This is a genomic window from Bacillus salipaludis (assembly GCF_004358205.1).
Window position 1 is genome coordinate 56,641 of record NZ_SMYO01000006.1, and the last position, 115,343, is coordinate 171,983.

The 115,343-nt window shown below is 38.7% G+C and carries 122 protein-coding genes, 1 pseudogene and 1 riboswitch (2 of these 124 only partly in view); of the genes and pseudogenes, 99 read left to right on the forward strand and 24 right to left on the reverse strand.

Annotated elements, in window-relative coordinates:
- On the reverse strand, window positions 1-178 hold the beginning of the coding sequence (locus E2K98_RS13385) for a hypothetical protein (RefSeq protein WP_133334844.1). It extends 614 nt beyond the left edge of the window; only the first 178 of its 792 coding nucleotides appear in the window; the start codon lies at window positions 176-178; the stop codon falls past the left edge of the window.
- A 175-nt stretch (window positions 179-353) separates the two neighbouring features.
- Between E2K98_RS13385 and E2K98_RS13390 the strand changes: the two genes are divergently transcribed.
- Window positions 354-905, forward strand: a complete 552-nt coding sequence (locus E2K98_RS13390; protein WP_133334846.1) for a DJ-1/PfpI family protein — start codon at window positions 354-356, stop codon at window positions 903-905.
- A gap of 135 nt (window positions 906-1,040) precedes the next feature.
- On the opposite strand, the gene pdxR is transcribed toward E2K98_RS13390, so the two are convergent.
- Window positions 1,041-2,450, reverse strand: a complete 1,410-nt coding sequence (pdxR, locus tag E2K98_RS13395; protein WP_208025368.1) for a MocR-like pyridoxine biosynthesis transcription factor PdxR — start codon at window positions 2,448-2,450, stop codon at window positions 1,041-1,043.
- 105 nt (window positions 2,451-2,555) lie between these two features.
- Between pdxR and pdxS the strand changes: the two genes are divergently transcribed.
- From pdxS to E2K98_RS13420, 5 genes are all read left to right on the forward strand, one after another.
- A complete protein-coding gene (gene pdxS / locus E2K98_RS13400) occupies window positions 2,556-3,440 on the forward strand; it encodes a pyridoxal 5'-phosphate synthase lyase subunit PdxS (RefSeq protein ID WP_026576133.1) in 885 nt (294 codons plus the stop codon).
- A 1-nt stretch (window position 3,441) separates the two neighbouring features.
- Window positions 3,442-4,032 carry a pyridoxal 5'-phosphate synthase glutaminase subunit PdxT gene (pdxT, locus tag E2K98_RS13405; RefSeq protein WP_133334848.1) on the forward strand — a complete coding sequence of 197 codons (591 nt, stop codon included), beginning with the start codon at window positions 3,442-3,444 and terminating at the stop codon, window positions 4,030-4,032.
- Between the two features lie 574 nt (window positions 4,033-4,606).
- Entirely contained in the window at window positions 4,607-6,163 is a 1,557-nt protein-coding gene (locus E2K98_RS13410) for a spore germination protein (protein ID WP_133334850.1), read from the forward strand.
- 25 nt (window positions 6,164-6,188) lie between these two features.
- Complete coding sequence (locus E2K98_RS13415; protein WP_133334852.1) at window positions 6,189-7,280, forward strand: spore germination protein; 1,092 nt, start codon at window positions 6,189-6,191, stop codon at window positions 7,278-7,280.
- The gene (locus tag E2K98_RS13420; RefSeq protein WP_133334854.1) at window positions 7,277-8,488 is read left to right on the forward strand and encodes a Ger(x)C family spore germination protein; all 1,212 of its coding nucleotides are present in this window, start codon (window positions 7,277-7,279) and stop codon (window positions 8,486-8,488) included. Before E2K98_RS13415 ends, E2K98_RS13420 begins: the two co-directional genes overlap by 4 nt.
- A gap of 78 nt (window positions 8,489-8,566) precedes the next feature.
- On the opposite strand, the gene E2K98_RS13425 is transcribed toward E2K98_RS13420, so the two are convergent.
- Window positions 8,567-9,496, reverse strand: coding sequence for a response regulator (locus E2K98_RS13425; RefSeq protein ID WP_133334856.1), 930 nt, complete (start codon window positions 9,494-9,496; stop codon window positions 8,567-8,569).
- Window positions 9,497-9,500: 4 nt separating this feature from the next.
- The gene (locus E2K98_RS13430) at window positions 9,501-10,820 is read right to left on the reverse strand and encodes an ATP-binding protein (protein WP_133334858.1); all 1,320 of its coding nucleotides are present in this window, start codon (window positions 10,818-10,820) and stop codon (window positions 9,501-9,503) included.
- Window positions 10,821-11,067: 247 nt separating this feature from the next.
- On the opposite strand from E2K98_RS13430, the gene E2K98_RS13435 reads away from it, so the two are divergent.
- Genes E2K98_RS13435 through E2K98_RS30935 form a run of 3 tightly spaced genes read left to right on the forward strand, consistent with a single transcriptional unit; the run spans window position 11,068 to window position 13,922 of the window.
- Entirely contained in the window at window positions 11,068-12,048 is a 981-nt protein-coding gene (locus E2K98_RS13435) for a glutaminase (protein WP_133334860.1), read from the forward strand.
- A 30-nt stretch (window positions 12,049-12,078) separates the two neighbouring features.
- Complete coding sequence (locus tag E2K98_RS13440; protein ID WP_133334862.1) at window positions 12,079-13,716, forward strand: APC family permease; 1,638 nt, start codon at window positions 12,079-12,081, stop codon at window positions 13,714-13,716.
- A gap of 56 nt (window positions 13,717-13,772) precedes the next feature.
- A complete protein-coding gene (locus E2K98_RS30935) occupies window positions 13,773-13,922 on the forward strand; it encodes a hypothetical protein (RefSeq protein ID WP_165976266.1) in 150 nt (49 codons plus the stop codon).
- Window positions 13,923-13,983: 61 nt separating this feature from the next.
- Here the strand turns inward: E2K98_RS30935 and E2K98_RS13445 are convergent, their stop codons facing one another.
- Entirely contained in the window at window positions 13,984-14,607 is a 624-nt protein-coding gene (locus E2K98_RS13445; protein ID WP_308913722.1) for a TetR/AcrR family transcriptional regulator, read from the reverse strand.
- A gap of 209 nt (window positions 14,608-14,816) precedes the next feature.
- On the opposite strand from E2K98_RS13445, the gene E2K98_RS13450 reads away from it, so the two are divergent.
- The 4 genes from E2K98_RS13450 to E2K98_RS13465 all read left to right on the forward strand — a co-directional run bounded on the left by E2K98_RS13450 (window position 14,817) and on the right by E2K98_RS13465 (window position 18,374).
- Complete coding sequence (locus tag E2K98_RS13450) at window positions 14,817-15,257, forward strand: MarR family winged helix-turn-helix transcriptional regulator (RefSeq protein WP_133334866.1); 441 nt, start codon at window positions 14,817-14,819, stop codon at window positions 15,255-15,257.
- A gap of 5 nt (window positions 15,258-15,262) precedes the next feature.
- The gene (locus E2K98_RS13455; protein WP_133334868.1) at window positions 15,263-15,916 is read left to right on the forward strand and encodes an HlyD family secretion protein; all 654 of its coding nucleotides are present in this window, start codon (window positions 15,263-15,265) and stop codon (window positions 15,914-15,916) included.
- A gap of 8 nt (window positions 15,917-15,924) precedes the next feature.
- Window positions 15,925-17,787 (forward strand): DHA2 family efflux MFS transporter permease subunit, encoded by a 1,863-nt coding sequence (locus E2K98_RS13460; RefSeq protein ID WP_133334870.1) that lies wholly within the window; start codon window positions 15,925-15,927, stop codon window positions 17,785-17,787.
- A 188-nt stretch (window positions 17,788-17,975) separates the two neighbouring features.
- Window positions 17,976-18,374 (forward strand): DoxX family protein, encoded by a 399-nt coding sequence (locus tag E2K98_RS13465; RefSeq protein ID WP_133334872.1) that lies wholly within the window; start codon window positions 17,976-17,978, stop codon window positions 18,372-18,374.
- Window positions 18,375-18,771: 397 nt separating this feature from the next.
- Here E2K98_RS13465 and E2K98_RS13470 read toward each other — a convergent pair whose 3' ends face one another.
- Window positions 18,772-19,470, reverse strand: coding sequence for a hypothetical protein (locus E2K98_RS13470; protein WP_133334874.1), 699 nt, complete (start codon window positions 19,468-19,470; stop codon window positions 18,772-18,774).
- Between the two features lie 352 nt (window positions 19,471-19,822).
- Between E2K98_RS13470 and E2K98_RS13475 the strand changes: the two genes are divergently transcribed.
- The 3 genes from E2K98_RS13475 to E2K98_RS13485 all read left to right on the forward strand — a co-directional run bounded on the left by E2K98_RS13475 (window position 19,823) and on the right by E2K98_RS13485 (window position 24,452).
- Entirely contained in the window at window positions 19,823-20,995 is a 1,173-nt protein-coding gene (locus tag E2K98_RS13475; RefSeq protein WP_133334876.1) for a sulfite reductase subunit alpha, read from the forward strand.
- 1,778 nt (window positions 20,996-22,773) lie between these two features.
- Window positions 22,774-23,613, forward strand: coding sequence for a GNAT family N-acetyltransferase (locus E2K98_RS13480; protein WP_133334878.1), 840 nt, complete (start codon window positions 22,774-22,776; stop codon window positions 23,611-23,613).
- 263 nt (window positions 23,614-23,876) lie between these two features.
- Window positions 23,877-24,452 (forward strand): hypothetical protein, encoded by a 576-nt coding sequence (locus E2K98_RS13485; protein WP_133334880.1) that lies wholly within the window; start codon window positions 23,877-23,879, stop codon window positions 24,450-24,452.
- 45 nt (window positions 24,453-24,497) lie between these two features.
- On the opposite strand, the gene E2K98_RS13490 is transcribed toward E2K98_RS13485, so the two are convergent.
- Window positions 24,498-24,677, reverse strand: coding sequence for a DUF3896 family protein (locus tag E2K98_RS13490; protein ID WP_133334882.1), 180 nt, complete (start codon window positions 24,675-24,677; stop codon window positions 24,498-24,500).
- A 326-nt stretch (window positions 24,678-25,003) separates the two neighbouring features.
- Here E2K98_RS13490 and E2K98_RS13495 point away from each other — a divergent pair, with 326 nt between their 5' ends.
- The 29 genes from E2K98_RS13495 (at window position 25,004) to E2K98_RS13630 (ending at window position 47,771) form a co-directional block, all read left to right on the forward strand.
- The gene (locus E2K98_RS13495) at window positions 25,004-25,543 is read left to right on the forward strand and encodes a hypothetical protein (protein WP_133334884.1); all 540 of its coding nucleotides are present in this window, start codon (window positions 25,004-25,006) and stop codon (window positions 25,541-25,543) included.
- A 20-nt stretch (window positions 25,544-25,563) separates the two neighbouring features.
- Window positions 25,564-26,043, forward strand: a complete 480-nt coding sequence (locus tag E2K98_RS13500) for a hypothetical protein (RefSeq protein WP_133334886.1) — start codon at window positions 25,564-25,566, stop codon at window positions 26,041-26,043.
- Window positions 26,044-26,075: 32 nt separating this feature from the next.
- Window positions 26,076-26,168 carry a helix-turn-helix domain-containing protein gene (locus tag E2K98_RS32325; RefSeq protein ID WP_407921213.1) on the forward strand — a complete coding sequence of 31 codons (93 nt, stop codon included), beginning with the start codon at window positions 26,076-26,078 and terminating at the stop codon, window positions 26,166-26,168.
- Between the two features lie 87 nt (window positions 26,169-26,255).
- Window positions 26,256-26,483, forward strand: a complete 228-nt coding sequence (locus tag E2K98_RS31670) for a hypothetical protein (protein WP_235824828.1) — start codon at window positions 26,256-26,258, stop codon at window positions 26,481-26,483.
- The gene (locus E2K98_RS31675) at window positions 26,453-26,602 is read left to right on the forward strand and encodes a LuxR C-terminal-related transcriptional regulator (RefSeq protein WP_235824807.1); all 150 of its coding nucleotides are present in this window, start codon (window positions 26,453-26,455) and stop codon (window positions 26,600-26,602) included. Before E2K98_RS31670 ends, E2K98_RS31675 begins: the two co-directional genes overlap by 31 nt.
- 163 nt (window positions 26,603-26,765) lie before the next feature.
- A complete protein-coding gene (locus tag E2K98_RS13515) occupies window positions 26,766-27,257 on the forward strand; it encodes a CarD family transcriptional regulator (RefSeq protein WP_133334888.1) in 492 nt (163 codons plus the stop codon).
- Between the two features lie 408 nt (window positions 27,258-27,665).
- Entirely contained in the window at window positions 27,666-27,866 is a 201-nt protein-coding gene (locus E2K98_RS13520) for a cold-shock protein (RefSeq protein WP_026576199.1), read from the forward strand.
- Window positions 27,867-28,446: 580 nt separating this feature from the next.
- On the forward strand, window positions 28,447-29,892 hold the full coding sequence (locus E2K98_RS13525; protein WP_133334890.1) for a L,D-transpeptidase family protein: 1,446 nt from the start codon (window positions 28,447-28,449) through the stop codon (window positions 29,890-29,892).
- Between the two features lie 320 nt (window positions 29,893-30,212).
- On the forward strand, window positions 30,213-30,629 hold the full coding sequence (locus tag E2K98_RS13530) for a DUF1641 domain-containing protein (protein ID WP_133334892.1): 417 nt from the start codon (window positions 30,213-30,215) through the stop codon (window positions 30,627-30,629).
- A 31-nt stretch (window positions 30,630-30,660) separates the two neighbouring features.
- Window positions 30,661-31,839 carry an NAD(P)/FAD-dependent oxidoreductase gene (locus E2K98_RS13535; RefSeq protein ID WP_133334894.1) on the forward strand — a complete coding sequence of 393 codons (1,179 nt, stop codon included), beginning with the start codon at window positions 30,661-30,663 and terminating at the stop codon, window positions 31,837-31,839.
- Window positions 31,840-32,230: 391 nt separating this feature from the next.
- Window positions 32,231-32,911: a hypothetical protein gene (locus E2K98_RS13540; RefSeq protein WP_133334896.1), complete on the forward strand. Its 681-nt coding sequence runs from the start codon at window positions 32,231-32,233 to the stop codon at window positions 32,909-32,911.
- 172 nt (window positions 32,912-33,083) lie between these two features.
- Window positions 33,084-34,001: a DUF1835 domain-containing protein gene (locus E2K98_RS13545; RefSeq protein ID WP_133334898.1), complete on the forward strand. Its 918-nt coding sequence runs from the start codon at window positions 33,084-33,086 to the stop codon at window positions 33,999-34,001.
- Between the two features lie 152 nt (window positions 34,002-34,153).
- Window positions 34,154-34,996, forward strand: coding sequence for an aldo/keto reductase (locus tag E2K98_RS13550; protein WP_133334900.1), 843 nt, complete (start codon window positions 34,154-34,156; stop codon window positions 34,994-34,996).
- A 233-nt stretch (window positions 34,997-35,229) separates the two neighbouring features.
- Window positions 35,230-36,129 (forward strand): LysR family transcriptional regulator, encoded by a 900-nt coding sequence (locus E2K98_RS13555; protein WP_133334903.1) that lies wholly within the window; start codon window positions 35,230-35,232, stop codon window positions 36,127-36,129.
- A gap of 176 nt (window positions 36,130-36,305) precedes the next feature.
- On the forward strand, window positions 36,306-36,641 hold the full coding sequence (locus E2K98_RS13560; protein ID WP_133334905.1) for a hypothetical protein: 336 nt from the start codon (window positions 36,306-36,308) through the stop codon (window positions 36,639-36,641).
- 178 nt (window positions 36,642-36,819) lie between these two features.
- A complete protein-coding gene (locus tag E2K98_RS13565; protein WP_133334907.1) occupies window positions 36,820-37,836 on the forward strand; it encodes an LLM class flavin-dependent oxidoreductase in 1,017 nt (338 codons plus the stop codon).
- 98 nt (window positions 37,837-37,934) lie between these two features.
- On the forward strand, window positions 37,935-39,272 hold the full coding sequence (locus E2K98_RS13570) for an LLM class flavin-dependent oxidoreductase (protein WP_133334909.1): 1,338 nt from the start codon (window positions 37,935-37,937) through the stop codon (window positions 39,270-39,272).
- Window positions 39,273-39,391: 119 nt separating this feature from the next.
- Complete coding sequence (locus tag E2K98_RS13575) at window positions 39,392-40,150, forward strand: alpha/beta hydrolase (protein WP_133334911.1); 759 nt, start codon at window positions 39,392-39,394, stop codon at window positions 40,148-40,150.
- 310 nt (window positions 40,151-40,460) lie between these two features.
- Window positions 40,461-40,739 carry a glutaredoxin family protein gene (locus E2K98_RS13580; RefSeq protein WP_133334913.1) on the forward strand — a complete coding sequence of 93 codons (279 nt, stop codon included), beginning with the start codon at window positions 40,461-40,463 and terminating at the stop codon, window positions 40,737-40,739.
- 110 nt (window positions 40,740-40,849) lie between these two features.
- Entirely contained in the window at window positions 40,850-41,665 is an 816-nt protein-coding gene (locus E2K98_RS13585; RefSeq protein WP_133334915.1) for a transporter substrate-binding domain-containing protein, read from the forward strand.
- A 35-nt stretch (window positions 41,666-41,700) separates the two neighbouring features.
- Window positions 41,701-42,408, forward strand: coding sequence for an amino acid ABC transporter permease (locus E2K98_RS13590; RefSeq protein WP_133334917.1), 708 nt, complete (start codon window positions 41,701-41,703; stop codon window positions 42,406-42,408).
- A 16-nt stretch (window positions 42,409-42,424) separates the two neighbouring features.
- The gene (locus tag E2K98_RS13595) at window positions 42,425-43,135 is read left to right on the forward strand and encodes an amino acid ABC transporter permease (protein ID WP_133334919.1); all 711 of its coding nucleotides are present in this window, start codon (window positions 42,425-42,427) and stop codon (window positions 43,133-43,135) included.
- Window positions 43,132-43,902, forward strand: coding sequence for an amino acid ABC transporter ATP-binding protein (locus E2K98_RS13600; protein WP_133334921.1), 771 nt, complete (start codon window positions 43,132-43,134; stop codon window positions 43,900-43,902). The genes E2K98_RS13595 and E2K98_RS13600 overlap by 4 nt, the downstream gene beginning before the upstream one ends.
- Before the next feature lie 29 nt (window positions 43,903-43,931).
- Window positions 43,932-44,441 carry a GNAT family N-acetyltransferase gene (locus tag E2K98_RS13605; protein WP_133334923.1) on the forward strand — a complete coding sequence of 170 codons (510 nt, stop codon included), beginning with the start codon at window positions 43,932-43,934 and terminating at the stop codon, window positions 44,439-44,441.
- 19 nt (window positions 44,442-44,460) lie between these two features.
- Window positions 44,461-45,606 (forward strand): amidohydrolase, encoded by a 1,146-nt coding sequence (locus E2K98_RS13610; RefSeq protein WP_133334925.1) that lies wholly within the window; start codon window positions 44,461-44,463, stop codon window positions 45,604-45,606.
- A gap of 74 nt (window positions 45,607-45,680) precedes the next feature.
- A complete protein-coding gene (locus E2K98_RS13615; RefSeq protein ID WP_133334927.1) occupies window positions 45,681-45,887 on the forward strand; it encodes a Fur-regulated basic protein FbpA in 207 nt (68 codons plus the stop codon).
- A gap of 38 nt (window positions 45,888-45,925) precedes the next feature.
- Entirely contained in the window at window positions 45,926-46,486 is a 561-nt protein-coding gene (gene ssuE, locus E2K98_RS13620; RefSeq protein ID WP_133334929.1) for an NADPH-dependent FMN reductase, read from the forward strand.
- A gap of 233 nt (window positions 46,487-46,719) precedes the next feature.
- Complete coding sequence (locus E2K98_RS13625) at window positions 46,720-47,346, forward strand: hypothetical protein (RefSeq protein WP_133334931.1); 627 nt, start codon at window positions 46,720-46,722, stop codon at window positions 47,344-47,346.
- A gap of 38 nt (window positions 47,347-47,384) precedes the next feature.
- Window positions 47,385-47,771: a VOC family protein gene (locus tag E2K98_RS13630; protein WP_133334933.1), complete on the forward strand. Its 387-nt coding sequence runs from the start codon at window positions 47,385-47,387 to the stop codon at window positions 47,769-47,771.
- A 383-nt stretch (window positions 47,772-48,154) separates the two neighbouring features.
- Here the strand turns inward: E2K98_RS13630 and E2K98_RS13640 are convergent, their stop codons facing one another.
- Window positions 48,155-48,718: a hypothetical protein gene (locus tag E2K98_RS13640; RefSeq protein WP_133334935.1), complete on the reverse strand. Its 564-nt coding sequence runs from the start codon at window positions 48,716-48,718 to the stop codon at window positions 48,155-48,157.
- 303 nt (window positions 48,719-49,021) lie between these two features.
- Here E2K98_RS13640 and E2K98_RS13645 point away from each other — a divergent pair, with 303 nt between their 5' ends.
- The 28 genes from E2K98_RS13645 (at window position 49,022) to E2K98_RS13780 (ending at window position 77,541) form a co-directional block, all read left to right on the forward strand.
- Complete coding sequence (locus tag E2K98_RS13645; protein ID WP_133334937.1) at window positions 49,022-50,011, forward strand: LacI family DNA-binding transcriptional regulator; 990 nt, start codon at window positions 49,022-49,024, stop codon at window positions 50,009-50,011.
- The gene (gene rbsK / locus E2K98_RS13650) at window positions 50,004-50,882 is read left to right on the forward strand and encodes a ribokinase (protein WP_133334939.1); all 879 of its coding nucleotides are present in this window, start codon (window positions 50,004-50,006) and stop codon (window positions 50,880-50,882) included. The genes E2K98_RS13645 and rbsK overlap by 8 nt, the downstream gene beginning before the upstream one ends.
- A gap of 1 nt (window position 50,883) precedes the next feature.
- Window positions 50,884-51,279 (forward strand): D-ribose pyranase, encoded by a 396-nt coding sequence (gene rbsD / locus E2K98_RS13655; protein ID WP_133334941.1) that lies wholly within the window; start codon window positions 50,884-50,886, stop codon window positions 51,277-51,279.
- A gap of 71 nt (window positions 51,280-51,350) precedes the next feature.
- Window positions 51,351-52,832, forward strand: a complete 1,482-nt coding sequence (locus tag E2K98_RS13660) for a sugar ABC transporter ATP-binding protein (RefSeq protein WP_133334943.1) — start codon at window positions 51,351-51,353, stop codon at window positions 52,830-52,832.
- 46 nt (window positions 52,833-52,878) lie between these two features.
- Window positions 52,879-53,805: a ribose ABC transporter permease RbsC gene (gene rbsC, locus E2K98_RS13665; protein ID WP_133335566.1), complete on the forward strand. Its 927-nt coding sequence runs from the start codon at window positions 52,879-52,881 to the stop codon at window positions 53,803-53,805.
- Window positions 53,806-53,819: 14 nt separating this feature from the next.
- The gene (gene rbsB, locus E2K98_RS13670) at window positions 53,820-54,737 is read left to right on the forward strand and encodes a ribose ABC transporter substrate-binding protein RbsB (protein WP_133334945.1); all 918 of its coding nucleotides are present in this window, start codon (window positions 53,820-53,822) and stop codon (window positions 54,735-54,737) included.
- Window positions 54,738-54,927: 190 nt separating this feature from the next.
- The gene (locus tag E2K98_RS13675; protein ID WP_133334947.1) at window positions 54,928-57,282 is read left to right on the forward strand and encodes a polyprenyl synthetase family protein; all 2,355 of its coding nucleotides are present in this window, start codon (window positions 54,928-54,930) and stop codon (window positions 57,280-57,282) included.
- Window positions 57,283-57,375: 93 nt separating this feature from the next.
- Window positions 57,376-57,630 carry an autorepressor SdpR family transcription factor gene (locus E2K98_RS13680; RefSeq protein ID WP_133334949.1) on the forward strand — a complete coding sequence of 85 codons (255 nt, stop codon included), beginning with the start codon at window positions 57,376-57,378 and terminating at the stop codon, window positions 57,628-57,630.
- A 13-nt stretch (window positions 57,631-57,643) separates the two neighbouring features.
- The gene (locus E2K98_RS13685) at window positions 57,644-58,279 is read left to right on the forward strand and encodes an SdpI family protein (RefSeq protein ID WP_133334951.1); all 636 of its coding nucleotides are present in this window, start codon (window positions 57,644-57,646) and stop codon (window positions 58,277-58,279) included.
- 210 nt (window positions 58,280-58,489) lie between these two features.
- Window positions 58,490-59,956: a protein adenylyltransferase SelO gene (locus E2K98_RS13690; protein ID WP_133334953.1), complete on the forward strand. Its 1,467-nt coding sequence runs from the start codon at window positions 58,490-58,492 to the stop codon at window positions 59,954-59,956.
- A gap of 738 nt (window positions 59,957-60,694) precedes the next feature.
- A complete protein-coding gene (locus E2K98_RS13695; RefSeq protein WP_165976267.1) occupies window positions 60,695-61,288 on the forward strand; it encodes a class I SAM-dependent methyltransferase in 594 nt (197 codons plus the stop codon).
- 68 nt (window positions 61,289-61,356) lie between these two features.
- Entirely contained in the window at window positions 61,357-62,100 is a 744-nt protein-coding gene (locus E2K98_RS13700) for a hypothetical protein (protein ID WP_133334957.1), read from the forward strand.
- Between the two features lie 261 nt (window positions 62,101-62,361).
- Window positions 62,362-62,543, forward strand: a riboswitch (cobalamin riboswitch).
- A 130-nt stretch (window positions 62,544-62,673) separates the two neighbouring features.
- Window positions 62,674-63,060, forward strand: a complete 387-nt coding sequence (locus E2K98_RS13705; protein ID WP_133334960.1) for a (2Fe-2S) ferredoxin domain-containing protein — start codon at window positions 62,674-62,676, stop codon at window positions 63,058-63,060.
- A 52-nt stretch (window positions 63,061-63,112) separates the two neighbouring features.
- Window positions 63,113-64,729, forward strand: coding sequence for a precorrin-3B C(17)-methyltransferase (cobJ, locus tag E2K98_RS13710; RefSeq protein ID WP_133334962.1), 1,617 nt, complete (start codon window positions 63,113-63,115; stop codon window positions 64,727-64,729).
- Between the two features lie 48 nt (window positions 64,730-64,777).
- Window positions 64,778-65,683, forward strand: a complete 906-nt coding sequence (locus E2K98_RS13715; RefSeq protein ID WP_133334964.1) for a sirohydrochlorin chelatase — start codon at window positions 64,778-64,780, stop codon at window positions 65,681-65,683.
- Window positions 65,680-66,459, forward strand: coding sequence for a precorrin-6A reductase (cobK, locus tag E2K98_RS13720; RefSeq protein ID WP_133334966.1), 780 nt, complete (start codon window positions 65,680-65,682; stop codon window positions 66,457-66,459). Before E2K98_RS13715 ends, cobK begins: the two co-directional genes overlap by 4 nt.
- 26 nt (window positions 66,460-66,485) lie before the next feature.
- Window positions 66,486-67,133 (forward strand): precorrin-8X methylmutase, encoded by a 648-nt coding sequence (locus E2K98_RS13725; RefSeq protein WP_133334968.1) that lies wholly within the window; start codon window positions 66,486-66,488, stop codon window positions 67,131-67,133.
- Between the two features lie 3 nt (window positions 67,134-67,136).
- The gene (locus E2K98_RS13730) at window positions 67,137-68,240 is read left to right on the forward strand and encodes a cobalt-precorrin-5B (C(1))-methyltransferase (protein ID WP_133334970.1); all 1,104 of its coding nucleotides are present in this window, start codon (window positions 67,137-67,139) and stop codon (window positions 68,238-68,240) included.
- Entirely contained in the window at window positions 68,227-69,432 is a 1,206-nt protein-coding gene (gene cbiE / locus E2K98_RS13735; RefSeq protein ID WP_133334972.1) for a precorrin-6y C5,15-methyltransferase (decarboxylating) subunit CbiE, read from the forward strand. The genes E2K98_RS13730 and cbiE overlap by 14 nt, the downstream gene beginning before the upstream one ends.
- A 2-nt stretch (window positions 69,433-69,434) precedes the next feature.
- The gene (gene cobI / locus E2K98_RS13740) at window positions 69,435-70,136 is read left to right on the forward strand and encodes a precorrin-2 C(20)-methyltransferase (RefSeq protein WP_133334974.1); all 702 of its coding nucleotides are present in this window, start codon (window positions 69,435-69,437) and stop codon (window positions 70,134-70,136) included.
- Window positions 70,133-70,912: a precorrin-4 C(11)-methyltransferase gene (gene cobM / locus E2K98_RS13745; RefSeq protein WP_133334976.1), complete on the forward strand. Its 780-nt coding sequence runs from the start codon at window positions 70,133-70,135 to the stop codon at window positions 70,910-70,912. The genes cobI and cobM overlap by 4 nt, the downstream gene beginning before the upstream one ends.
- Entirely contained in the window at window positions 70,905-72,026 is a 1,122-nt protein-coding gene (locus tag E2K98_RS13750; protein ID WP_133334978.1) for a cobalt-precorrin 5A hydrolase, read from the forward strand. Before cobM ends, E2K98_RS13750 begins: the two co-directional genes overlap by 8 nt.
- Before the next feature lie 17 nt (window positions 72,027-72,043).
- On the forward strand, window positions 72,044-73,423 hold the full coding sequence (locus E2K98_RS13755; protein ID WP_133334980.1) for a cobyrinate a,c-diamide synthase: 1,380 nt from the start codon (window positions 72,044-72,046) through the stop codon (window positions 73,421-73,423).
- Window positions 73,420-74,460, forward strand: a complete 1,041-nt coding sequence (gene cobT, locus E2K98_RS13760) for a nicotinate-nucleotide--dimethylbenzimidazole phosphoribosyltransferase (RefSeq protein WP_133334982.1) — start codon at window positions 73,420-73,422, stop codon at window positions 74,458-74,460. Before E2K98_RS13755 ends, cobT begins: the two co-directional genes overlap by 4 nt.
- A 14-nt stretch (window positions 74,461-74,474) precedes the next feature.
- Complete coding sequence (cobA, locus tag E2K98_RS13765) at window positions 74,475-75,260, forward strand: uroporphyrinogen-III C-methyltransferase (RefSeq protein ID WP_133334984.1); 786 nt, start codon at window positions 74,475-74,477, stop codon at window positions 75,258-75,260.
- 1 nt (window position 75,261) lies between these two features.
- On the forward strand, window positions 75,262-75,831 hold the full coding sequence (locus tag E2K98_RS13770; RefSeq protein WP_133334986.1) for a nitroreductase family protein: 570 nt from the start codon (window positions 75,262-75,264) through the stop codon (window positions 75,829-75,831).
- Between the two features lie 40 nt (window positions 75,832-75,871).
- The gene (locus E2K98_RS13775) at window positions 75,872-76,717 is read left to right on the forward strand and encodes a GHMP family kinase ATP-binding protein (RefSeq protein WP_133334988.1); all 846 of its coding nucleotides are present in this window, start codon (window positions 75,872-75,874) and stop codon (window positions 76,715-76,717) included.
- Between the two features lie 23 nt (window positions 76,718-76,740).
- Window positions 76,741-77,541 carry a HoxN/HupN/NixA family nickel/cobalt transporter gene (locus E2K98_RS13780; RefSeq protein WP_133334990.1) on the forward strand — a complete coding sequence of 267 codons (801 nt, stop codon included), beginning with the start codon at window positions 76,741-76,743 and terminating at the stop codon, window positions 77,539-77,541.
- 87 nt (window positions 77,542-77,628) lie between these two features.
- Here E2K98_RS13780 and E2K98_RS13785 read toward each other — a convergent pair whose 3' ends face one another.
- Entirely contained in the window at window positions 77,629-78,111 is a 483-nt protein-coding gene (locus E2K98_RS13785; RefSeq protein WP_133334992.1) for a DUF1641 domain-containing protein, read from the reverse strand.
- A gap of 18 nt (window positions 78,112-78,129) precedes the next feature.
- Window positions 78,130-81,066 (reverse strand): formate dehydrogenase subunit alpha, encoded by a 2,937-nt coding sequence (gene fdhF, locus E2K98_RS13790; protein WP_133334994.1) that lies wholly within the window; start codon window positions 81,064-81,066, stop codon window positions 78,130-78,132.
- Window positions 81,067-81,378: 312 nt separating this feature from the next.
- Here fdhF and E2K98_RS13795 point away from each other — a divergent pair, with 312 nt between their 5' ends.
- Both E2K98_RS13795 and fdhD read left to right on the forward strand, forming a co-directional pair.
- Window positions 81,379-81,726, forward strand: a complete 348-nt coding sequence (locus tag E2K98_RS13795) for a DUF2294 domain-containing protein (RefSeq protein WP_026576231.1) — start codon at window positions 81,379-81,381, stop codon at window positions 81,724-81,726.
- 12 nt (window positions 81,727-81,738) lie between these two features.
- Window positions 81,739-82,539: a formate dehydrogenase accessory sulfurtransferase FdhD gene (gene fdhD, locus E2K98_RS13800; protein WP_133334996.1), complete on the forward strand. Its 801-nt coding sequence runs from the start codon at window positions 81,739-81,741 to the stop codon at window positions 82,537-82,539.
- Window positions 82,540-82,627: 88 nt separating this feature from the next.
- Here fdhD and E2K98_RS13805 read toward each other — a convergent pair whose 3' ends face one another.
- Entirely contained in the window at window positions 82,628-83,464 is an 837-nt protein-coding gene (locus tag E2K98_RS13805) for an SDR family oxidoreductase (protein ID WP_133334998.1), read from the reverse strand.
- A 134-nt stretch (window positions 83,465-83,598) separates the two neighbouring features.
- Here E2K98_RS13805 and E2K98_RS13810 point away from each other — a divergent pair, with 134 nt between their 5' ends.
- Together E2K98_RS13810 and E2K98_RS13815 are read left to right on the forward strand one after the other, a co-directional pair.
- Window positions 83,599-84,843 (forward strand): aminopeptidase P family protein, encoded by a 1,245-nt coding sequence (locus tag E2K98_RS13810; protein WP_133335000.1) that lies wholly within the window; start codon window positions 83,599-83,601, stop codon window positions 84,841-84,843.
- Between the two features lie 71 nt (window positions 84,844-84,914).
- A complete protein-coding gene (locus E2K98_RS13815; protein WP_133335002.1) occupies window positions 84,915-85,391 on the forward strand; it encodes a hypothetical protein in 477 nt (158 codons plus the stop codon).
- Window positions 85,392-85,629: 238 nt separating this feature from the next.
- Here the strand turns inward: E2K98_RS13815 and E2K98_RS13820 are convergent, their stop codons facing one another.
- Both E2K98_RS13820 and E2K98_RS13825 read right to left on the reverse strand, forming a co-directional pair.
- Entirely contained in the window at window positions 85,630-85,944 is a 315-nt protein-coding gene (locus tag E2K98_RS13820; protein WP_133335004.1) for a DMT family transporter, read from the reverse strand.
- 2 nt (window positions 85,945-85,946) lie between these two features.
- Window positions 85,947-86,303 carry a DMT family transporter gene (locus E2K98_RS13825; protein ID WP_133335006.1) on the reverse strand — a complete coding sequence of 119 codons (357 nt, stop codon included), beginning with the start codon at window positions 86,301-86,303 and terminating at the stop codon, window positions 85,947-85,949.
- A 191-nt stretch (window positions 86,304-86,494) separates the two neighbouring features.
- On the opposite strand from E2K98_RS13825, the gene E2K98_RS13830 reads away from it, so the two are divergent.
- Window positions 86,495-87,088 (forward strand): class I SAM-dependent methyltransferase, encoded by a 594-nt coding sequence (locus tag E2K98_RS13830; protein WP_133335008.1) that lies wholly within the window; start codon window positions 86,495-86,497, stop codon window positions 87,086-87,088.
- A gap of 78 nt (window positions 87,089-87,166) precedes the next feature.
- Here the strand turns inward: E2K98_RS13830 and E2K98_RS13835 are convergent, their stop codons facing one another.
- Window positions 87,167-87,364, reverse strand: coding sequence for a cysteine-rich CWC family protein (locus E2K98_RS13835; RefSeq protein WP_133335010.1), 198 nt, complete (start codon window positions 87,362-87,364; stop codon window positions 87,167-87,169).
- A gap of 154 nt (window positions 87,365-87,518) precedes the next feature.
- Entirely contained in the window at window positions 87,519-88,964 is a 1,446-nt protein-coding gene (locus E2K98_RS13840) for a DEAD/DEAH box helicase (protein WP_133335012.1), read from the reverse strand.
- Window positions 88,965-89,399: 435 nt separating this feature from the next.
- On the opposite strand from E2K98_RS13840, the gene E2K98_RS13845 reads away from it, so the two are divergent.
- The 7 genes from E2K98_RS13845 (at window position 89,400) to E2K98_RS13875 (ending at window position 97,206) form a co-directional block, all read left to right on the forward strand.
- Entirely contained in the window at window positions 89,400-90,431 is a 1,032-nt protein-coding gene (locus tag E2K98_RS13845; protein WP_133335014.1) for a fatty acid desaturase, read from the forward strand.
- Between the two features lie 70 nt (window positions 90,432-90,501).
- Window positions 90,502-91,014, forward strand: a complete 513-nt coding sequence (locus tag E2K98_RS13850) for a response regulator (protein WP_133335016.1) — start codon at window positions 90,502-90,504, stop codon at window positions 91,012-91,014.
- 150 nt (window positions 91,015-91,164) lie between these two features.
- Window positions 91,165-92,496, forward strand: a complete 1,332-nt coding sequence (locus E2K98_RS13855) for a hypothetical protein (RefSeq protein WP_133335018.1) — start codon at window positions 91,165-91,167, stop codon at window positions 92,494-92,496.
- A gap of 97 nt (window positions 92,497-92,593) precedes the next feature.
- Window positions 92,594-93,709 (forward strand): mandelate racemase/muconate lactonizing enzyme family protein, encoded by a 1,116-nt coding sequence (locus tag E2K98_RS13860; protein WP_133335020.1) that lies wholly within the window; start codon window positions 92,594-92,596, stop codon window positions 93,707-93,709.
- A 13-nt stretch (window positions 93,710-93,722) separates the two neighbouring features.
- Complete coding sequence (locus E2K98_RS13865) at window positions 93,723-94,847, forward strand: M20 peptidase aminoacylase family protein (protein ID WP_133335022.1); 1,125 nt, start codon at window positions 93,723-93,725, stop codon at window positions 94,845-94,847.
- Window positions 94,848-94,880: 33 nt separating this feature from the next.
- Window positions 94,881-96,359, forward strand: coding sequence for an amino acid permease (locus E2K98_RS13870; RefSeq protein ID WP_133335024.1), 1,479 nt, complete (start codon window positions 94,881-94,883; stop codon window positions 96,357-96,359).
- A 37-nt stretch (window positions 96,360-96,396) separates the two neighbouring features.
- Window positions 96,397-97,206, forward strand: coding sequence for a GNAT family N-acetyltransferase (locus E2K98_RS13875; protein WP_133335026.1), 810 nt, complete (start codon window positions 96,397-96,399; stop codon window positions 97,204-97,206).
- 51 nt (window positions 97,207-97,257) lie between these two features.
- On the opposite strand, the gene E2K98_RS13880 is transcribed toward E2K98_RS13875, so the two are convergent.
- Window positions 97,258-97,452, reverse strand: coding sequence for an alpha/beta-type small acid-soluble spore protein (locus E2K98_RS13880; protein ID WP_026576247.1), 195 nt, complete (start codon window positions 97,450-97,452; stop codon window positions 97,258-97,260).
- Window positions 97,453-97,592: 140 nt separating this feature from the next.
- Between E2K98_RS13880 and E2K98_RS13885 the strand changes: the two genes are divergently transcribed.
- From E2K98_RS13885 to E2K98_RS13905, 5 genes are all read left to right on the forward strand, one after another.
- Window positions 97,593-98,708, forward strand: a complete 1,116-nt coding sequence (locus tag E2K98_RS13885) for an NAD(P)/FAD-dependent oxidoreductase (RefSeq protein WP_133335568.1) — start codon at window positions 97,593-97,595, stop codon at window positions 98,706-98,708.
- A 134-nt stretch (window positions 98,709-98,842) separates the two neighbouring features.
- Complete coding sequence (locus E2K98_RS13890; protein WP_133335028.1) at window positions 98,843-99,097, forward strand: FeoA family protein; 255 nt, start codon at window positions 98,843-98,845, stop codon at window positions 99,095-99,097.
- A complete protein-coding gene (locus E2K98_RS13895) occupies window positions 99,087-99,806 on the forward strand; it encodes a FeoB small GTPase domain-containing protein (protein ID WP_133335030.1) in 720 nt (239 codons plus the stop codon). Before E2K98_RS13890 ends, E2K98_RS13895 begins: the two co-directional genes overlap by 11 nt.
- On the forward strand, window positions 99,781-101,157 hold the full coding sequence (locus tag E2K98_RS13900) for a nucleoside recognition domain-containing protein (RefSeq protein WP_133335032.1): 1,377 nt from the start codon (window positions 99,781-99,783) through the stop codon (window positions 101,155-101,157). Before E2K98_RS13895 ends, E2K98_RS13900 begins: the two co-directional genes overlap by 26 nt.
- A gap of 161 nt (window positions 101,158-101,318) precedes the next feature.
- Window positions 101,319-102,509: a MalY/PatB family protein gene (locus E2K98_RS13905; protein WP_133335034.1), complete on the forward strand. Its 1,191-nt coding sequence runs from the start codon at window positions 101,319-101,321 to the stop codon at window positions 102,507-102,509.
- A 109-nt stretch (window positions 102,510-102,618) separates the two neighbouring features.
- Here the strand turns inward: E2K98_RS13905 and E2K98_RS31680 are convergent.
- The 3 genes and pseudogenes from E2K98_RS31680 to E2K98_RS13915 form a co-directional block, all read right to left on the reverse strand.
- Window positions 102,619-102,750, reverse strand: a pseudogene (locus tag E2K98_RS31680) (YdeI/OmpD-associated family protein); the annotation flags it as partial.
- 12 nt (window positions 102,751-102,762) lie between these two features.
- Window positions 102,763-103,290, reverse strand: a complete 528-nt coding sequence (locus E2K98_RS13910; protein WP_235824808.1) for a hypothetical protein — start codon at window positions 103,288-103,290, stop codon at window positions 102,763-102,765.
- Window positions 103,291-103,476: 186 nt separating this feature from the next.
- Window positions 103,477-104,619: an SLC13 family permease gene (locus E2K98_RS13915; protein WP_133335036.1), complete on the reverse strand. Its 1,143-nt coding sequence runs from the start codon at window positions 104,617-104,619 to the stop codon at window positions 103,477-103,479.
- A gap of 307 nt (window positions 104,620-104,926) precedes the next feature.
- Between E2K98_RS13915 and E2K98_RS13920 the strand changes: the two genes are divergently transcribed.
- Window positions 104,927-105,091 (forward strand): aspartyl-phosphate phosphatase Spo0E family protein, encoded by a 165-nt coding sequence (locus E2K98_RS13920; RefSeq protein WP_133335038.1) that lies wholly within the window; start codon window positions 104,927-104,929, stop codon window positions 105,089-105,091.
- A gap of 78 nt (window positions 105,092-105,169) precedes the next feature.
- Here E2K98_RS13920 and E2K98_RS13925 read toward each other — a convergent pair whose 3' ends face one another.
- Both E2K98_RS13925 and E2K98_RS30940 read right to left on the reverse strand, forming a co-directional pair.
- Complete coding sequence (locus E2K98_RS13925) at window positions 105,170-105,580, reverse strand: hypothetical protein (RefSeq protein ID WP_133335040.1); 411 nt, start codon at window positions 105,578-105,580, stop codon at window positions 105,170-105,172.
- 264 nt (window positions 105,581-105,844) lie between these two features.
- Window positions 105,845-105,985: a hypothetical protein gene (locus E2K98_RS30940; RefSeq protein ID WP_165976268.1), complete on the reverse strand. Its 141-nt coding sequence runs from the start codon at window positions 105,983-105,985 to the stop codon at window positions 105,845-105,847.
- A 175-nt stretch (window positions 105,986-106,160) separates the two neighbouring features.
- Here E2K98_RS30940 and E2K98_RS13930 point away from each other — a divergent pair, with 175 nt between their 5' ends.
- The 3 genes from E2K98_RS13930 to E2K98_RS13940 all read left to right on the forward strand — a co-directional run bounded on the left by E2K98_RS13930 (window position 106,161) and on the right by E2K98_RS13940 (window position 108,308).
- Window positions 106,161-106,664 carry a DinB family protein gene (locus E2K98_RS13930; protein WP_133335042.1) on the forward strand — a complete coding sequence of 168 codons (504 nt, stop codon included), beginning with the start codon at window positions 106,161-106,163 and terminating at the stop codon, window positions 106,662-106,664.
- Between the two features lie 122 nt (window positions 106,665-106,786).
- Window positions 106,787-107,560: an NAD-dependent protein deacylase gene (locus E2K98_RS13935; protein ID WP_165976269.1), complete on the forward strand. Its 774-nt coding sequence runs from the start codon at window positions 106,787-106,789 to the stop codon at window positions 107,558-107,560.
- A 13-nt stretch (window positions 107,561-107,573) separates the two neighbouring features.
- Entirely contained in the window at window positions 107,574-108,308 is a 735-nt protein-coding gene (locus tag E2K98_RS13940) for an SIS domain-containing protein (RefSeq protein WP_133335046.1), read from the forward strand.
- A 252-nt stretch (window positions 108,309-108,560) separates the two neighbouring features.
- Here the strand turns inward: E2K98_RS13940 and E2K98_RS13945 are convergent, their stop codons facing one another.
- The 3 genes from E2K98_RS13945 to E2K98_RS13955 form a co-directional block, all read right to left on the reverse strand.
- Window positions 108,561-109,340 (reverse strand): cytochrome c oxidase assembly protein, encoded by a 780-nt coding sequence (locus E2K98_RS13945; protein WP_133335048.1) that lies wholly within the window; start codon window positions 109,338-109,340, stop codon window positions 108,561-108,563.
- Window positions 109,327-109,821 carry a DUF2243 domain-containing protein gene (locus E2K98_RS13950; RefSeq protein ID WP_133335050.1) on the reverse strand — a complete coding sequence of 165 codons (495 nt, stop codon included), beginning with the start codon at window positions 109,819-109,821 and terminating at the stop codon, window positions 109,327-109,329. The genes E2K98_RS13945 and E2K98_RS13950 overlap by 14 nt, the downstream gene beginning before the upstream one ends.
- A 121-nt stretch (window positions 109,822-109,942) precedes the next feature.
- Window positions 109,943-110,842 carry a DMT family transporter gene (locus tag E2K98_RS13955; protein ID WP_165976270.1) on the reverse strand — a complete coding sequence of 300 codons (900 nt, stop codon included), beginning with the start codon at window positions 110,840-110,842 and terminating at the stop codon, window positions 109,943-109,945.
- A 296-nt stretch (window positions 110,843-111,138) separates the two neighbouring features.
- Here E2K98_RS13955 and E2K98_RS13960 point away from each other — a divergent pair, with 296 nt between their 5' ends.
- From E2K98_RS13960 to E2K98_RS13980, 5 genes are all read left to right on the forward strand, one after another.
- The gene (locus E2K98_RS13960; protein WP_133335054.1) at window positions 111,139-111,810 is read left to right on the forward strand and encodes a hypothetical protein; all 672 of its coding nucleotides are present in this window, start codon (window positions 111,139-111,141) and stop codon (window positions 111,808-111,810) included.
- Window positions 111,811-111,992: 182 nt separating this feature from the next.
- Window positions 111,993-113,216, forward strand: coding sequence for a cell division protein FtsZ (ftsZ, locus tag E2K98_RS13965; protein WP_133335056.1), 1,224 nt, complete (start codon window positions 111,993-111,995; stop codon window positions 113,214-113,216).
- Between the two features lie 177 nt (window positions 113,217-113,393).
- On the forward strand, window positions 113,394-114,644 hold the full coding sequence (locus E2K98_RS13970; RefSeq protein ID WP_133335058.1) for a flavin-dependent oxidoreductase: 1,251 nt from the start codon (window positions 113,394-113,396) through the stop codon (window positions 114,642-114,644).
- Between the two features lie 11 nt (window positions 114,645-114,655).
- A complete protein-coding gene (locus E2K98_RS13975; RefSeq protein WP_133335060.1) occupies window positions 114,656-114,949 on the forward strand; it encodes a Dabb family protein in 294 nt (97 codons plus the stop codon).
- Between the two features lie 111 nt (window positions 114,950-115,060).
- A protein-coding gene (locus E2K98_RS13980; RefSeq protein WP_133335062.1) for a hypothetical protein crosses the window boundary here: on the forward strand, window positions 115,061-115,343 show its 5' portion. Its footprint extends 224 nt past the window's final position; 283 of the gene's 507 nt are visible here — the first part of the coding sequence; its start codon is at window positions 115,061-115,063; the stop codon falls past the right edge of the window.

A 115,343-nucleotide genomic window follows, 5' to 3' on the forward strand; every position in this document is an offset into this window, starting at 1 on the left:
AAACTCCTGGGATTTTTGCCGAAAAACGAACCAGCCGTTTTAGTCCAATTAATTCACCTTTCGAAAAATCCTTCTTATGTATAGCCAGCCACATCTCTAGATGGGTATTAAATTCCTTAAGTGAAGAGAATTGAGAATATTGTTCGAAGCCTTCAATTTTACCTGATTTTATTTGCATATAATTGCACCACCCTTTCACCGCCTATATAAAGAAAAACGGGTGAAAAGGACATGGTGGGAGAGGGGAAGTTGTGACAGATTTATGAAAACAATATAAGGTAAAAAAGTAATAATAGAAAGAGTTTCGAATATAAATAATGTTGGCTTGGTTTATAGTGTATGGAGGGATGAGTATGTCAAAAAAAGTACTAATTTTAGCAGGGGATGCCGTTGAATCTTTAGAGGTTTATTATCCATATTTTCGCTGCCTAGAAGAAGGATATGATGTTAAAATTGCTGCACCATCCGAGAAGAAACTGCAAACAGTCGTACATGATTTCATCGGTTGGGATACCTATACGGAAAGCAAGGGATATCTGATTGAGTCTAACCTTGCATTTGAAGATGTCAATCCTGAAGAATATGACGGGTTAATTATTCCTGGAGGAAGGGCACCTGAATACATTCGGTTAAATAAAAATGTTCCAAGAATTGTTGCTCACTTTTTTGAAGCGAATAAACCAGTAGCAGCCATATGCCATGCCAGTCTAATTTTAACAACAGTCCGCCAATACTTGGAGGGCCGTGAATTGACTGCATATATTGCCTGTAAACCAGATGTGGAAGCAGCAGGGGCAAAATATATTGACAAACATCTCCATGTTGAAGGAAATCTAGTATCAGGACATGCATGGCCTGACCTGCCAGGGTTCATGAAAGAATTCATCAAACATTTAAACCAATAATCTTTACTTGAAAAATCTTAAAAAGGAACCTGACTCTACAGTCTGGTTCCTTTTATTATTAAAATATTGGAAAAATAATGTAATATTAGTTTTTAGATGAAATTTAATTACAAAAATCCAAGTTGACTGATCGCTCTATCGCTTTTTTGATTTTGAAATTCCCCAGCATTGCATTAATTGGTGAATGCCTTTTTCAATTTGATCGATTGGAATACTGCCAAAGCCAAATAGAAAGGTTGGATATTGATATTCAATTGGCTTTAATAAATAATCGCTTACTGGATAGATGGCAATATTGTCTTTTGCTGCTATCCGTTGCAACTGATCTTCACTTTTTGACAGGGGGACAGAAATTAAAACGTGCATTCCGGCTTGGTCTCCAGTGATTTTAACATCAGGATAATAGGTTTCAAATATTTGGGTTAATTTTTCATGTTTTTTACGATAAATTTTTCGCATCCGGTTTAAGTGTTTTGAAAAATATCCATCTCTCATAAAATTAGCTAAAATATGCTGATCAAATCTCGGTACGGTTGCCGAGTAAAAACTAAATGCCTCTTTGTATTTTTGCAGCAAGGTTGTAGGTAATACAATATAAGCAACACGTAAGGAAGGCATTAATGATTTGGAAAAAGTGCTCATATAAATGACTTTATTGTTTTGGTCTAAGCCTTGTAATGCAGGAATGGGTTTTCCGATATAACGAAACTCACTATCGTAATCATCTTCAATGATGTAATGATTTTCATCTTTTGCAGCCCAGTTTAACAGGTGTGTTCTTCTTGTTGCTGATAGTACCGCACCCGTTGGGAATTGGTGTGAAGGTGTAATGTAAACAACGTTGGCATTTGTTTTTTCAAGTTCATCCACCATTAAACCTTCTTCATCTACCGGAATCGGGATGGCTCTATTTTCTAATTGTATTTTGGGGATAGCAGAATAGCCAGGGTTCTCAAGAGCAAATTTTGAATCATTTTCAAGTAATCTTAGAATCATTGGAAGTAGATGTTCCGTTCCCGAACCAATGACAATCTGATCTGGTTTACATACAATCCCCCTTGATTGATAAAGATATTTTGAAATTTCAGCTCTTAATGCCAATTCTCCTTGAGGGTCTCCAATTTGTAAAAACTCTTTTGAGCTACTATCATATAAATTTTTTGCATATTTTCGCCAAAGTGAAAATGGGAATGAGTCGGTATCAATTTTTCCCGGATGGAAGTCAAATTGATAGATTTTCTTCTCGACCTTCTCTATAGGCATGTTTAAATGCTCTTTTTCAATATAGGGTAATTCATCGATCTCTTCTACAAAGAAACCAATCCGAGGTTTAGATACCACATAGCCTTCTGCCATGAGTTGAAAATAGGCAATTTCAATCGTTGTTTGACTGATATTTAAAAATTCAGCTAATTTTTTTTTGGATGGTAATTTGGTTCCAACTTCAATTTGTTTATGGATAATGGCATCCTTGATACCGATATAAAGCTGTTCATATAAAGGTTTTGCTGTACTTTTATCCAATTTAAACATAAGCATATCCATCTGCAATTCCCCCAACTGACCATATTGATTTTTTGAAAATTGAACCTTTTCTTAAAGTCAATTTCTATTATACTAGGAATCATCAAGTCATTGGAGGTTATTTTTATGAAACAAGTTGGAACTGAAAGAGTAAAACGTGGAATGGCAGAAATGCAAAAAGGCGGCGTTATTATGGACGTCATTAATGCCGAGCAAGCAAAAATTGCAGAGGCTGCAGGTGCAGTTGCTGTTATGGCTTTAGAACGGGTACCATCTGATATTAGAAAAGCTGGGGGCGTAGCCCGTATGGCGGATCCTCGTATTGTAGAGGAAGTATTGAACGCTGTAACCATTCCAGTAATGGCAAAAGCACGTATTGGTCATATTGTAGAAGCACGTGTATTAGAATCAATGGGTGTTGATTACATCGATGAAAGTGAAGTATTGACTCCTGCTGATGAAGAATACCATTTATTAAAAAGCGACTATACCGTACCTTTTGTATGTGGGTGTCGCGATTTAGGGGAAGCTGCACGTCGGATTGGAGAAGGAGCTTCCATGTTACGTACGAAAGGTGAACCGGGAACAGGTAATATTGTAGAAGCTGTTCGTCATATTCGAAAAGTGAATGCGCAAGTAAGACGCGTTGTGGGTATGAGTACAGATGAATTAATGACTGAAGCAAAAAATTTAGGAGCACCATTTGAATTATTACTTGAAATCAAAAAATTAGGGCGCTTACCAGTTGTAAATTTTGCTGCTGGTGGGGTAGCGACACCTGCCGATGCAGCTTTAATGATGGAACTTGGAGCAGATGGTGTATTTGTAGGATCAGGTATTTTTAAATCGGATAACCCAGAAAAATTCGCACGTGCCATTGTAGAAGCAACTACACATTATCAAGACTATAAACTGATTGCAGAAATTTCAAAAGAGTTAGGGACACCGATGAAAGGTATTGATATTTCAACGCTAGCTGCAAGCGAACGAATGCAGGAACGTGGTTGGTAACATGCTGAAAATTGGGATACTTGCATTACAGGGTGCAGTCAGAGAGCATATTAGACAAATAGAAGAGCTTGGTTGTGAAGCCATTTCTGTTAAATCTGTTGAGGATCTAAAAGATATAAATGGTCTGGTATTGCCTGGCGGAGAAAGTACGACAATGCGTAAGCTGCTGGACCGTTACGGTTTACTAGAACCCATTCGTGCTTTAGCTGACAAAGGAATTCCGATGTTTGGAACATGTGCGGGTCTGATTTTATTAGCAAAAGAAATCGTCGGATATGATACGCCTCATCTTGGGTTAATGGAAGTAGTGGTTGAACGGAATTCATTCGGACGCCAAGTAGATAGTTTTGAAGTAGAGCTATCCATTCATGGAATAGGGGAAGATATTCCTGCTGTTTTTATCCGGGCACCACATATCGTAGATGCCGGTGAAAATGTTGAAATTCTAGCAAAACATGAAGAGCGCATTGTGTTAGCTCGAGAAGGTCAATTTTTAGGTTGTTCCTTTCATCCAGAGTTAACAGAAGATAGTAGAATTATGAAGTATTTTATTCAAATGGTACGAGAGAACACAACTGTTTTATCTCATTAGGAATGTCTTCAAATTGTATAAAAGTGTTTCCATATATATGTAACAAGAGATTTAAAAAGCTAACATAGTGAACCAAAATATAAAACGGTAAAACACTCACAAATTTATTTATAAATTTTTGTGGGTGTTTTTTTATAGAAATCCCACTGCTTCGAAGAGCACCACAGAAAACCACCGTAATAAATAAAACAAGTAAAGGAGAAACTAGAGTAATTACTCTTCTGAAAAATGTTTCAAAAGCAGTTTTTGCATGGAATCGGCCATTACTTTTGTGCACTCACCCCATGATATCCTTTTCATTCCTTTGAGTTTTCTTCTGCTTAGTAATTTTGAATCTTCCGTTCCGATTTTTTTCCAAGTTTTCGCCGATCTGACGGCCATAGGGGGTCAAGGATGTAAGTAACTGTTGGCTGATGGTTGCATCTTTTACAAATTCATTTGTGCAAATATATCCAATTGCAACTGAACCAAAATGGTTTAAATTCCTATATAAAAGACAAAAATGATGGTACATACACAGTCCAAAATGATCTATTCTTGGTTCGCAGATTAACAACTAGTGAGTGATTAATCAATGAGAAAACTAAAAATAAACAGACTTGCAGACAAAAAGGCTTATGGACGAGATACTGTTTCTCAAGAATCTGCTACAAGTTTTACCGACGACTTACCAATAAATTTAGAATTAGTAAAACAAGAAATCGGTCAAAACTGGGATGTCCATTATCGGGAGTTTAACATGGGGCGTACTGGGATAGGGGCATGCCTCATTTTTGTCATTGGATTATCTGACATAGAACTCATAAATAAACAAATTATTTCATCCTTAATGGTTGAATTTTCTTCAGAATTAAAACATGAATTATCCGCAGTAAAAGGAAATCAATTAAATGAATTTTTAAAAAACCAAGTGATCCCGATTAGTGAAATTGAAGAGATAGGTTCGATAAAAGTGGCAGCTGCTAAAATCCTAACAGGCTCTGCAGCACTTTTAATCGATGGGTCTTCAGAGGTGCTCGTCTTAGGTACCACAAAATTAAAAACAAGAGCGATAGAAGAACCTGTATCTGAGTCTTTAGTCCGAGGGCCTCGCGTTGGATTTACGGAGTCTTTGAGGGATAATACCTCAATTTTGCGAGGAAACGGTGAAATTGAAAATCTAACCTTTGTAAATTTTCGAGTTGGTAGGACTTTAAAAAAAGATTTGGTGGTTGCTTACATTAAAGGAATTGTCGACCCGGATTTAGTTCAAGAGGTAGAAACGCGCATAAAGAAAATTGATCTTGATCATATCCCGGAATCCGGTTATGTCGAGCAGTTGATTGAAGATAATTACCGAAGCCCCTTTCCACAGGTGCAGAGTACAGAGCGTCCTGATCGAGTAATGGCTGCTTTAATGGAAGGCCGGGTATCCATTTTACTGGATGGAACGCCTTTTGCATTAATTGTTCCGGTTACCTTTAGCATGATGTTACAATCACCGGAAGACTATTATGAAAGATGGATTCCCGGTACACTGCTCCGATTACTTCGGTATCTGGCATCGATTCTGGCTCTTTTCACACCAGCGCTGTATATTGCTTTTATCTCGTTTCACCCAGGGATGATTCCGACTAAGTTAGCGATTTCCATTATAGGTTCGAGGACAGGGGTTCCATTCCCGGCATTGATTGAAGCCTTATTCATGGAAATTTCCATAGAAATTTTGAGGGAAGCCGGGCTCCGTCTGCCAAAACCTATTGGTCCGGCAATGGGCATTGTCGGTGGATTAATTATTGGTGAAGCCGCTGTACAGGCAGGGATTGTGAGCAATATTTTAGTCATTATCGTATCTTTAACGGCTATTTCATCGTTTGCCATTCCGCAATATAGCGGAGGGATACCGCTACGTATCCTTCGCTTCGTAGCCATGCTTTTTTCTGCAGTTTTAGGTTTGTACGGGGTGATTTTATTTTTCATCTTCTTAACCGCCCATTTAGTGAAATTAAAAAGTTTTGGCACTCCATATGTGAGTCCGGCGGCTCCTTATCGTTTAAGTGATTGGAAGGACTTTATGTTTCGCATGCCGCTTATGATGATGAAGGAACGTCCAAAAGTGAATCATCCGAAAGATAAGATACGGAAGGGATAATGTATCGTGAAAGGAAGAGTAAGGTATGATTCTAAATCCTAAAGATCAAATCACGACTTCCCAGGCAGCGGTTATCCTCATCAACGCGATTCTTGGCACAGGAATCCTCACCTTGCCCAGGGCGTCCGTAGATAAGGTGGGTACTCCTGATGTATGGATCACCGTTTTGTTAGGCGGGCTGCTAGCAATCCTTGCAGGAATTATTATTGCGAAGTTAAGCCAGCGATTTCCGCAAAAAACTTTTTATCTCTATAGTCAGGATATTGTAGGCAAGTGGGTCGGCGGATTTCTTGGTTTACTTGTTATTGGTTATTTTCTCGCCACATCCGGTTTTCAAATCCGTTCCTTGACGGAAGTAACAAAGTTCTTATTACTGGAAGGAACTCCCAGTTGGGCGATTATCCTGCCATTCATGTTGGTGGGGCTTTATTTAATGATGGGCGGAATTAATCCAATTGCACGACATTTTGATATTATTTTACCGATAACGGTCGTCCTTTTTTTGCTCGCCATTTTTTTGAGTTTCAAAATATTTGAGATCGATAATTTACGTCCCGTATTGGGGGCGGGAATTATACCAGTGCTAAAAGGGGTAAAAACAACGGCGCTTGCATTTACTGGTCCTGAGGTTATGCTGTTCCTTGTGGCTTTTATGAGTGAGCCAAATAAAGCAGTAAAAGCCGTGATAGTGGGTATTACGATTCCTTTAATATTTTATATCATTACTGTCGTCCTTGTAATTGGTGCATTATCAGCGGATGAGGTGGTCACAAGAACATGGCCGACACTTGATCTGCTGCGAAGTTTTGAAATCTCAGGTTTGATTTTTGAACGATTTGAATCATTGCTGCTGGCGATTTGGATTATGCAAATGTTTACCATTTATACAATTGCACACTATGCTGCTGCACTGGGACTGGCTCAAATTTTTAAAAAGAATATTCATACATTTATGATTGGATTGGTACCGGTTATTTATTTAATTTCCATGATTCCTAAAAATTTAAATGATGTTTTTAAGCTTGGTGATGTAATTGGGAATGCTGCATTGTATCTATTTGGTGTAATGCCACTATTCCTTCTCATCATCGCAAAATGGGTGAGAAGGGCAACATGAAGTTTAAACACTTGTTCGTTCGTATTCTTTTTGGTTCACTGTCTGTTATTTTTCTGTTTTCCCTCACTGGCTGTTGGAGCAGCCATGAAATCGAGGAGTTAAGTCTTGGGGTAGGAATGGCCCTAGATACAAATAAGGATTCAAACTCCGAAAAAATGATGAATGAGAAATACGCAGAGGATTCAAAGGAAAATGCAATTACTATCACTTACCAACTTATTACGCCAGAAATCGCCAGCTCATCGAGTAAAGGGGAAGAATCACAAAAAAATTCCTACTTGAATATTTCTGAAACGGGAAATTCTCTTATCCAAGAGGTGCGGGAATTATCATTACGGTCGGACCTTCCCTTAAATGCCTCACATATGAAAGTCGTGGTTATTGGGGAAGAACTGGCGCGATCGTTCAGTTTGCAAGAGTTATTTGATCTGTATCTTCGGGATAATGAGTTCCGCCCAAGCTGTCTGGTGGTTGTCAGTAATGGGAGAGCAAGCGATTCCTTAATATCCAAGAAGGAAGGAGAAGTTCCTGCCTTCCGTTTGTTTGGAATCGTCGATAATGCTTATCGAACAACCAGGATTTTACCTCCAGTCTCGATTATTAAATTGGATAGCAAGCTCCAATCGGGTTCCAGTTTTCTATTACAAAACGTGGTTTCAGCAAATGGACAAGTGGAATTTGCCGGAGCTGCAGTGATAGATGGAAAGACAAAAAAATTGCGTGGTTTTTTAAATAAGAAGGAATTAGAAGGAATTACCTGGTTGGCGGGAAAAGAAAAAGGCGGTGTGGTCAAAAGTTTTGATCAACAGTCAAAAAGGCTGATTATGTATGAGATTGAAACCATAAAAAGTAAAATCACACCACATATAAGGGGAAACACCATCTCATTTGATGTCAATATTGAATCAAAAGGGATATTAATGGAGCATCGGGTAACATCCAGTACACCGTTTGAAAATTCTTTTCTTAAAAGGGCAGAAGCGTCAATCGAAAGTGCCGTAAAACAATTGGTCGAGGATTCAGTAAAAAAAATGCAAAAGAAATATCAAGTAGACGTGGCTGGTTTTGGCAACCGTATAAAAATTGAAAATCCGAAATTATGGGAAAAAGTTAAAAAGGATTGGGATCAAACCTTCAGTAAGGTTCCCATTCATTACAACGTGAAAATAACGATCAAAGGTTACGGGGCATCCGGTCATTATAAATAAGATTACTAATAGATAGATCTCAAAGAAAAAACTTCACGAAACAAGAATTCCGTGAAGTTTTTTTGTTAAACATGTAAGCTATTGTTCTGAATGAACCCGGTGAGCTTCAAAATAGAGGACTTGAATAAATTTTTTCGCATTGATTCGGGTTAGCGATGTTGATGGTGCAGAGCCATTCTTTAATTCTGCCATTTTAGTCCTGACGGTTGCAAAGTCAAAAAACTTTGAAGCATAATTCTCAAACTTCCAATTCGAAAAATCGGCTAGACCAAGGGATGCCAGATGATTCAACGACTGATAAATGGCCCGGCGCACCCGCTGTTCGGTTGCTTTAATTTCTTTGTTTATTTCGACGACTGGAGCAGCGGTTCCCAGTCTTTTTTTAGCTAAATCGATAAATATTCCTTTTAGGGTAGGAAAGCGATTGTTTAAAATGTCTGTTTGTTCAGTTTGCTCTAAATATTCGAGGATGTCCAGTAAATCTTTACTGCCATTTTCACCTGCGATCCCTAATTCCGTTAATAGAAATTGACCGGAATTTCTGATGCTTTTTTTATTCATAGGATTTGCTTTTCTTGGTGATGGATCGAATTTAAGCACGGCATGAAGAGACTTGTGAATATCCTGTATCGATTTTTCCAATTGGATTTTTTCGATGACTTTTTGAAGAATCGTTAATACTTCAATTCTGTTTACCGGTTTATTGATATAGTATTCACTGCCAAGCGAGTATGCTTCGGCAATCAAATCTTTTGATTCGACTTGAGAAATCATGATGATTTTTCCTTCGAAATACGATTTTATTTGCCGGATGGTTTCCAATCCGTCCCGATTTGGCATCAACAAATCAATTAATAAAATTTCGATGTTAAGCATGTTCAGATTTTCGCCATCAATTAATGAACCATCTTCTGCTTCTCCAACAACTTCCCCTAAACCTTCGTCTTCGATGATTTGGGCTAACATCGACCGAACTGCTTCATCATCGTCGATAATGTAAAATCGCATCGAATCATCCTTTCTTGATTAACTGACTCACGGGTAATCGAATTATGAAAATCGTTCCTGTTCCTTCTGCTTGATCCTCAACCGTTATTTTACCTTCAAGTTGTTCCATCATTTCTTTGACAAACGATAATCCCATACCAGTAGATGGATTTCCGGACTGATCATATTTCGAGGTAAATCCTGGCTTGAATATTGCATTTTTTCGCTTGGCTAGGATACCGGGTCCGTTATCGCCAATTTCAAATTCAATCATTTCTTGATTCTTTTCAATGTTGATTGAAATAATTCCAACATTGTCAATTGCTTCTACCGCGTTTGTGACGATATTATTGATGATTGATAAAAGGGTGAACGCGTGGTAGGGAGGATGAACTCCACTAATGGAATACTCAATGTGAATCTCTTTACCTAGTAAAGAGGCATATTTTTCATTTGTCCGTTTTATGATGGAAATCAGCTCGTTTAGTTCCATATAATCCGCAAAACGTTCAACGGAGATGAGCTTCGAAAGTCCTGCAAAAATACGCTGATTATCTTTTTTAATCTCATGAACTTCTCCAGCGATACTCAACGCCTCCCTAGAGAAATCCTCGATTGAATTGGCAATACTCGGAACGTTTTTCAACTCATATAAGCCTTTGTATAAATCATAGGATTTTTTTGTAATGTTTTCGGCATTTACCAACGTTTTTTTTAAATGAATTGATTCTTCATATAGGTTGGAAATCAACAGGAGCATATGCTCATTTTGTTTTCGAATTTGTCTTTCTCTTTCTTGTGCCTGATACAGCTGCATGATGGTGAAAAAGCTAAGAACAATAAAACTGTGCGAAATTGCCATCATCAGGATTTCGCTTAGTGATGAAATTTTAATTGTAGTTCCTAAAACAAAGTATTGAACGGTCAGTTCAACGATATCAGACAGGATCTCGATTGAAATGCCTATCCATCCGATGACCAAAAGCCGGTTATGAAATCGGTTGACTCTTGCCAAATAAAAGAAACAAGCATAAGCCAAATAAAAGAAAAAGCTTGAAAAATTGTCTTTCAAAGAGCTTACCCAATGAAAATGCTCATTCTGGATAAATTCTAGCAGGATACGAAACCCTACAATATTTATAGCGGTCAAAAAACCGGGCAAGACAGGCGGAATCTTACGAAATAATAACAAAAAGAATAAAAAGGTCGGCACCCCAAAACTGATTCTGAAGGCGGCATTGATTGGATAAAAATTGATAACACCTGCTAAGGGGACCGTTATCAACATCAAAATAAGGATGTTGATGTCTTTTTTGAGTAGTGGGCTGAAATTCAAAATGATCACTTCCTGTTTGTCTGAACAAAAGTATACAGGTAGAAATATCTGAACACAATGCCAGAGCCATTTTTGAGAAATTTTATTTTTAAGATAAAAAACTTTCTGTAGATTTCCGTTTTCTTTTGTAGTGCGGATTATAGAATCAATTATATTTTTTAAGTAACATTTCGAAAGCGGTTTCTAAACCGAACATTTTATGAAAGTGAGGGGATTCCGCTTTCATTAATGTAAAAACATTAAAGGAGAGAAGAAATTGAGCCAAGCGATAAAACAAGAGGTTCATAATCAAAGAATAGATGGGTTGGATAAATTGGTGACTCATTTTCGCTCTTTTGCCACGGAAGGAAAATGTGCTAGCTATATTCCTGCTTTGGGGAAGGCCAACTTATTTCAGCTGGGAATTTGTATTGCATTACCAACAGGTTCAACCATCCGGTCAGGGGATTGGCAAGTCCCATTTACATTACAAAGTATCTCAAAAGTAATCAGCTTTATTACAGCATGTGTAACCCGTGGTATTTCTTATGTGTTGGACCGGGTTGATGTCGAACCAACAGGTGATCCCTTTAATTCTATCATTCGTTTGGAAATGCATAAACCGGGAAAGCCATTTAACCCGATGATCAATGCAGGTGCCATTACTGTTGCTTCCATGCTTCCTGGGGATTCGTCGCAAAGTAAACTAGAAAATGTTAATCAATTAATTGAGAGTATGATAGGAAAACGTCCAAACCTGAATGAGGAAGTGTTTCAATCCGAATGGCAAACAGCACATCGAAACCGGGCTTTGGCTTACTATTTAAAAGAGACTGGCTTTTTAGAAGCCGAGGTGGAGGAAACACTTGAAGTTTACTTAAAGCTTTGTTCGCTGGAAGTGACTACAGAAGATATCGCCATGATTGGAATGATCTTGGCGCATGATGGATACCATCCCATTCAACACGTACAGGTTTTGCCTAAAGAAGTGGCCAGACTGACCAAAGCTTTGATGATTACTTGTGGAATGTACAATGCTTCCGGTAAATTTGCGGCATTTGTCGGGCTCCCGGCAAAAAGCGGGGTATCCGGAGGAATTCTGGCGTTAGTTCCGCCAAATAAAAATAGAGAACATCCCTTTCAAGACGGTTGTGGAATCGGGATTTATGGACCGGCAATTGATGAATTTGGGAATAGCCTGACAGGTGTTAAATTATTAAAGCATTTGGCTCAGGAATGGGATCTCTGTATTTTTTAAAGTTATCTAAATAAGAAAGAGGTTGAATGGATGAACAATCAATTACAAAGAAGGATGGGAACGTTTGCCTTAACAATGGTGGGTATAGGTTCGATGATCGGATCTGGCTGGTTATTTGGGGCTTGGAGAGCGGCGCAAATCGCCGGTCCTGCAGCGATTTTTTCCTGGCTCATCGGAATGACGGTTATTTTATTTATTGCTCTTTCTTATTGTGAATTAGGCTCGATGTTCCCTGAAGCAGGGGGAATGGTGAAATATACTCAATATTCTCATGGGTCGTTCATTGGGTTTCTCGCCGGTTGGTCTAATTGGATTGCCATAGTTTCGGTAATTCCCGTTGAGGCCATTGCTTCTGTTCAATATATGAGTTCGTTGCCTTGGAAATGGGCTCAGTGGACTCATCAACTGGTCGTAAATGGCAGTCTAACCTTAAAAGGCTTATTGCTTGCTTCTGTATTTTTATTTATCTATTTTCTCATTAATTATTGGACGGTTAGCTTATTTGCAAAAGCGAACTCTCTAATCACGGTTTTTAAAATCATCATCCCTGGACTGACGATTGGCTCCCTCTTATTTGTAGGTTTTCATGGCGGGAATTTTACGTTGAACTCAGGAGGCGAAAGTCATAGTTTATCAAGTGTCTTTACAGCTGTCGCGACATCAGGTATAATTTTTGCATTCAATGGTTTTCAAAGTCCAATCAATATGGCAGGTGAGGCTAAGAATCCCGGGCGTTCCATCCCGATTGCGGTAGTGGGTTCGGTCCTGATTGCAACGATGATCTATGTTCTCTTGCAAGTTGCTTTTATTGGGTCTGTCGATCCTTCCTTAGTTGTCCATGGCTGGAATCTGTTAAATTTTAATTCTCCTTTTGCTGATTTGGCTATTGCACTAAACCTGAACTGGCTCGTCATCATACTCTATTCTGATGCTTTTATTTCTCCTTCAGGAACAGCTATTACGTATACCGCCACAACGGCGCGGATGATCTATGGGATGCAAAAGAATAAGTATTTTCCAGCAGTGTTTGGAAATATTCATCCCTTGTATGGCGTACCACGTCCGGCAATGTTCTTAAACCTGGCTGTATCGTTTCTATTTTTGTTCTTGTTTAGAGGCTGGGGGAAACTGGCGGAAGTCATTTCTGTTGCGACGTTAATTTCTTATATTACAGGACCTGTTACCGTCATGACATTAAGAAGGACAGGGGCACGTTTGTATCGGCCTATCAAGCTAAAAGGACTGAGCATTATTGCTCCATGCGGGTTTGTTTTTGCTTCTTTAACCCTCTATTGGGCATGTTGGCCGTTAACCGGACAGGTATTATTATTTATTATGATTGGTCTTCCGATTTATTTTTACTATCAAATAAAAGTGAAATGGAAAGGGTTCCGCCGGAATTTTCTCGCTGGTCTATGGATGGTTGTATACCTATTATGTATGATGTGTGTATCCTATTTAGGAAGTAACAAGTTTGGCGGAAAGGACATTATCCCATACGGCTGGGATATGCTCTTAATTGCCGGTTTATCTCTAGTATTTTATGTTTGGGGCTTTAAAAGTGGGTATGAGACAGAATATCTGCAAGAAGCGTACAAAGTGAATGAAGAAATTAGGGCAAATAAGGAAACAAATGCCTTGGAAATCAAGAAAGAAACAGCAGTATAGTAAATCTGTTTAGTTAAATCATTTCTATTAATCTATGAAAAGAGGAATATATTTTTATGTGGATTATCACAGTCTATTCAAAAAACAATGTTAACATGTTTGAATTTGACACAGAAAAAGAAGCAAAAGAGGCATTTAAAAAAATTCAAGGTCCGAAATTTCTTACAGAAATGATTTACTATAATGATGAGCGTTTTATTGTATAGTATAGAAATATAATAAGTGCCAGGCACCAATCCAGTATGGGAGAGGCCTGGCACTTATTTTTTATTTCTTATAGAACCCTCTTTTAAGTAAATCCAGTTCCAAAGAAAAGGCCTTCATTGCATCATTCATATGAATTTCCCTCGCAAAGACAGAAATGAGATTTCGAAGCATTACGGCCGTCATGATTTTAAAGATATGGTGCAATTCTTCCTCATTTTGTACATTTAAATTTTCCGAGTTGATCGAGTGAATGATTCCCATGAATCTGCTTTTTGCTTTTTCCTCATAAATATTCTGTGTTATCGCTTTTTCGATTCGATAATTCATGTTTAAAAAGGTATTTTTAAAATATTGGCGATTTTCCTGTTCTTCAAAGGTGATGAGAATGGATTTAAACCAATCGATAAAGGACTGAAATAAATCTCCTTCATTCATTTTTAAGATGGAAATGAAGCGCTCATTATTCCGAGTAGAATGCTCATCTAATAAAAAATAGAACACATCTTCCTTATCCTCAAAATATTGATAAAAACTCCCCCTGGGTATGCCAGCATCCTTAATGATATTTGAAATGGATGCTTCATTTAATGGAACCCGCGAAAATTCCTTCTTCGCAGCTTTCAATAATCCTTCTTGTTTTTCTTTTGATAAATTTAAAAACGTTGGTTTTGGCAACGATTTCACTCCTTATATCATATGACAATGTGTCACAATTTATCCTAACTATATGATAATAGGCCTATAAATTAATGTCAATGCACATATGACAATGTGTCATTTTTTATATTGACACTTAAATGTCCACTGATTATAATGTATTTCTGTAAAGATTATTTCGCATACGAAATATTCCAGTGGGAAAGTTTAGAAGAATAATAGAAAGGAGAGCAGCGATGGCCGTACTAAATAATGAGATCTATGAATCATATTTAGCGATCAATAAAGCCATCAAAAGACTGATTAAATTTGATGCAGATAAATTAGGAATCACAACAGTCCAATTAAAGGCAATCTACAAGCTTGCGACGAATCCCAATATAAGTTTAGGAGAACTTGCCGAAAAATTAAGAATGACGAACAGTACTGCAAGTAATGTGATTGAACGATTAGTTCAAATGGGCTTAGTCGAAAGGGTAATTCCCCCTGAAAATAGAAGGGTGGTCTCCATTCATTTAACAGAAAAAGGGAAAATGATCTTAGATCAGTTTCATTCTTCGGACTCCCTTTTTATCAATAAAATGAACGATGTCCTTGATTTACCGGAGGAGGATGTCTCGGAGCTGTTACGGTTGCAAACGATTGTCTTACAGAAGCTTACAATAGAGGAGGAATAGGGTTAATGAGTGCAAAACGTTTACTTTTAATCAACATTATTATGTTACTTGTTCTAGTAGGAGGAGGTTTTGGGATTTATGCCTATTACAATAAATCAGTCAATTATTTAACGACTGACAATGCCCAAATTGCTGGACAACAGGTGACGATTGCAGCAACGGCAAATGGAAAATTAACAAATTGGAATGCCAATGTTGGCGACCATTTTTCAAAAGATGATAAGGTTGGAACTATTACTACTACGGGCGCGGATGGTAAACCTGTCAAAATGAATGTGACGCTTCCAACGGATGGAACGATTGTGCAAAGTAATGCCGTTAAAGATTCGTTTGTTGCCGCAGGGACACCGCTTGCCCAAGTCTATAATCTGGATAAATTATGGGTAACAGCGAATATTGAGGAAACAAGTATTGATGAAATCGCAGTAGGACAGGATGTCGATATTTATGTGGATGCATTCCCAAATAGCGAATTAAAGGGAACAGTAAAACAAATCGGCTTAGCAACTTCAGGGACATTCTCTCTATTGCCTAGTACAAATACCACAGGTAATTACACAAAAGTTACACAGGTTGTTCCTGTAAAAGTATCCATTGATGATAATAAAGGTGTTGCCATTGTCCCTGGTATGAACGTAACCGTGCGAATTCATAAGTAGGTGATAAAATGTCCATATATATCACGGGTTATGTTATTTTAGCCATATTGGTTTTACTTATTATAAATTTTACGATGATCAAACAAAGAAAGCGGAACATGCTTCCAACGAAAGTGATGGATCAAGAGGGTAAGGAAAATCCTGTTCAAACGAAAATCAATGATGATGAATTAAAGGAAATAAGTTTGGAAACTGAAGAGGTTGCGGTTAATACCCAGCAGGATTTATCCCATCAAGTCGAAGAAATGCTTGAAGATTCGGCGATTGCTGAACCGGCATTAGAATATGTTGCGGATGTACAGAAAGAAGAAGTTAGAAAGAAGCGGGAAAAAGAAAAGGCTGTTGACGATAAAGGGAATTCAGGAACAGGGAAAGTGCTTGTCGCGTTAATGCTTGGTGCCTTTGTTGCCATTCTGAATCAAACCTTATTGAATGTAGCCATCCCCCATATTATGAATGATTTAGGTGTTTCGGCGAATACGGTTCAATGGCTCTCAACAGGTTATATGCTGGTTAACGGAATTGCGATTCCTGTTACAGCCTTCCTGATTGAAAAGTTTGGGACTAGGAAACTATTTATCTCTGCCATTCTTCTCTTCACACTAGGATCGTTGGTTTGTTCCCTGTCAGCCAATTTTAGTATGCTGATGATTGGAAGGATTATTCAGGCAAGTGGTGCGGGTATTATTATGCCGCTTTTGATGACGGTATTTTTCGCGTTATTCCCTCCAGAAAAACGAGGCAAGGCAATGGGGATTATGGGCATTGTTATGATCTTTGCCCCTGCAATTGGACCGACCTTGTCCGGTTGGCTGATTGGACATTATTCATGGAGACTACTGTTTGACATTGTCATTCCAATCGGTGTCCTTGATTTAATTCTAAGCTTTTTGTGGATGAAGGACGTAACGAAAATAACCAATCCGAAATTTGATTTTCCAGGATTTTTATTTTCAACCTTAGGTTTCGGCTTCCTATTGTATGGCTTTAGCGAAGCTGGAAATGATGGCTGGGACAGCGGTACGGTTATCGTTTCCTTAGCGGTCGGTATTATTTCATTAGTTGCTTTCGTCTGGCGTGAATTAACAGCAGATAAGCCGATGCTTGATTTACGAGTTTTTAAATATGACATTTTCGCTTTAACGACGATTATTAGTATGATCGTGAATATGGCGATGTTTGGTGCCATGATCCTGCTTCCGATTTATTTGCAAAATATTCGCGGCTATACGGCATTGGAATCAGGATTATTGATGCTTCCTGGTGCCATCGTGATGGGGATTATGTCACCTATCTCAGGCGCACTTTTTGATAAAATTGGTGCAAGATGGCTGGCGGTTATTGGCTTAGCGATTACGGTCATAACCACATGGCAGTTTACAAGTCTTAGTATGACAACCAGCTATGGTCATATCTTATTTCTATATGTCATGCGGATGTTTGGGATGTCCTTTATTATGATGACAGTTATGACAGAGGGACTTAACCAATTGCCACGTCATCTTGGTGCGCACGGGACTGCGGCCTCTAATACGGCCAGACAGGTTGCGGGTAGTATTGGGACGGCGCTTCTTGTAACGGTCATGTCGACAAGGCAAGGGGGGCATTATGGTGATTTTACCAATACTGTTACAAGTTCGAATCCTTTTATTGCTGATAAATTTTCGCAGCTTACGCAGGTCTTATCAGGTTATGCCCACATTCCTGCTGCAGCAGGAAAACAACTAACAACCTATTTGGTTTATGGGCAATCGATGCAGCAAGCGACCATTGACGGGATTAATGATTCGTTTATTGTCGCAACGGGTATTGCATTTGTCGCTTTAATTTTAGCGTTCTTTATTAAACGTGCGAAGGTAAAAGAACAGTAAGTGGAAGGAATAACTAGAAAAGGCTCTTCAAAGGGCCTTCTCTAGTTGTTTTTATTTTAGAAAAATTATTTCAAATAAATTTATCTGCTATTCTGGAGCATTTATCTGCGTTGCTAAGGTAAAGGAACAATCTTTTAGAAGTGAGTCAATATTAATGATCTACACTTAAAGAAAGGAGAGGTATGGGAATGGTTAATATCGGCCTTTTGATTATACGTTTGGCTATTGGTCTTACGTTTGTAGGGCATGGAGCCCAAAAATTGTTTGGATGGTTTGGGGGACCAGGGGTAGTAAAGTTCGGTGAATTTTTAGGTACGATTGGAATTAAGACAGGCGGAAGAACCTGGGCAATCCTTGCCGGAATATTTGAACTTATAGGAGGTCTCCTTTTTTCCGCCGGCATCCTCACCTGGTTAGGTGCAGTCCTAATTATTATTGTGATGATTGATGCAATCATCACTGTCCATGGTAAAAATGGTTTTTGGCTAACTGATGGAGGATATGAATATAATTTTATTTTAATTGCTGTTGTTCTTGGCGTGGCACTAACTGGACCTGGTGATTATGTTTTAATTTATAAGCCATAATATGGGGACATTTAAAATGTTCCTCACCTTTACGGTTTTAAAATGTACAAAGAATTTTTAAAGAAATGAACAAAATTCCAAAAACAATTTTAACATGTTTGAATTTGACACAAAAAAAGAGGCAAAAGAAGCATTCAGAAGCATTCGAAAAATTTAAGGCTAAATTCCTTACTGAAATGATAAACTTTAATGATGATTGTTTTATAAACGGATAATCATAAAAAAGGTGCTTAACCCGATTGGTTAAGCACCTTAAATTTATTATTAGGAAAAAGTTTCTTTTCTTTATCACGTCCTTTTATCATGGAATTTATCTAATCGAAAGGATTACCTTTTTAATCCTTTTTCTTCGATTAGATATTGTATGAAGTTGTATATTCCTTTTAAAAATAATCCTTCACCATCCCTTCATGATAAAAATGGTTTGTTTCTGATCACCCGGACCGATAAAATCTAATGCGGCAGGGGAAAATAGTGCAACTTTTTTCTTAGCGCCCTCCAAAAGAATTCGGATTGGCTCAAAAACTACGTTATCCTGAAAGACATGGCCTCCCAAGAAGATCCTCTTTCTTTCCCTACTTGAGAAGACAGCTTTATTTTTTGAAGAAACAAATTTAACTGCGACAGGCTCTTTCTCTTCTTCTTGTGTTGTCAATGAAGCGTTTACAGTTTGTAAAACTTCCTCTTCAATCGAAGCGACGATTCCGATTTCGCGTTCATTCAATACCAAGACGAAGTGATATCCTGTTTCCGTTTTCATCTGGACAACAGACACTTCATCCGTAATGAACGTAACAAAATCCTCGGTTTCGTTTGTGTGTGAGTCTTGTGAGGCTTCTTTTTTCCTGATGACTCGATAATAGGCTTTTGTGCCCATTTCCTCATCTGTGAAATCAAAGGGTTTGATACTCTCAGTGCGCACAAGATACAATTGATTGACTTTTTCGTTGCGGTTTAGTTGGACACATAGGGCAATATCTTCTTTCACCGCCTTTCTCTCACCGTTCGAGAGCATAGGGACATTCATTTTCATACCTGGAAATTGAACGAAGATATAGCTGAAGTTTTTCCTAGGTTGTACATTCTGAAGTCTCATCCACTCACAACCTTTCCGAAATGGTTTTAAGGTTTTTAACCCTGATGAAGTATAATTCAATATTGTTTTGTTCTTTCCTTTCTGGGTATGATGAGTTTTCATCGTCACTTTCTTATGAAATACGAGGTTTGCTCACAATTGTTGAGGAAATATGAGCAGAAATACTATCGAAAAACATAGAATAGAACATTTTTTGTCGTTTGATTTTATAGTTTATTTTTAATTAGTTGGAATTTTTTAAATAAGAAGGATGGGCGGGATTAAATTTTTGAAAATTATGTGTTAAAAAACATACCTGATTTCTTTTCTCTGTGTTATCCTAGCATATATACAACTTTGGGAGGTAAGAGAAATGCAAGTTACTGCAGATAATGCAAAAAAAGACAAACCTACACCTACATTTTCAAGAACGAATCCATTTCCAGCAAGGATTCTTAAAAATGTAAATTTAAATGGAGAAGGCTCTAGTAAAGAAACAAGACATATAGAGTTGTCGTTAGAAGGCTCTGGCCTTTCTTATGTACCAGGAGATGCTCTTGGTGTTGTTCCTGAAAACGATCCAGAACTTGTGGCTGCCCTTCTTGTGGAAATGCATTGGGATGAAGAAGCAGTTGTCACTATTAATAAGCAAGGTGAAACACTGCCATTAAAGGAAGCGCTCACAAGCTTCTTTGAAATTACCCTGCTGAATAAAAAGATTTTACAGCAGGCAGCCGCATTCACTGAAAATGAAGAGCTTCAAAAGCTTGTGGTGGTTGAAAACGCTGCGCAACTAAAAGAATATTGCTATGGCCGTGATTTGCTTGATATGTTACGTGACTTTGGTCCATGGAAAGCTACTGCCCAAGAAATCGTTTCCCTATTAAGAAAAATGCCGCCACGGCTTTATTCGATTGCTAGCAGCATTGCCGCTCATCCAAATGAAGTACATTTAACCATTGGTGCTGTACGATACTCATCTAACGGACGTGATCGTAAAGGGGTTTGCTCGATACAATGTGCGGAACGCGTTCAAGAGGGCGATACGCTTCCAGTATTTGTTCAACCAAATAAACACTTCCATCTACCGGAGACCGGGGAAAGTGATATTATCATGGTTGGCCCTGGGACAGGCATTGCACCATTCCGTTCGTTTATCGAGGAGCGTGCAGTAAATAAAGCATCAGGCAAGACATGGTTATTCTTTGGAGACCAGCATGCTGCGTCGGATTTCCTTTATCAGGATGAGTTAGAAAAATATCTACAGGATGGAATCCTAACAAAACTTGATGTTGCATTCTCTCGTGATACAGCTCAAAAGGTTTATGTTCAGCACAAAATGCTTGAACATGGCAAAGAATTGTTTGCATGGTTAGAAAAAGGTGCAACGTTCTACGTTTGTGGTGATAAAGAACATATGGCAAAGGATGTCCATGAAGCCCTAATTACTGTGATTGAAAAAGAAGGCGAAATGGCTCGTGATGCAGCTGAAGCGTATCTAAAAGAAATGCAATCAAATGGCCGTTATCAGCGTGACGTGTATTAAAATAAATAGGTGTTAGCTGAAGCTTTCGCAAGGCAACGAACCAGTTTTTTTGGGGCGTTGCCTTTTTTGTGTTTATTTTTGTATGATTTAGTATGCTGATTGAGGGGAATTAGTCTGGACCTAGATGTTTTGTACGGAATGAAGTCCAAAACTCAGAAGGGTACGGGAGGAAATGGTCTTCATAGAAGGAATGAAGTCCAAAACGCATGAGGTGGCTGAAGGAAATGGTCTTCATAGAAGGAATGAAGGCCAAAACTCATGAGGTGGCTGAAGAAAATGGTCTTCATAGAAGGAATGAAGTCCAAAACACATGAGGTGGCTGAAGGAAATGGTCTTCATAGAAGGAATGAAGTCCAAAACTCATGAGGGTACAGGAGGAAATGGTCTTCATAGAAGGAATGAAGTCCAAAACTCATGAGGGTACAGGAGGAAATGGTCTTCATAGAAGGAATGAAGTCCAAAACTCATTAAGTCACAGGAGGAAATGGTCTTCATAGAAGGAATGAAGTCCGAAACTCATGAGGAGACAGGAGGAAATGGTCTTCATAGAAGGAATAAAGTCCAAAACTCATGAGGGTACAGGAGGAAATGGTCTTCATAGAAGGAATGAAGTCCGAAACTCATGAGGGTACTGGAGGAAATGGTCTTCATAGAAGGAATGAAGTCCAAAACACATGAGGTAGCTGAAGGAAATGGTCTTCATAGAAGGAATGAAGTCCAAAACTCATGAGGTTGGCTGAAGGAAATGGTCTTCATAGAAGGAATGAAAGCTAAAACTCATGAGGGGACTGGAGGAAATGGTCTTCATAGAAGGAATAAAGTCCAAAACTCATGAGGGTACAGGAGGAAATGGTCTTCATAGAAGGAATGAAGTCCGAAACTCATGAGGGTACAGGAGGAAATGGTCTTCATAAAAGGAATGAAGGCTAAAACTCATGAGGAGACAGGAGGAAATGGTCTTCATAGAAGGAATGAAGTCCAAAACTCATGAGGTTGGCTGAAGGAAATGGTCTTCATAGAAGGAATGAAGTCCAAAACTCATGAGGTGGATGAAGGAAATGGTCTTCATAGAAGGAATGAAGTCCAAAACTCATGAGGTGGATGAAGGAAATGGTCTTCATAGAAGGAATGAAGTCCAAAACTCATGAGGGTACAGGAGGAAATGGTCTTCATAGAAGGAATGAAGGCTAAAACTCATGAGGGGTGCAGGAGGAAATGGTCTTCATAGAAGGAATGAAGTCCAAAACTCATGAGGGTACAGGAGGAAATGGTCTTCATAGAAGGAATGAAGTCCAAAACTCATGAGGGTACTGGAGGAAATGGTCTTCATAAAAGGAATGAAGGCTAAAACTCATGAGGAGACAGGAGGAAATGGTCTTCATAGAAGGAATGAAGTCCAAAACTCAGAAGGATACAGGAGGAAATGGTCTTCATAGAAGGAATGAAGTCCAAAACTCATGAGGGTACAGGAGGAAATGGTCTTCATAGAAGGAGTGAAGTCCAACACTCATGAGGAGACTGGAGGAAATGGTCTTCATAGAAGGAATAAAGTCCAAAACTCATGAGGTTGGCTGAAGGAAATGGTCTTCATAGAAGGAATGAAGTCCAAAACTCATTAAGTCACAGGAGGAAATGGTCTTCATAGAAGGAGTGAAGGCTAAAACTCATAAGGTGTCGTTATTAGACTTAAACAAAGTGAAAGAACATTTTCCCAAAAGCAGGAATGTCTAGAGTTTGTCCAGAATAGAAATAAAGCGTTGTGAAAGGAGTGGTCTGTAATGTTAACAGAGTTAGATTTACTTGATATTAAAGCTCTTCAGGAGGTTTGTGAATTAGAGGGCGGCTTTCACCTGAAGTTGAATTTTGATATGCTTGAAAACCGGGCTGAAAATAGTAAGGATGATTTCTTCTATTATGAAAATGGCCGACTCGTTGGTTTTCTCGGAAGCTATTATTTTGGGAACAAAGTGGAACTCTGCGGAATGGTCCATCCGAATTACCGGAGAAGAGGTATATTCTCTAAATTGCTTGAAATGGGACTTGAGGAAGTAAAGAAACGAAACGTCAGAAACATTTTGTTAAATGCTCCTACCAGCTCCCAAACGGCAAAGGCGTTTTTAAAAAATATTCCTTGTACGTTTACCGTCGCAGAATATCAAATGAAATGGCATAAAACAGAATTGACAGAGGATCCTGCTATTATCGTAAGGCCATCGATTTCAAATGATGATTGGGAAGCTGAAGTCCAACTGGATGTCTTAGGCTTTGGTCTATATGAAAATGAGGCTCGTAAGATGCAACAGGAGATTAGGAAAGACAGTAACGAACAATGGCTCATTATTGAAGCAAATGGTAGAACGGCAGGGAAAATGCGTGTGGATGAAAAAGATGGCGATGCATGGATCTACGGTTTCGCAATTTATCCCGAACTTCGCGGGAAGGGAATTGGGAGAAAAGCTTTATCTAAAGTGGTAAAAATGGAGCATCAAAAAGGACTTTCTATTTTTCTTGAAGTGGAAGCCAAAAATGCCCGTGCACTTGGACTCTATGAATCATGTGGATTTAGGAGCTATCATTCACAGGATTACTATGAATTTCTTAAAGTAAATAAAAATTAAACAAGGCTGCATTAGCAGTCTTTTTTTGTTCTATTAACGATATTTTTTAGAAAACATAATAGGACTTTGTAATTAAAAACATGAAATTTGTGGATTTTTGGAAGAAAAAGAAGGATTCTTAGATTTAATAAAGAAATATATATATTTAAATACAACTACGATTCATCTGCCATCTAAAATATTTTGAAAGATAACAAGAGAAATGCGATATAGAAAAAGATAATAGCATCCATTTCATCAAGGTATGAAGGAAGGTATAGGATATGAACGATAATTTTTTTGCTGATTATAAAAATTTTATAGTAGTACCAGAAGAGGTAAAGCAAGCTGGTAAAGAAGGATTTGAACCAAAAAGTTATGCCGCGCATTATATAGTGACATTGTCGATTTATGATTCCCGTTTATCAGCCTTGAGAGATGCGAGCAAATATGAAATCGATGTTGAAAAAAGCATCAAAGCAGTCTTGAAGGACTTCAATCAAATGCAGTCCAAGAGGTACCATCTTCAATTACTTGAATTAGACAAATTTAAAAACTATTTTATTTTGGCCCTTTCCACTAAAATAAAATTTGAACCTGAGGAAGAGAATGAACAAGTTTCTTTTATCATTGATAAAATGCTCATGAACTCTTTTTATGTAGGGCAAAGTTGGTTTAACCTAATTGGTGAAAAAGGAAAAGTCGAACGAAAGCTCTTTTGCTGGTCCTTTAAGGAATATAAAATGGAGAACCAGGACAATTCAAAAATAGACGGAAAATTTGAAAATATCAGTGAATTAATTCCTAAAAATGGACAGATTACGCTGGTTAAAGCATCATTAAAACAGGAAGTGCTTTAATCTGAATTCACCGCAAAACAAAAGGAGCGAAACCCTCGCTCCTTTTTAATGTATATTTCCTCTTTCAAAGTGATTCATTTCTGTTAATTCAATAATATAGTTATAGTTGTCAATCGAGTGCTGGATTGAATCCATTTGCTCTTTCGATAAGTTCTTACCCTCTAACATCTTCACTAAATTCAGTTTATTTTTCTCAATGATCGAGATCACTTCTAAATAGTCCATACTTTAACATCCTTTCCTGTTTAAGAATAAAATTACAGCAAGTATTTGTAAGCGTTATCTGTGGTGTTATCTTTATTTTATACTGTGAAGTAATAGATGAACCGTGGCAGCTGTAGCAAAATGGTGTCACCTTCGTTACGAAATTGGTACAGATTTCTTGCTAAAAGGCTGCTAGTCCGTCATTATGCATGTCCATACCTTGATCTCTATTTAGAGATATAGATTTTTAAAAATTTTTCTACCCAAGGTTAGTCGATATATGGAATTAAAGAATATATGATAATAACAACGGTTTTATTTATCATTTAACTAAATGGGGGATAAGCATGAATCAGCATTCTTTCTCGATTATTATCATCATCGCTCTTATTTTTTTAAGTATTGTAAGACGCGTCCGTCGAAATATTGGCTGGCAGCAATTAAAACAAGGAAACCTGCTGTTTCGAATTATTTTGTTTCTGATTATTGGGTTAATCTTTTTAGCGGGAGGTGTTGTCCACCCGATCAGCTTAATCTCTGATGTGGTGGGTATACTTTTAGGGAGCATTTTGGCTTTTTATAGTGTAGGTTTAACCACATTTGAACAAAGAGAGGGACGTTTGTTTTACCGCCCGAATATTTGGATTGGCAGCATGGTAACGCTTCTTTTTCTTGTTCGTTTTATTTATCGGTTTTATAGTATGTTTACCGGCGGAACACTTAGTGGATTACAACCAGGACAAACAAATGGATGGCAAAACATTAGTTATACCACCGGGAATTCATGGACAGCTGGGCTTATGCTCATCATGTTTTCTTATTATGTTATTTACTATATGATTTTGTTGAAAAAGCAAAAACAAATTTCCCAAAGGAATACGAATTAATATTCAAGGAGACCTTTCTCATGTTGCATGAAGAATATCAACAGAATAGAAGAAAGATGATTGGCCTGGCAGTCATCTTTTTTCTTATGTTTACCTATCGATTTTTTTTCGGTCCTTTTCCGAAAATGTTTCTAAACCTTTTGATTTGTTTAACTTACTCCGTCATTTTGTTTCTTCCTAAATCATGGTGGACGAGAAAGAAATTGTTCGGTACAGCCTTAATACTCATAACTGAGACAGCGTTTGGTGTCTTTTGGTTTCATGAAATGAACCTTATCTATCTGCTATCCATTTTTATTTTTAATGTAACGATGCAAATATCCTTTTCAAAGTCATCGATTTCTGTGGTAGTAACAATGTTAATAGTTGCCATGCTTTATATTCGATTCGGAAAAGAAACTGTATTTAGTATTATATCTTTCATTTTCTTAACCATAGTACTTTACTTTACGATTCGGTTACGGCTGCAGCGGAAGAAAATGTATCGGGTGAATCAATAGGGGAAGCTTCTAATGGAAAAGAGGCTATTGAAATAGCCAATGAATGCAAGCCGGATGTCATCCTAATGGATGTTCAAATGCCTATCATGTCGGGAATTGAAGCGACAACGGCAATATTGAATTAGTTTCCAGCAACAAAAGTTGTTATTTTAATACCTTTTGATGACCAAGAGTATATTTATCAAGGGATTCGCGCAGGAGCTGTTGGGTATTTGCTTAAGGATGCGGAAGTCGAAGACATGTTAGAGACGATTCGTGCTGTCTTTCGTGGGGAGGCCGTATATAAAACAAGTTTGGCTGCTTATGTGCTTTCAAGGGTAGTGACCAACAGCTTACATGTTTCTGGAGTCAAACACAAAACAATTTTTGTTGAACCTTTAACGGAGCGGGGAAGGAAATTTTTCAAGAAATGGCCTATGGATTACGGAATGATCAAATAGCTCAAAAACTAATGATAGCGGAAGGAACGGTCAAGTCGCATGTAATCGGATCCTGCAAAAGTTTGGATGTGAAGATCGAACTCAGCTTGTCGTTATGGCACTTCGTAACGGAATGGTGAAATAAAATGACTACCAGGAATTATCAGCGGAGATTGGCCAATTTTCTAAAAAATATTTTTTAAAAAATAAACACAAAAATATTGACACTAAATATTAATTGGTGGTAAAATAATAAATTTGATAAAAAATAAAATTTGTGGTATGCTTGAATAGGTTTAAATTTTGGAGGTGGTTTATTTGTTTCAAGTTGGTGATTACATTGTTTATCCAATGCAGGGTGCCGGTGTTATTGAATCGATAGAAGAAAAGGAAGTCTTAGGTGAGACACATCAATACTATGTAATAAAAATGCCAATCAGTAAAATGCAGGTAATGATTCCTATTGGAAAAGAAAAAAAATCACGTATTCGATTAGTTTCTGATATACCTACACTTGAAAACGTATTGCGAATTTTTCAGCATGGACAAACCGATACCAATCTTTCAATGAAAGAAAGGTATAAAATTAACTCAGAAAAATTGAAAACAGGAAATATCAAAGATGGCGCTGAAGTTGTGCGTGATCTAATGCGCATCAATAAAAATAAAGCACTTAATTCAAGTGAAAAACAAATGCTAGAAAGCGCACGGAAGATATTTATAAGTGAACTAGGATTAATTAAAGGACTCACTGAAAATCAGGCAACAGATTTGTTAAATAATAAAGTCGGCTAGTTTTTCCTCTAGCGTTTATTGTGATTAAACTGAAGAAATTTATCCTATTCAAGCTTTTTTCATCATTAACTTCTTTATTTCCTCACATTAATCAGACGTTTCTACTTTTATTCATTTCTGATTTTTACCAAACGTTTTAATTTTGGACAAATATATTTATTATGCCTAATTCAAACTGGCGCGGCCATTGGAGCCGTAAGGATGAAAGAGAGGTTGGGCTTTCGTTGTTTTAGGCAATTTAATTTATTTTATTGTCCCCTTGTAATTTTTTAGAAGAAGTGGTATATTAAAAAAGAATTATTTTTGTCCGGTGTAAAGAAAGTGGATTTCTAACTTTTCGTCTTGATGATCACTGAGAGCAAGGATAGTAATATATTGTGTGTAATTACACACTAGGAGGCAACACAAATGGAAAATGGTAAAGTAAAATGGTTTAACGCAGAAAAAGGTTTCGGATTCATCGAACGTGAAGGCGGAGAAGATGTATTCGTTCATTTCTCAGCTATCCAAGGCGAAGGTTTCAAATCTCTTGAAGAAGGTCAATCCGTAACTTTTGATGTTGAGCAAGGTCAACGTGGAGCTCAAGCAGCAAACGTTCGTAAAGCATAATAATAAAAAAACAGACTCTTACATTAGAGTCTGTTTTTTTATTTAAGGATTAAAATATAAACGTTTTAACTTTGAGAATTGTCCAGCTCCATCGCCTAGTCCTTCGAAGTTGCTTCGGTATTGTCAATGAAGTCAAAGAACGACTTCACTGCCAGGAACGATGACCAAGGCGCTTGCGATTTTCTTATTCAAGGCAATAAAAAACACCACTCACGAATGAGCGGTGCAGATAAAACGGTAAATCAAATGGTAATGCAAGTATAGCATATAAATTTGAAAAAACCTAAATAATACTTAAATTTATAAAAGATTTCATAAAAAGTAAAAGAGTGGGATCCATTTTCCCTTTTACGATGGATCTAAATCTAAGACGTTTTCTTTCGAAAGCGTCTTTTTTTTGTCCAAATTTAGGAATAATTTGAGTGAAAAAATTAAATATATTTTTATACAAATTATGACAAAATTCATATTGTTCAATCAACTAAAATAGTACCAAGGATATAGACAAACCAATCAAACGCTTAAGCAGTATTGAAAAAAGAAAAGTGTGTCCATGTTTTGCAACTAAGGGGGAAGGACAATGAGAAGTACGGTATACATGCCAATTAGACAAATTCATAAAAGGCGGAATAACCCATTAAGAATGTTAATAAACGGGAAATCTATAGTAATAGCCATTATCGTTTTATTAGCCTTAGGATTTGCGGGTATTTATTATTATCAGGCAACTCGGTTCAATCAGAATATTAAAATCAATGGCACAAAAGTTGGTGGATTGACCGCAGATCATGCTTTAAAAAAATTACAATCAACTGTATTAAAAAACGAAGTCTTTATTGGAAAGGATAGAATTTTCAATGGAAAAGATACAAAAACGGGATTTAGCAATAAAGACCTAAATAATGTCAAGGAAATATTAAAAAAGCAAAAGACATTTTTACCTTCCTCAAAGGAAAAAAAATATACGCTGCTGCCAAGTAATGTGGATAAGTATCACAGTCAAACAATTAGGGAAAATGTAGAAAATCAACTCAAAGCTATAAATAAAAGCTTAAAAGGCACAAGTGATTCGGCGGTTTTTTTGAAAAATGGGAAGATTATCACCCCAAACAGCAATATTGGTCATTTAGTTGATGTTGGGGGTACCATAAAAGATTATCAGAAAAAGGAATATAATAGTGTGATTCATTTGAACCCCGTATACATAGAGCCTACCAATGTGAATACTGCGTTGGTAAAAAAAGAAGAGAATTTGCTGCAAGAACTTTTGCAGCGAACCGTCGATTATAAGCTGCAGGATAAAATTTATTCTTTAAAAGCGAGGGAAGTAATCAAGAATGCATCCCTTTCCAAAAAAATGAAGTATATCATTGATCCGAGCATGATTAAGAACAAGATTGCTGAGATGAATCGTTCGCAATCTACTTTAAATAAAAATTATAAATTTAAAACACATTCAGGTAAGGTTATTTCAGTAAAAGGAAAGTCCTACGGTTGGGCAATCGATGTTGATGCAGAAACCAAGCGAATTGTGAAGGCCTTTGAAAAAGGGGAAAACTCGATTAAAGCCTATAATATTTACGGCGTTGGTTGGAGCACATATGGTGTCGGCTATCATGTTACATCAAATAATGGCATAGGTGATACGTATGCGGAAGTGTCCATTAACGATCAACGTATTTGGATTTATAAAAATGGTCAATTAAAAGTGACAACCTCCGTGGTTACAGGCTGGCATGGAGTCAATCAAGATACACCAAAAGGGGTCTGGTATGTGCAGTATAAGAAATCTCCATCCATTCTTAGGGGGAGCGAAGTTGGAAATCCGAATTATTCTGTTAAAGTGACATATTGGGCTCCGTTTACATTGGATGGTGTTGGATTCCATGACGCCGGCTGGCGGAGTAACTGGGCAAGTAATGCCTATCTATCCAATGGATCAGGTGGTTGTGTTAATATAAAGCCAGATGTGATGAAAAAGGTTTATGCCAATCTTGTTCAAAACGAGGCTGTAGTGGTTTATTAAGAAGTGGTAATTACCGGAAATACAGTTTCCGTATTAAAATCTTACTATATTAAATATGAATGGAAAAAGCCTTCAATGTGAAGGCTTTTTTTTATTGTTACGCTGGCAGTACTTTGCAAAAATATTTAAAATCTCAAACGAATATCTTGAAAATTATCGTTAATAGGTATAAAATTTTGTTTTGTGAAATCACTTTTATTATTATGTTTATAGTATTAATTATGAATGAATCATACCAGCAGATGAAAAGGCAGGTTCATAGGGATATAGAGTTGTTTCATAGTATTCCAAACAGCCGCCTAACGAAAGGGGAATTCGCTATGATAGATGTTATGGAAAAACCTGTAGAAACGAAACAAGAACGACTCGATGTGCTTGATCAGTTATTAAACCCAGAGGTTCAGGAATCTTTGACTACATTAGTTGAACAGCTTCCAAAATTGACTGAACTTGTGAATTTATTAACGAAGTCCTATGATTTTGCTCAGTCCGTTGCAACAGATGAGATATTAAAAAATGATACAGTTGGAGCCATTAAAGAAATTGCAGAACCCGTGAAAGATTCAGTGAAAAATCTTGCTGCGACTGTTATTGAAGCGAAAGACCGTGCGGAAGAAAGCAACGAAGTGATCGGCCTATTTGGAATTTTAAAAATGTTGAAAGACCCACAAGCACAGAAGCTTTTCCGTTTCTTTAATGCTTTCCTAGAAGTTTCTGCAGAACGTTCAACTAAATAATTTTAATTACACTACGGACGGGGGAAATACTATGTCAAAAAAAATCGTCATTTTAGGGGCCGGTTATGGCGGACTATTGGCTGCAATCAATATTCGTAAATACTTAAATAAGGACCAAGCAGAAGTTACGGTAGTAAATCAGTTCCCTACACACCAAATCATTACAGAACTACACCGTTTAGCAGCTGGGAGTGTTGCTGAGCAGGCAGTGGCCATGCCATTAGCAAAGCTTTTTAAAGGAAAAGATATTGATCTTCGAATCGCAAAGGTTGAGTCTTTTTCCGTAGATAAAAAAGAAGTTAAACTTTCAGATGGTGCCTATCTAACATATGATGCGTTAGTTGTGGCGTTAGGAAGTAAAACTGCTTACTTTGGTATTCCAGGATTAGAAGAAAACAGTATGGTTTTAAAATCTGCAGATGATGCCAATAAAATTTATCAACATATCGAAGAACGTATTAGTGAATATGCTAAAACGAAAAATGAAGCTGATGCAACCATTCTTATTGGCGGCGGTGGCTTAACCGGTGTTGAACTTGTTGGTGAAATTGCCGATATGATGCCAAAGCTTGCTAGAAACTATGGAGTGAATCCGAAAGAAGTGAAATTACTTCTTGTTGAAGCAGGTCCGAAAATTTTACCAGTGTTACCGGATCCATTAATTGAACGCGCAACTGCAAGTCTTGAATCTCGTGGTGTTCAATTCTTAACAGGTCTGCCTGTTACGAATGTAGAAGGCAATGTAATTGATTTAAAAGATGGACAAAAGATTGTTGCCAATACATTTGTTTGGACTGGCGGAGTACAAGGTAATCCTCTAGTTGGTGAATCGGGTCTTGAAGTGAATCGCGGACGTGCAACAGTTAACGAATATCTTCAATCAACTTCCCATAAAGAAGTATTTGTTGTAGGGGATAGTGCTGTTGTCTTTGGCCCAGAAGGCCGTCCATACCCACCAACTGCACAAATTGCTTGGCAAATGGGTGAACAAACTGGATACAATGTGTATGCATTCTTGGAAGATAAATCCTTTAAAGAGTTTTCTCAGATTAACTCAGGGACACTTGCAAGCTTAGGACGTAAAGATGCTGTTGCCACCATTGGCGCTAATGCTATTCCACTTAAAGGGCTGCCAGCTTCTTTAATGAAAGAAGCAAGTAATGTAAGATACTTGTCACACATTAAAGCATTGTTCAGTTTAGCATATTAATTTTGATGGTTTTACAGCTCTAAAGTAATAAAGCAAAAAGGTTGCAATCTACAACTTTTTAGGACTATAATAACAATGGCTTTCTTAAAGGATAAACCACAGTGTCCCGACAACACTGTGGTTTTCTTTTTTTTAGTTTCCTCTAAAGCCCGAATTAAAAATGGATAGGTAAATTGGCAGAACAGCTAAATAAAACAGGATAATCCTCTTGGAATATAGAATATAGTATAAATATGTAATATTAACCAATACAATTTTTAGAATGTGATAGTGAAAAATTTCATGGCATTACTTTTTTAAAGTGGATTGATTAAACATATAGGATTTAGGATTAGAATATGAATGGGATAAATGAAAAATTGGAATTCTTTATACTTGATTAGGAGGTCCTATGAAACAAAGTAAATATTCCATTGCAGATTACTGGAGAAATAAGATAAGACTAGATGAGGAGTTATGGGGTTGCCTTTTTGAGAACCAACCTATAACACAGAATTCGGTGATTATTAATCCGGTAATCCTTAACTCTTATAGTGACCAATCGGAAAACGCTTGGGCTGTTTATCCCAATCCACAAAGTGTCTTCGGATTTTTAAAATTTATCTATCTTCCTACAGCCTTTATAGGGTTAATAAATCCGGAAATGGAGTATCAATATTATTTTGAAGAAGACCTTGGAGAGCTTTTGGACGAATTGAAGGATGAATACCCTGATAAAATAAAATTATTAACTAAAATGGAAGAAATATATTTTGCGTTAAATAATAGTTGGGATGATCACAGTCATTTATGCCTAGAGAAAATAAAACAATGGTCAAGAAGTTTTAATGAGGCCTGGCTGAAATTAAATGGAACCGCATTATCCTTTCATGTTTTTAGCTCGCCTGAAGAGGCTGCAAAATTTATTATCCAAGTTTACGAAGAAGACTTGGGTATCGATTTTCTAGAAAATGATCTTGGTATCACCAAAAATGATTTATTAAGCATCACAGGTCAAGAAATCTTTCAAAATGCATTTATGAAAAGGCGTTTTACTGACATATTAACCAATCGATTAAAAGTTGCTTTTTGATACGGAAAGAAAAGAAACATGGGGTCCGACCCCCTGCGGATAAAAGCGTTCGCACCGGGGGAGTGACCCCATGTTTTCTATTTCTTGCTATACAAAAGAAGAATATCCAATTTATTTAAGTAAGGTATTGTAGGTAGAAAGAAAATAGTCAGGAAAAAGATGAGGTAATCTTATGATTCATATTGTAAATGGCGATGTAGTTGGTAATAAAATTAAACAAATAGAGGGTGACATCCTGGTTTGGAGAGAAATGTATGACTTTGGTCCCTTAAATTTAACCTGGTCAAAAGAAGAGCAAATAAAAAAACGTGCTCATTTTTTTGAAGAAAAACTTGAAATTCCATCAGAATTTTTTATTCAAAATTGTCAAAATCAAGATCGTATATTGAATGGGATAGCGAAATCAGAGGAGGTTATTCTCTGGTTTGAGCATGACCGATTTGACCAAACCATGCTCATGTACTTACTAACAGAATTATCTACTAAAGGCTGCGAAAATATTTCATTGATAAGTATTGATCAGTATCCTGGTATAACACCTTTTTATGGATTAGGGCAATTATCATCAGGGCAATTATTGGGACTGCTTGATAGTAGAAAAAAGATAACAACTGAACAAATCCATGAGGCGACCACTGGATGGACTGCCTATAACTCCACTGAGAATGAGGATATTGAAAAATGGATTTTATCTAAAAACCATACCCTACCGTTTCTCCTTCGGGTACTTCAAGATCATAAAAGTTATTTTCCCTCTATTCAAACCGGCTTAAATGAGGTTGAATATTTAGCACTATCCTTCCTTCGTGAAGATGGATGTTTATTTTATGATTTGTGTTCTCACATTATGGAAGAGAGAATTAATGATGGTTTAAGTAACTTGCATTTGGCAGCTATTTTAAAAGAATTAATGAAAGGACCGTATCCGTTGCTTAAAGGTAACATTCCTTTGCCAAATTATTCTCACCCTGCTTCCAATCCAATGTTGGAATTAACCTCCTATGGGTTAGATGTATTAAATGGGGCCCAAAATCGAATTGAGCTGGTTGGGATTGATTGGTGGGTAGGGGGAGTATATTTACATACCTGACAGTTCAAGGTTCTGCCACTAGAGCAGCATCGGGGTCACACCCATCTTTTCAGATATCGCCAAAAAACGGTCTATTTACAGAAAACTTAAAACTGTGAAAATAATCCATAATTATGGTAATCTTAATTTACTAAAAACTAGGGAGTGACTCGTTGGTGAAAACTATTCCAGAGATTCTATTAAATGATGGGCTTACTTTGCCTGTGATTGGATTAGGTACATATAAACTTAAGGGGAATGAAGGAGTCAATTCTATCCTATCTGCAATCAATCAAGGCTATCGATTAATTGACTCTGCATATAATTATGAAAATGAAGGAACTGTCGGTGAAGCCGTTAGACGCAGTTCTATTCCGAGAGAAGACTTAAGAATTACATCCAAATTACCTGGCCGTTATCAAGCCTATGACAAGGCGGTTACGACCATTCAGGAATCACTATATCGCGCTAATCTTGACTATTATGATTTATATCTTATTCATTGGCCTAATCCGAAACAGGAACTATACGTGGAGGCATGGCAGGCATTGATTGATGCAAAAAAATCGGGACTTATTCGTTCGATTGGTGTTTGTAATTTCTTGCCTGAACATTTGGAGCGTTTGGAAAAAGAAACGGGCGTAAAGCCAAGCGTCAATCAAATCGAATTACATCCATTTTTCAATCAAGCCGCTCAACTTAAATGGCATGAAGAGAATAATATTTATACAGAATCTTGGAGTCCACTAGCTCGGGCAAATGAAGTCTTACATAATGAAACACTTCAAAAGATTGCTGGCGGTCATAACAAATCTATTTCTCAAATAATTTTACGCTGGCATTATCAGCTCGGGGCCATATCCATTCCTAAGTCTGCATCTTCTGAGCGGCAACTTGAAAATATATCGATATTTGACTTCTCCTTGAATGAAACCGAGATGTCGATGATTTCTGAATTAACCCGTCCAGATGGGAGAATAAACAATCAAGATCCTGCAGTATATGAAGAATTTTAAGCCAGAGAAAGAGTGTTTAAAATTTTATCCAATTCACACTTTACTTATTGGATTAATTGGAGTAGAATTTAGAAAATCATAAATATTGGAAATCTGCCGATTGGTCTCCCAAAGGCTCCTAAACGTATTACACGTAGAGGAGCCTTTTTTACATTTTGTGAACGCAGCAAACCCTTATAGGATTAGTTAACAACAATGCTATTCAAAAAAAATCAAGAGAGGGGTTGGAGAAAGTGAACATTGATCATCTGGAAGCTTTTATGTATGTAGTACATTTGGATAGTATACATAAAGCAGCTGAAGCATTGTATTTATCTCAGCCAACCGTAACAGCAAGAATCAAAACATTAGAACGTGATCTTGGTATCGAATTATTTATAAGAAAGGGAAGGAGTTTGACATTATCAGATGAAGGAAAAGCATTTATCCCCTATGCTGAGCAAATTATCAATACCTATAGTGAGGGGAAAAAACGTTTGAAGAGGGAAGAAAATCCTGAAGAAATTGTCATTGGGGCAAATATGATTACTTCCCAATATTTTATACCATTTGCTCTCCCTTTCATAAAGAAGGAAAATCCTGCATTGCGATTTAAATTTATATCCGCACCAAACGAAGTATTGCTCGATAAACTTCTTCAAAACCAACTGGATATCGCCTTTATGAAGGATGTTAATCATCGTGGTATTCAAAAGCATGAGCTCCTAAATAATTCTGTCCGGTTGGTTGTTTATCCAGGACACTCTTTTCAATTTCAAGAAAATATATCTGTTCAACAATTAGCCATGGAGCCATTGGTATTTTTTGAATGCGGCGCTTTTGACTGGAATCGGGTTCATAAATTGTTTGAAGTGGCAAATGTTGAACCAAATATCGAATTTTTAGTTGACCATCTTGAGGTAGCGAAATCGTTTATTCTTAACAAAAATGCCATTGGATTTTTACCTTACCTCTGTATTAAGGAAGACCTTGAAAATGGCAATTTAATTGAAATAGATGTTTCTCATATTCTTCAAATCAATCAACGTATTTTTGCGACTCATTTGAAAAATGGTTATCAGTATTCCAAGTTATGGAATGATATTCTTTTATCTGTTAAAGAATTTGAGAAGAAAAATATGATGGTTTATTAATTAAATTTTCTAAAGTGAAGATTAAATTTTTCAATCAGTTAATCTATTGCCCTTTCAATCTTTTCGGTGGTAGGATAAATTTCAATCATAACTTTTAATATAAAAAAAGGAAAAGCATTGTTTTAATTCCTAGTATTCTGGTTTGTATTGTTGTGTATAAAAGGAGGATGTTAAATATGCAAACACAAAAGAATAAGAGTTCAGCTGGTTTTTTTTCAAAAACAAATCAATCAAAATTTTTTGAAACAAGTCAATATCTTAATCTGCCTGATTTACAGTTTTTTATTTGGTGTAATCAAAAGTATAAGGTGAATAGGGGAGTCTATAATACGATAGATCAATGGTTTTATGAGTACGGCATTGTTAATATTCATTATCGGAGGATTCAGCTTTTGGCATTCTTGGATTTTCTCAAAGATAAGATTCTCGAAAAAGATAAGCAGAAGTTTATCCGATTCGGTCATGGCGGACTTGCCAAAAGTCTGAATGAATTTATTAATGATTTACGTTAAAAAATGAAAATCTCTATGAATCGTTCTTTTCTTTATAAAATTTTTTAATTAAGATTAAATATTTTCCTATCAATGAAAGTATTGCCAGTTAAATATTTTCAGTGTTAGGATAAACATCAGCAAATAAAACATACTTTTTCAATGTGATAAGTCAGAATAAAAATGGAGGAATTTATAAATGGGCTATAACCTTAGTATTTTAGATCAAAGTCCGATTTTTCCTGGAAGCACAGCTTCTACTGCGTTACAAAATACAGTTCTGCTGGCTCAAAAAGCAGAAGAATGGGGGTATACACGTTTTTGGGTATCAGAGCATCACAATACAGATCAATTGGCTGGCTCCTCACCTGAAGTACTAATTTCCTACTTATTGGCACGGACGAACACGATTCAGGTTGGGTCAGGTGGAGTCATGCTTCAGCATTATAGTCCTTATAAGGTAGCTGAAAACTTTCATGTTTTATCCAATTTGGCACCTGGAAGGGTAAATCTTGGGGTTGGGAAAGCCCCAGGCGGACTTCCGTTATCCACAAAGGCGCTGCAGTATGGAACTGTTAATGATGGTAAGGATTTTACAGAACGGCTGATTTTTTTATCGGAATTAATTCACAATTCGATTGATGACTATCATCCTCTTGCAGGAATTCAAGCAACACCAATTCCTCAGGAAAAACCAGAAATTTTCCTTCTTGGAGCAAGTGCAAACAGTGCACAGCTTGCCGCTGATTTGGGGATATCATTTGTTTTTGCTAAATTTATCAATAGTGATGCACGAGTACTGGAAAAAGCTGCAAATCTATATCGAGAAGGCTTTCCACATGGAAGATTTATCATTTCATTAGCCGTTATTGCTACACCTACTCAGACAGAAGCAGAACAATTGGCAGGGGACAGAAAAATAGTCAAAGTACATCTTCAGAGCGGAAGAATGGTTACGGTACAATCCATTGTGCAAGCAGAGGTTTTCGGAAAGCAATCCGGTGAATCATATGAAATCACTGAACAAGAAGCAGATATTATTGCGGGTACACCTCGTTTTGTAAAGGAAGTTTTAAACCATCTCCACAAAACTTATCAGGTGGATGAATTTATTTTACATACACCAATTGAACAAGAAGTAGAAAGATTTCAATCATTTCGGCTGTTGAGTCCCTTTAATAATGCAAATACATTTGTCCAGCCGATAAGAAGGTAAGATTGACAATGGAGAGTTCATATATTTTTTTAAACCAAATACCAACTATCCAGGTAGGAATAATAAATAATTTAGAAGGCGAAAGGAAGGAAAGTGCGATGGCAAAGAAAAGACAATTAAAATTGGGAACGATCATTCATGGTGTGGGAGGGAATATTGCGGCTTGGAGACATCCAGAGGTATTAACTAATGCCAGTGTGAATTTTGAATTTTATAAGGAGCAAGCCCGAAAATCGGAGAAGGCAAAATTTGATTTTGTTTTTATTGCGGATGGCTTGCATATAAACGAAAAATCATTGCCTCATTTCTTGAATCGATTTGAACCGCTTACGATTCTATCAGCACTGGCCGCTGTCACTTCACGAATTGGCCTTGCTGGTACTGTATCGACATCATATAGTGAACCGTTTACTATCGCACGGCAATTTTCCTCCCTTGATCATATTAGTCATGGCAGGGCAGGCTGGAATGTTGTAACTTCCCCATTAGAGAAAACAGCCTTAAACTTTAGCAAAACTATTGAAGAGCATCCAAATCATTCAAAAAGATACCGAATCGCCTCTGAATACCTGGATGTAGCAAAAGGATTATGGGATTCATGGGAAGATGATGCATTTATACGTGATAAAAAATCAGGTGAATTTTTTGATCCTGAAAAACTGCATCAATTAAATCACAAAGGAGAATTTTTCTCAGTACAAGGACCGTTAAATATTGGCAGATCGAAGCAAGGGAGACCCATTATCTTTCAAGCTGGGTCTTCTGAAGATGGGAAAAACCTTGCTGCTAAAGATGCTGATGCTATTTTCACTGGTCAAGAAACGTTGGACGATGCACAAAAATTCTATCAAGACGTCAAACGCAGGACTGCTGAATATGGTAGAAATCCGGAACACATTCTAATTTTGCCAGGAATCGAGCCGATTGTTGGTAAAACAGAGGAAGAAGCTGAACAGAAATATCAAGAGATTGCTAATTTAGTATCGATTGAACAGGCATTGAACTATTTAGGACGCTTTTTTGAACATCACGATTTTTCACAGTATCCACTCGATGAACCCTTTCCAGAAATCGGTGATTTGGGTTCAAACAGTTTCAAAAGTGGTACAGATCGAATTAAGCAGGAAGCGAAAGAAAAAAACCTAACCCTTCGGCAGGTAGCACTTAGGGCGGCCACACCAAGAACTCCGTTTATCGGGACACCAGAAAAAGTGGCAAACCTAATCCAAGAGTGGTTTGAAGGGTATGGGGCAGATGGTTTTATTATTCACTTCAATCTTCCAAGCAACATAACGGGATTCATTGATCATGTAGTCCCGATTCTGCAGGATCGTGGTTTGTTCCGTACAGAATATGAATCTGACACATTGCGGGGAAATCTTGGACTCCCATTCCCGGATAACCGTTATGCACAATCTATAGTGAAAAATGGATAAATGTGTTTTTATAATAAAAATATATAGCTTTATCATTAATCGTATTTTATACTTTTTTTATACTATTAATTCATACTTATTAAATAGGATTAGTTGGACATAAAAAGGGGTAGATATTGATGAAAGAAAAGTTTCCAATTATTAAGGGGGCAGAAAATTTTAAATTCAAGGGTAACAAAATTGGGATTCTCATTTCACATGGTTTCGTTGGTACACCGCAAAGCGTCCGTTACCTAGGTGAAAGACTGGATGAATTTGGGTATTCTGTTTTGGGTCCTAGATTAAAAGGGCATGGAACCCATTATGCAGATTTGGAGAAATGCACGCATGAAGAATGGTTTGAGTCATTGGAAAAGGGTTATCAAGAATTAAAACAGGAATGTAGAGATGTTTTTGTATTGGGCCAGTCAATGGGTGGTACACTATCGCTTTGGCTTGCTCATAAATATAAGGAAATAAAAGGGATTATCTTAGTTAATCCTGCTTTGACTCTTCCTTCTTTTGAACAATTCAGAGGAAAAGAATTACCCCGTTATGTTAGTGAGGGAAATCCTGACATAAAAACAAGGGATGCTTACGAAATCACGTATTCAAAAGTTCCAATTAAAGCCATTCATCAACTGCAAACACTTATGGACATAACGCCTGCCATATTACCAGACCTACATTGTCCTGTTCTGGGAATGAAGTCTGCAGTAGATCATGTCGTACCACCGGAAAATACGGATTATATTATTGACCACATAGGGTCAACAGAAAAGGAAATGATTGTGCTGCCAAATTCCTATCATGTAGCATCATTGGATTATGACAAGGACGTAATTGTAGAAGGGTGCCATCGTTTCGTTCAACAACAAGTAAGTCACCGTGTGGTATAGCTTTGGATTAATGAATTACCTATTCTTCTGATAGTTTTTATGAATGAAAACAATATATTTTTCTATCAGGTAACCTGTAGAATTACTCTTCTTTACGTGTTAGGATAAAGCACAAGATTAAAAATAATTCATATTAAATAACTCGGAATTAAAAAGGAGGATTCTAGAATCAGCAGATCATGACACCAACTGAACAATTTAAGAATTTATGCCGGCTAGACAACTAGAGGCTCTCTATTTAAGATGAAAAATCTTTAATGGGGAGCCTTTTTTGTTAATAAAAAATGAAATCTGATAGGGAGGAATAAAAATGGGAAAAGAATTATCTGTAGTGGTTTGGGCGAAAGAAGGTTGTCACTATTGTGGAGAGGTAAAACAATATTTACAGGATAAAGGAATTAAATACAAAACCATTGATGTTACGAATCATGATGAACGACGTGATATTTTAGAGATCAAGTATGGAGTTCGTCATGTACCAGTTGTTGAAGTTGGCCAAAATGAAGTGTATGAGGGAGTAACAAAAGTAGGAATCGAATATTTAGAAAAAGTTCTTGAGAAAGTTAAGAAGCGTAAAATTTCGGTATAATTCCGACAAAAATCATATGTTTAATAGTTCAATGCCTGGGAATTAGTATTTATACAACAATCCTGGAGCTAGTTGACGGATTAGGAATTTAAGGATGGGTGGATTTCGAGATGAAGAAAACAATTGCTATATTTATGACTTTACTGCTGGTTCTAATGCTTGGGGCATGCTCCTCACAAGAAACGAAAACAACTTCGAAAGTTAGCTCCAAATCGAAAGTACAAAAAATAATCGTAGGAACAGGGACACAATTTCCGAATGTCTGCTTTATTGAAAAGAATGGAAAGTTAACTGGATATGATGTGGAATTAGTTCGAAAAATTGATGAAAAGTTGCCTGAATATCAATTTGAGTTTAAAACAATGGAATTCTCTAATCTCTTGCTAAGCCTTGAGACGAACAAAATTGATTTTATCGCGCACCAAATGGAAGTGAATAAAGAAAGACAGGAGAAGTTTCTTTTTAACAAAGAACCCTATAATATTTTTCCTCTTAATGTAACAGTTCATAAAGATAATAATGAGATTCATTCTATTAAGGATTTAAAAGGAAAAAAGGTAATCGTGAGTCCGACTAGTAACTCAGCAGTATTTATCGAAAATTATAACAAGGAACATAATGCTGGCATACAAATTGTTTATGCAGGGAATGGGCCGGATTCTACCATTAATCAAATAAAAACAGGCAGAGCAGATGCCACTATTACAACACCATTTTCAGTCGATTTTAATAATAAGGCAGTTGATGCTCAGCAAAAAGTAGTCGGTGAACCGCTCTTAAATTCAAAAGTTTATTTTCTTCTAAGAAAAGATGAAACACCACTGCAAAAGAGAATTGACGAAGCGCTTGTTGAATTGAAAAAAGAAGGGGTAGTTAGCGAATTAAGTAAAAAATGGTTAGGAGCGGACTACACTGTAAACTTTTAAATAAAGGGAAGTTAGTGTTTGGAGGTTGTCAAAAAATGGGGAAAGCATTTGATCCTTTATTAATTATCGAGTTTTTACCAACCCTCTTGCATTACCTAGGGGTAACGCTTCAGATCTTAGCGGCATCTATTTTACTGGGACTAATCTTCGGTGTAGCAGCCGCTATACCGAGGCTGTTTAAAATTCCTTTATTGAATCAATTAGTGATTCTATATGTTTCGTTTATTCGCGGGACACCGATATTAATCCAATTATTCCTAGTATTTTATGGTCTCCCTGCTGTTCTTATGGTTTTCCATCTTGATATTTCTAAGATGGAGGCCATCTATTTTGTCATAATTACTTATGCAATTAGTAATGGAGCAGGATTTTCAGAAATTTTTCGGGGAGCGATACGCGCCGTTGATAAAGGACAGACGGAAGCAGCCTATTCAGTTGGAATGACCAGCACTCAGAACTTCTTTCGAATCGTTTTACCACAGGCTATACGGATTGCTTTTCCGAATATAGCAAACTCAGTTATTGGTTCATTAAAGGATACTTCACTTGCCTTTACCATTGGTGTGATGGATATGGTGGGCAGAGGTGATACGCTTATTTCAGCAACTGCGCATGCCCTGGAGGTATATATTTCCCTCTCGATTATCTATTATGCAGTTGTTCTACTATTTGAGAAGATATTTAAAATACTAGAAAAATATTTCAATCGTTATCAGAAAGCTGATTTATCAGTTGCTGCATAAAAAGGGGGAGATTTAAATGACAATTGATATTCCTTTTATTTGGATCGCTTTTAAAGAAATTATTAAGTCTCTTCCCATTACGCTCATTTTAACAATTGTCCCCTTATTGGTTGGTTTTTTAATCGGAATGGGTGTTGCACTAGTAAGGATTTATAAAACAAGGTTTGTATACCAGGCTGCTAATGGGTATGTTTCTTTTTTTAGAGGGACCCCTATTATGATGCATATTATGGTCATTTATTATGGAAATCCATTACTAGTGGACCAAGTATCGTCAAGATTTGATTTAAATATCCAATCCAGTAAGATTCCAATTGTTTTGTTTGTTTTAATCGCCTTGTCGTTAGCAGCAGGTGCCTATTTATCAGAAATTATCCGCTCAGGGATTATCAGTGTTTCAACAGGTCAATTGGAAGCAGCTTACTCAGTAGGGATGACTAAGCTTCAAGCAATGGTTCGGATTGTACTTCCACAGGCGTTGGCACAGTCAGTTCCCAATTTTACAAATATTTTTGTTGGGTTTTTACACACCTCGTCTATAGCCTTTCTCGTATCAGAAAAAGAATTGACAGGAGCTGCCAATATTGTCGCCTCCACTAATTTGAAATTTTTAGAGGCCTTTATCGCAGCAGGAATGATCTATTGGGGACTCACGATTATGGTGGAAGGCATTTCATTTTTACTTGAAAAACGGGTGACATTGTATAGTCGAGGAGGCGTGTCATGATTATTTTAAAAGAAATAAAAAAATCGTTTAATAAATTGCCTGTGTTAAAAGGCATTAATCTCAAAATAAACCGTGGAGAGGTGGTTACGATTCTCGGACCAAGTGGTTCAGGGAAAACCACTTTACTACGATGCTTAAATTTTTTAGAAAGGCCCGAAGCAGGTATTTTTCAAATGGGCAATATTCAGGTTGATGCTGAAAAGGTTACGAAAAAAGAAATTTTATCTATAAGACAACAAACAGCAATGGTTTTTCAACATTATAATTTATTTGCCCATAAAACAGTGTTAGAAAACGTAATGGAAGGCTTAGTTGTTGCAAAAAAAGTAAAGAAAAAGGATGCAAAAATGGTAAGTGAACAAGTGCTTGCAAAAGTCGGTCTCAGTGATAAGTTACATTACTATCCGTCTCAACTATCAGGGGGACAGCAACAGAGAGTAGGAATTGCAAGAGCATTGGCATTAAATCCTGAGGTTATTCTTTTTGATGAGCCAACGTCGGCATTAGATCCCGAATTAGTTGGGGAAGTGCTTTCAGTAATTAAAGAAATTGCACAAGAGGGGATTACGATGGTGGTCGTTACACATGAAATGAGTTTTGCTAAAGAGGTGTCTGATCGTGTTTTGTTTATGGATGGAGGAGTAATAGTCGAGGAAGGCACCCCATTGGAGATTTTCCTTGCACCAAAGGAAGAACGGACGCGACGATTCCTACAAAGAATATCGGGAGAATCATTTTTTACTCCCTTAAAAGAGCGGGTGAATTAGTTCATTTTTAAGAAAGGGTGTTATATGTTGTGATTGATCAAATTGTTATAAAAGAATTACTAGAAGAAGAAAAAGAGGCAGTACGGCAATTATTGGTCGAAAGTTATCAACAGTACAAGTATGAATATAATAATGCTCGAGTTTGGGAGGAGTACCTAACTAATATAAAGGCATCTGTGGATAATCCTGAAGTAGAAAAAATCTTAATTGCTAAAAGTAATGACAATATTCTTGGTACCTTACAGCTATTTCTGTCCTCAGAAAAGGCCTATCAAAGACCAGAGTTACAGATTTTCTCACCGATTATCCGGCTATTGGCTGTTCACCCGGAAGCAAGGGGACGCGGCATAGCACAAGAATTATTAAAAGCTGGTCTTCAATTCGCAAAGTCTCAAGGAGCAAACAAATTGTATTTGCACACAGGTGATAAAATGCAAAAAGCGATTCGATTATATAAATGGTTTGGTTTTAAACGAGATCAAACGAAAGAATTTTATAATAATGATATTTTAGTAAAATGCTATCGTTATGATTTATAAGAAGGGATAAATATTTACTATGAATCAGCAGGAATTAGAGACATTCTTAATATCGATTCGTCGTCATTTGCATCAATTCCCTGAATTATCGAACCAGGAATTTGAAACCTCTAAGTCTATTGAAAAGTGGCTAAAGGAACTAGATATCCCGATTCGAAAAACAACCTTGAAGACAGGTGTTTTTGCTGACATAAAAGGTGGAAAACCAGGGCCAATTGTGGCAATTCGTGCGGATATTGATGCATTGCCAATTGAAGAAAAAACAGGACTACCTTATGCTTCTAAGATAAAAGGAGTCATGCATGCCTGTGGCCATGATTTTCATACTGCTGCCCTTGTTGGTGCTGCTTATCTTCTTAAGAAGAACCAGTCAAATCTAAATGGCACAGTTCGACTCATTTTTCAACCAGCAGAGGAATTAGGGGGAGGGGCAAAGCATGTGATTGAGGATGGGCAGTTGGAGGAAGTGGAGGCGATTATTGGACTTCACAATAAACCTGGGCTTCCTGTAGGTACTATTGGTATAAAAGAAGGACCATTAATGGCAGCAGTCGATCGTTTTCAAATCATTCTCCATGGTAAAGGAAGTCATGCCGCACTTCCGCAGAATGGGAAAGACCCGATAGTTGCTGCAGCTCAGCTTATTACAGCCATTCAGACGATTGTCAGCCGGAATGTATCCCCGCTTCAAAGTGCTGTAGTGAGTGTGACGAAAATAATTGGAGGCAGTACATGGAATGTTATTCCAGGGAACATCAGCTTGGAGGGTACCGTTCGAACCTTTGACCCTATTATACGAGAAGAGGTAAAAACAAGGCTTTACACGATTGTAAATGCGATTGCTGCAGCTTTTTCTCAAGAAGCTGAGATTAATTGGTTTTCTGGTCCACCGCCATTAGTAAATCATACATCGGTGACAGAGATTGTTTCAACGGCTGCTAAGGAACAATCTTTGAACGTCATCCATCCAGAGTCATCCACGGCAGGTGAAGATTTTTCTTATTATCTGCTGGACATCCCAGGGACCTTTGCCTTTTTTGGTACAAATGGACAGGAAGATTGGCACCATCCTGAATTCACGGTTGATGAAACATCAATTATAAAGGCAGCTTATTTTTTATATGGAAGTGCAAGAGAATTATTAGATCTTCAGATTGCTAGATAATTTTTTAATACAGCGTAGGATCCAAACGAAAAAGTTTCATTTATAGGCTATTTATATAAATAGGGGTGATTCGGATGGGGGATATTCTTCGGGATGCTGTGGAAAAAAAGCGCAAGCAATTAATCGAAAAGCTAATTGCTTTTAATGTATATAAGAGTGAAGATAAACATCTTTTTGAGTTATCTCTTACGGAATTAGAAACCGAATATAGAACTTTCAAATCTCAACAACACCCCCATGGTAATTTGGGATCCATAAAATTTTCGAATAAGAAAAAATAATAAATCGAGAATTTAATAGAAGAAAGGGCGGTTGAATCATGAGCAATATTACCATTATTTCAGGGAGTCCCTCTGAGAAAACAAGATTAAATGGAGTTTTCCAAGAGGTTTTAACTTATTTTCAAGCAAGTGGGTATACTCCCGAAATCATAAATGTACGCGAGCTTCCACCAGAAGCATTAATTCATGCAAAATTTAATGGTGAAGAAATTTTAGATGCTAATAAGAAGGTAGAGGATTCAAATATTATAGTTATTTTGACCCCTGTTTATAAAGCATCTTTTTCAGGTGTGTTAAAAACTTACATGGATCTCTTGCCACAAAATAGTCTGGAGGATAAGACCATTTTACCCATTGCTGTTGGTGGCACTTTTGGGCATCTATTAATGATTGACTATGCCCTGAAACCTGTACTTACAACGTTGGGAGCAACCCACATCTTAAAAGGAGTATATGTTTTAGATAATCAAGTAAAGAAAATAAGCGATAATCGTTATGAATTAGATTCAGATGCCAAGAATCGGATAAATACTTCACTAAATTCACTAAATTTCAATAATCCCTCATTATTTACTATTGGTAATGACATAACTATTTAATAATGTATGTACACACCCATTTTTTTTGGTAATGAGTTAGCCTGGCAATATCTTCACTTTTCATACTCCTAAAATAAAAAATGGGATAGCAGAGGCTGTCCCATTTTTTATTTTAGGAGTGACCATTGCATCTTATCACCTAATCGGATGATATAATAAACTTAGAACATTCATGTAAGTTGAAAGTGATTGCTTACCATTAGGAAGAATTTTAATAGAGTTGGTGATTCATTATGAATGAAGCGAAACAATATGTCTGGTATGCGAGCTATGGATCAAATCTTAATTCTGATCGATTTTTATGTTATATCAAAGGAGGAAGTCCTGAAGGGTCTACTAGAGTGGAGTCAGGATGTAGAGACCGTTCCCTGCCAATTGATGTGTCGGCTTTTACTATACCCTATCCTCTTTATTTTGCAAAAAAGGCAGCAGGCTGGGATTTCCAGGGTGTTGCCTTTATCGGTTTAAAACAAGATCCCGCTAACATGACCTATAGCACGAAATATCTTGTCACGACTGAACAATTTTTGGATATCGTAAGCCAAGAAAATGGAGGAATTGAATTTGATATTGATCTGAATGAAGTAATCGAGAACAGTTCGACTACTTTTCGATCATCTTGGTACGGAAATATTGTTTACCTTGGCGAGGATAAGGGTTATCCGATTTTCACTTTTACGGCTCCGTGGAATCTAGACGAAGTGGAATGGGAGAAACCTTCGCAATCATATTTATCCACCATTATAAAAGGCCTGCGAAGTAATTATTCAAATAAGGAGATCTACGATTACATCCAAAATAAACCGGGCATAAAGGGTTTATATACTGGAGAAGAATTAATGAGTATTGTTTTTAAATAAGTCAAGGGGTCTGAACTCATAATAAGGGGAAATAGGCAATGATTAGTAAAATGGAACATGTGGCGATAATTGTTACGGATATGGATCGGTCGATTCAGTTTTACTCTGAGATTTTTGGATTTAAGGTTCGCCTTCGGGGAAGTAATCCGAATCGGGAAATGGCTTTTATCTATCTAGAATCGCAACTGGATATGGAGATTGAATTGATCCGTGATCTTAAATTTTTAGGAGAATATAGTGATAAGGGGATTGTTAATCATCTTGCCTTCACAGTAACAAATATTGATGAGACGATTCAGTATTTAAAGAAAAAGGGAATCGAGTTTCCTGCTGATGGAGTCAAACCAACACTTGAAGGCGGTCGAATGATATTGTTCCCTGGCCCAGATCAGGAACTTCTACAGCTTGTTGAGCGAGCAAAATAAACGATTTTTTAAATAAAGGCTATGTTAAAGAACAATGTTGATTTTTAAACAAAGTTGATTGGAGCGGAAGGCACGAAGACTCCTGTGGGAGTACGGGGTAGGGGAGACCCCACAGGAGCAAAGCGACGAGGAGGCTCCCCAGACCGCCCACGGAAAGCGAAGTGCCTGGAGCGGAAATCAACAACCAAGTTTAACAGAGCCTAAATAAAAGAGGAGCCCTAAATAAAAGAGGAGCCATTTCGTTATCGAAGGGGCTCCTCTTTTATTTTTCCTTTACCATAATTTGTTTACATACTTTATCCCATTTTTCAAGTAAAAAAAGAATCCAATCGGGTCCATAAAATAGTATTGGCTTGGCGTATCAAACAGCCATTCCTACTTTGTTATTCAGCTTCTTGTTCTGTCGCCGATGAATCCATTTCAGTTGAAGGATTAATAAGAATGCCATTAATTTCATCTCTTAATACATCTCTGAACACAAAGGCTGCAACTTCATTAAAATTATTATAGAGGTCGGATATGTCGTCGTTAAAAAATTGAATGACACTCTTTGTGAATACAGGATACACCGAAGGAGTATCTGGAGAAAAAAGTTTTGTTTCAGCAAATTTAAAATAGCGATTTGAAGATAATGCATCATCAAATAAATCGACAAGACCCTCCGCAGTAAAGTTACGTCCATATGGTCTGACGATGGATTTATCATAAATCACGATTGCATTCACCGTGATATTTCCTAATTCTTTTTGCAGGTTTAGAATCGTCGCCAATGCCCGAGCTTTTTTCCGACTGCTAAAAACAATGATAGGGATTAAATATCCTCCATCTTGTGGAAACTCAATTAAGTTAAGCACCTGCACCATGGGATCATTGCCAATTGAATATTTAAGCTCATTAAAATAAGTATACTGAGGTGGGCTTAACTGAGGCAAATCTGATTGTGTCATTTGTATTCCTCCTTTTCATTCATTCGTATTGTATGAGACGGGTATTTTTCTGAAACGGACAAATAACTATTTTTAAGAATTTTTATGGTTATTTCTCCCTAAGGTACAAATGTAGGGCCTGACACTCAGCGGAGTAAAACCATTTGTACCAGGGGGCTGACCCCATGCTTTAATCTTATTCAATAATGGGCAAATTAATGGTGATCTGAAAGATATCATCTTAAAAGAATTTCTTTATTGCATATATATTTTTTCTGTGCTAATCTAGATGTGTAATCGGTTACATATAAGAGGTGAAACATAATGGCTACAATACGAGATGTCGCGAAAAAAGCTGGAGTATCTGTAGCGACGGTTTCAAGAGCCTTAAATGATAAAGGTTATATCCATGAAGATACGAGAAAGCTTGTAGAGAAAGCAATTCAAGAATTAAATTACAAACCAAATGAAGTTGCCCGTTCTCTCTATAAGAAAAAATCCAGATTAATCGGCCTATTGCTTCCGGATATTCGAAATCCTTTCTTTCCAGAGCTTGCACGAGGGGTTGAGGACGAGATGCAGGAACATGGTTTACGGCTGATCATTGGAAACGCTGATGAAAAGCCGAAGAAAGAAATTGATTATATTGACACCTTTAAACAAAATAATGTAATCGGTATCATATCCGCAACCAACCAGACAGAAACAAGTCATTATGAAAACTTGGATTTTCCAGTTGTTTTTCTGGATCGGACAGCTAATGAGCATCCATCCGTTTATGCAGATGGCTTGGCTGGCGGGAAAATAGCCGCACAAGAAATGATAAAAAGAGGAAGCAAGCGGATTACGTTGCTTCGGGGACCGATTGAATTAAGGACAGCACAAGACAGGTTTAAAGGTGCAATCAATGAGATTTGTAACTATAATGTTAATTTTAACGTGATGACTACGGCTTCTTTTACCTTTGACGATGCTGAAAAAATCGCGAAAGAATTATTTGAAAAATTTCCGGAGACAGACGGAGTGATTGCCAGTAATGATCTTGGTGCAGCAGCTATTTTGCATGAGGCGTTAAGAAGAGGGATTTCTGTTCCGGACGAACTGCAAATTATCGGATATGATGACATCCCGCTCAGCAGCTTACTGTACCCGGCTTTGTCGACGATTCGCCAGCCTGCCTATGATATGGGAAGAGAAGCAGCAAAATTATTGATTCAAATCATAGACGATGAAAAATTGGAACATAAAAATATTCAATTGCCTGTTACATTTATTGAAAGGCAAACAACAAGAAAGGTTGAAGAAAATGGCTAAAATAACCGTAATTGGAAGTTCATCAATGGATTTAGTTGTTACAGCCCCAAGACGTCCCAATAAGGGGGAAACGATTCTTGGTGAATCTTTTAAAACTGTGCCTGGCGGCAAAGGGGCCAACCAGGCAGTCGCTGCTGCAAGGTTAGGAGCAGAGGTTTATATGGTTGGATGTGTTGGTGGCGATGCATTTGGAAAAACGATTCTTGATAATTTTAAAGAAAATGGCGTTTCTACCACTTATGTGGAACCGGTTACACATTCGGAAAGTGGAACAGCTCATATTACTCTTGCTGATGGTGACAACAGCATTATTGTTGTGAAGGGTGCAAACAATTATGTAACACCTGATTTTGTGGAAAATGCGCTTGATGTAATTCGTATATCAGATATTGTCTTGATTCAGCAAGAGATTCCTGAAGATACGGTTAAATATGTTAGCGAAAAATGTCATGAATTCGGTGTTCCTCTATTGTTGAATCCTGCACCGGCAAGGCCGATCAGTAAGGGAGTTATTGAGAACGCAGCTTACATTACACCGAATGAATCGGAGGCTGCGATTTTATTTGAAAATCAGGACATTCATGTAGTATTAGCGCAATATCCAAACAAAGTGTTTATCACAGAAGGTAAAAATGGCGTTCGCTTTCACGATGGTGAAAAAGAGGTAGTGGTTCCATCATTTCCGGTAGAAGCCGTTGATACGACAGGTGCAGGTGATACGTTCAATGCTGCCTTTGCCGTGGCATTAGCGGAAGGAAATAGCTTTGAGAAAAGTGTCCGTTTTGCCAACCGTGCTGCCTCGCTGTCGGTGACCAAATTTGGTGCGCAGGGCGGTATGCCGACTAGAAAAGAAGTAGAGGAGAGTGTATAACATGAAACGCCATGGAATGTTAAACAGTCATATTTCTAAAATTTTAGCCGATCTCGGCCATACAGATTATATTGTCATCGCTGATGCCGGGTTGCCGATTCCCGAAGGTGTAAAAAAAATCGATTTATCGATTAAACCCGGGTTGCCATCATTTAAGGAAGTGACCGATGCAGTTACAGATGACATGGTGATTGAAAAATGTATCATTGCAGCTGAAATCGAACAAGGCAATCCAGAAGTGGAGCAATTTTTAAATAGAAAATTTGCAGATATTGAAATGACAAAGGTTTCGCACGAAGAATTTAAGCAATTAACCGAAAAGGCAAAAGCCATTATCCGAACAGGTGAAGTTACACCCTATGCCAATTGTATTTTACAATCAGGAGTATTTTTTTAAGAGCTAAGATCGGGCTGGACGTTTTTGAAATGTCTCTCTCCGTTTTTTCCAAATCGAATGAGGTGATATGAATGCGCATTTCGATGCAGAACATCTATAAAGCATTTGGTACCAATCAAGTCTTAACAGGTGTTGATTTTGAACTATTGGACGGGGAAGTCCACGCATTAATGGGCGAAAATGGGGCCGGAAAATCAACCATGATGAATGTACTGACAGGACTTCATAAGCATGACCAAGGCACCATCACCATTGATGGCAATGAAACCTATTTTAAAAACCCAAAAGAAGCCGAACAAAACGGGATTACCTTCATCCATCAGGAACTAAATATTTGGCCGGACATGACCGTTTTAGAAAATTTGTTTATCGGCAAAGAATTGAAATCCCCGCTTGGTTTGTTAAAAACAAAAGAAATGAAAGCGTTAGCTACACAACAGTTTGACCGTTTAGCCGTTTCGATTCCTCTAGATCAAGAGGCGGGGGGCTGCTCTGTAGGAGAACAGCAGATGATCGAAATTGCCAAGGCGTTAATGACGGAGGCCAAGGTCATTATCATGGACGAACCAACAGCCGCTTTGACTGAAAGAGAAATCAGCAAGCTTTTTGATGTGATTGCTTCTTTGAAAAAAGAAGGCGTATCAATTGTCTATATTTCTCACCGTATGGAAGAAATCTTTGCCATTTGTGATCGAATTACTGTTATGCGTGATGGCAAGACCGTTGATACAAAGGCTATTCCCGATACAAATTTTGATGAAGTCGTGAGGAAAATGGTCGGCAGGGAATTAACAGACAGGTTTCCAAAAAGAACATCAAAACCAGGAGAAACGGTACTAGAAGTAAAAGGGTTAACTAAAAATGGAGTATTCCGTGATGTGAATTTTTCTGTTCAATCTGGTGAAATCGTTGGGATTTCCGGATTAATGGGAGCAGGAAGGACGGAAATCATGCGGGCAATCTTTGGACTGGATTCCTTTAACTGCGGCGAAATCTGGCTGAATGGTAAGAAAACGGCCATCAAATCTCCTGACCAGGCCGTGAAAGCGGGTATAGGTTTTATCACGGAGGACCGAAAAGATGAAGGGTTGATCTTAGATTTTTCGATCAAGGAAAATATGGTTTTGCCCTCCCTTTATAGTTTTGCTCCGAAAGGGATTATTAAAGAAAAAAGTGAAAAAGACTTTGTCAATCTGCTGATCAAACGCTTGACTGTAAAAACGGAATCAGCGGATCTTGCAGTTGGAAGTTTATCTGGGGGAAATCAGCAAAAAGTAGTCATTGCCAAATGGGTTGGAATTGGACCAAAGGTACTGATATTGGATGAACCGACGAGAGGTGTAGACGTTGGGGCAAAACGAGAAATCTATCAACTGATGAATGAGCTGACGGAGCGGGGAGTGGCCATTATCATGGTTTCATCGGAGCTTCCTGAGATCCTTGGAATGAGCGACCGAATTCTCGTGGTTCATGAAGGAAAAATAAGCGGTGAATTGAGAAGTGATGAAGCAACCCAGGAAAAAATTATGACATTGGCAACGGGAGGTCAGTGAAATGAACGCAATCAATGAAGGCACAAAAGCTGGCAAGGCAAATTTTATGAATACGGTTACGCAGAAACTTGGACCGCTTCTCGGACTTATTATTTTAATTGTGATTGTTTCCATATTAAATCCAAGTTTTCTAGAACCTTTAAATATACTAAACTTATTGCGTCAAGTGGCCATCAATGCGTTAATCGCATTTGGTATGACCTTTGTTATTTTAACAGGAGGAATTGATTTATCAGTCGGTGCGATTCTAGCCCTATCCAGTTCTTTAACGGCAGGTATGATTGTATCGGGTCTTGATCCAATCTTGGCGATTATTGTCGGTTGTATTCTTGGCGGAATCATGGGAATGGTCAATGGACTCTTGATTACAAAAGGAAAAATGGCTCCATTCATTGCCACATTGGCGACCATGACAGCCTTTAGAGGTTTGACACTTGTTTATACAAAAGGAAACCCAATCACAGGGTTAGGTGAAAATTACTTATTCCAGTTATTTGGCCGTGGTTATTTTCTAGGAATTCCTGTTCCTGCAATTACGATGATTGTAACGTTTGTATTATTATATACTGTTCTTCATAAAACCCCATTTGGCCGAAAAACATATGCCATCGGAGGAAATGAAAAGGCCGCGATTTTTTCGGGTATTAAAGTACCAAATGTGAAGCTGATCATTTACGGTCTTTCCGGTTTACTTGCTGCGTTAGCAGGGGCGATTTTAACATCACGATTGAATTCAGCACAGCCGACAGCGGGTACTTCTTATGAACTCGATGCCATCGCGGCAGTTGTATTAGGAGGGACAAGCCTTTCAGGGGGGAAAGGAAGAATTTTTGGAACGCTGATTGGCGCGTTAATTATTGGTACATTAAACAATGGTTTAAATCTTCTTGGTGTATCTTCATTCTATCAACAAGTAGTAAAAGGGATTGTAATCATCATTGCTGTATTACTTGATCGGAAGAAATCAGCATAAGGAGAGAATTTTTTATGAAAAAATTAGCTGTACTATTGATATCAGTATCACTCTTGCTTTTAGGCGCTTGTTCGATGCAGCCGCCTGAATGGGCTAAGCCGGCGAAAAAGGAAAATTTAAAAGATGTGAAGATTGGCCTATCCGTTTCCACCTTAAACAATCCGTTTTTTGTTTCTTTAAAAAATGGGGTACAAAAAGAAGCGAAGGTATTGGGAATGGAAGTAAAGGTGGTTGATGCACAAAATGACTCTGCAAAGCAAATAAATGATGTAGAAGATTTAATTCAGCAGGGTGTTGACGTTTTACTGATTAACCCGACAGATTCTGCTGCAATCTCAACAGCTGTTCAATCTGCAAACAACATTGGAATTCCTGTTATTACGCTTGACCGTTCTGCTGATAAAGGGAAAGTTGCAGCATTAGTCGCTTCAGATAATATCAAAGGCGGAGAAATGGCAGGGAATTACATTGTGAAGAAGCTTGGGGAGAAAGCAAAGGTTGCTGAACTTGAAGGTGTACCAGGCGCCTCCGCTACACGTGAACGGGGAAAAGGATTTCATATTATCGCCGATCAGAAATTGAATGTAGTAGAGCAACAATCTGCTGATTTTGACCGGACCAAGGGATTAACAGTAATGGAAAATTTACTTCAAGCAAATCCGGATATTCAAGCCGTCTTTGCCCATAATGATGAAATGGCATTGGGGGCGATTGAAGCGATCAATAGTTCTGGTAAAAATATTATGGTCATTGGATTTGATGGAAATGATGATGCACTGAAAGCCATTAAAGCTGGAAAAATGGAAGCAACGGTTGCTCAACAGCCGGAATTAATCGGAAAACTTGCTGTTGATGCCGGCAGAGATGTGGTTCAGGGTAAAAAGGTAGCAAAAAAGATTCCAGCACCATTGAAACTTGTGACAAAAAGCTAAATCAGTTCTTTCAAAAAGACCTGTTCCTGTAATGAAGGAACAGGTCTTTTTAATTTCCTTTAAGGAAAAGCGTATAAAGCGGCTGTTTTTGGACTATATATAAATATATTTTAATAGTTTTAAGTAAATATTTTTGTATAATTACTAGATATAGGATATTTTTTTAAAATAGAAAAATAAACTAGAGGGAATGTTTACGATGAATAAGGAACTAATTTATGATACCGATATATGCTATCAGCAGGCTGAAGAGAAGGCTGCACAATATTTTCAATCACTGTTGACCCAGGTTCAGCAAAAGACTTTTGTTTCTGTCTTAACAAAAGACATTCAGTCCTGGAAACATAATCATATTCATCGTTATTCATCCCTCACTTTTTTTGCACGAAAAAAGGAAAGAACAGGATATTACAATCATATCCGATGGCTTGATTATACAGGTAAACTAGATCCTTATTTAGATCGAAGTATCTCATATATATTTATGCGGGATTTGGGTAAAGCCTTGGATTCCCCTGATACACAAAAGAGGATCCGTCAAGTAGTTGATTACTTAAAAAATCAATTGACGCAGCCTATCAAAACGGAAATGTTTAGTTTGGCAGGAATGTATCGGTGGGGCCAAAAGGAACGTATTGAATCTACAATTATCTGGTTGATCAATAAACTTAAGACGGTTTCCGAAATAATTCCAAAGGGGATGGACGCGGAGAATGCCCAGCGGAAATTAATTAAAATCATTGGCGGCGTCGTCATGCACGTGACGGAAGAGATGGACAAGGAGATTTCGCCGGAAGAACGTTCCCGCAAACTGGATGAAGCGATTCGACTGGGTTATTCCTATGGACTGACCTACCCTTTTATTGACGACCTTCTCGATGCCAAAGTCTTATCTGAAGAAGAGAAAAAACAATATTCCAATCTAATCCGGACCACCCTTATTACTGGCACTGTGCCTGAGCTGGGGGAGTGGGCTTTTGCGATCGAAGACATGATTCGCCCGATTCATGTAGAACTTCGAGAAGCCTTTGAATATATTAAGGACCATCAACGACCTGACACACGTAAAAGTTTTTTTGAGCAATCCTTTGTATTCTTTCATTCTCAGGAAGTGGACCGTGAAAAGAATCTATCCAATCCAAACTATAGCAATCAAGAACTTTATCTTCCTATCATTTTAAAATCTTCTTTTTCCCGATTGATTGCCAGGTCTGTTATTAGTGCCCCTGAGGACGAGGGGTTTGACAACCGTACCTTCTTTTACGGAATTTATAATCAGTTGGCGGATGATTTTACTGATATGTTTAATGATTGGGAGGATGGTGCGGTCACTCCCTATACCTATTATCTAAAATATCATCAGATGCGTAAGGATCTGATCAACCCCTTCGAGTTATACTGGACGGTTATCGCCAATTTAATCCATAACGTGTATCACTCGGATCTAAAGACCTGTGAAGTGATACTCGATCGCGCCATTAATAGCCTGAAACGTTTTAAAGAACGAATGGGTACAGAAAAATACAATGATGTGATGAGGCTATTTGCCTCCGGTGTACCTAAATTCAATCGTCTGATTCAAAAAATGGTCCGAAAAGCAGCTGATGTAGATTTCTTTGATAAACTGCTTCGAGATCATGTAATTACGATGATGAAAAATGAACGGAAAGAGCAGGATGAATTCTCTAATACGATTGAGAGTGTACGTGATCAGATGAATCGACTTTTGCCGATTCCCAAAGTTGAATTTCACGATTCAATCATTGAGGCTGCAAATTATAGCTTGGAAGGGGATGGAAAGCGGCTGAGACCCATTATTACTTGGGTGATGGGGGTTAACGCATATGGATTTCATCCGCAAGCGATGGTACCGCTGTTAAAATCTTTGGAATATATGCATACTGCCTCACTTATTTTTGATGATTTGCCTTCCCAGGATAATGCATCTACCCGCAGGGGCCGTCCTACACTCCATCAGACATATAATGCGGCTATTGCTGAATTATCCGGCATTTTCTTAATTCAAAAGGCGACAGAAGAACAAGCCTCTCTTGACCAGTTTGATGCGAAAACAGTACTGCAGTTGATTCAGTATTCTTCTCGGGTTACAGAGAGTATGTGCATGGGACAGGCGATGGACTTAGAGTCTAAAGGGAAACCAATGACACTTGAACAATTGAATACGATGTGCTTTTATAAAACGGGAATCGCCTTTGAGGCGTCACTCATCATGCCAGCGATTCTAGCCCAGGTTGAGGAAGCTGAAATGACGGCCTTGAAAAATTTTGCCCGCCATGCCGGCATTGCTTTTCAGATTAAGGATGATCTGCTAGATGTGGAAGGCGATCGGGTCTTACTAGGAAAACCAATCGGAATAGATGCTGAAAACAACCGCTCGACTTTTGTGTCTATCCTTGGACCGGAGGGTGCTCGAAAAGCGATGTGGGAACATTACTGTCTTGCAATCGAGGCGTTACAGGATGTGCCCCGTAATATCACTTTTTTGAGGCATTTATTGAATTATATCGTAAACCGCGAACGTTGATTAAATGAAAAAGGCCATTTTGGTCTTTTTTTATTTCAAAAATATGGTATTATATATTTAGATAATTAACTAAATATAAAAGGAGAGGCTTAAATGAACGACGTTTTTAAGGCACTAGCCGATCCAACAAGAAGAAAAATTCTTGATTTGTTGAAAGAGCAGGATTTAACAGCGGGTGAAATTGCCGACCAATTTGATATGAGCAAGCCCTCCATCAGCAATCATCTGAAAATCCTTAAATCTGCAGGATTAGTTCTTGATGAAAAAAAGGGCCAGTTTATTCTTTACTCGTTAAATTCCACTATTTTACAGGATGTCATCAAGTGGCTGCTAGATAAAAAAAGTTAAGGGGGAGAAACGTGTGAGGAAAAATAAGATTTATTTCATAACGATGGGAATTGCGATTATAACATTGCTGCTGAATCTCTTGGCCTATCCTAATTTACCGGATAAAGTGCCTGTGCATTGGGGAATCAATGGCGATGTTAACCGCTATGGACCTAAACTGGAACTTGTCAGCCTTGGTGTATTGCCTATTGTCTTATTTTTTTTCTTAAACTATTTACCAGTAATAGACCCGAAAAAGCAATCTTATAAATTGCATAAAAACGCCTATTCGATTATGAATCTGGTGATTATCCTGTTTTTATCCTGTATGAACCTAATTGCCATTGCAAGTGCACTTGGGATTTATGTCCCTTTTCAAAAGGTAGTGCCTATCCTTTTTGGAATACTTTTCATTGTAATTGGTAATTACATGGCGCAAATTCGCCACAATTATTTTATTGGTTTTCGATCACCATGGACACTTGCCTCGGAATATGTGTGGAAAAAAACGCACAGATTTGGCGGCTATGTTTTAGTTGTTATTGGACTTATCTCTCTTATAGCAGGTATGTTTGGTTCAATTGGTATGCAGCTATTCTTTACGGCGTTAGTTATTGGGATTGCGGGGATTTACTTATATTCGTATTTGATATTTAAAAAGAAATCATAGCGGGGACGTGCAGGTATATTGGTTTTTGAAGAAGAGGACAATAAAAGTGTTAATATGAAGAGTAGATGATTTAAATACACTTAAAAGAGGTGTGAAATCCACCTTATCAGCAATTTTTCGAAGTTTATCAGCGAATTTATCAGTTTTATCAGTGAATCCACACGCTTTATCAGCGAATGAAAAAACAACCATCTTTTAAAAGGAGTTACCATGACAAATCAAAATGAAACAGGATGGAATTTTGACAATAGTTATACTCGGCTGCCAGAATCATTTTTTACCAGTCAAAACCTGAACCCAGTCAGATCGCCTAATTTAATTATAATTAATGGACCGTTAGCAAAATCACTAGGCTTGAATGTCGAGAGACTTCAGTCAGAAGATGGGATCGCAGTCCTTGCCGGCAATCGGATTCCCGAAGGCGGTTCCCCCCTTGCTCAAGCCTATGCCGGACATCAATTTGGACATTTTACTATGTTAGGTGATGGCAGGGCGCTGCTTCTTGGTGAACAGATTACCCCTCATGGAGAACGCTATGATATTCAGCTTAAAGGTTCAGGAAGGACTCGGTATTCCCGAGGGGGGGATGGCAGGGCAACGCTTGGTCCAATGCTTCGTGAATATATCATCAGTGAAGCCATGAATGCACTTGGGATTCCGACGACTCGCAGTTTAGCAGTGGTAGAAACGGGTGAGAACATTGCCCGAGAAACCTATTTGCCAGGTGCAATCCTCACTCGTGTGGCTGCAAGTCATATTCGTGTCGGTACTTTTCAATATGTGGCAAAATGGGGAAGTGATGGGGACCTTAGAATCCTCGCAGACTATACAATAAAACGCCATTACCCAGACATTGAGGTGAATGAGAATCAATACCTTTCCCTGCTTAAGGAAGTAATTAAGCGGCAGGCTGAGCTGGTTTCAAAATGGCAGTTAGTTGGTTTTATTCATGGAGTGATGAATACTGACAACATGACAATTAGTGGGGAAACGATTGATTATGGTCCTTGTGCCTTCATGGATACATATGATCCAGAAACAGTCTTCAGTTCGATCGATGTTCAAGGGCGATATGCTTTTGGCAATCAGCCATATATGGCCGGTTGGAATCTTGCACGATTTGCAGAAACCCTTTTGCCTTTATTGCATGAGAATCAAGATGAGGCTGTAAAAATTGCTCAGGATGCCATTTCCGGTTATATGGATTTATATCAGAAGAATTGGCTTGCAGGAATGAGAAAAAAGTTGGGGATTTTTAACGAGGAAGAGCAGGATGCAACCCTTGTGGAAGATCTCCTCAAAATAATGCAGCAATACTATGCGGACTATACGAATACCTTTCGTGCACTAACGATCGAAAAGATGGAAGATACTCCTCTCAATGGGACTCCAGAATTTACGCAATGGCATGAAAAATGGCAGGCAAGACGAGGGAGACAGGAGGAATCCAGAGAATCTTCCCTAGAGTTAATGCGTAACAGCAATCCTGCAGTTATTCCGCGGAATCATCGGGTAGAAGAGGCGCTCGAGGCAGCGGTAAATGAGGGGGACCTAAGTGTGATGGGAAAACTGCTTAACGTTCTGTCAAGACCTTACGAATACAGTACTGATCAAGAAGAATTCTGCTCATTGCCAGCACCATCAAACCTCCCTTACCGAACTTTTTGTGGTACTTGATGGTGTTAGTTAAAAAAACTAGTAGCATTTCAGCCATCTTGATTAACTTTAATTCATTAAACTAGAATTGCCTTCCGCTTTAAGCTTGGGTTTGACCCAGTAGCCGCCAGTCAACAGGGAGCTGTACTTTTGAAATCATGTGATTTCTATAGTATCGCTCCTTTTTTTTATTTTTCTTTTAGGCTGTTTCGTAAACCCTGTTGTTGTTTCTTACCAATATTACTCACATAAATACAATTGTAAGCAGCTGATGATTTCAAAGATGAATGAGTCTGAATGGAGTCCGAATGGAGTCCTGATTCAGACAGGGTTGTTGATTTCAAAGAAGGTGGAGTCCGAATGGAGCCCTGATTCAGACAGGGTTGTTAATTTCAAAGATGAATGAGTCCGAATGGAGTCCTAATACAGACAGGGTTGTTATCAAAGACGATACTCCGAATCAACAGGCCCTTTAATCTATTCTATAAACAACAATCTTTGTGAAAACATCTTTCTTTTTTTATCAAGTTGTTTTAATTAGTATGGGACAGAATCTTAACAAGGATTATATTACAATTTTGTGAAGGCATTAAATGACTTGAACATTCTATAAAATGGGATGTTATAATTAACCAGTAATCTTTTTAAATTTTATTCGTATAACCTTCCATTGATTTCCCTCGAATTTGTATTAATGCCCTAATGTTTATTCCTATTTCCATCATCTATTCTGAATTCAGTTATAAGGAGCTTTTTTTTATGGACACCAGAACAAAATGGAATACGAAACATAAAAATCGTCTTAAACAAATTGAATTTCCTGTGGCAAACCCGAGATTAAAAAATCTATCTCTTTATCTTCATGGGGGTACTGTTCTTGACCTTGCCTGTGGACTTGGTGGCAACAGTTTACTTCTTGCACGAATGAATTATCAAGTCCAAGCCGTTGACATTTCTGAGGTTGCTATTAACTTTCTTCGGGAACAGGCAGTAAGGACCCAACTCAACATCATGCCACAAGAATGTGATTTGAAGGATTTGAACAATCTTAGTTGGAAGGAAAACTCCTTTGATTTAGCGGTGATTACCTATTATCTAGATAGAGAGCTTTTTCCTTTTTTGAAGAACATTATAAAAGAGGATGGTTATGTGTTTTTTGAAACCTATTATCTCAATTCGCAAAACGAGAATCAGGGAATATCTAAACAATATAAACTAGAGCCTCAAGAGCTGCTAAAAGAATTTCGAGACTGGAATGTGCTCTTTTTTGAGGAAAATGAACAAGAGGGAAGGCAAACCATCTTTGCAAGGAAAGTAAAAGGAAAGGCAAATCATGACCCTATATCGGAATGATCTATATCTGTAGAGGATTATTTTCGTGTCGATTTAAAAGATTTATTTTATTGAAAGGATTGGTTTACATGATAGAGATGAAGGAAACTATAGAGAAGGTTATTGAGTTTGCCCAGTCAGGAACAAATACAAAAAGTTTTCGGCCGGATTATCCTGTTTCTGAAGAGTTTAGGGAAAGGATGATGGATACCTTTAGCGATTTTATGGACTTTACGCTAGATGCCTATTTTCACGAGGTAGTTCCCTTTTTAGAGGAATATGTAGACGAACTTAAAACAAGGGAAGAGAAAAAAGATATCTTGCTGCATAATTTATTTTGGTGGCGAATTCTGTATGATGCCAACTACAATTATAGTGAAAGCTGCATTGCGGAATATTTAGCCGAAAAGGACCGAGGGTTGGATAAGGGACCTGTGATTGAATCGTGGTTAAGGGAATCTTGGAAGGCAATCCCTAAATTCTATTATGTTGGCTATAAATATAATGACCGTTTCTTTGTTGTGGTTGATATTTTAACAGAAAAAACAATTGATGTATTAGTGTGTGACCCGCTTGCAATCCCGCCTGAAAATGGGGAAATTGTTATGGGGACGCTCATACCGTTAGGAGCCGGTTTACATGCTCCAATCGTTGATTTTTACCACTTTGATTATGAAGCAAGAATCGATATAGCTAGGCATGTACACTACTATTATGATAGATTTTCAAAAAGTTCGACTCCGCATGAAACATTTCTTCACGTACTATCCGCTATGCTGCAAATCGAAAGACTTATCTTCATAGAAACTCATGAAAAAAAACCTCCCAAATAATTCTTCTATTCCATAAAACTTTTTTGTTTTTTTTGTGAAAATATATCCATCCAATTATAATCATCGGAAATTTATTGATGTTTTTTTAGGATAATATATCTATTTTGAGAAAATTTTGCAAAAAAAATCCTTGGAAAACTTGATATAGGGTGATTGATAGTCTATTATAAAAAATGTCCTTAAACAATCAAAATAAAAATTAATATCTTTTTTATTACAACCTCTTTTGTGAAATAAAGGGAAAAAGTTTTTTATAAAAATTGAATAGTAATAGGAAAAGGTGCGCTAAAACAGCGCTTAAAAGGGAAGTACGGTTAGAATCCGTTACGGTACCCGCCACTGTTATGAGGAGTTTCATTGCAAATGTCACTGAAGTTTTTTCGGGAAGACGTAATGAAATGATGAACCTGAGTCAGGAGACCTGCCTTGTCCTATTTGCTTCATGAAACCTACGGGAATATAGGTAGTAGTGCTGAAAAATACCAACATTATACTTTATTGTGTGTATTTAATCTGCACCCCTATATTCATAGGGGTGCTTTTTTGTCTTAAAAATCAAAGGGAGAGTGTTTTATGACGACCTGGAATTTAAATGGAACGAAACACCATGTACTTATTTGTAACGGAAGCAGCTGCATGAGAAAAGGCGGAGAGGAGGCAACACAAGCTATTCGCAACGAGATTAGCAATCTGGATTTGGACGCATTCATACATACAACAAGAACAAGATGCAATGGTAGATGCAAGGATGCTCCAGTTGCCATTGTTTATCCGGATGGAACCTGGTACAAGGATGTTACACCGGAAGTAGGCAGTAGAATTGTTAAGCAACATCTATTAGGTGGAGCCTTAATGCAAGATCATATCATTTATCAATTTGATGGGGAAGGATTTAAACAACCGGAGAATTCAGAATGCATTGAAGGAATCGTAAAGCCTGTAAAAAAGACAGTGTCATGAATTAGATTGAACGATTTCTAGGTCTTGAATTATGGAAAGGAGGAAGATCAGGATGAAAGGGAAATTGTTGGTCATCGGTTTTGGCCCGGGAGATTACAAACATATAACCGAACGAGCACGAGAAGCAATACAAGAAAGCGATATCATCATTGGATATAAAACATATGTGGATTTAATCAAGGGGTTATTAACAGGGCAACAACTTATTAGTACAGGAATGACAGAAGAAGTAAGCAGGGCTCAAGAAGCGGTCAAACAAGCAGAACAGGGAAAGAAAGTAGCCGTGATTTCGAGTGGTGATGCCGGTGTTTATGGAATGGCAGGACTCGTTTATGAAGTATTGATTGAAAAAGGGTGGAAAAAGGATTCAGGGGTGGAAGTCGAAGTCATACCAGGAATTTCCGCCATTAACTCCTGTGCGGCTTTACTAGGAGCTCCAATCATGCATGATGCTTGCACCATTAGTTTAAGTGACCATTTAACACCGTGGAAATTAATTGAGAAAAGAATTGAAGCAGCTGCACAAGCGGATTTTGTAATTGCTCTTTACAATCCAAAAAGCGGGAGAAGAACAAGACAAATCGTTGAAGCGCAAAGGATTCTATTAAAATATCGATTGCCGGAAACCCCGGTAGGATTAGTGAAAAGTGCATACCGAGACAATCAAAATATTGTAATGACCAATTTACAAGACATGCTTGACCATGAAATTGGGATGTTAACCACTGTGATCATTGGAAACTCTTCTACTTTTTTCTATGATGACTTAATGGTTACCCCGCGCGGTTATCAACGGAAATATACATTAAATCAGGCTATTCAGCCATTAAAACCGCATCAGCGTTTACAAAAAGAAGCTGAACCATGGGCGCTGGAACAAACTGATAATGTAAAACTAAAAAAGAAGGATCCCGTATTACTGTCTGACATAGAAACCTCGAGAGCATTGGCAGAAGAAGCACTACAATTGATTACTGGCGTGGGTGAAAACATTTCTCCTATTGTTAATCAGCCCATCCAGTCTATTTTTGAATTGGCAGTAAGTCCTGGTGTCGCAAATAAAAAATTCACACCAAAACAGATGCTTACTCTAGCTGAAATCACGGGGGAAGAAGGTGTGATGGAATACACGCCGGATCATTCTATTAAACTGCAGATTCTAACCTCCCAGCCAGATGAAATTGTGCAGAAATTAAAAGATGCAAACTTTTTGATTTCTCCGATTGGCGATGTTTTAAGTGTAAAAGCCTGCGATTTTTGTGATGGCGAAAAGAAGGACTCGATTCCATATGCCGAGGAACTGCATGAAAGGCTTGGAGGAATGGAACTTCCTAAGGAATTAAAACTCGGGGTAAACGGCTGTGGCATGGCATGTTACGGAGCGGTAAAAGAAGATATCGGTCTTGTATACCGTAATGGTGCCTTTGATTTATTTTTAGGGGCAAAAACAGTCGGAAGAAGTGCCCACCCAGGTCAAATCGTCGCGGAAGGAATTGGACCTGATGAAATAGTCGGCTTGGTTGAAAGGATTGTTCAAGAATACAAGCAAAAGGCTCATCCAAATGAGCGCTTCTATAAATTCTTTAAACGTGTAAAGCAGGTTCAAGGCTTCACCTATCAAGATATTACACCGAAAATCAAAATTGAAGAAGCGGTATGCGGAGAATAGATTTGGAAATCTAGGGGTCCATTCTTTAAACAAAGGGGAGAAAATATTTTGAAAGCAATTTTATTTGTAGGTCATGGAAGTAAGGATCGCGAAGGAAATGATCAAGTTCGTCAGTTTATAGAATCAATGAGAAGTTATTGGGACAAGAGCATCCTCGTTCAGACGAGTTTTTTGGAATTTGAAAAACCTACAGTAAATCAGGGAATTGATGTATGTGTCGAAAAAGGGGCCGACCATATTGTGGTCATTCCGATTATGCTTTTGCAAGCGGGACATTCGAAAATTCATATTCCAGCTGCTATCGATGAGGCAAAGAAAAAATATCCGGTAGTACAGTTTACCTATGGCCGACCTATTGGTGTGCATGAGGAAACGTTTGAAATCTTAAAAACGAGATTAATCGAAATTGGCGAGAATCTGGATCATCCTGATCCCGATACGGCTGTACTACTGTTAGGACGTGGCGGAAGCGACCCGGATGCTAATAGCGATTTATACAAGATTTCTAGATTACTGTGGGAAAAAACCAACTACCAAATTGTTGAACCGGCTTTCATGGGGGTAACCAATCCTCTTGTAGATGAAGGAATTGGGAGGTGCTTAAAGCTTGGTGCGAAGAAAGTTATTATTTTGCCATACTTTTTGTTCACGGGAATTTTAATCAAACGATTAGAAGAGATGGTGGTGCCATTCCAACAACAATATCCAGATGTTGAATTTAAATTGGCAGGGTATTTTGGCTATCACCCTAAATTGCAGAATATTCTAGTTGACCGTGTAGAAGAAGCTCTTCAGGACGAAGTGAAAATGAACTGTGATACCTGCCAATATCGTGTGAATGCAATGGAGTATGTTCATCATCACCATCATCATGACCATGACCATGATCACCATCATCACGATCATGACCATCATCATGAACACGAAGTACAAAAGGCAGGAGAACGAAGATGATTTTAGTATTAGCTGGTACAAGTGATGCCCGAGCACTGGCTTTAGAAATCATGAAAGATGGCTATGATCTCCTTGCTACCGTTGTAACCGACAATGCTGCACATGAACTTGGGGAATCAGGTATTTCTGTCCAAACAGGAAGATTAACGGACGATGAAATGGTGAGCTTGATTGAATCAAAGGGAATTCAAGCGGTCGTCGATGCGAGTCACCCTTTTGCAGAAGAGGCATCCAAAAATGCGATAAGCGCGGCAAAACAAGCGGGTGTCCCTTACATTCGTTATGAGCGTGAATCCCAAACCTTTCAATACGAGAAGATGACGGTTGTAGAAAGTTACGACGAAGCAGCCGAAATTGCTGCAAGCAAAAAAGGAGTGGTGATGCTGACTACGGGAAGCAAAACACTCCAGATTTTTACGGAGAAATTATTAGGAAAACCGGATATTCGGCTAATCGCTCGTATGCTGCCACGGGTTGATAATATGGAAAAATGCGAACAGCTCGGGCTGCCGCAAAAAAATATTGTCGCGATTCAAGGCCCGTTTACTAAGGAGTTTGACCAAGCGCTTTATAAACAATATGGTGTAACCTTAATGATTACTAAGGAGAGCGGCAAGGTCGGGTCGGTTGATGAAAAAGTTGAAGCGGCAAAGGATCTTGGGATAGAAGTTATCATGATTGGACGTCCAAAAATCAATTACGGAACGGTATATTCTAATTTTTCAGATGTGGTTCAAGAACTACATAAAAAGATTGTTCCACAATTGGCCAATTAAAATACATTTTAAAAGGAGTGAAGGAAATGGATTTTCGTACCGAATTTAAACCATTAACGATTCAGCCAGAGCAAATTGAAGGAAGAAGTTTTGAAATGATTACTGAAGAAATTGGTGAGCATCCCTTTACTGCGGAGCAATATCCGATTGTTCAGCGGATTATTCATGCATCCGCCGACTTTGAATTGGGAAAAAGCGTACTTTTTCATCCGGATGCCATCCAGGCTGGAATACGTTCAATTCGCAGCGGAAAAAAAGTAGTTGCCGATGTTCAAATGATTCAAAGCGGGGCAAATAAAGCCAGAATTGAAAAATACGGGGGAGAAATTAAAGTTTATATTTCTGATCCGGATGTTGTACAAGAGGCGAAACGATTAAATACAACAAGAGCGATCATTTCGATGAGAAAAGCGGTTAAAGAAGCGGAAGGCGGAATCTATGCGATTGGTAACGCCCCGACAGCATTACTTGAACTCATCCGCCTGATTAAAGAGGGGGAAGCGAAACCGGATCTTGTGATTGGGCTGCCGGTTGGCTTTGTATCAGCGGCTGAATCGAAAGAAGAATTAGCCAAACTGGACATCCCCTTTATCACGAATATAGGCAGAAAGGGCGGCAGTACGGTAACCGTCGCGGCGCTAAATGCCATTTCTATTCTTGCAGACCGGGTGTAGAACATGCAGGAAGTACCTAAAGGTAAGTTGCGTGAAGGATATACGACTGGGGCTTGCGCAACTGCAGCAACATGTGCTGCACTAACAGCATTAATTACGGGTGAACCCCAAACAGAGTCAACCATCTTTTTGCCGGTTAAAAGATTTGCAACGTTTCAAACCGAAAGCTGTGAAGTCACTGGGAACATGGCAACCGCAAGTATCATTAAAGATGCCGGAGATGACCCGGATGCAACCCATGGGGCATTGATCATTTCTTCAGTTTCCTGGTCTGAAGAGCCGGGGATCATTCTCGACGGAGGTGTCGGGGTTGGCCGGGTTACAAAGGAAGGATTGCCCGTTCCAGTGGGGGAAGCTGCCATCAACCCGGTCCCTCGAAAGATGATCCGAAAGACAGCGGAAGGGATTTTAAGCGAGTTTGGCATCGAAAAAGGGATAAAAATCGTGATATCAGTACCAGCCGGTGAAGAAATAGCCAAAAAAACGCTGAACGGACGCTTGGGTATTATTGGAGGGATCTCAATCCTTGGTACGCGTGGTATTGTTGTTCCTTTTTCAACAGCAGCCTATAAAGCCAGTATTATTCAGGCCATCAGTGTAGCACGTGCAAGCGGGTGCGAGCATCTTGTCATAACCACTGGCGGCCGAAGTGAAAAATGTGCCATCAAACAATTTCCGGAACTTCCCGAGGAAGCCTTTGTCGAGATGGGCGACTTTGTGGGTTTTACACTGAAACAATCCAAAAAGCAAGGTATGAAAAGAGTTTCAATGGTCGGAATGATGGGGAAATTTTCAAAAGTTGCGATGGGGACGATGATGGTTCATTCAAAAAGTGCCCCTGTTAATTTTGAGTTTTTAGCGGAAGTAGCAGGCAGTGCGGGCGCAGATGCTGTTTTGATCGAGGAAATTAAACAGGCAAATACCGCTTCCCAGGTAGGTGACATGATGGCTGCCCGTGGTTATACTTCATTTTTTGAACAGCTGAGTCGTAATTGCTGTCTCGCCGCGCTTAAGGAAGTGGATGGCGGGATTATGGTAGACACCTCCTTATATACGATGAAGGGGGAGTTTTTAGGAAAGGCGGAAGTAATGGATGGCATCGGTTAAAATGATTGGCATTGGGGATGAAGGGAAGTTAAGTCTGCTTCCCATGTATGAAAAGTGGATTGATGAGAGTGATATTTTAATAGGAGGAAAGCGTCAACTTGGCTTTTTTCCGGAATACCAAGGCGAAAAAATCGTAATTGAGGGCGGCCTTTCTTCGCTTGTTGACCGTTTGAAAACTGAGATGAAAAATGTTGTCCTTCTGGCATCTGGAGATCCGTTATTTTTTGGAATCGGCGGCTACTTATCTTCAAAAATCGATTTGGAAATTTATCCTCATTTAAGCTCTGTCCAGCTTGCGTTTGCCAAAATGGGAGAAAGATGGCAAGACGCATACTTTACGAGTGTTCATGGAAGAAGCATGAAAGGGCTGGCACAACGGATTGATGGAAAAGAAAAAGTCGCCATTTTAACCGATATGGAAAATTCACCGAATAAAATCGCACAGTATTTGCTATCTTTTGTGATGGATGAATATAAAGCATTTGTGGGGGAGAACCTAGGCGGCCAAAATGAAAGATGCCGTTGGTTTAGCTTGGAGGAAATGCAGGATGCCGAGTTTTCACCGCTAAATGTCGTAGTTCTAAAGAAAACAGGTAAAACTCCACAATGGTCCATCGGTATAAACGATGAAGAGTTTTTTCAACGAAAGCCGGATAAAGGCTTAATCACGAAAAAAGAGATTCGGACTTTAAGCATCAGTGCCCTTCATTTAAAAGAAGACAGTATTGTTTGGGATATTGGTACCTGTACTGGTTCAGTTGCGATTGAAGCAGCTAAAATCGCAAGGGAAGGACAAATCTTTGCGATTGAGAAAAACGAAGGCGATTTGGAAAACTGCAAACAAAATCTAGTTAAGTTTCGTGTTGATGCAACGCTCATCCATTCGAAGGCCCCCGAAGGTTTGGACACGTTTCCAGATCCGGATGCCGTATTTATCGGTGGAACCGCAGGAGGGATGGAAGAAATCCTTGATATTTGCTGCAGCCGACTTCGAGCGGACGGGCGCATCGTCCTGAATGCCGTGACAATTGAAAATCTATCAGAAGCCATGCATGCATTCAAGAAGCAGGGATTTGATACAGCGATAACTCTTGCACAAATTTCAAGAAGTAAGCCAATCTTGAATCTTACTAGATTTGATGCGTTAAATCCAATTTATATCATAGAAGCATGGCGAAAGGAAGGGGAATAAAGATGCTTGGTACATTATACGGCTTAGGAGTTGGCCCGGGGGACCCGGAGCTCATCACCGTGAAAGCATTTCGAAAATTAAAAGAATCACCTGTTATTGCCTATCCAAAAAAACAAAAAGGCAGTAAAAGCTATGCACATCGCATAATCGATGTTTATTTTCAGCCTCATGAAAAAGAAATGCTGGGACTTGTGTTCCCGATGACAAAAGATTCAGCTACATTGGAAAGAAAATGGACTGAAACCGTGGAAAGTGTTTGGGAGAAGCTTCGGGAAGGAAAAGATGTAGCCTTTGTAACGGAAGGAGATCCACTTTTATACAGTACCTTTATACATATGATGCGGTTAATGCAAGAGACACATCCGGAAGTACCCATTGAAGTTGTCCCGGGAATCTCTTCGATAAATGGAGCGGCTTCAAGGCTGGGAATTCCTTTAGCCGACGGTGACGAGCATGTGGCAATCGTTCCGGCTCGTGATGACTATGAAACCATGAAAAAAGTAATTGAGGACAATGATTGTGTTATTTTTATTAAAGTAGCAAAAGTAATCGATCGAATGCTTGAGGTATTACGAGATTTGGACTTAGTTCACAAAGCCTCCGTTGTCACAAAGGTAACATCAAATGAAGAGATTATTTGGAGGGCTGACGAGCTTGAAGGAGCAGAGCTTGAATACTTAACATTAATGGTGGTGAGAAAATGAAGCTATACATCGTTGGGGCAGGCCCCGGAGACCCGGATTTAATCACAGTTAAAGGACTTCAACACCTTCAGGAAGCAGATGTGGTTCTGTATGCAGATTCATTAGTTAACGAAGAATTAATTGCCAAAGCAAAACCTTCTGCAGAAGTAATGAAAACGGCAGGTATGCATTTGGAGGAAATGGTTGATATCATGGTGAGTCGAATTCATCAAGGGAAAAAGGTGGTTCGTGTTCACACCGGGGACCCGGCTGTATATGGTGCCATAATGGAGCAAATGGTGCTTTTGAAAAAGAAAGGAATTGAAGTTGAGATTGTTCCCGGTGTCAGCTCCGTGTTTGCAGCAGCGGCAGCGGCGCAGGCCGAATTGACGATTCCTGATTTAACGCAAACCCTCATTTTAACAAGGGCCGAAGGCAGGACTCCTGTACCGGAACGTGAAAAGCTTGCCGATTTAGCAAAACATCATTGTACAATCGCTCTTTTCTTAAGTGCGACCTTAACAAAAAAGCTGGTAAAGGAATTGACAGAGGCAGGTTGGAGCAAGGATACTCCGGTTGCTGTCGTTTATAAGGCATCTTGGCCGGATGAAAAAATTGTCAGGTCCACCTTGGAACATTTAGATGAAGATATGCGGGCAAACGGGATTCGAAAACAGGCAATGATTTTAGCGGGTTGGGCACTTGATGAAAACATCCATGACCAAAATTACCGTTCGAAGCTCTACGATAAAACCTTTACGCACGGATTCCGCCGGGGGGGGAGTCTAAATGATTGAGCTTCAAGAAGAAAAAGTGTCTGCAATTGAGCAGAAGGGTAATTATGCGATAGTTGCCATCACCAAGCATGGTGTTGAACTGGCACGAAAGCTTGGGTCTTCTTTTCAAAATGCAGATGTCTACTATATGGGCAAATTTGAAAAAGGGGATGAAGCGGCGAAGGGCATTCAAATGTTTACCGGAAGTGTCCGCCTGCTGCTTCCATCCCTTTTCCAAGCTTATCAGGGACTTATTATTATTATTTCGCTGGGTGCAGTTGTCCGAATGATTGCGCCACTATTAAAGGATAAGAAAACCGACCCCGGTGTGGTTGTCATTGACGATAAAGGGGAACATGTAATCAGCGTCTTGTCAGGGCACATTGGCGGTGCCAATGAATTAACCAAAGAGGTAGCTGCTGCTTTAAAAGCACGTCCGATTATAACCACCGCTTCTGATGTACAGGGAACGATTCCAGTTGATTTGTTTGGGAAACGGTTTGGCTGGGTATGGGACTCCTCAGAAAAGCTGACCCCTGTTAGTGCTGCAGTCGTGAATGAAGAAAAGATTGCAGTCGTCCAAGAGTCAGGGGAGAAAGAATGGTGGCATTATGGACCTTCCATTCCGGAAAATATTAAGGTTTACGATTCAATTGATGGAGCCTTGAAAGCGGGACTGGATGCCGCTCTGGTCATTACACATCGGAAGCTCTCGGAAGAAGAAAATTTAATCTTACATAATGGAGTGTTATATCGCCCTAAAGTAATTGTCCTTGGTATCGGCTGTAACCGCGGGACAACAACAGAGGAAATAGAAGCTGTTATTGAAGAAACATTGAAGGAATTACAGTTTTCGAAAAAAAGCGTTAAAGCCGTTTGCACGATAGATATAAAAAAAGATGAATCCGGGTTGCTTGAAGTTGCGAGTAAAAACAATTGGGAGTTTATCTATTTTACACCTGCAGAACTAAATTCAGTTAAAATGGAAATGCCATCAGAAACTGTTTTTAAATATACAGGTGCATATGGGGTGAGTGAACCCGCCGCATTATTGTATAGCGGTGCAGAAAAATTAGAGCTGGTCAAAAAGAAATCAGGAAATGTAACGATTTCCGTTGCAATCATTCCATATTAAGTTAGGGAGGGGATTTCATGTCTAGTCGCAGACTTGTCATTGCCGGAACAGGCAGCGGGGTTGGAAAAACAACCTTAACAATCGGGCTGATGTCGGCATTAAGAAAAAAGGGTTATATCGTTCAAGGGTTTAAATGTGGACCAGATTATATTGACCCGACATACCATACGGCAGTTACAGGGAGAATATCCAGAAATATTGACAGCTGGATGCTGGAACACGAGATGGTAAAAGAGATTGTGATCCGGGCAAGTTATGGAGCGGATATTTCGATTATTGAAGGTGTAATGGGCTTTTATGACGGTAAAAACCCAATGAATAATCGTGGTTCTACTGCAGAAATCAGTATCATTTCGGAAAGTCCAGTAGTCCTTGTCGTCAATTGTTCCAGTATGGCCCGAAGTGCTGCCGCCATTGTAAAAGGATTTCAAGTATTTTTAGAAGAAGCTAATATTGTCGGTGTGATCGCCAATCGGGTTGGCAGTGAGGGGCATTACAAAATCGTTAAAACAGCCATTGAACAAGAATGTGGCATACCGGTCCTTGGGTATTTACAAAAGGACTCCCATTTTGCTATCCCTGAGCGGCATCTTGGCTTAATCCCATCAGTGGAACGGGGAGAACTAGATTCGTTTTTTAATCAACTTGGTGACTTGGTTCTTGAAACAATCGATGTGGAAGCCCTCTATGAAGTAGCAAAAGCTTCTCCTTTGGAAATAAAGGAATCGCAGTTTAAGAGAAGGGAAAAGAATAAAATACGAATCGCCGTTGCTAGAGATGCTGCATTCAATTTTTATTATCAGGAAAACTTTGAATTGTTAGAGGCATTTGGGGCAGAGTTAATAGAATTTTCTCCGTTAAAGGGTGAAACGATTCCGGACAATATGGACGGTTTATACATAGGCGGCGGATTTCCAGAAGAATTTGCTGCCGATCTTCAAGAGAAAACAGAGGTCAAACAATCGATTCGGACAGCCATTGAAAAGGGCATACCAACATTGGCTGAGTGCGGCGGCTTCATGTATTTAACCGAGTCGATTGAAACTACGGATGAAAAAACCTATGAAATGGTTGGAGTCATCCCGGGCAAGGTGAAAATGCAATCAAGGTTGGCAGCCTTAGGATATCGTGAAATTACACCGGAAGAAGGAAATTTCCTTTTAGAGGGGAATTTGACAGCAAGGGGACATGAGTTTCATTATTCAACCTTTCAGCCAACCAAGGAAATTCAGCATGCCTATCAAACAAAGGCAATGCGCGGCTTCAAACAAGAGGGGTATATGCACGGGAATTTAATTGCGGGTTATACTCACTTCCATTTTGGATCTTGTCCTCGCTTGGTAGAAAACTGGATTAAGAAATGTAAGGAGTTTCAAAACAGGAGGATATCACAATGATTGATACCATTTCCAAGGCCCAGCCGTTAGATCAAGAAGCGGGTCAAAGGGTTCGTGAATATATTGATACCTTAACGAAACCACCGGGGAGTTTAGGGAGATTAGAAGAATTGGCCGTTCTGCTGGCAGAAATGACCTCAGAACCATTTCCTAGTGTAACACCGCCTGGGGTGATTGTGTTTGCGGCGGACCACGGTGTAATTGAAGAAGGGGTATCCGCTTTTCCGCAGGAAGTTACTGTACAAATGGTTATGAACTTTTTAAACAGCGGTGCGGCCATCAATGTCTTTAGCAAACAAATCGGCGCTGCCTTTGAAGTGGTGGATATCGGAGTTGCAGCAGATATTGAAGCAGATGGTGTAGTAAATCGGAAAGTAAGGTATGGCACAGCGAATTTTTGCAAACAGGATGCCCTGACAAAAATAGAGGTAGAAAAAGCGATTGCGGTTGGTTTTGAAAGAGCCGAAAACATGATTCAACAAGGAAGCAAATGCTTAATTCTAGGTGAAATGGGGATCGGTAATACGACTCCAAGCAGTGCGATTTTAGCGGTATTAAGCGGTGAAGAGGTCAAAGAGCTTGTCGGCAGGGGTACTGGAATTGCTCCAGAAAAGGTTATCCATAAGCAAGAAGTGATTGAACAAGCATTAGAAGAAAGACAACCTGACCGGAACGATCCCATTGATATTTTGGCAAAATTGGGTGGATTGGAAATCGCAGGAATGACGGGGGCGATGTTAGCAGCAGCGGCAAACCGAGTTCCGATTCTTTTAGATGGGTTTATTTGTACGATATCAGCACTATTGGCAAAAGAAATTTGCAGCACAGCGAGTGATTATATGATTGCTGGGCATCGTTCAGTTGAACCAGGACACAAAAAAGCCCTACAGTTACTGGGAAAAGAGCCTATTCTTGATCTTGATTTACGTTTAGGCGAAGGAAGCGGTGCAGCTGTAGCCTTTCCAATTTTACAATCAGCCACATTAATGCTGAAAGAAATGGCCACTTTTAGATCTGCAGGAATATCAAAGGAATAATGAGGTGATCGGACATGAAAAAAGGAAAAGTGTATCTTGTAGGTGCAGGACCAGGAGACCCGAAGCTCATTACTGTTTATGGGGTGGAGTGCATCCAAAAAGCGGATGTAATTTTATATGATCGTTTAGTGAATGAGGCCCTGTTGCAATATGCAAAAGAGGGGGCAGAGCTTATTTTTTGCGGAAAGCTTCCAGGAAAACATCAAATCATTCAAGACCAAATTCATGAGCTCTTGATTGAAAAAGCATCTGAAGGAAAGATTGTTGTCAGATTAAAAGGTGGCGACCCATGCATATTTGGCCGTGTTGGGGAAGAAGCGGAAGTGTTAGCTAGTCATGAAATACAATACGAAATTGTGCCAGGAATTACTTCTGGAATCGCTGCCCCTGCCTATGCAGGAATTCCCGTTACGCATCGCGATTATGCATCTTCGTTTGCAATCGTTACCGGACACGGACGGGCAGAGAAGGAAGAAGATCATTTGAATTGGTCAGCACTTGCCAAAGGGATTGATACCATCGCCTTTTATATGGGAATCGGGAACATAAATTATATTTGCACTCAATTAATCGAACATGGGAAAAACCCTCTTACTCCAGCAGCCATTATTCAATGGGGTACAACAGCACTCCAGAGGACACTTACTGGAAACTTAGAAAATATAGAAGAACTTGCTTCTAAGGCTGGTATAACACATCCTGCCATTGTGTTAGTTGGTGAAGTTGTTGGGGTTCGTGAAAAAATAAAATGGTTTCAAGAACAGGAAGAAAAAATCGAAGTGATTGCTGGGAGAGAGTAGAATGTCGATAATTGCAGAAATTAAAAATCGGAGAGCCATTCGGGATTATGCCCAAAAAGATGTCGAAGATGAAAAAATTAACACACTATTAGATGCAGCAACATGGGCCCCAAATGATCGAATGAGAGAACCGTGGAGCTTTTATGTAATAAAAGGAGAAGCCAAAAAACGTTATGAAATTATGGCAACTGAATATTTGCAAGAGCGGTTTTCAACCAAGCCCCATTTAGTAGAGAGTTCTTTAAAGGTATTGAAGACGACACCAGTTCACATCGTTGTGACAGCCGACATGGTACCAGGGGATGAGGAGGCATCACGGGACAATGAGTACGCGGTATGCTGTGCGATTCATTCCATGTGGCTTGCAGCAAGAGAATTGGGATTGGGTTTTGTTTGGAGAACAAGGGGTGTAGGACTAGTAGGTGATAACCGGATGTATAGCTTTATTGGTTCACCGAAAAACAAAAAAATAATCGGTAATCTTTTTATTGGGTACCCAGATGATGAAGCCGTAAAAAAAATCAAGGTACCAGCTCGAACATCCTATCAAGAAAAAACAGTTTGGATGTAAAAAAAAGAATTAGTAGATTAGGTGTATGGGAGCTTTCTAAATGAGAATAGGAAAGGGAAGTTGTCACGGAACATTTGGAGAACTCGTTCAGGGAATAATCGATGAAAAACACTTTTTAATCACGTTTCCCATCCCGAATTTGAAAAGTGAGGCTGTTTTTATCCCGAATCCCAGAGGTTCTGAAATGACAATGGGGGATCCAAAAGTAAAGGTATTGAAAGCAGGAAAATTGCTGATGCAACAGTTTGATTTGCCTCTCGGCGGCAGCCTAGATATTCGGTCCAATATTCCTTCCGGTAAAGGAATGGCGAGCAGTTCCGCTGATATTGTCGCGGCTATAAGGGCTATTGCTGATAGTTACTCACTCCCTATAACAAAAGAAATGATCTCAAGCATAGCGGCACAAGTCGAGCCAACCGATGGAGTCATGTATGATGAGGTCGTTGCTTATGACTATATTCATGGAGAACTGATTGAAGGCTTTGGGACGCTTCCTTCATTTCATCTCGTTGGAATCGATTTTGGGGGAGAAGTTGATACAGTTCAATTTAATCATATAGAAAAAGAATATAAACAACAAGATCATGCGATTTTTATACAAGCATACGAATTGATTCGGGAAGGGTTTGGGAGACGGGATTTTTCCTTGATTAGTAAAGCAACTACTCTGAGCGCACGTGTGAATCAAAAAATCTTACCAAAACCATTTTTTTATGAATTTGAAAAACTAGCCCAAGACTATCAGGGTGGGATTGTTGTTGCCCATAGTGGAACAGTTATGGGAATTTTACTAGATGGAAATCTACCAAATCAAAACGAGGTAATTTCAGATTTATCGAGGCAAATGTCTGATATAGTTAAAAATCCGATTCTAACATTATTTTAATAAGTAACATAAGGAGATTATCAATGGAAACTGTTTCATTAATTTTACTTGTATTTGTTCTGGGGCTGCGGCATGGCTTGGATGCCGACCACCTAGCCTGTATTGATGGGTTAACACGTTATAATCTGCGTATGAATAGTCCGATTGCCCGCTGGGTAGGGACACTCTTTTCTTTTGGACATGGATTTGTTGTGGCAAGTGTTGCCGTAATTCTAGGTATTTTTATAAAGGATTTTAAGATCCCGGCTTATGTTGATACATTTGTGACCTGGATATCGGTATTGTCACTTTTTAGTATTGGTACATTAAATGTCTATAATCTATTGTCAAACACAAAATCGGATAAAAATTTTCAGGTAAGTGGAATAAAAGGGAAGTTCCTCCCGCGTGCTGTAAAGGAAACGACCAATCCCTTTATCGTTATCCTAATTGGCGGATTATTTGCAATGGCTGCGGATACGGTAAGCCAAACATCCATGTGGGCCATCGCAGCTGGAAATTCAGGAAAATATATGCCTTTTATCCTCGGAATCGTCTTTATGGTTGGCATGATGGTTACGGATACAATTGACTCATTCGTTGCCTTCCGTATGGTCAATCAATCGAATCGGTTGGGGCAGTCGGCTTCTCGAGTGATGGGATGGATAATTGTTGCTCTGGCCTATGGTGTTTCCTTTTATGAAGCCTTTACGTTTTTCTTCCCAATGGTGGAACTGGATTTTGAAATTGTAGGGATCATCATCTTTGTTTCAATGGTTCTGTGTCTTGGGGTGATTACCATTAAAGTAAGAAGAAATGTAAACCTTACAATAAAAAATCCATGATTGAAAAAGAAAAAACTTGCAGCATAAAGTCATTTTGGACAGTTGCAGCAAGTTTTTTCATTAAAACATAAGCTGAATTCTATTATTTTACGATTCCTTTAAACTCTTTCCCATGCCTTTTAAAAAGTGAATCCCAAATCCCACTGCACGATTGATATCCGGGTCATTCAAGGCCTTCATGAGATCGAAAACCCCAATTTTTTTATTAGTCTGAACAAACTCCGTTCCTTCATCAATCCCTGCTGCTAAACCGCTAATCAGCTTCTTAGTCTGTTCTGGTTGAAAATCGGTAAACGCCATCGATGCGCTCATGAAGTTATTGATAAAATTCGTAACGGGCTCTCGGTTCACTTGATGGAGTGCAATTTCAGCGATCTTTTCTTTTGCCTGAAGCATAGCATTAGCCGAATCTAGCATTCCACTCTCATTAAGTTCCCCAACTAAATCCATAAGCTTTTTCAAAGCTTCATCTTTTTCAGCTAACTGCGCTTGCAAGTTTCCTAATTTTTCACTTTCAAGCTCTTCCTTCGTTGGAATTTCTTTTTTTATCATCGTAATGGGCTGTGCCACCTAAAAACTACCTCCTTGTTAATCTGTTAAATGAACATACCCTGGGCGATTCCATTTACGCTGAACCTCTACCCCAGCTTGCGGATTCCGTTGTTTATTTCGCGGGTTTGTATTTGGAAGTGGATTTTTTCCCTCTTCACGAATCAGCTCCATCCGCACCTTCATTTGTTTATAAGCAGGTGTATTCGTTCGTAAATCAGTTGTTGTACCGATTAAAAAGTTTATGGCAGAGTCCTTTTCCGTTGAATTCATCGGCAAATATAATTCATTTGCTTTCACCCGGTCCGTAACAAGTGCCGGTAATTTTAGTGCACCAAAAGGTGAAACAAGGCGGACAATGGAACCGTCCTGAACCCCTCGGTCTTTCGCAAGCTCCGGTGACACCTCTACAAAAATTTGAGGGACTTTTGCCTGGATTCCAAAAGATTTATTTGTTAAATTCCCCTCATGGAAATGCTCAAGCATCCGGCCATTGTTGATATGAAGATCATATTCATCCGGAAACTCCTCAGGAGCAACCCAATCAGACAGCGAGAAACGAGCTTTTTTATCTGGAAAATTAAAACCATCTACATACAGAAGCGGTGTGCTAACCCCATCATTGCTTCCCCAAAGGAAACTGTTCCAGCCATCAAGGTCAGTATAATTTGCTTGACTGAAAAGAGGGGAGAGGCTGGCCATTTCGGCAAAAATTTCACTTGGATGACTGTAGTTCCAATGTGCTCCTAAGCGATTGGCAATTTCTTGGATAATCCACCAATCTGGCTTTGATTCGCCAAGTGTTGGTAATACTTGGTATAAACGTTGAACACGCCGTTCGGTATTCGTGAAGGTTCCTTCTTTTTCAAGAGAAGGCGCCGCTGGCAAAATAACATCCGCATATTGAGCCGTTCTGGAGAAAAATAGATCTTGCACTACAAAGAAATCAAGGCTTGCTAACGCGTCGTGAACATGATTCGCATTTGCATCTACGAGCGCCATATCTTCGCCAACCAAGTACAGGGCTTTCATTCTACCTTGTTTAACGGCTTTCAACATTTGAATGCTGTCAAGGCCAGGTAATCCATCAATCATGACACCGTAGGCTTTCTCAAATTTCGTCCGTGCAGCCTCATCGGTTACATGCTGATATCCTGGAAGCCATCCCGGTAGTGTTCCCATATCACATGCTCCTTGAACATTGTTGTGTCCGCGGAGAGGGTAGGCCCCGGCGCCAGGACGGCGATAGTTTCCTGTTGCAAGCAGCAAATTAGAAATTGCAGCGGAAGTTTCAGAACCGCCTTTGTTTTGGGTAACACCCATGCCCCAAAGAATACAGGTTCCGTCCGAATCGCGGATCATTTCCGCCACTCTAATCAGTGTTTTCTTTGAAATTCCAGTGGTTTCTTCGGCATATTCCAGCGTGTATTTTTCAAGTGCGATTTTAAAATCATCAAAGAAATTAACGTTTTCCTCAATAAATTGTTGGTCATGCCAGCCTTGGTCAATAAGATATTTGGTTACAGCCATAAGCCATACTTGGTCTGTCCCTTGTTTCGGGCTGATAAAAATATCCGAGCGCTCGGCCATTTCGTTTTTACGCAGATCGGCCACGATTAATTTTTGACCGTGAAGTTTATGGGCACGCTTTATTCGGGTTGCCAAGACTGGATGGCCTTCTGCTGGATTAGCGCCGACAATGATGACCAAACCAGCTTTTGCAATATCCTGAATTGTTCCGGCATCACCGCCCATCCCAACAGTCCGGAATAAACCGTCCGTTGCAGGAGACTGGCAATAGCGCGAGCAGTTGTCGACATTGTTTGTCTTAAATACTTGCCTTGCCAGCTTTTGCATTAAATAATTTTCTTCGTTGGTTATTTTGGAAGAGGAGACAAAACCAATGGAACCTGGCCCATTTTCTTCTTGAATGGATGCTAGCTTGTTTGCCACGAGGGCGAGTGCTTCTTCCCAAGTAGATTCAACAAATTCGCCATTTTTACGAATTAATGGATTTGTAATCCGTTCGTTGCTATTAACAAAATCCCAGCCGAATTTCCCTTTAATGCAGGTTGAAATGGCGTTAACGGGTGCATCATGAGAAGGCTGGATTTTAAGAATCTTTCTGTCTTTTGTCCAGACCTCAAACGTACAGCCCACCCCGCAAAAGGTACAAACGGTTTTGGTCTTTTTTGTACGTGTATCGCGCATGGCAGCTTCTGCTTCTGAGACAGCTAGAATACCAGAGTAACCAGGTTCTACCTCTTTGACTAAATCAATCATCGATGTCAGCAGGCCTTGGTTCATTCCGCTCATAAAACCTGCCTCACCGAGCATCGATTTTTCCATTAAGGCATTACAAGGACAAATGGTGACGCATTGACCACAGCTGACACAGGAGGAGTCATTGATATTGACGCCATTGTCCCAAAGAACCCGAGGCCGCTCTGCCTCCCAATCAATGGAAAGGGTTTCATTTACTTGGAGGTTTTGACATACCTCAACACATTGTCCACAAGCAATACATTGATTCGGGTCATAGCGATAAAATGGGTGGGACATATCAACGGCATTCATATCTGCCTTTGGAGTGTAGGGATACTTTTGGTGCTCGATTTCCATTAAATCAACGGTGTTATGTACTTTACAGTTACCATTATTGTTATCGCAAACGGTACAGTAGAGCAAGTGGTTTTCTAACAGCCGATCCATTGCCTCCGTTTGCGCATTCTTCGCACGCGGGGAAGAAAGTGAAATGTCCATCCCATTTGAAATTGTAGTCGAACAAGAGCGAACTAGCATTCCATCGACTTCGACGATACAGGTATCGCAGGTTTGAATCGGATCCACCTCTGGAACATAGCAAACTTGCGGATGGGGAATTTCATTTTGATTGATGATTTCTAGAATGGTTGAACCTTGCTTTGCTGTATAGCTTTGATTATTGATTTTGACGGTAATCATTTTGTCGTTCATGTTTGACCTCCTTATAAAGAAAAATAAAAAACTCCACCACGAACACAGCTGCCTGTTCGTTCCGGGCAGTATGTTTGCATGGTGGAGTAGTTTAATAGCAGTTCTTGCGATATTAGACCAATCCAATTTTTAAATAAAAATAGAAAGACTCCATACAATCAATATATCGAGTCCATCAATGACACTATTATTATAGTGGTAATCATAAAAAATCGCAATATTTTAATTTCTCTCCAGTAAGTTTCTCTTTATTTTTAAAAACGAATCAATTAATATTTTAATAAATGTTTGGAAGCACCGGAGGATTGTAAAATGTCAAAAGTAATTCATGAGTTTAATGATATTATTCGCAAGCTTCGTAAAGATTTGTTTGGAAAAGGCCCGGAAAGAATTCATACGGTATTTACAGAAAACATGGCAATTTCTACACTCTATGGCAATTTGACTCCAACCGAAAAGTTTATATGCCAATCACCGGATGGGACGGAAATGGTGCATATGGCTAGAACAAAAATGATTCAAAAGGTTTATTCTGAGAATCTTCCAGAAGGCTTAGAAGAGGTCGTTGGCGCTAAATTAGTTCATCTTTTTTCAGATATTAAGGTTAAAGAAGATATTGCCGTATCTGTTTTTGTGTTTGATAAAAACATATCTTCATAGGGGGAAGTGCGTATGAATCTAGTTAAAAATCAACGAGAGATTCTCCAGTTTAAGAATGGGCGTTTCACGAATGTATCGGACAGCATCGTAACGGAATTTCCCGTAACGGTAAAAATTAATGGCGAGGAATTTGTAACACTTGTGTGTACTCCGGAGTACATCGAGGATATGGTCGTGGGTTTTCTCGCAGCTGAAGGGGTTATTCGCCAATATGAAGAGATTGACAACATGTGGATTCAGGAAAAAGAGGGTATCGTCCACATCGAAACCTCAAAAATAAATCCTTATTATCAAAAGCTTCAAGGTAAGCGCTTTATAACTTCCTGTTGTGGGAATAGCCGGCAGGGGTTTGTTTTCGTGAATGATGCGATGACTGCGAAGAAAATGGATGACCACTATCATGTAAGTGTATCTGTTCACGATTGTTTCCGGTTTATTGAAGAATTGGAGAATGCTGCCGTTATTTTTCAAGAAACTGGTGGGGCACACACGGCTGCATTATGTGATGATGATGGCATTGTTTTGAGTAGAACGGACATTGGAAGACATAATGCTCTGGATAAAATTTACGGATATTGTTTGAAAAATAATGTCTCTGTTGCTGATAAAATAATTGTTTTTAGCGGCAGGATCTCTTCGGAAATTTTATTAAAGGTTGCAAAAATTGGCTGCGAAGTGATTCTGTCAAAATCAGCGCCAACGGAACTTGCCCTCCAGCTGGCAGAGGATTTGGGCATTACCACAATCGGATTTATCCGCAATGGGTCATTGAATGTGTATACACATCCCGGACGAATTGTTGGGGAGAGATGAATTTTTAGAGGGACAAAATGAACTGGGCCCCCTTTTATGGGCATTCTCTATGTCCCTCACAAATTTTGTCCTTCAAAACGGCTAGTTTCTACTGTTTAAGTTTCTTAACAATAAACGTTTCAAGTTTTTCCCACGGAAGAATATTCTTCAAAAACAAGTTTGATTTTACACCTTTTCCAATTGGGTATCTTAGTTTAGGCGACTTGACTTGGGTAGCAATTTCCGCAACTAGTTTTGCAACTTCCATCGGATCTCCATAATCCGCTTTTCCACTTTCAATTTCTTTCAAGATACTTTTCATATAAGTAGCATAAGGGGAATCAATATCGACCATCAAGTCATCCACACTTGTCCAAATATTCGTTTGATAGGAACCAGGTTCTATTAGCGACACATCAATTCCTAAAGGTTTAAGCTCGAGCCTCAAGCTCTCACTATAACCTTCAAGCGCATGTTTTGAGGCTGAATAGGAAGATAACCCCGGAAATCCAAACTTACCACTAATGCTGCTCATATTGATAATTCTTCCTCGACCATTTGCCCTCATAAACGGAAGAACGGCATTTGTCACGGCAATTACACCAAAGAAATTGGTTTCAAATTGCTTCCGGTAGTCTTCGATTGTGAGTTCCTCACTAAATCCCCCGACAGCAAAACCCGCATTGTTAACTAACACATCGATAGATGGCCACTCAGACAGAAAACTTTTAAACGCATTAATTGACTCAGGTAAAGTCACATCAAGGAGATGGACATGAATGAAATCCACTACCTGCTTTTCTTTTGCCAATTCTAAAAGTTGCTTAGATTTAGTCATATCCCTCATCGTTGCAATCACTGTAAAACCCTTTAAGGCTAATTCGATCACAGACAACAAACCAAAACCGCTCGAGGAACCTGTTACGATTGCTGTTTTCTTCTTCATACATTTCTCCTTTTATTAACCTTTTTCATTTATTAAAACGTATTGTAACGAGGGTTGCATAGAAAAAAGTATGAATTTTTTCATAGTATAGTATATTTAACTGTATACATACCTTTTAGAAGAGAGGGAATTTCATGAACAAAGATTTCTATGTGAAAAATCGCAATCTGTTATATGAAAAGCTTGAAGAACGTTCACTGCTTGTTTTGTTTGCCGGGAAAGCCCCACAAAAATCCGCTGATGAAGACTATAAGTTCACTCCCAACCGCAATTTTCTTTATTTAACAGGTATTGATGAGCAAAATATTATTTTTTTCGCACATAAAACAAATGACGCCATACAAGAATATCTTTTTATCGAAAAATCAGATCCTGTATGGGAAAAATGGATCGGAAAAACTATTACCAAAGAAGAGGCTGCAAATGTCTCGGGAATCGGCAATATCCAATTCATTGAACAATTTGAATCCTTTCTGTCGCGAACACTTTTAACGAATGTATTTTCATCTATTTATTTAGACCTGGAAAGAAGAGAGCTAGATAAGGTTACGACACAAGCGCAGCAATTTGCTCAGAAAATCCAGGCGAATTACCCTTACCTGCAAATAAAAAATGTTTATCCTGATATTTGCGAACTGCGTGTTTACAAAACACCGGAAGAAATCGCAGAAATTAAAAAAGCGATTGAAATTACGAATGAAGGAATTAAAAACTTAATGAGCCACGCAAAGCCCGATATGAAGGAATACCAGCTTGAAGCCTATTTTGATTTTACGCTTAAGTCGGAGGGGGTACGGGATTATGCTTTCCCAACGATTGTTGCTAGTGGGAAGAATGGTACGATCCTTCACTATGTAAAAAATAATGCAACGGTTGAGGACGGGAGCCTTGTCCTGCTTGATTTAGGTGCTCAATATCATTTTTATAACGGGGATATCAGCTATACTTTTCCGGTGAACGGTAAATTCACGGAAAAGCAAAAGACCTTTTACAATATTGTTTTAAAAGCATTAAGAGAAACTACTGCACTGATCAAACCAGGTGTTCCACATGCAAAATTGAATGAACATACAAAGAAAGTTTTAGCCGAAGAGTGCATAAAAGTAGGGCTGATTAAAGAAGAAAGTGAAATCACCAAATATTATTATCACGGTGTGAGTCATTTTCTTGGACTAGACACCCATGATGTGGGCGATTATAAGGATTTGATCTTAAAACCGGGAATGGTGTTAACCGTTGAGCCGGGTTTATATATTGAGGAAGAAGAAATTGGAATTCGCATCGAAGACGATGTTTTAGTAACAGAGGACGGTTGCGAAGTGCTTTCAAAAGATATTTTTCGTTCGGTAGAAGAAATAGAAGCATTTATGAGGAAATAATTTGAAGAGCTGCCTATGTTTTTTATAACATTATGATAAAATAATGTTTATCTAAACATATGGAGGCAACTATGCTAACTTTTGAAGAAAAACTTGCGATTATTGAGACATACCCTGAATTGGAGAGGGTGAATGTATCCCTTGGACGAGTAAATTTCCAATTTAATGAAAGTGTGTATGACAAGAAAAATGTCGTTTATCACCTGCATCCAAATGGAAATGGCTTTGTCTATGCTGGTCGTATTCCCAATTACAAAACCGATGATAAAGGGATGGTCAATATTCGTGACTATTCTGCTGAGGACTTAAAACAAATAATTAGGGATTCAATCACCAGCCTGTCTGCTGTTGAAAAACCAATCGCTGAAGCAGCGATTATTGGCGACCTAGAAGAAGAACGATGGGTGAATAAAGAGAATGAAACTCTTCTTTTAATCAATGAAGATGAAACCTGGAATATATATTTCGGCCTAAATCTAGAGGAAACCTTCAGTACCTATGAAGAGGCAGAAGTGTTTTTAGTAGAGGAAGGCTTTAGAAGGGCTTAATTTTTAGGCTGTGTTAAATGACATTGTTGATTTTTTAACCCTGTTGATTGGAGTGGAAGGCACGAAGACTCCTGCGGGAGTACGGGGCAGGGGAGACCCCGCAGGCGCGTAGCGACGAGGAGGCTCCCCGGCACGCCCGCGAACCGCTTGTGCCTGGAACGGAAATCAACAGACAAGTTTAACACAGCCAATTTTTAAAACAACTCCGAACGGAAAATTGTTCGGAGTTGTTTATTTATTACGACAAGACCCGAAGCCCGATGACTCCAATGATAATTAAAATTACACTTAGCATTCGCCCGACGTTTTTTGATTCACCAAATAAATACATGTTGATGGTCACAGCGCCTGCTGTCCCAATTCCAACCCAAACGATATAGGCAATACTCAGTTGCAAAAAATGGAAGGAGGTATATAAAAAAGCAAAGGAAGTACAAAAACCGCCGATGTATAATACTCCATTTTTTAAAGATTTCTGTTGGCTATACATTTTTAGCCCCGCAGCACCTGTGACCTCGCAGGCTGCAGCTAAAAAAACAAACAACCAGCCCATGCTCAGGCAGCTCCTTTTTCCTCTGATTTGTTATCTGCCAGATTGAGCCCGATGACCCCGATAATGATTAGAAGGATAAACAAAATCATACCTGTATTAAAGATTCCCCCAAAAAGGAAGACATCCATTAATACGGTTCCAATTGCCCCAACCCCAGAAAAGATGGCATAAACCGTGCCTGTCGGAAGGGTAGCACAGGCATTCGGGAGAAAATGGAAGTCAGTAAAAATCACTGCGATAACAAGAGCCCATTCCCACCAAGTATCGGCTGTATTAAATCCATAAACCCATATTAATTCAAACAAACAAGTCAAACCCACATAAAGCCAGGCTTTATTCAAATTACTCACCTCTAGCATGCCCGTTTTCTATTTTATATTGCCCGATATGTACTACTCACATTAACATAGAATACCACTTTGAGGTGCCTGTCACCACCCGGTTTTTGTGGTTTTTTGTCGAATTAAAAGAGAAACAATGATGAATTTAATTTTTTTCATATATAATGTAAGGGGAGAATTTTGAGTTTTATTGTTTGGAGTGGAGGATTATGAGTCGATCTTTTGCAAAATGGTACGATTTTTTTATGAGTCCATTAGAAAATAAAAAATTTAATGGGATTCGCAAGGAACTTCTCTCAAAGGCAAGGGGGAGTGTACTTGAATTAGGTTCAGGGACAGGGATTAATTTTCCTTTATATACGGAATGTGATAAGGTAACTGCCATTGAACCGAGTCCATATATGATTGAGAATTCCTTAGAAAAGAAAAAACAATCGGTTGTCCCGATTGAACTGGTCCAGGCAAGTGCCGAAGAATTACCATTTGCAGATAATACCTTTGATACGGTTGTAGCCACTCTTGTATTTTGCACGATTCCCAACCCGGAAAGAGCCATGTTAGAAATGAAACGGGTATCAAAGCCGGATGGGAAAATCCTTTTATTTGAACATGTGAAAATGGAAAATCGTGTTCTTGCTGCGCTACAGGAGGGCTTAACACCTGTTTGGAAAAAAATTTGTGATGGATGCTGTTTAGATCGGGACACCTTGGAGTTATTAATCGCCCATGGCTTAGATGTAACAGAGGTACATAAGTATTACCGTGATTTATTTATTTTTGCTGAGGCAATCAATAGAAAGTAATTGGTGGATTCAGGAAAGGTATTAGTATTTATAAAATATCGATAACATGAGAAAACGCAAGGATTGCCCTCGCGTTTTTTAGTTTATTTTATGATCTTCCTTATACTTATCTAAACAATTTTTGCAGATACAATGTTTTCTTAAACTTTCTGCAGGAACCAACTCTAAAATTTCATTCGGAAATACTTCTAAGTCACACCAGCAGTTACCATGCTCCCCGGACCCAGACATACATTGATTTTCTTCTCCACATATAGGACAATATTTATTAGACATTTACAACTCCTCCTCAACCCTTGGTGCAACATGCGGTAATTGCACTCTTTTTCTCTAATTTTAACTCATCTGAAGTTGTTTTGTTGAAAAATTATTGCGATTAATTTTACATGAGGGAAACTAAGCACCGACCGTCGTAATCTTCCAAATTCCATTATTTAAGCGCCTTGCTCACTTTCAGCGTTTTTCCTTTAATCGTTGTATTCTCCATGGCTTGAAGCACGAGCGAGCCCTTTCCGTTAAGAATATCAACATAAGACAAATGATCCTGAATCGTAATAATGCCGATATCTTCTGCTGTTACCCCGGGAATTTTTGCAATCGTCCCAACAAAATCAATCGCGCGAAGCTTCTTCTTTTTTCCTCCGCTAAAATGGAGTTTCATAATGCCTTGGTTGATCCGGGCCGATTTGTTATTTCTCACGACACGGCGACCGCTAATTTTTTCATCAAAAGCAGCTTTTCCGGCTTCAACCTCCTGTGATGACGGGGCTTCCATTGCCGGAATCTCAAAGCCAATGTATTTTTCAATTGCCTTAACGAATTTTCCCTCGAAAGGGGTAGCAAACGTAATCGCTTTTCCCTTATTGCCGGCACGGCCGGTTCGTCCTGTTCGGTGTACATAGCTCTCTTTTTCCATGGGAACATCATAGTTAATGACAAGTGTCACTTGATCAATATCAATTCCTCGTGCTGCCACATCTGTAGCTACAAGATAACGGAAATTCCCCATTTTAAAACCGTCCATAACTGCAAAGCGATCCTGTTGTTCTAATCCTCCATGAAGTCTTTCACAAGAATAATTGGCCTCGTCCAATTCAGTATAAACGTTATCAACGTGCTCTTTTGTTCTGCAAAAAATAAGACAGCTATCTGGATTTTCAAGAACTGTAACGTCTTTTAGAAGGGAAATCTTGTCGCCTTCCTTTACCTCGATTAACCGGTGCTCTATTGTATCCGTGGTAATTCCTGAAGCCGCAATATCGATATTCACGGGATCCTTCATATACTTATGGCAGAGATTTTCAACATCTTTAGGCAATGTAGCAGAAAATACCATGGTTACCCTGTTTGAAGGAAGTTCATTTATGATGTCTTCTACCTCGTCAATGAACCCCATATTTAGCATTTCATCCGCTTCATCGATGATTAGATATTTTATTTTTTCTAAAGTTAAAGTACCTCTTTCAATATGGTCTATGACACGTCCAGGTGTCCCGACGACGACATGTGTTTTTTGATTTAATTCTTCTTTTTGTTTTGTAAAAGGTTCTTTTCCATAAACGGCTAATGCTTTAATCCGTTTAAATCTTCCAATATTCGTAACATCCTCTCGAACTTGAACCGCAAGCTCTCTAGTTGGTGTCAGAATTAATGCTTGTGGCTTTTTTTCTTCCCATTCTATTCTCTCGCAAAGAGGGATCGAAAAGGATGCAGTCTTGCCGCTTCCGGTTTGGGATTTTACAACCAGGTCCTGATTTTTCATTGCTAATGGGATAACTTTACTCTGAACCTCTGTAGGAGTATCATATTTTAAAATAGTAAGTGCTCGTGTTATTTCTTTGCTTAACTGGAAATCGGCAAAATTTTTATCACTCATGTGGTAACCTCGTTTTTTTATATTATCCGATCGTTATTTAGGATTTCTCGTAAAGAAATTTCATATGCAGATCGAATATGTTTCATTATACTTGAAACCCATTCAAATCACCCATTATTTTAAAATAATCTACTCCTGCAACTCCAACTACTAACAAGTCTAATTTTCTTCCTATATACCTTATATAATGACAAAACAAGAAGGGAATTACAAAATGCAGTAATTTCATTCTTTTCTCGTATTGTAACTCATAAGAAGTTGTTTTGTTGAAAAAAATAAAATCGGAAATTATCGCGATTGAACATTGGAAAGTATGAAAAAAATCAGCTTGTACATGACATTTGTCATATCGTGTACATGACACCTGCTACTAACAAGTCTAATTTTCTTCCTATATACTTTATATAACGACAGAACAAGAAGGGAATTACAAAAATGACCTTAGAAAATACGAAAAATCTCAAAAAACAAGTTGCTCCCTTTGAACAATCATCGACAAAAGAAAGCGTCTGGCAGCTCATCAACACAGTCGTACCATTTTTTCTTTTATGGTACCTTGCCTATATCAGCCTTTCCGTTTCTTATTGGTTAGCATTGGTTCCCATTTTGTTAGCCTCTGGCTTTTTGACACGAATTTTCATTATTTTTCATGATTGTACCCATCATTCCTTTTTCAAAAACCGCCGTGTCAACCGGATCATTGGCACTTCAATGGGTGTATTAACCCTATTCCCGTTTGATCAATGGGGACACGAGCATTCTGTTCATCATGCGACAAGCGGGAACTTGGATAAGCGCGGCACTGGAGATATATGGACGCTTACGGTTGAAGAGTATTTGGCAGCACCACTTAGACTTCGTTTAGCCTATCGTTTTTATCGTAATCCATTCGTTATGTTTGGATTAGGACCGATTTATGTTTTTCTACTTAAAAATAGATTTAACCGTAAAGGTGCTAAAAAGAAGGAACGTATGAACACGTATTTAACCAATGTTTTAATCGTTGCTCTAATGGGATTGCTTATTTGGGCAATCGGCTGGCAGTCGTTTCTCTTGGTTGAAGGTTCTATTTTCTTAATTTCAGGTGCCATTGGTATATGGCTGTTTTATGTACAGCACACTTTTGAGGATTCTTATTTTGAAGAAGACAAAGAGTGGGAATATGTAAAGGCAGCGGTTGAAGGAAGTTCTTATTATAAGCTTCCGAAGGTTATCCAATTCCTTACAGGTAATATTGGTTATCACCACGTTCACCATTTAAGTCCAAGGGTTCCAAATTATAAACTTGAAGAAGCACATAATCAGACGCATCCATTACAAAACGTACCAACCATCACCCTTGCTACAAGTTTGCGCTCTCTAAAGTTCCGCCTATGGGATGAGGAAAGCAAGAATTTTGTAAGCTTTCGGGAGATTAAATATTTACCAAAACGCAATATTACAGTCCAAGTAAAACCTGAACATTAATTTTTAGAGACTCTCCTTCATATAAGGGGAGTCTCCTTAATTAGACACGCCAGATAAGGAGAGAACCTAGATGATTCGAATTGTCATTGCTGAGGATCAAGAACTGCTGTTAGGGGCAATTGGTTCCCTGCTTAATTTGGAAGAGGATATGGAAGTGGTTGGCCAAGCATGTGATGGGGAAGAGGCCCTTGCACTTGTAAAGCAACTACAACCGGATATTTGCCTGATGGATATCGAGATGCCTAAAAAGAGCGGACTTGAGGCAGCAGAAGCTTTGAGGTCAACTGGATGTAAAGTGATGATTTTTACAACCTTTGCGAAGACTGGATATTTTGAGCGAGCCTTAAAAGCGGATGTTAGAGGTTATTTATTAAAGGACAGCCCGAGCGAAGAGTTAGCTTGCTCGATCCGCCGCATTATGGCTGGAGAGCGGAGTTATTCCCCAGAGTTAATAGAAGATGATGATCTTGTTTTTGAACCTTTCTCCGCCAATCAACCATCAAGCCAAAGAAGTGATACGATTGGAACGGTTAGAAATTACATTTCAACTATAATGGAAAAAATGAAGTTACCGACTGGTTGAGAAATGACTATTTGAAAGATATTCGGGCTTGCCTAGATGGCAAGTCCATTTTGTTTTTAGGACGGGGAAAGAACGACCCAAAGATATACAAAACCATGATATACTAGAAATTGGTATAATTTATTTAAAATAACGGTGGGAGTTGTCATAATGGTCGCGATTGGTGTGTTAGGTTCAAACCTTTATATTGATGCTATATCTCCATATTATCATTTATTTCCGGAAATCTCGTTTATCAACTATACATATGATTCGCCGTGGGAAATTAACCATTTGATTGATCAGGCCGGGAAAGAGGTGGATTTTTTACTTTTCTCGGGTGCAATTGCGTATTATTTCGGGCAGAAAAAAATAAATGAAAACCAATTGATGGCTACCTATGTTCCATTTAATGAATTCGTTGTTTCGCTTTCATTGTTTTCAATTTACTTTCATGAAAAAATCCCGTTGGAAAAGATTTCGATTGATTTGCCTAAACAGGAATTTTTAGAGAATGTCTTAAAAGAACTCCATATAACGGATCCAACTTTATTTGTGAAAGACTACCCGTGGGTTTATCACGTAGAAGAAGAGAAGGCAGGCTTTGATATTACTCAATTCGTTCATTTCCATGCGGATTTATATAAAGAGAAAAAAACACAATTTGCTTTAACAAGTATACATGCAGTATATGAAGAGTTACAGAAATTGTCTATTCCTTCCATTTATATGGTTCAGCCGAAGCAATCCCTGAAAGAAGGATTGGAAAGGGCAGTGACGTTAACGAGATTAAAGAAAACAAAGGATTCACAGATCGCTGTCATCTCGATAAAAATAGCAAATTATCCAATCCAACAGGAAGAACAAGTTTTTCGCCTGCAGATCCTGCAGCATTTAAACCAAATGGCAAAGCAATTAAATGCAAGAGTATCACTGGACCAACATCAGCCATTTACTATTTATACGAATCGCGGTTCAATGGAGGTTGCTCTAAAAGAACAAAATCTGCAAAAAATTCTTGAGCTTGAAGGAAAAATAAATTCGCCTTTACAGATTGGAATCGGTTATGGATATACGATGAATGAGGCCGAAAACCATGCGACAGAAGCCTTATATTTTACAGAAAAACAGGCAACAGAAAAAACAACTATTTTTATATTAGATGAAGACAAAAAACTGATTGGTCCTTTGTTTGAAAATGAAAAACAATATGTCTTAAAAAATGAAAATCAACATATTCAATCTTTAGCGGATCAACTTAAAATGACGGCGAAAAATCTAATCCGCTTTTTTGATTTTGTTCGGCTACATCAATTTCGTTCATTCTCGGCACAGGAATTGGCAGATTATTTAACGGTAAGTAGGCGTTCTGCTGAGAGGTTAATTAAAAGATTTCTTGAAAAAGAATTACTTACAATTACGGGGGAAGAGCAGCCATATGACCAAGGACGCCCGCGGGCACTTTATAATATCTCGGAAAAGCTAAAAAAATATTTCTCCTAAAAGGATTGTTTTTTGAAAATTTACAGTATATTATAAAAATGACCGATTAGCGACAATAAAACGACGGTGTCGCAAATATAGAGGAGGAAAAATCATCATGAAAATTATTAAAGCTGATATTATTGGAATCCATTTACCATTACAATCCCCATTTATTATTTCCTACGAAACATATGATTATATGCCATCGATTATTGTGAAACTCGAAACGGAAGATGGTCTTGTCGGATATGGAGAAGCCGTTCCGGATGAACATGTAACAGGGGAATCCTTTTTTAGCGGAATTGAAATTTTAAAACATCAGTTACTGCCTTTTATCATGGGAGAAAGTCCATTTGCCATTGAAAAAATTCACCATATTATGGATAGCCGAATTCATGGCAACCCGGCAGCAAAAGCTGCGATTGATATCGCATGCTATGACCTGATGGGTAAATATGCAGGCAAGCCAGTCTACGATTTAATTGGCGGAAAATTTCATAATGAACTTACCTTTGCAAAGGTATTAAGTATTGAAGAACCGGAAGTGATGGCTGAGAAGGCAAAACAGGCGCTTGCTCTCGGATACAGTTCCTTGAAACTAAAGGTTGGATTTGATCTTTTTAAAGATTTAGAACGTGTAAAAGCCGTTCGAGAGGCAGTTGGCTATGGGGTGCCGATTCGAGTCGATGTTAACCAAGGCTGGAAGGATTATTCGACTGCAGCCCAGGCACTTCCATTACTAGAACCGCTCAGAATTTCCTGGCTGGAACAACCGATCAAGATGGGAGATATTGACGGACTTGCAGAGCTTCGAAAGAAAACGGTGATACCGATTATGGCAGATGAAAGTGTTCATGACGGCTCCGACCTAAATGAAATTATCAAGAAAAATGCCGCTGACAAAATCAATATTAAATTAATGAAATCAGCGGGGATTTATCCTGCGATTCATATGGCTAAAACAGCTGAATATGCAGGTCTTTCCTGCCAAGTCGGGTCAATGGTCGAATCCTCGATTGGCTCTGCAGCTGGATATCATACTGCGATGGCAAGAAAAAATATCACCAGCACAGAATTAACCGGGCCGTTGTTGTTCAGTAAAGATATTGGTGACCTTGAGTATCAAATTCCTTTTGTGGTACTAAGCGAAAAACCTGGTTTAGGTGTTGAAGTGAATGAGGAAACGCTTCAAGAATTAACGATTAAAAAAGAAACTGTTCATTCCAAGTAATGAGGGAATACAGATGAAAAAAACATTAGAAAAATTAAGCCCAATCATTTTTGAACTATTTGAGCATTTACATCAAAATCCGGAGGTCAGCTGGAAAGAAGTTAACACCACGAGCTTCATAGCAAATTTCTTAAAGAGCAATGGGTGTGAGGTTAGAACGTTTCCTGACCATACAGGAGTGATAGGGGAACTAGGAAATGGTCCCCTAACGGTTGGGGTTCGCGCGGATATGGATTCTTTATGGCAGGAAGTGAATGGGAGATTTCAAGCCAATCACTCCTGCGGCCATGATGCGCATATGACGATGGTGTTAGGTACGCTGCTTCTTTTAAAAGAAATGCAATTAGAACTGCCGGGACGGCTAAAATTAATTTTCCAACCGGCAGAGGAAGTGGGAGATGGCGCCTTAAAAATGATTGAAAAACAAGTAATCGATGATATTGACTTTTTGTATGGTGTTCATTTACGGCCCATTCAGGAACTTACGATGGGGACGGCATCACCAGGTATTATTCACGGGGCCGCTGAAACCGTTTCCGCTAAAATTATTGGCTTTGATGCGCATGGTGCTCGCCCTGATTTAGGGGTGAATGCCATAGAAGTGATTTCCGCGATTGTCGAGCAATTAAAAGGGATCCGTTTGAACCCGTTTGATTCTTTCTCTGTAAAAATGACTCAAGTCAGTGCAGGAGGGGATAACACGAATGTTATTCCCGGATCTGCCCAATTTCATTTAGACTTACGGGCGCAAAAAAATGAAACGATGGATAGGCTAGTTCAAAAAGTTGACCATATTTTACAGCAAGTTGCCTCACTTTTTGAGGTGAAGATTGAATTTGAACATAAGGAAAAGGTTTATGCTGCTGTGGTAAATCCCAAGGCACAGAAAATTATGGCGAAGGCGATTGCAGAAGTCATTGGTGCTGAAAATGTTATGCCTGCAGTCATCACACCCGGTGCGGAGGATTTTCATTTTTACACAAAAGAACGCCCGCATTTGAAGGCGGCGATGCTGGGTTTAGGCTGCGACTTAGCCCCTGGTTTGCATCACCCGTATATGTCGTTTAATCGAGATGCCCTTTTAAATGGAATTGAAATTTTAACTCGAACTGTTCTTGCGACTTTTAAACAAAACTAATCAGTTTTTATTAATGATAAAAGAGGTGCATATATGAGTAATACGGCATTACAAACAGAAAAAGAAACGGATTTTTCCGAACACCACCATCTGAAACGGAATCTTCAGGCGAGACATCTCACCATGATTGCCATCGGTGGTACGATTGGTACCGGGTTATTTCTGGCAAGCGGGGGAACAATCAGTCAAGCGGGCCCGGGAGGAGCAATCGTTGCTTATATCTTAAGTGGTTTAATGATGTTATTTCTAATGACAAGCTTAGGAGAAATGGCCACGCTTATGCCGATTTCCGGGACCTTTAGCACCTATTCCTCTAAATTTGTCGATCCTGCCTTCGGTTTTGCTCAAGGCTGGAATTATTGGTATTATTCAGCCATGATTATCGCTCTTGAATTATCGGCTGCTGGTTTAATCATGAAGTTTTGGCTGCCAAATGTTCCGTCTATTTTCTGGAGCGTTCCTTCCCTCGCTATTATCTTTTTATTAAATTTTTTATCTGTAAGAGGTTATGGGGAAGCAGAATATTGGTTTTCAATTATTAAAGTTGCTACAATCATTCTCTTTTTGGTGATTGGGGTCTTGATTATCTTAGGTATTATGGGTGGTCACTCTGTCGGATTTAAAAATTTTACCGCAGGAGAAGCACCTTTTAAGGGTGGTTTTGCTTCTATTATTAGCGTTTTCATGATTGTTGGTTTTTCGTTTCAAGGTACGGAAATGGTTGGTTTTTCTGCAGGGGAAAGTGAAAATCCTAGGGAGAATATGCCCAAAGCCATTCGACAGATTTTTTGGAGAATCTTGCTATTTTTTATCTTTTCCATCATCATCATTGGATTCCTTGTACCTTATAATGATCCAAGACTATTAAACTCTGATAATGTTTCAGAAAGTCCGTTTACATTAGTTTTTGAAAGAGCAGGGCTGGCTTTTGCTGCTTCCGTAATGAATGCAGTTGTTCTTACGGCTGTACTCTCCACCGCAAATTCCCAAATGTATGCCGGCTCACGGCTTTTATGGACAATGGCAAAGGAAGGAAATGCTCCAAAATTTTTAACAAAAGTAAATTCACGCGGAATTCCTGCAAATGCACTTTATGTAACAACAGCTGTCGGGATGCTTGCATTTTTAACATCAATCTTTGGTGATGGAAAGGTCTTTTTCTGGCTGTTAAATGCCTGCAGCTTATCGGGATTTCTTGCCTGGATTGGAATCGCTGTCAGCCATTACCGTTTCCGTAAAGGCTATGTGGCTCAAGGAAGAGATTTAAACGAATTACCTTTTAAAGCAAAATGGTTTCCATTTGGTCCTTTCCTGACATTGGCTTTATGTATGGTGGCAATCCTTGGACAAGACTATAAGGCATTTTTAGGAGATAAAATTGACTGGAATGGGTTGCTAGTTACCTATTTGGGGATTCCAATCTTTTTAACGGCTTGGTTGAGCTATAAATTTATTAAAAAAACAAAGGTTGTCACATTGAAAGATATGGATTTCGAGCATGAAGATGTATAATCATTTTTAGGACAATTTCAAAAAGGAGGTATGATGAATGAGTGAAAAAAATATCGTTATTCGTACTCTCGAAACAATTGATGAGCTTGAAGAGTTGAGAAAATTGGAATCGCTGATTTGGAGTGAATACGAGTCCATACCAAGCAGTCAAACTATTACGGCCATTAAAAACGGTGGAATGGCATTGGGCGCTTTTTTGGATGACGAACTGATTGGTTTTCAATATAGTTTTCCGGGCTTTAAAAATAATAAGATTTATCTCTGTTCTCATACACTAGGAATTCATCCCGAATATCGTAAACTGGGGATTGGCGAAAAACTAAAGCTTGCCCAAAAGGAAGAGTCATTAAAAATGGGATATGATTTAGTTACATGGACATATGATCCTCTTGAAACAGTAAATGGCTATTTGAATCTACATAAGCTTGGAGCAAGATGCTCGACATATGTAGAGAATTGTTATGGGGAAATGCAGGACGATTTAAATCAGGGCATGCCGTCCGACCGGTTTACGGTTGAATGGTGGGTTATGGAGGATTTGGTTGAAAGGCCAAGCGAGTATGAAATAGAGGGCCGTTTGTTACTTAAGGTTTACCGTGATTCAGAAGAAAATTTGAACCCGAATGAAACGGATCTTGAGCTGGATACTGCGGAAGGCTTCCTCTTTGTTCCGGTACCGAGTAATTTTCAAACACTGAAGAAAAGGAATCCTGAGCTTGCGATAGCATGGAGACTCAAAACTCGTGAAGTATTTATTCATTATTTTAAAAATGGCTGGACTGCAATTGATTTGTTAAGAACAAAGTCTGATCCTGATTTGTGTTACTATGTATTGAAAAAATTGTAAATTCTTTGTGGAGGCTGCCCCGATTTGGGACAGCCTTTTTGAAATCAAAAGTTATTGGCCTTGTTGATTTCGTAAGGATTGTTCAGCGTATGCAACGAGACGCTTCGTCATTTCGCCGCCCACTGAACCATTTGCTCGCGCGGTCGTATCAGCACCAAGTTGAACTCCAAACTCGTTGGCGATTTCCTCCTTCATTTGATCCAGAACATTTCCTGCACCAGGAACCAAAAGTTTGTTTCTAGCCATGATTCATCACTCCCGCCGAAGTTTTTGAGCAAAAGAACATGCTCGTATATAATGTAACCTATATACAAATCCTGATTCTGATTGAATGGGATATATTAGTGGATAAATTTGTAATTAATATTGAAAGAAAAGGTGTCATGATGCAAAAAATTATTGTAATCGGAGCTGGTATTCTCGGTGCTTCTACCGCGTACCACCTGACCAAATTAGGTGCACAAGTTACTATGGTTGACCGGGAAGATCCTGGCCAAGCAACCGATGCCGCAGCCGGAATAGTGTGTCCATGGCTATCACAGCGGAGGAACAAAATATGGTATCAATTAGCCAAAGGCGGCGCGCGTTACTATCCACAATTAATCGCAAAATTAGAAGCAGACGGTGAAACAGATACCGGATATAAACGGGTGGGGGCTTTAAGTTTACACAAAGACCCAAATAAACTCGAACAGATGGCAGAACGGGCACGAAAACGGAGAGAAGACGCTCCGGAAATCGGTGAAATCAAGATTCTGTCACCAGCAGAAACAAAAAAACTTTTTCCACCTTTATCAGAGGAATTCGGATCTGTTTATGTCAGCGGGGGAGCCCGCGTCAATGGCCAGGAACTTCGGAATGCATTAACACGTGCAGCGATTAAGAATGGAGCGACTTTTTTAAAAGGGGATGCATCAATCCTAATAAATGAAAATCGGGTAATGGGGATTACCTTGGAAGAAAAAACTTTACTTGCTGACAAAGTAATTGTTACTTCAGGAGCATGGGCAAAAGAGCTTTTGCAGTCTTTAGGCCTTGAGTTCTCCGTAAAACCGCAAAAAGCACAAATCATTCATTTACAGCTGCTTGAAACTGACACAAGTTCATGGCCGGTTGTCATGCCGCCACACACCCAATATATCCTTACTTTTGAAAATGGACTTGTTGTTGTGGGCTCTACGCATGAAAATGATAAAGGGTTTGATACCCGTGTTACAGCAGGCGGAATCAATGAAATCTTAAGTCAAGCCTTAGAAACGGCACCAGGATTAGCAAACAGCACTGTCCTCGAAACAAGAGTTGGTTTTCGCCCTTTTACTCCAGGGTTTTTACCAGTAGCCGGACCTTTGCCTGATTGGAATGGAATTTATGTTGCAAATGGGTTAGGTTCATCAGGGTTAACCAGCGGTCCATATCTCGGAGCAGAACTCGCTAAATTAGTCACAGGACAGGAAACAGAGATTGACTTAAATAATTATTGTGTTGACAATGCAATTTTGTAGAAGAGCACGTTTGCCGTATAGGCAGACGTTCTTTTTTTAATTTCTTTGCAAAATTAGGTGACAAATTTATGACCTCAACATATAATTAGTAAAAAGTTGCACTCGGTAAAAATTTTAAGGGGTGTGAAAAAATAATGGGGACAACTAATATTATTAAGCTTGAGGACGGAAAAAAAGGCGATATTATTAAAATAACTTCGATTCAACTGGAAGGTGTAATGAGAAGAAGATTATTAGATTTAGGCTTTGTTAAAGATGCATTAGTTGAGGTAGTACGGAAAAGCCCGTTGGGAGACCCTATCGCTTTTCGTGTAAGTCAAACAACCATTGCATTAAGAAAAGAGGAGAGTTCAAAAATTGAAGGGGAGCTGGTGAACGATGGGAAATGAATATCGGATTGCTTTAGCGGGAAATCCCAACACAGGTAAAAGTACATTGTTTAATGCTTTAACTGGTTTAAAGCAGCATACGGGTAATTGGGCTGGAAAAACAGTTTCACTTGCAAAGGGAAGCATTGCATTTAAAGATACTCGATTTCAATTGATCGATCTCCCAGGTACCTATTCTCTTTTTTCAAATTCCAAGGATGAAGAGGTGGCACGAAACTACATTGTATTCGAAAAACCTGATGTAACAATCGTTGTCCTTGATGCCACTTCCTTAGAACGGAATTTTAATCTTGCCTTGCAGGTTTTGGAAATGACAAAGAATGTAATCATTTGTATAAATTTAATCGATGTTGCAGAAGAACAAGGAATAAACATTAACGAGCATCTGCTAACAAATCGGCTTGGGGTGCCCGTTATAAAAATTTCTGCAAGAAACAAAAAAGGGTTTTCCAAGCTCCTTGATACCATTCATCGTATTGTAACTGGGGAAATAGCTTGCCATCCTATTCCAGTGAAATATCCGCAAGAGATCGAAGAAAAAATTGAAAAAATCGAACCGAAAGTACGTGAGATTGTGGGCGACCATGTATCTTCCCGCTGGGTTTCCCTCCGTTTATTAGATGGAGATGAGTCTTTACTAAGTGAAATTAATCATTACTTAAGCCTTAAAGGAGGGGACGTAAATGAATATCGAACAGCTTTACAATGAAGCTCAAAAGATGTCGACAGCGAAGTTAAGAGATGAAATTGTACAGAATTTGTATGACCGGAGTCATCAACTTTGCAAGGCGGGTGTCACCTATACAAAATCAAAAAGGGATACTCGGACAGAAAAACTAGATGCGATTTTCACTTCTCCCATTTTCGGCTTTCCAATTATGTTAATCATGTTAGGAACGGTCTTCTATATCACCATAGCTGGAGCCAACATCCCTTCTTCCTTAATAGCGGACTTTTTTGGATGGTTAGAGCAGTATATCACAGCCGCTTTTACTTTTTTACACGCACCCGATTGGCTTCATGGGATGTTAGTTCTTGGCTTATATCGAGGAACAACCTGGGTAATTGCGGTAATGCTGCCGCCAATGGCCATCTTTTTTCCGACTTTTGCTCTTTTAGAAAACTACGGATATCTTCCCCGGGTTGCTTTTAATATGGACCGTTTGTTTAAAAAAGTCGGTGCCCACGGGAAGCAGTCACTAACGATGGCAATGGGGTTTGGCTGTAATGCAGCTGCTGTAATTTCGACTAGAATTATAGAATCACCTCGCGAAAGGATGCTGGCGATTCTGACCAATAATTTTGTCCCTTGTAATGGTCGTTGGGGTACTCTAATTGTCTTTTCTTCATTATTTATGGCTGCTGGATTTACCGGTGGAATGAAATTATTTGTTTCGACTGCATCTCTCGTCGGGATTGTCTTATTTGGAATCCTTGTTACCTTCTTCGTTTCATGGGTACTTTCCAAAACAGCCCTTAAAGGGGTCCCAACACATTATACGTTAGAACTGCCGCCATACCGAAAACCTAAAATCCTGGATACGGTCATTCGCTCATCCTTGACAAAATCCTGGTCCGTCTTAATGCGAGCAGTGAAAGTTGCAGCACCTGCAGCTATCTTAACCTGGGTATTTGCAAATCTCTATATTGGTGATACAAGTATTTTAATGTATGCCGTTCAGTTTTTGGACCCATTTGGAAAATTACTTGGCTTAGACGGTTACATTATGATGGCTTTTATCTTGGGGTTGCCAGCGAATGAAATTGTCCTGCCAATCTTGTTAATGGGATATTTATCAACGGGTTCTTTAACTGAAGTCGATAGTCTTGTTGATTTAAAAGCCATTCTTATTGAGCACGGCTGGACTTGGTTGACTGCATTAAATATGATGTTATTTTCATTGTTGCATTATCCATGTGGTACAACATTACTCAATATCTATAAGGAAACCAAAAGTAAAAAGTGGACATTTATGGCATTCCTGATCCCAACCGTCATTGCCATTCTAGTCCCGCTTGTCATTACACAGTCTGTGAAATGGTTTGGCTGGGTTATATAATATGATTTTTAGAGAGGGTCCTCAGAAATGAGGACCTTTATTGCTAGAAAAAGCAATTTCTTTCGGTTTAAAATATGTAGTATAATGGGCTTGAAACTAAAAATGATAATTTTACCAAATTGGTTGGTTAATTCGGCTTTTTTTTAAAAGGAGTGTTGTTCATGAAATACAACTTCGATGAAGTAGTGAATCGCCGTGGTACATATTCATTAAAATGGGATGGGGGAAAACTGATAAAAGAGATAGGCCTCACATCTAGATATGATGAAGAAACGATACCTTTGTTTACAGCGGATATGGATCTTCCTGTACCCCAGCCCTTGATTGATGCCTTACATAAAACAGTTGACCATCGAATCTTTGGTTACTCCGTTTTTCCGGACGAGTATTTTACGGCTATCCAGCATTGGTTTAAAAAGCGACATGATTGGGATATTCAAAAGGAAGAAATTATCTATAGTCCTGGAACAGTCCATGCGTTGAACATTGCAGTAAGAGCTTTTACAGATCCAGGAGACGGGATTATCATCCAACGCCCAGTTTATCCTCCATTTACAGCAGCGATTGAAGCTAACCATCGAGTGGTACAGAATAATGCGCTAAATATTGATTCAGACGGGTATTATCAGATTGATTTTGAGGATTTTGAAGAGAAGGCAAAACAAGAGAAGACGAAGATGTTTATTTTATGCAACCCGCATAATCCTACAGGAAGAATTTTTAACCAGGAAGAATTACAAAGATTAGCCGATATTTGCGGAAGACATAATGTTCTGATTGTTGCAGATGAGATTCACGGGGACCTCATCCGGAGTAATCAAACATTTATTCCCATTGCCAAAGCCGTTGACAATGTGGACCATATTATCACTTTTACTGCGATTAACAAAACCTTTAATGTAGCAGGGCTTCATTGTACGAATGTAATAATTTCAAATCCTGAGCTCAGGAAAACCATGAATAAGGTAATGGGGATGCATTTGCCGTCACCGTTTACTGTTTCTGCGCTAATCGCTGTTTATACAGAAGGGGAAGATTGGTTAGAACAGCTAAAGGAATATATTGATGGCACGATGGATTGGGTTGTGAAGTTTTTAGCCGAAAAAATGCCGAAAGTAAAGGTGAAAATCCCAGAAGGAACCTATATTATGTGGATGGACTTCAGTGGATATGGGCTGACAGCAGAAGAAGTCCATGAACGGATCTATAATAAAGCAAATGTTATTCTCGAAGATGGTAAAATGTTTGGGGAAGAAGGACTTGCCTTTCAAAGGATTTGCATCCCGTCACCAAGGCCGCTTATAAAAGAAGCATTTGAAAGAATTGCAAGAGAATTTGAAGATATCATTTAAATTTTAGTTAGTAACACATAACGATATTATGTAAACTGGAAATCAATCTCATCATAATTAAATACTAAATATGGTCACGATAGAAAATCGTGGCCATATATCTGAAAATCTATTTTTTACTCTGGCGGTACAATTCCATTGATTTAAATCCTTCGCCCAATACCGTTTCCATTTCCAGAAGGCGTTTTTCCTGGGTTTCTTTCCTTTTTGCACTGTAAACATACCGGGCCCAATCCTTTTGATAGCCAAAGGTTCATTGATTATATTTTTCGAGTAAATCCCCATTTTTGGACAAATATTGCTTGATATCCTCGACATTTCCTATGTAGTCATCAACGCATTGGCTGTTTTTCTTACTGGCAGCTTTTTTCGGTGCTGATTTTAAACCCACAATAGTAAAAATATCATTTAAGCTAACCATTCTTGCAAACTTAATATTACTTCCCAAGACATATCCTTCTTCATCAGAAGGAAGCGCCTGAATTAAACGATCACGGTCAATATAGTCTTCATACTTCGGATTGTTCTTTTTAGGGTAGGCAAAAAATAAGTAGCCATTGTCTTCAAGTAAATTTAGATTAATTACTGATTGAAGTTGTTCTGCAAATTCCTCTAATCCAAATACAAAGGTAACGATTAAATCATATTTATCTTTTTGAATCGAAGAATCAAATTCTAATTCATCAAAATCCTCCAAATCATTTGGCTTATGAAGAATTAATTTATTTGAATATTTATTAAGATTAAGTTTTTCAACAATCGTTTTTGTCGAATTTGCCATATTACACTCCCTCTTTTTTCTTATATTCTATTATCGAAATGGAATAATTTCAATTTGTTTTACATGCGAAAAAACGCTGTAGTTCATTGAACCAACAGCGTATTATAATATTTTTAGGATAGCTCTGTTAAACCTAGTTGTTGATTACCGCTCCAATCAACGTTTTCCCAAAATCAAAATTGACTTTTAAAGCAGCCTTAGGATAAAAAACTGAATCAATGATAAAAAAATCAAGAACAAAAAGTTATAAAGGCTGAATTGGATTAAATACCTTTTGCTCTTACCAGGGTTTGATTGAATATATAGTTTATAAGAAATTACACTGGCAAGTGACGCAATAATGGTACCAAGACCGCCAATATTGACTCCTAATAATAAGGACTTCCAATCCATCGTAAAGTTTGATAAAAGGATGGAGGCAGGGACATTGCTGATCAATTGGCTGGCTAAGATGGAACTAAAATAGACAGAAGTGGAGTTTTTCAAGCATTCACTAGCAAAATCCCGGAGTGCTTCGATATTTGCAATATTTCCTATAAAAATAAAAAAGCAGATAAATGTAATAAGTAAGAGATAATCGATTTTTGCTAATAATTTATAATCTAAAATACAGGCTGCAAGAAATGTAATAATCGCAGCAAGCTGATAACTCATTCCTCCAAAAATGGAAACAATAATAATACAAAAAATAATTCCCCAAACCGCTGCTTTTTTTCGACTTTTTATTGGAATTGGGTCTAGTGCGATATTTAGTTTTTTGCCCTTAAGTCGGTAAATGGAAATATAGAGCGAACTTCCTCCTAGAAATGCCAACAATAGGATTGTTGTAAAAAATTGAGCCGGACTTATCCCATAATGGGAAAATATAAATAAATTTTGCGGATTTCCCATCGGGGTTAAACTGCTGCCGATATTCGCCGCAATGGTTTGAAGGACTATGGTTTCCATCATGTTAATTTTAGCCTTTTTACTGATGATAAGGGTTAATGGCACAAACGTGATAAGTGCGACATCGTTCGTTACCAACATCGAGGTAAAAAAGCATAATAAAATTAGAATAGCAGAAACCTGCTTGCTAGATTTGCATTTATTCACTATCCCAATCGCGAATCTGTCTAATAGTTTTAGTTCTTCAAAGGCCTTAATCGCTAGCATCAGGTTAAATAAGCTTACTAACACCTTAAAATTTATATATTCCAGTCTTGGCGGATGTATGAGGCTGCTCGCCATTGCTAAGATAAGGGAGATTGTAAATACCAGGTCCTTTTTTAAAAAAGCCAATTTTAGCTTGGAATTTTTGGCATTTTGCGTTAAAACATATTCTTTCATGAACATCTCCAGAAATTTTAGTAGGTTTAATAATTAGTAGAACATAGATTAAGATAAAATCAATTACATAGAATGTCAATCATTTTTCAAACGTTTCACTGAGTCAATTTTGGGGGAAGAGAACAGTTTTTGGTGAATTTTGAAAGGATGTTCTATCAATTTAATTCGAGAAACTTATGGAAAAATGTGGCATAAAATAGGTAGTTAACAGATTATGTCGATATTTGATGATAAATACTGTTTCTCTGAATGCGTTTTCAATTGGTAAACTTAATTTTGTAGTTGTAAATAGAAGGAGTTACTGGAAATGACAAATGATGACTTAATTTACCAAATTGAAATGGTACGAAATACTATGATAACTGTCGGAATGTCCAAAGGATTAACCTCGTCAGAAACGATTTTATTAAGTAAAAAACTTGACCGACTATTGAATTTGCAATTTCACAGACAGAAAGTAAGGTCGGCCTAATTGACAGGGGAGTATATCTATTTTGAATGTATTAATAGTATAAAAAAATCCCCAAGGCTGGGGATTTTTTTATTAAATCTATTTTTTAAATAAGGATTTTAATAGTCTTCTAGTCATAAAGAACGCAAATGCAATCACAACAAATACTAGGAAAAACGCGAAAAAACCTAAAAGCCCTACGAGTGCATCCTCAAATTCCATATTTCCTCGATTGGTCAGTGCCTGTTGAATTTCGATTGCAAAAACTAATACAAACATAAAAGTTGTTGTATATAAGAAAGATAGAATCGTAATTCCAAAAGGCATTTTTACAATAATTTTGGAGATGACCAGCACGAAAAGAAAAACAACGATTCCGATAAATCCCATGATCCAAAAATGCAGGTCCTTATCCGTTAATGAAAGATTCAACGAGCTGCTCACATATATTTGTATGAAATCATGAAGATTATTGACAATGTCCGCTAATAACTGAATAGTTTCTTTCAAATCATCACTTCCTTATCAGTTAAGATTATAACAGATTTTAATAATAGAGTCTTAAAGTCCATACATAACTTAGCGGATTGTTTTAGAACCGTTGCCAATACGGTGCTTTCATTTGAAAAAATGTTGTCGGGGGGGGGTTTTGAAAAGAATAAGTGCCAGTAATCTTTTTATGGAAGTGTACTGCACCCCAAAAGTTAGAGTGAAATTTATAACTTAGGGGTGCATTTTTAAACAAAATTGATTAGTGCGGAAGGTGCGATACTCTTAGAAAAATGACTTAACAATCTCCAGTTGATTATTACATTCCTTACAGGTATATTCAATCTCTAATGCATCTTCTCTCACCTTGTGTTCTGTCTCTTTTTTACAATGTTCACAATAGAGGCTTTTTGGTAATTCAATCATTGCCCCAATCACCACCTATTTTCATTTTTTGTTGTAATATACCCCCAATAGAATATTCCATTCAATCTTTCCAGAAGAGGAAAAAATTAAAATGTAAATTTTGAAATGGGTTCTCTAATGCTATACTTTAAATCGCCATATTTTAGTGTGAGAAATTAAACGGAGGAATGTAAAAATGTATACTTCTATTAATGAATTTATTGGGGAATGGAACCAGGAAATGGAATCCACTCAAAAGGTTTTGGATGCATTAACTGATAGCTCACTTCAACAAGCGGTATCGCAAGAAGATCGTACATTAGGCAGAATTGCCTGGCATATTGTAACAAGTACTCCTGAAATGCTTAATGAATTCGGAATTCAGGTTGCTGCTGTGGAAAACGCAACGACCGTACCGACTTCTGCAAAAATAATTGCAGATATTTTTCGAAAGGTTACAACTGATACAAACAACGCGGTAAAAGAGCAGTGGACAGACCAATCCTTAACGGAAATGATAAATGTATTTGGTATGGATATGCCCAAAGCAGTGACGCTTTCACTCCTCATTAAGCATATTATCCATCACCGTGGGCAGCTGACAGTTCTTATGCGCCAAGCTGGCTTGAAGGTTCCTGGTGTTTATGGACCAGCTCGCGAAGAGTGGGGTCTGATAGGGATGGAAGCGCCGGAACTATAAATGGTACACTTTCGAACACATTGGATACAGTGTGTTCTTTTTTAATTGGTAAGTTTGAGAAAGAATGGATGCTTGATGCTCGTAGGAATTATTTAGTAAAATACAATTTTAGGAGGTTTAAAATGGAGAAACACACTATTCAAACCTGCGCCGGCGTTTTAAGGGAAGCTAATAATATTGTTGTTCTCACAGGTGCGGGAATTAGTACAGAATCCGGAATAAAGGATTTTCGCTCAAGATCTGGAATTTACAAACTGGCACCTGAATACATACTATCACTCGATTATTTTTATAAGCACCCAAAGGAATTTTATCAATTTGCGATGGGGAATCTATACCATCCACATGCTGCCCCAAATAAAGGGCATGAAATTCTTGCGAAATGGGAAAAGGAAGGAAAAGTTTCACAAATTATCACGCAAAATATTGATGGGCTGCATCAAAAAGCCGGAAGTAACAGGGTAATAGAGTTTCACGGAACAATGAAGAAGGCTTCCTGTTTAAATTGTGGAAAAAGCTATCCGACAGAAGAAATGGTCCACAGGCTCGAAACGATGGTTGAGTTTTACGTTTGTAATCATTGTGAAACGAAAAATAAAGAGAATCGTTATATTAAACCAGATGTGGTTTTGTTCGGTGATTCCGGGGAATGGTTTTCGGCAGATGGTTTTCATACGATCTTGAACCTCATCGCTCAAGCAGATTGCATTTTGGTATTAGGCACAAGCTTGAAGGTAACACCGTTTTCTACCTTTCCTCAATATAGAAGACCGGGTATCCCCCTGTTGATTGTAAATCAAGGCGATACTCCTTTTGATTTTGCTCAAGATACACATGTCATTCGAGATTCTATTGGGAAAACATTGTCACAAATAGATGTAATGATAGGAAATTAGGGGGCAGTTAATTGTGTTAAACCAATACTTTGAAAAAGCAAAAGAAAAGATTCAACTAGTTGAAAAGTATGAAATGAAAAAGCTTAAGAAGGCAGCGGAAAAGGTTGCTGAAGCAATTCAAAACGGTGGGGTGGTCCAGCTGTTTGGCTGCGGCCATTCACATATTTTAGCAGAAGAGGTTTTTTACCGCGCCGGGGGACTTGTTCCCATTAAACCGATACTAGTGGAACCTCTGATGCTCCACGAAGGGGCATTAAGATCCTCACAGCTAGAACGGCAAAACGATTATGCTCAGGAATTTTTAAAAGACCAGGAAATCCTTCCGGAAGACGTTTTCTTTGTTTTATCGACATCCGGACGCAATCCCGTACCAGTTGACGTGGCACAGGAAGCCAAGAAAAAGGGAGCTTTTGTAATTGGACTTACTTCATTGGAATATTCGAAGAGTCAGCCTTCCAAACATAAGAGTGGAAAACACCTCTTTAATTCAGTTGATCTAGTGATTGATAACCACTCCACAAAAGGTGATGCCGCTCTTACCTATGAAAAAGTGGCTGTACCTTTTGGCTCAACTTCCACGGTGGTGGGGGCGGTTATTTTAAATGCGATTTTCGCAGAGGCGATTAAAATGATGGCGGATAACGGATATGAACCGCCGGTATTCTTAAGCGGTAATATCGATGGAGCAGATGAACACAACCATCGCTTAGTAGAGAGGTATCGAGACAGAATTCCGTTGTTGTCTTAATTTGTTTTAGGCTTTGTTAAAGGACAATGTTGATTTATTAACTCTGTTGATTGGAGTGGAAGGCACGAAGACTCCTGCGGGAGTACGGGGCAATGGAGACGCCGCAGGAGTGAAGCGACGAGGAGGCTCCCCGGCACGCGCGCGAACCGCTTGAGCCTGGAACGGAAATCAACATACTAGTTTAACACAGCCTTGTTTTATTAAAAATACTGGAATGCAAAAAGCCGCAACCACGTGCTGCGGCTTTTCAAATTAATAAAAGTCGGTATTCATATTGACTCGGGGCCGGGCAGCTTTGAACCATTGAAAACAAAAGATGGTTATTAAAAGAAGGTCAATGATATCTCCGCCGTAATACATCAACATGCTGCCCATTTCGGCCTGTCTAACGGGAACATTGGCTGGTGGGTGCGCGTAGAGATATTTTGCAAGGAAATCATGTCCGGCTATTGTAATAACTAAAACCATCGCACGGTAAAAGTAACTTTTTCGGTGCGGCGTAGGATCCATATAAATAATGGCCGCAGTAAAAAGATACCCAGCAAGAAACACATGGATATGAACTAGCATATGCAGAAGAATATTATGCCTCATAGCGGAATAAAGAGTGCTTGTATAGAGAATCCAAAGCCCTCCGATGTTAAGGATCGAAGCAATGATTGGGTTACTTAAAATTGAAAAAAACTTCCATCTTAAAATTTTTGTTAGAGAACGAGCGGCCTCTACCTTAAGAGTTCGTAAGAGTAACGTTAGTGGGCTAGCCAGTACCACTAGTAGCGGAGCAAGCATTCCAAGGAGCAAATGAACAAGCATATGGGCAGTAAAATCCATATGTGCCAGGGAGGCTAATGGTCCGATGGAGGCGGCAATGATACAACAAATCCCTAAAACCAAAAAAATACATCGGTAGAGTGGGTACGAAAGGTTACGTTGTTTAAAAAATAACCCCAAGGTAAGAGACAGGATTAAAAGCAAAAGTGGAACCTCTGGGACAGGTAATCTGCTTTCAAATTCAGGGTTATTCAAGTGCATTTTTTTGATTTACCCCCGCCTGATTAAATTCCCTTCCGTTTTGAATAAGAAGGGCAATACCGATAATGATAAAGATTATGGCAATGATATTCCATGCCATGTCATATGGAAGGATATCCACATTATAGCGAATCTGATGCAATCTCATGAGTTTGTGCTGAACGGTGCCATCATAAAAATTGAAAACACCAGCCCCTAGCAATACGCTGCCAAGCCACCTTTTAAAAATAAAAGCCCTTCTGCGGCGTAGGTCTGCCACCATAAACAATGCCCCAACAGTAGCAAACCAGCTGAATGCATGAAAAATTCCATCTGATACCAAACCAACAGTGGTTGTGGATTTGTCATAAAAATGATGCCAATGCATTAGTTGATGAAAAACAGCCTCATCCAAAAAAGCAGCCAGCCCTACACCAAACATTATTCCCGACCATAAATTACGATTTTTATACAATGCCACCTGTTTTGTATTCCCAATCATCTAATATTTCTCCTAATCTTTCAGTTCCCTTATACAAGGGTTTACTTTAACCATTATTCCCCATTTTAAGCATATTAGTCGTGTGAATGGGTGGCCTTTTGTGATCTACTTGAAAACCTTTTTATGATGCTTTGGCATGGTTTTTCATCTTCTTATTCTCTGGTCGTCTATATGTTGCCAATATAGCTCCAATAATCGTAATCACCCCTCCTACAAGTGTTAATATCGAGAAGCGCTCATGTAAAAGCAGGACACCAAAAACAACGGTCCAAACCGGAAGCAGGTTGATAAATGGTGCAGACAGAGCAGGGCCGACAATTTTTACCCCTGCATTCCAAGCGAAGAAGGCTAAAACTGATGCTAGTGTACTTACAAATGCCACGGCAAACCATGCGGTAGCAGTCATATGAATCATGTCCGGATGAACAGTACCGATACAACTAATGGCACTAAGAATGGTACCGTAAAAGGATGCCCCTGCGGTCATTGTTAATGGATCTATCTTACTCCCATACTTTTTCCCAAGGACTGTATAAACTCCCCAAGCTAAACACGATAGAAGAATTTCTACAATACCAATCATCGAAGCGTAGGTAGTTCCTCCTTGTTTCCCCTGAACCAAAAGAATAACACCAACAATGGAAACGAGAGCACCGAACCAGGATTTTGCTTTTATTTGTTCTTTTAAAAAAAGCGGTGTAAAAAATAAGATGGCGATTGGAATCCCCGCAGAAATCATGCCCGCATAAGAAGCACTAAGAGAACGTAACCCTAAATAATTCAATGTTGAAAATGCAAAAATCCCCAAAAAGCCAAGAATCAATAACTCTTTCCACTTTGAAAAAATAGGAAATTTCTTTTTATTTAACGCTAATAGCGCCCAAAGTATAAACGTAGAAATAGCCCAGCGAATCGTATTTAGTAATGTTGCTGGTAAAGCAGGTGCTAAGTATCGCCCGCAAATATAGTTGCCGCCCCAAAGGATTGTAGCAAGTACAAGAAGTAAAACTCCTTTTTTCATAAAAATTCCTCCATCATTGAGATATGGCCCATCGTCTGGAAGGCACATAATCCCTAATTCCTATTTCAGTTCCGTTGTTTCCGATAGAAAGATGATCCGGAAAACTTCGATTTAATCTGTACAAAATGCTTTCGTGCTTTATTTAGCGAAAAGGAACTATTTCTATCATATCTAATTTTGTTTGTATCCTACAAGTTTTTGAAAAATCTACTAGAATGGATTGTATATTAATTAGAAAATTGAGATAATAGAATTGTAACTCTTTCACAATTTTATTCATAAAAGAATGAATTTTTATGGTAAAATATTCAAAGGAAAGATTTTTAAAAGATAAGGGGAAATTAAGAATTCTAACTAATTTTGTATTTACCGTTATTTTTCTGCTTAGTGTCATTTATTTAATCCGGTATCGATTAAATTTAAAGAAAGCTGCTGAAATTTCACAAGATGCCCTTTATCCATTAAAAGAGAGTGAGTTTGCTAGTCTTTTGGTACCGGTTGAATGGAAAGAGATGACCCCACTTACGAAACATACGAGATCGTATCAGTATGTTAAATGGGGAACTGTGTTTGCCCTTTTGATTTTAGTGGTAATATTAGCAATAGTGATTACAACTGAATTCCTAGGTTCTTCATTTTTTAGTTTGGCCTATTTGTTCTATTTAATCATTAGCCTTGTTCGTCATCAAGGCAATTTGTATATCCTGCCAAATGGGATTATTATAAATGGAAAATACTATTCGGCAAGCCAAATTCATCATTATGAAACCGAACAAATAGTTCGTTGGCATGAGTTGTATGGTTATCATTCCCGTGTCGACAACGGCTTTAAATTGACTTTTGATATTAAAAAGAAGACATTTCAACCAGATTATATGATTGTAGAGGACTCTTCCCATCTTCGACAGATTACTGACTTACTTGACCAACAAGGGATCAAAGGAGTCCAAAAAACAGAAAAAAATTAGTCTTGGTTTATTCCAGTCGTATAGGTGAGGAATACCTATCGTGTTTGAGTGACCACAGGACTATATAAAAAATCACATTATCTTGATAAAATATTAGATAACTATAAAATACATATAAAATACTCTTGAAAATAGATACACGCCATTTTCATTACTAGAGTGGTTCAATAGGAGGAACAAACATGTGGGATTTCGATTTAAATATAGATCAGGTAGCAAGAATTAAAGTAATTGGTGTCGGCGGCGGCGGTAATAACGCTGTTAACCGAATGATTGAGGATGGAGTTCAAGGTGTCGAATTTATTGCAGTCAATACAGATGCACAAGCTCTTAAACTCTCAAAAGCGGAAATTAAAATGCAAATAGGCGGCTCTTTAACAAGAGGACTTGGTGCAGGAGCGAATCCAGAGGTAGGCAGAAAAGCCGTTGAAGAAAGCCGTCAGCAGCTTGAAGAGGTTTTAAAAGGAGCGGACATGGTGTTCGTTACCTGTGGAATGGGCGGAGGAACCGGAACAGGTGCCGCACCGGCGATTGCGCAAATCGCACACCGGTTGGGCGCCCTGACAATTGGCGTAGTCACACGCCCATTCGGTTTTGAAGGCCATAAACGAGCAAAAAATGCAGCAAGCGGGATTGAGCAAATGAGGGAAGCAGTGGATACCCTGATTATTGTTCCAAACGATCGCTTATTACAAATTGTTGATAAAAAAACACCAATGGTACAGGCATTCCGTGAAGCTGATAATGTCCTTCGCCAAGGGGTTCAAGGGATTTCGGATCTCATTGCCGTTCCGGGACTTATCAACCTAGATTTTGCTGACGTGAAAACGATTATGACCAATCAGGGAACAGCTCTGATGGGAATTGGTGTGGCTAAGGGGGATGGCCGTGCAGTTGAAGCTGCCAAAAAGGCGATTTCGAGTCCATTATTAGAAACCTCAATTGATGGTGCTCAGGGGATTTTAATGAATATTACCGGAGGCACTGATTTAAGTTTATATGAGGTACAAGAGGCAGCTGATATCGTTGCTTCCGCGGCAGACCAGGAATTGAATATGATTTTTGGTTCGATTATAAATGAACATCTTAAGGATGAAATCATGATTACCGTGATTGCAACAGGCTTTGATGATAAAGAAGCGGCGCCGTCTGCTCAAGCCTCCAACCAAACGAGAGAAGTCCATTCCCTTCGGCCTGCCCCAACCCAGCACAGACGGGAACATGTAATCCGTGAGGACCGGGTTCAAGATTACAATCGAAAACAAGAGGAAGAGGCTCCTGTTCGAAACAGGAATCGGCAGCAAAAAGAAGAAACAGGATATGGACATAATCGAGAAAGTCGACAATCTGAAGATACACTAGATATCCCAGCGTTTTTACGAAATAGGAATAACAGGAATCGATAACGAGGTGCCTGTCACCACCCGAATTTTGTTGAAAAATGTTGAAAATATAAAAACTACGGAGTGTATTTTACTTCGTAGTTTTTTACTATAACTCTGATACTTTATGCATTTTTGTTGATAAATTTATACATTATGGAATAATTAAGAATAATTTAAAGAGTCTGCGAGGGGATTCAGATGGCTAGCAGAAAAACAGCAATTATTGTTGGCGGAGGTATTGGTGGGCTTGTTACTGCCCTAAAACTTCATCGCGCAAACGCGTCAGTGCGTGTATTTGAAAGTGTCGAAAACATTCAGGCTTTAGGAGTAGGAATTAACCTCTTGCCACATGCAGTTCGTGTCCTTACTGAATTAGGATTAATGGATAAATTAAATAAAATAGGCTTGCCAACGGCTGAACTTATTTATGTAAATCAATTTGGCCAGAAAATTTGGGAGGAAGCAAGAGGGATCGATGCGGGATATCGCTGGCCGCAATATTCATTTCACCGCGGGCGCTTGCAAATGCTTTTATTAGAAGCAGTGAAGGAGCAACTAGGGGAGGAGGCCGTAATCACAGGTCACCATCTTTCTTCGTTTGAAACAGTAGGTGATGAGGTGGTTGCTCATTTTGTCAATCGAAAAACAAGAGAGTCACTTGGCTCCTATCGTGCAGATATGATGGTAGCGGCAGACGGAATACATTCCGTTGTCCGGAAACATTTTTATCCAAATGAAGGATTACCGAAATTTAGTGGTCGGATATTATGGAGGGGTATTTCTGAATTTACTCCATTTCTAACGGGTAAAACGATGATTATGGCAGGGTATCAGGATCAGAAATTTGTTGCGTATCCTGTTTGTCCAAAAACAGCGGCAAAAGGAAGTTCCTTAGTGAACTGGATTGCTGAACTTACAGTTGGCGGAGATTTACCATCACGTGCTGATTGGAACAAGAAAATTAGTAAAGATATTTTTGCGCCTGCATTTGCTTCATGGGATTTCGGCTGGTTAAATGTACCAAAGTTAATTGAGCAAACAGATGCCGTTTACGAATTTCCAATGGTTGATCGTGACCCACTGCCGCAATGGACATTCGGAAGAGTCACGCTCCTAGGGGATGCAGCCCATCCGATGTATCCGATTGGTTCAAATGGTGCTTCCCAAGCCATTTTGGATGCCGATGCATTAGGACAAGTTCTTATGGAACAGTCCGATATTGAGCTTGCTTTAAAAGCTTATGAAACAGCACGGTTAGCTCCAACTGCAAACATTGTTTTAAGTAATCGGAAAAATGGGCCGGAAGTCGTCATGCAAATTGTAAAAGAACGGGCACCGAATGGGTTTGAGCATTTACATGACGTAATTTCTCGTCAGGAACTCGAAAATATTGCCAATCGATATAAGCGAATCGCAGGGTTTGACAAGGAAACTTTAAATACAAAATAGGAGCGGGAACCATGGTTGAACACATCGTATTACTTAAATTTTCAGAATTAACAACAAGGGAACAAAAAGATATTGCCATCCGCATGACATTAGCACTAAAGGATGAAATTCCGGGAATTATTGATATCCAACAGGGCTATAATTTTTCGGAGCGGAATAAAGGGTATGAAGTAGGTTTGACAGTCCGCTTTGATCATCGTCATTCTTTAGAGAATTATGGTCCCCATCCAAAACATCAGGAAGTCTTTTCTTTTTTAAAAGAAATCGGCTTGGAGGATTTGATTGCAGTTGATTTTGACTTTTAGAAAAGGATATGATTTGTATTTGTTTGCACATAATAAAAGGACTGACTGTAGAAATCTTTTTAAACTATTGCACCATATCTATTCGTATTAAAAGAAGGAAGGAAAAAGAATATGTCCTTTATTGGCATTGTCATTATTATCGTGTTAATTTATTTTCTTATTATTCGCCCGCTAACCCGGCGGAATCGCCCGCAAATTTACGAGCCAAGAAGGGATCAATATGACCAAAGGGGCTATAATGGTCCAAGAAACTACTATGGTGCTACGCCAGGCCGAGGCTTTGGAGGATTCGGAGGAATTGCAGGAGGAATGGCAGCTGGAGCCTTGCTAACCTATCTATTTGAGCAGGGACGAATTGGCTTCGATCAATACCATTCCCTGCAAAATCTAGAGG

Coding starts and splice junctions, on each gene's coding strand:
- E2K98_RS13390 (WP_133334846.1), top strand. CDS start 354: ATGTCAAAAAAAGTACTAATTTTAGCAGGGGATGCCGTTGAATCTTTA.
- pdxR (WP_208025368.1), bottom strand. CDS start 2,450: ATGGATATGCTTATGTTTAAATTGGATAAAAGTACAGCAAAACCTTTA.
- pdxS (WP_026576133.1), top strand. CDS start 2,556: ATGAAACAAGTTGGAACTGAAAGAGTAAAACGTGGAATGGCAGAAATG.
- pdxT (WP_133334848.1), top strand. CDS start 3,442: ATGCTGAAAATTGGGATACTTGCATTACAGGGTGCAGTCAGAGAGCAT.
- E2K98_RS13410 (WP_133334850.1), top strand. CDS start 4,607: ATGAGAAAACTAAAAATAAACAGACTTGCAGACAAAAAGGCTTATGGA.
- E2K98_RS13415 (WP_133334852.1), top strand. CDS start 6,189: ATGATTCTAAATCCTAAAGATCAAATCACGACTTCCCAGGCAGCGGTT.
- E2K98_RS13420 (WP_133334854.1), top strand. CDS start 7,277: ATGAAGTTTAAACACTTGTTCGTTCGTATTCTTTTTGGTTCACTGTCT.
- E2K98_RS13425 (WP_133334856.1), bottom strand. CDS start 9,496: ATGCGATTTTACATTATCGACGATGATGAAGCAGTTCGGTCGATGTTA.
- E2K98_RS13440 (WP_133334862.1), top strand. CDS start 12,079: ATGAACAATCAATTACAAAGAAGGATGGGAACGTTTGCCTTAACAATG.
- E2K98_RS30935 (WP_165976266.1), top strand. CDS start 13,773: ATGTGGATTATCACAGTCTATTCAAAAAACAATGTTAACATGTTTGAA.
- E2K98_RS13450 (WP_133334866.1), top strand. CDS start 14,817: ATGGCCGTACTAAATAATGAGATCTATGAATCATATTTAGCGATCAAT.
- E2K98_RS13455 (WP_133334868.1), top strand. CDS start 15,263: ATGAGTGCAAAACGTTTACTTTTAATCAACATTATTATGTTACTTGTT.
- E2K98_RS13460 (WP_133334870.1), top strand. CDS start 15,925: ATGTCCATATATATCACGGGTTATGTTATTTTAGCCATATTGGTTTTA.
- E2K98_RS13465 (WP_133334872.1), top strand. CDS start 17,976: ATGGTTAATATCGGCCTTTTGATTATACGTTTGGCTATTGGTCTTACG.
- E2K98_RS13470 (WP_133334874.1), bottom strand. CDS start 19,470: ATGAGACTTCAGAATGTACAACCTAGGAAAAACTTCAGCTATATCTTC.
- E2K98_RS13475 (WP_133334876.1), top strand. CDS start 19,823: ATGCAAGTTACTGCAGATAATGCAAAAAAAGACAAACCTACACCTACA.
- E2K98_RS13480 (WP_133334878.1), top strand. CDS start 22,774: ATGTTAACAGAGTTAGATTTACTTGATATTAAAGCTCTTCAGGAGGTT.
- E2K98_RS13485 (WP_133334880.1), top strand. CDS start 23,877: ATGAACGATAATTTTTTTGCTGATTATAAAAATTTTATAGTAGTACCA.
- E2K98_RS13490 (WP_133334882.1), bottom strand. CDS start 24,677: ATGGACTATTTAGAAGTGATCTCGATCATTGAGAAAAATAAACTGAAT.
- E2K98_RS13495 (WP_133334884.1), top strand. CDS start 25,004: ATGAATCAGCATTCTTTCTCGATTATTATCATCATCGCTCTTATTTTT.
- E2K98_RS13500 (WP_133334886.1), top strand. CDS start 25,564: ATGTTGCATGAAGAATATCAACAGAATAGAAGAAAGATGATTGGCCTG.
- E2K98_RS31675 (WP_235824807.1), top strand. CDS start 26,453: ATGGCCTATGGATTACGGAATGATCAAATAGCTCAAAAACTAATGATA.
- E2K98_RS13520 (WP_026576199.1), top strand. CDS start 27,666: ATGGAAAATGGTAAAGTAAAATGGTTTAACGCAGAAAAAGGTTTCGGA.
- E2K98_RS13525 (WP_133334890.1), top strand. CDS start 28,447: ATGAGAAGTACGGTATACATGCCAATTAGACAAATTCATAAAAGGCGG.
- E2K98_RS13530 (WP_133334892.1), top strand. CDS start 30,213: ATGATAGATGTTATGGAAAAACCTGTAGAAACGAAACAAGAACGACTC.
- E2K98_RS13535 (WP_133334894.1), top strand. CDS start 30,661: ATGTCAAAAAAAATCGTCATTTTAGGGGCCGGTTATGGCGGACTATTG.
- E2K98_RS13540 (WP_133334896.1), top strand. CDS start 32,231: ATGAAACAAAGTAAATATTCCATTGCAGATTACTGGAGAAATAAGATA.
- E2K98_RS13545 (WP_133334898.1), top strand. CDS start 33,084: ATGATTCATATTGTAAATGGCGATGTAGTTGGTAATAAAATTAAACAA.
- E2K98_RS13560 (WP_133334905.1), top strand. CDS start 36,306: ATGCAAACACAAAAGAATAAGAGTTCAGCTGGTTTTTTTTCAAAAACA.
- E2K98_RS13565 (WP_133334907.1), top strand. CDS start 36,820: ATGGGCTATAACCTTAGTATTTTAGATCAAAGTCCGATTTTTCCTGGA.
- E2K98_RS13570 (WP_133334909.1), top strand. CDS start 37,935: ATGGCAAAGAAAAGACAATTAAAATTGGGAACGATCATTCATGGTGTG.
- E2K98_RS13575 (WP_133334911.1), top strand. CDS start 39,392: ATGAAAGAAAAGTTTCCAATTATTAAGGGGGCAGAAAATTTTAAATTC.
- E2K98_RS13580 (WP_133334913.1), top strand. CDS start 40,461: ATGGGAAAAGAATTATCTGTAGTGGTTTGGGCGAAAGAAGGTTGTCAC.
- E2K98_RS13585 (WP_133334915.1), top strand. CDS start 40,850: ATGAAGAAAACAATTGCTATATTTATGACTTTACTGCTGGTTCTAATG.
- E2K98_RS13590 (WP_133334917.1), top strand. CDS start 41,701: ATGGGGAAAGCATTTGATCCTTTATTAATTATCGAGTTTTTACCAACC.
- E2K98_RS13595 (WP_133334919.1), top strand. CDS start 42,425: ATGACAATTGATATTCCTTTTATTTGGATCGCTTTTAAAGAAATTATT.
- E2K98_RS13600 (WP_133334921.1), top strand. CDS start 43,132: ATGATTATTTTAAAAGAAATAAAAAAATCGTTTAATAAATTGCCTGTG.
- E2K98_RS13610 (WP_133334925.1), top strand. CDS start 44,461: ATGAATCAGCAGGAATTAGAGACATTCTTAATATCGATTCGTCGTCAT.
- E2K98_RS13615 (WP_133334927.1), top strand. CDS start 45,681: ATGGGGGATATTCTTCGGGATGCTGTGGAAAAAAAGCGCAAGCAATTA.
- ssuE (WP_133334929.1), top strand. CDS start 45,926: ATGAGCAATATTACCATTATTTCAGGGAGTCCCTCTGAGAAAACAAGA.
- E2K98_RS13625 (WP_133334931.1), top strand. CDS start 46,720: ATGAATGAAGCGAAACAATATGTCTGGTATGCGAGCTATGGATCAAAT.
- E2K98_RS13630 (WP_133334933.1), top strand. CDS start 47,385: ATGATTAGTAAAATGGAACATGTGGCGATAATTGTTACGGATATGGAT.
- E2K98_RS13640 (WP_133334935.1), bottom strand. CDS start 48,718: ATGACACAATCAGATTTGCCTCAGTTAAGCCCACCTCAGTATACTTAT.
- E2K98_RS13645 (WP_133334937.1), top strand. CDS start 49,022: ATGGCTACAATACGAGATGTCGCGAAAAAAGCTGGAGTATCTGTAGCG.
- rbsK (WP_133334939.1), top strand. CDS start 50,004: ATGGCTAAAATAACCGTAATTGGAAGTTCATCAATGGATTTAGTTGTT.
- rbsD (WP_133334941.1), top strand. CDS start 50,884: ATGAAACGCCATGGAATGTTAAACAGTCATATTTCTAAAATTTTAGCC.
- E2K98_RS13660 (WP_133334943.1), top strand. CDS start 51,351: ATGCGCATTTCGATGCAGAACATCTATAAAGCATTTGGTACCAATCAA.
- rbsC (WP_133335566.1), top strand. CDS start 52,879: ATGAATACGGTTACGCAGAAACTTGGACCGCTTCTCGGACTTATTATT.
- rbsB (WP_133334945.1), top strand. CDS start 53,820: ATGAAAAAATTAGCTGTACTATTGATATCAGTATCACTCTTGCTTTTA.
- E2K98_RS13675 (WP_133334947.1), top strand. CDS start 54,928: ATGTTTACGATGAATAAGGAACTAATTTATGATACCGATATATGCTAT.
- E2K98_RS13680 (WP_133334949.1), top strand. CDS start 57,376: ATGAACGACGTTTTTAAGGCACTAGCCGATCCAACAAGAAGAAAAATT.
- E2K98_RS13690 (WP_133334953.1), top strand. CDS start 58,490: ATGACAAATCAAAATGAAACAGGATGGAATTTTGACAATAGTTATACT.
- E2K98_RS13695 (WP_165976267.1), top strand. CDS start 60,695: ATGGACACCAGAACAAAATGGAATACGAAACATAAAAATCGTCTTAAA.
- E2K98_RS13700 (WP_133334957.1), top strand. CDS start 61,357: ATGATAGAGATGAAGGAAACTATAGAGAAGGTTATTGAGTTTGCCCAG.
- E2K98_RS13705 (WP_133334960.1), top strand. CDS start 62,674: ATGACGACCTGGAATTTAAATGGAACGAAACACCATGTACTTATTTGT.
- cobJ (WP_133334962.1), top strand. CDS start 63,113: ATGAAAGGGAAATTGTTGGTCATCGGTTTTGGCCCGGGAGATTACAAA.
- cobK (WP_133334966.1), top strand. CDS start 65,680: ATGATTTTAGTATTAGCTGGTACAAGTGATGCCCGAGCACTGGCTTTA.
- E2K98_RS13725 (WP_133334968.1), top strand. CDS start 66,486: ATGGATTTTCGTACCGAATTTAAACCATTAACGATTCAGCCAGAGCAA.
- E2K98_RS13730 (WP_133334970.1), top strand. CDS start 67,137: ATGCAGGAAGTACCTAAAGGTAAGTTGCGTGAAGGATATACGACTGGG.
- cbiE (WP_133334972.1), top strand. CDS start 68,227: ATGGCATCGGTTAAAATGATTGGCATTGGGGATGAAGGGAAGTTAAGT.
- cobI (WP_133334974.1), top strand. CDS start 69,435: ATGCTTGGTACATTATACGGCTTAGGAGTTGGCCCGGGGGACCCGGAG.
- cobM (WP_133334976.1), top strand. CDS start 70,133: ATGAAGCTATACATCGTTGGGGCAGGCCCCGGAGACCCGGATTTAATC.
- E2K98_RS13750 (WP_133334978.1), top strand. CDS start 70,905: ATGATTGAGCTTCAAGAAGAAAAAGTGTCTGCAATTGAGCAGAAGGGT.
- E2K98_RS13755 (WP_133334980.1), top strand. CDS start 72,044: ATGTCTAGTCGCAGACTTGTCATTGCCGGAACAGGCAGCGGGGTTGGA.
- cobT (WP_133334982.1), top strand. CDS start 73,420: ATGATTGATACCATTTCCAAGGCCCAGCCGTTAGATCAAGAAGCGGGT.
- cobA (WP_133334984.1), top strand. CDS start 74,475: ATGAAAAAAGGAAAAGTGTATCTTGTAGGTGCAGGACCAGGAGACCCG.
- E2K98_RS13770 (WP_133334986.1), top strand. CDS start 75,262: ATGTCGATAATTGCAGAAATTAAAAATCGGAGAGCCATTCGGGATTAT.
- E2K98_RS13775 (WP_133334988.1), top strand. CDS start 75,872: ATGAGAATAGGAAAGGGAAGTTGTCACGGAACATTTGGAGAACTCGTT.
- E2K98_RS13780 (WP_133334990.1), top strand. CDS start 76,741: ATGGAAACTGTTTCATTAATTTTACTTGTATTTGTTCTGGGGCTGCGG.
- fdhF (WP_133334994.1), bottom strand. CDS start 81,066: ATGAACGACAAAATGATTACCGTCAAAATCAATAATCAAAGCTATACA.
- E2K98_RS13795 (WP_026576231.1), top strand. CDS start 81,379: ATGTCAAAAGTAATTCATGAGTTTAATGATATTATTCGCAAGCTTCGT.
- fdhD (WP_133334996.1), top strand. CDS start 81,739: ATGAATCTAGTTAAAAATCAACGAGAGATTCTCCAGTTTAAGAATGGG.
- E2K98_RS13805 (WP_133334998.1), bottom strand. CDS start 83,464: ATGAAGAAGAAAACAGCAATCGTAACAGGTTCCTCGAGCGGTTTTGGT.
- E2K98_RS13810 (WP_133335000.1), top strand. CDS start 83,599: ATGAACAAAGATTTCTATGTGAAAAATCGCAATCTGTTATATGAAAAG.
- E2K98_RS13815 (WP_133335002.1), top strand. CDS start 84,915: ATGCTAACTTTTGAAGAAAAACTTGCGATTATTGAGACATACCCTGAA.
- E2K98_RS13820 (WP_133335004.1), bottom strand. CDS start 85,944: ATGGGCTGGTTGTTTGTTTTTTTAGCTGCAGCCTGCGAGGTCACAGGT.
- E2K98_RS13825 (WP_133335006.1), bottom strand. CDS start 86,303: ATGCTAGAGGTGAGTAATTTGAATAAAGCCTGGCTTTATGTGGGTTTG.
- E2K98_RS13830 (WP_133335008.1), top strand. CDS start 86,495: ATGAGTCGATCTTTTGCAAAATGGTACGATTTTTTTATGAGTCCATTA.
- E2K98_RS13835 (WP_133335010.1), bottom strand. CDS start 87,364: ATGTCTAATAAATATTGTCCTATATGTGGAGAAGAAAATCAATGTATG.
- E2K98_RS13840 (WP_133335012.1), bottom strand. CDS start 88,964: ATGAGTGATAAAAATTTTGCCGATTTCCAGTTAAGCAAAGAAATAACA.
- E2K98_RS13845 (WP_133335014.1), top strand. CDS start 89,400: ATGACCTTAGAAAATACGAAAAATCTCAAAAAACAAGTTGCTCCCTTT.
- E2K98_RS13850 (WP_133335016.1), top strand. CDS start 90,502: ATGATTCGAATTGTCATTGCTGAGGATCAAGAACTGCTGTTAGGGGCA.
- E2K98_RS13855 (WP_133335018.1), top strand. CDS start 91,165: ATGGTCGCGATTGGTGTGTTAGGTTCAAACCTTTATATTGATGCTATA.
- E2K98_RS13860 (WP_133335020.1), top strand. CDS start 92,594: ATGAAAATTATTAAAGCTGATATTATTGGAATCCATTTACCATTACAA.
- E2K98_RS13865 (WP_133335022.1), top strand. CDS start 93,723: ATGAAAAAAACATTAGAAAAATTAAGCCCAATCATTTTTGAACTATTT.
- E2K98_RS13870 (WP_133335024.1), top strand. CDS start 94,881: ATGAGTAATACGGCATTACAAACAGAAAAAGAAACGGATTTTTCCGAA.
- E2K98_RS13875 (WP_133335026.1), top strand. CDS start 96,397: ATGAGTGAAAAAAATATCGTTATTCGTACTCTCGAAACAATTGATGAG.
- E2K98_RS13880 (WP_026576247.1), bottom strand. CDS start 97,452: ATGGCTAGAAACAAACTTTTGGTTCCTGGTGCAGGAAATGTTCTGGAT.
- E2K98_RS13885 (WP_133335568.1), top strand. CDS start 97,593: ATGCAAAAAATTATTGTAATCGGAGCTGGTATTCTCGGTGCTTCTACC.
- E2K98_RS13890 (WP_133335028.1), top strand. CDS start 98,843: ATGGGGACAACTAATATTATTAAGCTTGAGGACGGAAAAAAAGGCGAT.
- E2K98_RS13895 (WP_133335030.1), top strand. CDS start 99,087: ATGGGAAATGAATATCGGATTGCTTTAGCGGGAAATCCCAACACAGGT.
- E2K98_RS13900 (WP_133335032.1), top strand. CDS start 99,781: ATGAATATCGAACAGCTTTACAATGAAGCTCAAAAGATGTCGACAGCG.
- E2K98_RS13905 (WP_133335034.1), top strand. CDS start 101,319: ATGAAATACAACTTCGATGAAGTAGTGAATCGCCGTGGTACATATTCA.
- E2K98_RS13910 (WP_235824808.1), bottom strand. CDS start 103,290: ATGGCAAATTCGACAAAAACGATTGTTGAAAAACTTAATCTTAATAAA.
- E2K98_RS13915 (WP_133335036.1), bottom strand. CDS start 104,619: ATGAAAGAATATGTTTTAACGCAAAATGCCAAAAATTCCAAGCTAAAA.
- E2K98_RS13920 (WP_133335038.1), top strand. CDS start 104,927: ATGACAAATGATGACTTAATTTACCAAATTGAAATGGTACGAAATACT.
- E2K98_RS30940 (WP_165976268.1), bottom strand. CDS start 105,985: ATGATTGAATTACCAAAAAGCCTCTATTGTGAACATTGTAAAAAAGAG.
- E2K98_RS13930 (WP_133335042.1), top strand. CDS start 106,161: ATGTATACTTCTATTAATGAATTTATTGGGGAATGGAACCAGGAAATG.
- E2K98_RS13935 (WP_165976269.1), top strand. CDS start 106,787: ATGGAGAAACACACTATTCAAACCTGCGCCGGCGTTTTAAGGGAAGCT.
- E2K98_RS13945 (WP_133335048.1), bottom strand. CDS start 109,340: ATGCACTTGAATAACCCTGAATTTGAAAGCAGATTACCTGTCCCAGAG.
- E2K98_RS13950 (WP_133335050.1), bottom strand. CDS start 109,821: ATGATTGGGAATACAAAACAGGTGGCATTGTATAAAAATCGTAATTTA.
- E2K98_RS13955 (WP_165976270.1), bottom strand. CDS start 110,842: ATGAAAAAAGGAGTTTTACTTCTTGTACTTGCTACAATCCTTTGGGGC.
- E2K98_RS13960 (WP_133335054.1), top strand. CDS start 111,139: ATGGTAAAATATTCAAAGGAAAGATTTTTAAAAGATAAGGGGAAATTA.
- ftsZ (WP_133335056.1), top strand. CDS start 111,993: ATGTGGGATTTCGATTTAAATATAGATCAGGTAGCAAGAATTAAAGTA.
- E2K98_RS13970 (WP_133335058.1), top strand. CDS start 113,394: ATGGCTAGCAGAAAAACAGCAATTATTGTTGGCGGAGGTATTGGTGGG.
- E2K98_RS13975 (WP_133335060.1), top strand. CDS start 114,656: ATGGTTGAACACATCGTATTACTTAAATTTTCAGAATTAACAACAAGG.